General features: G+C 72.4%; 96 protein-coding genes and 3 pseudogenes (2 of these 99 cut by a window edge). 54 read left to right on the top strand and 45 right to left on the bottom strand.

The genetic code is table 11. The features are described from left to right. Window positions 1–213, bottom strand: the 5' portion of a protein-coding gene (locus tag ACF09C_RS27815; protein WP_392095335.1) for a CoA transferase subunit B. 465 nt of this gene lie to the left of the window's left edge; 213 of the gene's 678 nt are visible here — the first part of the coding sequence; its start codon is at window positions 211–213; its stop codon lies off the left edge, out of view. Further along, window positions 210–962 carry a CoA transferase subunit A gene (locus ACF09C_RS27810; RefSeq protein WP_392095334.1) on the bottom strand — a complete coding sequence of 251 codons (753 nt, stop codon included), beginning with the start codon at window positions 960–962 and terminating at the stop codon, window positions 210–212. Before ACF09C_RS27810 ends, ACF09C_RS27815 begins: the two co-directional genes overlap by 4 nt. A 137-nt stretch (window positions 963–1099) precedes the next feature. Between ACF09C_RS27810 and ACF09C_RS27805 the strand changes: the two genes are divergently transcribed. Both ACF09C_RS27805 and ACF09C_RS27800 read left to right on the top strand, forming a co-directional pair. Continuing rightward, window positions 1100–1558, top strand: a complete 459-nt coding sequence (locus tag ACF09C_RS27805; protein ID WP_392095332.1) for a MarR family winged helix-turn-helix transcriptional regulator — start codon at window positions 1100–1102, stop codon at window positions 1556–1558. A 75-nt stretch (window positions 1559–1633) separates the two neighbouring features. Continuing rightward, on the top strand, window positions 1634–1975 hold the full coding sequence (locus ACF09C_RS27800) for a hypothetical protein (protein ID WP_392095330.1): 342 nt from the start codon (window positions 1634–1636) through the stop codon (window positions 1973–1975). Between the two features lie 23 nt (window positions 1976–1998). Here the strand turns inward: ACF09C_RS27800 and ACF09C_RS27795 are convergent, their stop codons facing one another. Continuing rightward, window positions 1999–3693: an IclR family transcriptional regulator C-terminal domain-containing protein gene (locus ACF09C_RS27795; protein ID WP_392095565.1), complete on the bottom strand. Its 1695-nt coding sequence runs from the start codon at window positions 3691–3693 to the stop codon at window positions 1999–2001. Window positions 3694–3827: 134 nt separating this feature from the next. Here ACF09C_RS27795 and ACF09C_RS27790 point away from each other — a divergent pair, with 134 nt between their 5' ends. After that, window positions 3828–5018 (top strand): 4-hydroxybenzoate 3-monooxygenase, encoded by a 1191-nt coding sequence (locus ACF09C_RS27790; protein WP_392095328.1) that lies wholly within the window; start codon window positions 3828–3830, stop codon window positions 5016–5018. Between the two features lie 15 nt (window positions 5019–5033). On the opposite strand, the gene opcA is transcribed toward ACF09C_RS27790, so the two are convergent. After that, complete coding sequence (gene opcA, locus ACF09C_RS27785) at window positions 5034–5957, bottom strand: glucose-6-phosphate dehydrogenase assembly protein OpcA (RefSeq protein ID WP_392095326.1); 924 nt, start codon at window positions 5955–5957, stop codon at window positions 5034–5036. Between the two features lie 56 nt (window positions 5958–6013). Next, on the bottom strand, window positions 6014–7204 hold the full coding sequence (locus ACF09C_RS27780) for an MFS transporter (RefSeq protein ID WP_392095325.1): 1191 nt from the start codon (window positions 7202–7204) through the stop codon (window positions 6014–6016). A gap of 53 nt (window positions 7205–7257) precedes the next feature. Here ACF09C_RS27780 and ACF09C_RS27775 point away from each other — a divergent pair, with 53 nt between their 5' ends. Next, window positions 7258–8094 (top strand): AraC family transcriptional regulator, encoded by an 837-nt coding sequence (locus tag ACF09C_RS27775; protein ID WP_392095323.1) that lies wholly within the window; start codon window positions 7258–7260, stop codon window positions 8092–8094. Further along, complete coding sequence (locus tag ACF09C_RS27770; RefSeq protein WP_392095322.1) at window positions 8091–9005, top strand: oxidoreductase; 915 nt, start codon at window positions 8091–8093, stop codon at window positions 9003–9005. The genes ACF09C_RS27775 and ACF09C_RS27770 overlap by 4 nt, the downstream gene beginning before the upstream one ends. Before the next feature lie 23 nt (window positions 9006–9028). Here ACF09C_RS27770 and ACF09C_RS27765 read toward each other — a convergent pair whose 3' ends face one another. The 4 genes from ACF09C_RS27765 to ACF09C_RS27750 all read right to left on the bottom strand — a co-directional run bounded on the left by ACF09C_RS27765 (window position 9029) and on the right by ACF09C_RS27750 (window position 13370). Next, on the bottom strand, window positions 9029–10342 hold the full coding sequence (locus ACF09C_RS27765) for a sugar ABC transporter permease (protein WP_392095320.1): 1314 nt from the start codon (window positions 10340–10342) through the stop codon (window positions 9029–9031). Beyond that, window positions 10339–11121: an ATP-binding cassette domain-containing protein gene (locus ACF09C_RS27760; protein WP_392095318.1), complete on the bottom strand. Its 783-nt coding sequence runs from the start codon at window positions 11119–11121 to the stop codon at window positions 10339–10341. Before ACF09C_RS27760 ends, ACF09C_RS27765 begins: the two co-directional genes overlap by 4 nt. Before the next feature lie 87 nt (window positions 11122–11208). Further along, complete coding sequence (locus tag ACF09C_RS27755) at window positions 11209–12291, bottom strand: sugar ABC transporter substrate-binding protein (RefSeq protein ID WP_392095316.1); 1083 nt, start codon at window positions 12289–12291, stop codon at window positions 11209–11211. A gap of 197 nt (window positions 12292–12488) precedes the next feature. Next, window positions 12489–13370, bottom strand: a complete 882-nt coding sequence (locus tag ACF09C_RS27750) for an EamA family transporter (protein WP_392095315.1) — start codon at window positions 13368–13370, stop codon at window positions 12489–12491. A gap of 79 nt (window positions 13371–13449) precedes the next feature. Here ACF09C_RS27750 and ACF09C_RS27745 point away from each other — a divergent pair, with 79 nt between their 5' ends. From ACF09C_RS27745 to ACF09C_RS27735, 3 genes are all read left to right on the top strand, one after another. Next, window positions 13450–14424, top strand: coding sequence for a LysR family transcriptional regulator (locus ACF09C_RS27745; RefSeq protein ID WP_392095313.1), 975 nt, complete (start codon window positions 13450–13452; stop codon window positions 14422–14424). Between the two features lie 81 nt (window positions 14425–14505). Then, window positions 14506–14862, top strand: a complete 357-nt coding sequence (locus ACF09C_RS27740; RefSeq protein ID WP_392095311.1) for a VOC family protein — start codon at window positions 14506–14508, stop codon at window positions 14860–14862. A 152-nt stretch (window positions 14863–15014) separates the two neighbouring features. Continuing rightward, window positions 15015–17411 (top strand): ATP-binding cassette domain-containing protein, encoded by a 2397-nt coding sequence (locus ACF09C_RS27735; protein ID WP_392095563.1) that lies wholly within the window; start codon window positions 15015–15017, stop codon window positions 17409–17411. 93 nt (window positions 17412–17504) lie between these two features. On the opposite strand, the gene ACF09C_RS27730 is transcribed toward ACF09C_RS27735, so the two are convergent. Genes ACF09C_RS27730 through ACF09C_RS27720 form a run of 3 tightly spaced genes read right to left on the bottom strand, consistent with a single transcriptional unit; the run spans window position 17505 to window position 21414 of the window. Beyond that, window positions 17505–19571, bottom strand: coding sequence for an iron ABC transporter permease (locus tag ACF09C_RS27730; RefSeq protein ID WP_392095309.1), 2067 nt, complete (start codon window positions 19569–19571; stop codon window positions 17505–17507). 5 nt (window positions 19572–19576) lie between these two features. Continuing rightward, entirely contained in the window at window positions 19577–20557 is a 981-nt protein-coding gene (locus ACF09C_RS27725; RefSeq protein ID WP_392095308.1) for an iron-siderophore ABC transporter substrate-binding protein, read from the bottom strand. Next, window positions 20554–21414 (bottom strand): ABC transporter ATP-binding protein, encoded by an 861-nt coding sequence (locus tag ACF09C_RS27720; RefSeq protein ID WP_392095306.1) that lies wholly within the window; start codon window positions 21412–21414, stop codon window positions 20554–20556. The genes ACF09C_RS27725 and ACF09C_RS27720 overlap by 4 nt, the downstream gene beginning before the upstream one ends. A 217-nt stretch (window positions 21415–21631) precedes the next feature. Here ACF09C_RS27720 and ACF09C_RS27715 point away from each other — a divergent pair, with 217 nt between their 5' ends. The 5 genes from ACF09C_RS27715 to ACF09C_RS27695 all read left to right on the top strand — a co-directional run bounded on the left by ACF09C_RS27715 (window position 21632) and on the right by ACF09C_RS27695 (window position 27558). Then, on the top strand, window positions 21632–21919 hold the full coding sequence (locus tag ACF09C_RS27715; protein ID WP_392095304.1) for a hypothetical protein: 288 nt from the start codon (window positions 21632–21634) through the stop codon (window positions 21917–21919). Continuing rightward, window positions 21913–22509 carry an RNA polymerase sigma factor gene (locus tag ACF09C_RS27710; protein WP_392095302.1) on the top strand — a complete coding sequence of 199 codons (597 nt, stop codon included), beginning with the start codon at window positions 21913–21915 and terminating at the stop codon, window positions 22507–22509. The genes ACF09C_RS27715 and ACF09C_RS27710 overlap by 7 nt, the downstream gene beginning before the upstream one ends. Beyond that, window positions 22506–24158, top strand: a complete 1653-nt coding sequence (locus ACF09C_RS27705; protein WP_392095300.1) for an IclR family transcriptional regulator C-terminal domain-containing protein — start codon at window positions 22506–22508, stop codon at window positions 24156–24158. Before ACF09C_RS27710 ends, ACF09C_RS27705 begins: the two co-directional genes overlap by 4 nt. Window positions 24159–24211: 53 nt before the next feature. Continuing rightward, complete coding sequence (locus ACF09C_RS27700) at window positions 24212–25456, top strand: MFS transporter (RefSeq protein WP_392095298.1); 1245 nt, start codon at window positions 24212–24214, stop codon at window positions 25454–25456. Window positions 25457–25539: 83 nt separating this feature from the next. After that, a complete protein-coding gene (locus ACF09C_RS27695) occupies window positions 25540–27558 on the top strand; it encodes an ATP-binding protein (protein ID WP_392095297.1) in 2019 nt (672 codons plus the stop codon). Window positions 27559–27694: 136 nt separating this feature from the next. Here the strand turns inward: ACF09C_RS27695 and ACF09C_RS27690 are convergent, their stop codons facing one another. Next, a complete protein-coding gene (locus ACF09C_RS27690) occupies window positions 27695–29944 on the bottom strand; it encodes an MMPL family transporter (RefSeq protein ID WP_392095295.1) in 2250 nt (749 codons plus the stop codon). A gap of 416 nt (window positions 29945–30360) precedes the next feature. Here ACF09C_RS27690 and ACF09C_RS27685 point away from each other — a divergent pair, with 416 nt between their 5' ends. From ACF09C_RS27685 to ACF09C_RS27650, 8 genes are all read left to right on the top strand, one after another. After that, window positions 30361–30891 (top strand): toxin-antitoxin system HicB family antitoxin, encoded by a 531-nt coding sequence (locus ACF09C_RS27685; protein WP_392095294.1) that lies wholly within the window; start codon window positions 30361–30363, stop codon window positions 30889–30891. A 120-nt stretch (window positions 30892–31011) separates the two neighbouring features. Beyond that, the gene (locus ACF09C_RS27680) at window positions 31012–31902 is read left to right on the top strand and encodes a DUF4097 domain-containing protein (RefSeq protein ID WP_392095292.1); all 891 of its coding nucleotides are present in this window, start codon (window positions 31012–31014) and stop codon (window positions 31900–31902) included. A 543-nt stretch (window positions 31903–32445) separates the two neighbouring features. Continuing rightward, the gene (locus ACF09C_RS27675) at window positions 32446–33474 is read left to right on the top strand and encodes an ATP-binding cassette domain-containing protein (RefSeq protein ID WP_392095290.1); all 1029 of its coding nucleotides are present in this window, start codon (window positions 32446–32448) and stop codon (window positions 33472–33474) included. Then, window positions 33474–34265, top strand: a complete 792-nt coding sequence (locus ACF09C_RS27670) for an ABC transporter permease (RefSeq protein WP_392095288.1) — start codon at window positions 33474–33476, stop codon at window positions 34263–34265. Before ACF09C_RS27675 ends, ACF09C_RS27670 begins: the two co-directional genes overlap by 1 nt. A gap of 70 nt (window positions 34266–34335) precedes the next feature. Beyond that, complete coding sequence (locus ACF09C_RS27665; protein WP_392095286.1) at window positions 34336–35577, top strand: cytochrome P450; 1242 nt, start codon at window positions 34336–34338, stop codon at window positions 35575–35577. A 4-nt stretch (window positions 35578–35581) separates the two neighbouring features. Beyond that, on the top strand, window positions 35582–35815 hold the full coding sequence (locus ACF09C_RS27660) for a ferredoxin (RefSeq protein ID WP_392095285.1): 234 nt from the start codon (window positions 35582–35584) through the stop codon (window positions 35813–35815). Window positions 35816–36014: 199 nt separating this feature from the next. After that, window positions 36015–37178, top strand: a complete 1164-nt coding sequence (locus ACF09C_RS27655) for an MFS transporter (protein WP_392095561.1) — start codon at window positions 36015–36017, stop codon at window positions 37176–37178. Window positions 37179–37362: 184 nt separating this feature from the next. Further along, the gene (locus ACF09C_RS27650) at window positions 37363–40833 is read left to right on the top strand and encodes a hypothetical protein (protein WP_392095284.1); all 3471 of its coding nucleotides are present in this window, start codon (window positions 37363–37365) and stop codon (window positions 40831–40833) included. A 15-nt stretch (window positions 40834–40848) separates the two neighbouring features. Here ACF09C_RS27650 and ACF09C_RS27645 read toward each other — a convergent pair whose 3' ends face one another. Beyond that, a complete protein-coding gene (locus ACF09C_RS27645; protein ID WP_392095282.1) occupies window positions 40849–41838 on the bottom strand; it encodes a GlxA family transcriptional regulator in 990 nt (329 codons plus the stop codon). Window positions 41839–41909: 71 nt separating this feature from the next. Between ACF09C_RS27645 and ACF09C_RS27640 the strand changes: the two genes are divergently transcribed. The 4 genes from ACF09C_RS27640 to xdhC all read left to right on the top strand — a co-directional run bounded on the left by ACF09C_RS27640 (window position 41910) and on the right by xdhC (window position 48235). After that, complete coding sequence (locus tag ACF09C_RS27640; protein WP_392095280.1) at window positions 41910–43193, top strand: MFS transporter; 1284 nt, start codon at window positions 41910–41912, stop codon at window positions 43191–43193. Window positions 43194–43555: 362 nt separating this feature from the next. After that, window positions 43556–45055 carry a xanthine dehydrogenase small subunit gene (locus ACF09C_RS27635; RefSeq protein WP_392095278.1) on the top strand — a complete coding sequence of 500 codons (1500 nt, stop codon included), beginning with the start codon at window positions 43556–43558 and terminating at the stop codon, window positions 45053–45055. Further along, window positions 45052–47418: a xanthine dehydrogenase molybdopterin binding subunit gene (gene xdhB, locus ACF09C_RS27630; RefSeq protein ID WP_392095276.1), complete on the top strand. Its 2367-nt coding sequence runs from the start codon at window positions 45052–45054 to the stop codon at window positions 47416–47418. Before ACF09C_RS27635 ends, xdhB begins: the two co-directional genes overlap by 4 nt. Before the next feature lies 1 nt (window position 47419). After that, complete coding sequence (gene xdhC, locus ACF09C_RS27625; protein ID WP_392095274.1) at window positions 47420–48235, top strand: xanthine dehydrogenase accessory protein XdhC; 816 nt, start codon at window positions 47420–47422, stop codon at window positions 48233–48235. Between the two features lie 16 nt (window positions 48236–48251). On the opposite strand, the gene ACF09C_RS27620 is transcribed toward xdhC, so the two are convergent. After that, window positions 48252–49316, bottom strand: coding sequence for a LacI family DNA-binding transcriptional regulator (locus tag ACF09C_RS27620; RefSeq protein ID WP_392095273.1), 1065 nt, complete (start codon window positions 49314–49316; stop codon window positions 48252–48254). 210 nt (window positions 49317–49526) lie between these two features. Between ACF09C_RS27620 and ACF09C_RS27615 the strand changes: the two genes are divergently transcribed. The 3 genes from ACF09C_RS27615 (at window position 49527) to ACF09C_RS27605 (ending at window position 53603) form a co-directional block, all read left to right on the top strand. After that, window positions 49527–51956, top strand: coding sequence for a polysaccharide lyase 8 family protein (locus tag ACF09C_RS27615; protein WP_392095271.1), 2430 nt, complete (start codon window positions 49527–49529; stop codon window positions 51954–51956). A gap of 81 nt (window positions 51957–52037) precedes the next feature. Beyond that, window positions 52038–52757 (top strand): heparin lyase I family protein, encoded by a 720-nt coding sequence (locus ACF09C_RS27610; RefSeq protein ID WP_392095269.1) that lies wholly within the window; start codon window positions 52038–52040, stop codon window positions 52755–52757. 57 nt (window positions 52758–52814) lie between these two features. Continuing rightward, window positions 52815–53603: a crotonase/enoyl-CoA hydratase family protein gene (locus ACF09C_RS27605; protein ID WP_392095267.1), complete on the top strand. Its 789-nt coding sequence runs from the start codon at window positions 52815–52817 to the stop codon at window positions 53601–53603. A 68-nt stretch (window positions 53604–53671) separates the two neighbouring features. Here the strand turns inward: ACF09C_RS27605 and ACF09C_RS27600 are convergent, their stop codons facing one another. Next, window positions 53672–54205, bottom strand: a complete 534-nt coding sequence (locus tag ACF09C_RS27600) for a DoxX family membrane protein (RefSeq protein ID WP_392095266.1) — start codon at window positions 54203–54205, stop codon at window positions 53672–53674. A 93-nt stretch (window positions 54206–54298) separates the two neighbouring features. On the opposite strand from ACF09C_RS27600, the gene ACF09C_RS27595 reads away from it, so the two are divergent. Further along, window positions 54299–54862, top strand: a complete 564-nt coding sequence (locus tag ACF09C_RS27595; protein ID WP_392095264.1) for a TetR/AcrR family transcriptional regulator — start codon at window positions 54299–54301, stop codon at window positions 54860–54862. Window positions 54863–55001: 139 nt separating this feature from the next. Here the strand turns inward: ACF09C_RS27595 and ACF09C_RS27590 are convergent, their stop codons facing one another. Then, on the bottom strand, window positions 55002–55409 hold the full coding sequence (locus ACF09C_RS27590) for a transglycosylase SLT domain-containing protein (RefSeq protein ID WP_392095263.1): 408 nt from the start codon (window positions 55407–55409) through the stop codon (window positions 55002–55004). A gap of 523 nt (window positions 55410–55932) precedes the next feature. Here ACF09C_RS27590 and ACF09C_RS27585 point away from each other — a divergent pair. Beyond that, window positions 55933–56370: an SRPBCC family protein gene (locus ACF09C_RS27585; protein ID WP_392095261.1), complete on the top strand. Its 438-nt coding sequence runs from the start codon at window positions 55933–55935 to the stop codon at window positions 56368–56370. 61 nt (window positions 56371–56431) lie between these two features. Further along, complete coding sequence (locus tag ACF09C_RS27580; protein ID WP_392095260.1) at window positions 56432–57418, top strand: MerR family transcriptional regulator; 987 nt, start codon at window positions 56432–56434, stop codon at window positions 57416–57418. Here the strand turns inward: ACF09C_RS27580 and ACF09C_RS27575 are convergent. From ACF09C_RS27575 to ACF09C_RS27555, 5 genes are all read right to left on the bottom strand, one after another. Beyond that, window positions 57385–58233: a DUF1295 domain-containing protein gene (locus ACF09C_RS27575; protein ID WP_392095259.1), complete on the bottom strand. Its 849-nt coding sequence runs from the start codon at window positions 58231–58233 to the stop codon at window positions 57385–57387. The two genes, ACF09C_RS27580 and ACF09C_RS27575, sit on opposite strands and share 34 nt — an antisense overlap. Beyond that, window positions 58230–59546 carry a class I SAM-dependent methyltransferase gene (locus ACF09C_RS27570; RefSeq protein ID WP_392095258.1) on the bottom strand — a complete coding sequence of 439 codons (1317 nt, stop codon included), beginning with the start codon at window positions 59544–59546 and terminating at the stop codon, window positions 58230–58232. Before ACF09C_RS27570 ends, ACF09C_RS27575 begins: the two co-directional genes overlap by 4 nt. Continuing rightward, the gene (locus tag ACF09C_RS27565; RefSeq protein WP_392095257.1) at window positions 59543–60310 is read right to left on the bottom strand and encodes a DUF1365 domain-containing protein; all 768 of its coding nucleotides are present in this window, start codon (window positions 60308–60310) and stop codon (window positions 59543–59545) included. The genes ACF09C_RS27570 and ACF09C_RS27565 overlap by 4 nt, the downstream gene beginning before the upstream one ends. Then, entirely contained in the window at window positions 60310–61569 is a 1260-nt protein-coding gene (locus tag ACF09C_RS27560) for an NAD(P)/FAD-dependent oxidoreductase (RefSeq protein WP_392095255.1), read from the bottom strand. Before ACF09C_RS27560 ends, ACF09C_RS27565 begins: the two co-directional genes overlap by 1 nt. Before the next feature lie 97 nt (window positions 61570–61666). After that, on the bottom strand, window positions 61667–62287 hold the full coding sequence (locus tag ACF09C_RS27555) for a sigma-70 family RNA polymerase sigma factor (RefSeq protein ID WP_392095253.1): 621 nt from the start codon (window positions 62285–62287) through the stop codon (window positions 61667–61669). A gap of 285 nt (window positions 62288–62572) precedes the next feature. On the opposite strand from ACF09C_RS27555, the gene ACF09C_RS27550 reads away from it, so the two are divergent. Further along, complete coding sequence (locus tag ACF09C_RS27550) at window positions 62573–63808, top strand: DUF418 domain-containing protein (RefSeq protein WP_392095251.1); 1236 nt, start codon at window positions 62573–62575, stop codon at window positions 63806–63808. 60 nt (window positions 63809–63868) lie between these two features. Here the strand turns inward: ACF09C_RS27550 and sbnA are convergent, their stop codons facing one another. The 5 genes from sbnA to ACF09C_RS27525 all read right to left on the bottom strand — a co-directional run bounded on the left by sbnA (window position 63869) and on the right by ACF09C_RS27525 (window position 72161). Continuing rightward, on the bottom strand, window positions 63869–64822 hold the full coding sequence (sbnA, locus tag ACF09C_RS27545; protein ID WP_392095249.1) for a 2,3-diaminopropionate biosynthesis protein SbnA: 954 nt from the start codon (window positions 64820–64822) through the stop codon (window positions 63869–63871). Window positions 64823–64895: 73 nt separating this feature from the next. Further along, window positions 64896–65966 carry a 2,3-diaminopropionate biosynthesis protein SbnB gene (gene sbnB / locus ACF09C_RS27540; RefSeq protein ID WP_392095248.1) on the bottom strand — a complete coding sequence of 357 codons (1071 nt, stop codon included), beginning with the start codon at window positions 65964–65966 and terminating at the stop codon, window positions 64896–64898. After that, complete coding sequence (locus tag ACF09C_RS27535; protein ID WP_392095246.1) at window positions 65963–66964, bottom strand: TauD/TfdA family dioxygenase; 1002 nt, start codon at window positions 66962–66964, stop codon at window positions 65963–65965. Before ACF09C_RS27535 ends, sbnB begins: the two co-directional genes overlap by 4 nt. Beyond that, window positions 66961–69555, bottom strand: coding sequence for an amino acid adenylation domain-containing protein (locus tag ACF09C_RS27530; RefSeq protein WP_392095245.1), 2595 nt, complete (start codon window positions 69553–69555; stop codon window positions 66961–66963). The genes ACF09C_RS27535 and ACF09C_RS27530 overlap by 4 nt, the downstream gene beginning before the upstream one ends. After that, a complete protein-coding gene (locus ACF09C_RS27525) occupies window positions 69552–72161 on the bottom strand; it encodes a Pls/PosA family non-ribosomal peptide synthetase (protein WP_392095244.1) in 2610 nt (869 codons plus the stop codon). Before ACF09C_RS27525 ends, ACF09C_RS27530 begins: the two co-directional genes overlap by 4 nt. A gap of 252 nt (window positions 72162–72413) precedes the next feature. On the opposite strand from ACF09C_RS27525, the gene ACF09C_RS27520 reads away from it, so the two are divergent. The 3 genes from ACF09C_RS27520 (at window position 72414) to ACF09C_RS27510 (ending at window position 75529) form a co-directional block, all read left to right on the top strand. Next, on the top strand, window positions 72414–73925 hold the full coding sequence (locus ACF09C_RS27520) for a glutamate synthase subunit beta (protein WP_392095242.1): 1512 nt from the start codon (window positions 72414–72416) through the stop codon (window positions 73923–73925). A gap of 267 nt (window positions 73926–74192) precedes the next feature. Then, on the top strand, window positions 74193–74759 hold the full coding sequence (gene sigK / locus ACF09C_RS27515; protein ID WP_392095241.1) for an ECF RNA polymerase sigma factor SigK: 567 nt from the start codon (window positions 74193–74195) through the stop codon (window positions 74757–74759). Further along, window positions 74756–75529, top strand: coding sequence for an anti-sigma factor domain-containing protein (locus ACF09C_RS27510; protein WP_392095239.1), 774 nt, complete (start codon window positions 74756–74758; stop codon window positions 75527–75529). The genes sigK and ACF09C_RS27510 overlap by 4 nt, the downstream gene beginning before the upstream one ends. 23 nt (window positions 75530–75552) lie before the next feature. Here the strand turns inward: ACF09C_RS27510 and ACF09C_RS27505 are convergent, their stop codons facing one another. Then, the gene (locus ACF09C_RS27505) at window positions 75553–75738 is read right to left on the bottom strand and encodes a CsbD family protein (protein ID WP_362415290.1); all 186 of its coding nucleotides are present in this window, start codon (window positions 75736–75738) and stop codon (window positions 75553–75555) included. Window positions 75739–75914: 176 nt separating this feature from the next. On the opposite strand from ACF09C_RS27505, the gene ACF09C_RS27500 reads away from it, so the two are divergent. Then, complete coding sequence (locus ACF09C_RS27500) at window positions 75915–76928, top strand: TerC family protein (RefSeq protein ID WP_392095237.1); 1014 nt, start codon at window positions 75915–75917, stop codon at window positions 76926–76928. A 134-nt stretch (window positions 76929–77062) separates the two neighbouring features. Further along, entirely contained in the window at window positions 77063–77278 is a 216-nt protein-coding gene (locus ACF09C_RS27495; protein WP_392095235.1) for a hypothetical protein, read from the top strand. Window positions 77279–77293: 15 nt separating this feature from the next. Here the strand turns inward: ACF09C_RS27495 and ACF09C_RS27490 are convergent, their stop codons facing one another. The 3 genes from ACF09C_RS27490 to ACF09C_RS27480 all read right to left on the bottom strand — a co-directional run bounded on the left by ACF09C_RS27490 (window position 77294) and on the right by ACF09C_RS27480 (window position 79926). Beyond that, the gene (locus tag ACF09C_RS27490) at window positions 77294–78745 is read right to left on the bottom strand and encodes a SulP family inorganic anion transporter (RefSeq protein ID WP_392095234.1); all 1452 of its coding nucleotides are present in this window, start codon (window positions 78743–78745) and stop codon (window positions 77294–77296) included. Window positions 78746–78814: 69 nt separating this feature from the next. Continuing rightward, complete coding sequence (locus tag ACF09C_RS27485) at window positions 78815–79201, bottom strand: hypothetical protein (protein ID WP_392095232.1); 387 nt, start codon at window positions 79199–79201, stop codon at window positions 78815–78817. A 242-nt stretch (window positions 79202–79443) separates the two neighbouring features. Then, entirely contained in the window at window positions 79444–79926 is a 483-nt protein-coding gene (locus tag ACF09C_RS27480; RefSeq protein WP_392095230.1) for a DedA family protein, read from the bottom strand. 328 nt (window positions 79927–80254) lie between these two features. Here ACF09C_RS27480 and ACF09C_RS27475 point away from each other — a divergent pair, with 328 nt between their 5' ends. Next, complete coding sequence (locus tag ACF09C_RS27475; protein WP_392095228.1) at window positions 80255–81085, top strand: glycoside hydrolase domain-containing protein; 831 nt, start codon at window positions 80255–80257, stop codon at window positions 81083–81085. 39 nt (window positions 81086–81124) lie between these two features. Here the strand turns inward: ACF09C_RS27475 and ACF09C_RS27470 are convergent, their stop codons facing one another. Further along, window positions 81125–81940 carry an ABC transporter permease gene (locus tag ACF09C_RS27470; protein WP_392095226.1) on the bottom strand — a complete coding sequence of 272 codons (816 nt, stop codon included), beginning with the start codon at window positions 81938–81940 and terminating at the stop codon, window positions 81125–81127. Continuing rightward, window positions 81937–82923 (bottom strand): ATP-binding cassette domain-containing protein, encoded by a 987-nt coding sequence (locus ACF09C_RS27465; protein WP_392095224.1) that lies wholly within the window; start codon window positions 82921–82923, stop codon window positions 81937–81939. Before ACF09C_RS27465 ends, ACF09C_RS27470 begins: the two co-directional genes overlap by 4 nt. Before the next feature lie 158 nt (window positions 82924–83081). Here ACF09C_RS27465 and ACF09C_RS27460 point away from each other — a divergent pair, with 158 nt between their 5' ends. Both ACF09C_RS27460 and ACF09C_RS27455 read left to right on the top strand, forming a co-directional pair. After that, window positions 83082–84281 carry an ROK family protein gene (locus tag ACF09C_RS27460; protein WP_392095222.1) on the top strand — a complete coding sequence of 400 codons (1200 nt, stop codon included), beginning with the start codon at window positions 83082–83084 and terminating at the stop codon, window positions 84279–84281. 175 nt (window positions 84282–84456) lie between these two features. Further along, on the top strand, window positions 84457–86097 hold the full coding sequence (locus tag ACF09C_RS27455; protein WP_392095220.1) for a glycoside hydrolase family 13 protein: 1641 nt from the start codon (window positions 84457–84459) through the stop codon (window positions 86095–86097). An 84-nt stretch (window positions 86098–86181) separates the two neighbouring features. On the opposite strand, the gene ACF09C_RS27450 is transcribed toward ACF09C_RS27455, so the two are convergent. Continuing rightward, window positions 86182–86886: a M24 family metallopeptidase gene (locus ACF09C_RS27450; protein WP_392095218.1), complete on the bottom strand. Its 705-nt coding sequence runs from the start codon at window positions 86884–86886 to the stop codon at window positions 86182–86184. A gap of 214 nt (window positions 86887–87100) precedes the next feature. Then, window positions 87101–88627 (bottom strand): PucR family transcriptional regulator, encoded by a 1527-nt coding sequence (locus tag ACF09C_RS27445; protein WP_392095216.1) that lies wholly within the window; start codon window positions 88625–88627, stop codon window positions 87101–87103. A 336-nt stretch (window positions 88628–88963) separates the two neighbouring features. Here ACF09C_RS27445 and ACF09C_RS27440 point away from each other — a divergent pair, with 336 nt between their 5' ends. The 4 genes from ACF09C_RS27440 (at window position 88964) to ACF09C_RS27425 (ending at window position 93003) form a co-directional block, all read left to right on the top strand. Beyond that, a complete protein-coding gene (locus tag ACF09C_RS27440) occupies window positions 88964–89356 on the top strand; it encodes a molybdopterin-binding protein (RefSeq protein ID WP_392095214.1) in 393 nt (130 codons plus the stop codon). Window positions 89357–89455: 99 nt separating this feature from the next. Further along, on the top strand, window positions 89456–90271 hold the full coding sequence (modA, locus tag ACF09C_RS27435) for a molybdate ABC transporter substrate-binding protein (protein ID WP_392095212.1): 816 nt from the start codon (window positions 89456–89458) through the stop codon (window positions 90269–90271). A gap of 92 nt (window positions 90272–90363) precedes the next feature. Next, window positions 90364–92298, top strand: a complete 1935-nt coding sequence (locus ACF09C_RS27430; protein WP_392095210.1) for an ABC transporter permease — start codon at window positions 90364–90366, stop codon at window positions 92296–92298. A gap of 36 nt (window positions 92299–92334) precedes the next feature. Next, window positions 92335–93003 (top strand): pyridoxal 5'-phosphate synthase, encoded by a 669-nt coding sequence (locus ACF09C_RS27425; protein WP_392095208.1) that lies wholly within the window; start codon window positions 92335–92337, stop codon window positions 93001–93003. A 103-nt stretch (window positions 93004–93106) separates the two neighbouring features. Here the strand turns inward: ACF09C_RS27425 and ACF09C_RS27420 are convergent, their stop codons facing one another. Then, window positions 93107–93526: a molybdopterin-binding protein gene (locus ACF09C_RS27420; RefSeq protein ID WP_392095206.1), complete on the bottom strand. Its 420-nt coding sequence runs from the start codon at window positions 93524–93526 to the stop codon at window positions 93107–93109. A 747-nt stretch (window positions 93527–94273) separates the two neighbouring features. On the opposite strand from ACF09C_RS27420, the gene ACF09C_RS27415 reads away from it, so the two are divergent. After that, entirely contained in the window at window positions 94274–95047 is a 774-nt protein-coding gene (locus ACF09C_RS27415; RefSeq protein WP_392095204.1) for a class I SAM-dependent methyltransferase, read from the top strand. A gap of 211 nt (window positions 95048–95258) precedes the next feature. On the opposite strand, the gene ACF09C_RS27410 is transcribed toward ACF09C_RS27415, so the two are convergent. From ACF09C_RS27410 to ACF09C_RS27390, 5 genes are all read right to left on the bottom strand, one after another. Further along, window positions 95259–96125, bottom strand: a complete 867-nt coding sequence (locus ACF09C_RS27410) for a carbohydrate ABC transporter permease (protein ID WP_392095203.1) — start codon at window positions 96123–96125, stop codon at window positions 95259–95261. Further along, a complete protein-coding gene (locus tag ACF09C_RS27405) occupies window positions 96122–97450 on the bottom strand; it encodes an ABC transporter permease subunit (protein ID WP_392095201.1) in 1329 nt (442 codons plus the stop codon). Before ACF09C_RS27405 ends, ACF09C_RS27410 begins: the two co-directional genes overlap by 4 nt. Before the next feature lie 11 nt (window positions 97451–97461). Continuing rightward, window positions 97462–98799 (bottom strand): ABC transporter substrate-binding protein, encoded by a 1338-nt coding sequence (locus ACF09C_RS27400; RefSeq protein ID WP_392095199.1) that lies wholly within the window; start codon window positions 98797–98799, stop codon window positions 97462–97464. Between the two features lie 45 nt (window positions 98800–98844). Beyond that, window positions 98845–100515, bottom strand: a complete 1671-nt coding sequence (locus tag ACF09C_RS27395) for a glycoside hydrolase family 13 protein (RefSeq protein WP_392095197.1) — start codon at window positions 100513–100515, stop codon at window positions 98845–98847. Window positions 100516–100721: 206 nt separating this feature from the next. After that, window positions 100722–101993 carry an ABC transporter substrate-binding protein gene (locus ACF09C_RS27390; protein WP_392095195.1) on the bottom strand — a complete coding sequence of 424 codons (1272 nt, stop codon included), beginning with the start codon at window positions 101991–101993 and terminating at the stop codon, window positions 100722–100724. Window positions 101994–102155: 162 nt separating this feature from the next. Between ACF09C_RS27390 and ACF09C_RS27385 the strand changes: the two genes are divergently transcribed. From ACF09C_RS27385 to ACF09C_RS27370, 4 genes are all read left to right on the top strand, one after another. After that, entirely contained in the window at window positions 102156–102662 is a 507-nt protein-coding gene (locus ACF09C_RS27385; RefSeq protein WP_392095193.1) for a PadR family transcriptional regulator, read from the top strand. Then, window positions 102659–103426 (top strand): ABC transporter ATP-binding protein, encoded by a 768-nt coding sequence (locus tag ACF09C_RS27380; protein ID WP_392095191.1) that lies wholly within the window; start codon window positions 102659–102661, stop codon window positions 103424–103426. The genes ACF09C_RS27385 and ACF09C_RS27380 overlap by 4 nt, the downstream gene beginning before the upstream one ends. Window positions 103427–103437: 11 nt before the next feature. Further along, a complete protein-coding gene (locus ACF09C_RS27375) occupies window positions 103438–105780 on the top strand; it encodes an FtsX-like permease family protein (RefSeq protein WP_392095189.1) in 2343 nt (780 codons plus the stop codon). 918 nt (window positions 105781–106698) lie between these two features. Next, window positions 106699–108468 carry an ATP-binding cassette domain-containing protein gene (locus ACF09C_RS27370; protein ID WP_392095560.1) on the top strand — a complete coding sequence of 590 codons (1770 nt, stop codon included), beginning with the start codon at window positions 106699–106701 and terminating at the stop codon, window positions 108466–108468. A gap of 172 nt (window positions 108469–108640) precedes the next feature. On the opposite strand, the gene ACF09C_RS27365 is transcribed toward ACF09C_RS27370, so the two are convergent. Further along, window positions 108641–108850: a DUF6011 domain-containing protein gene (locus ACF09C_RS27365; RefSeq protein ID WP_392095187.1), complete on the bottom strand. Its 210-nt coding sequence runs from the start codon at window positions 108848–108850 to the stop codon at window positions 108641–108643. A gap of 560 nt (window positions 108851–109410) precedes the next feature. Here ACF09C_RS27365 and ACF09C_RS27360 point away from each other — a divergent pair. Genes ACF09C_RS27360 through ACF09C_RS27350 form a run of 3 tightly spaced genes read left to right on the top strand, consistent with a single transcriptional unit; the run spans window position 109411 to window position 111095 of the window. Further along, the gene (locus ACF09C_RS27360; protein ID WP_392095185.1) at window positions 109411–109974 is read left to right on the top strand and encodes a hypothetical protein; all 564 of its coding nucleotides are present in this window, start codon (window positions 109411–109413) and stop codon (window positions 109972–109974) included. 55 nt (window positions 109975–110029) lie between these two features. Next, window positions 110030–110476, top strand: coding sequence for a hypothetical protein (locus ACF09C_RS27355; RefSeq protein WP_392095184.1), 447 nt, complete (start codon window positions 110030–110032; stop codon window positions 110474–110476). After that, on the top strand, window positions 110439–111095 hold the full coding sequence (locus ACF09C_RS27350; RefSeq protein ID WP_392095182.1) for a class I SAM-dependent methyltransferase: 657 nt from the start codon (window positions 110439–110441) through the stop codon (window positions 111093–111095). Before ACF09C_RS27355 ends, ACF09C_RS27350 begins: the two co-directional genes overlap by 38 nt. Window positions 111096–111367: 272 nt before the next feature. Here the strand turns inward: ACF09C_RS27350 and ACF09C_RS27345 are convergent, their stop codons facing one another. After that, window positions 111368–111826 carry a methyltransferase domain-containing protein gene (locus ACF09C_RS27345; protein ID WP_392095180.1) on the bottom strand — a complete coding sequence of 153 codons (459 nt, stop codon included), beginning with the start codon at window positions 111824–111826 and terminating at the stop codon, window positions 111368–111370. Window positions 111827–111893: 67 nt separating this feature from the next. Beyond that, window positions 111894–112130, bottom strand: a pseudogene (locus tag ACF09C_RS27340) (class I SAM-dependent methyltransferase); the annotation flags it as partial. Between the two features lie 40 nt (window positions 112131–112170). Here ACF09C_RS27340 and ACF09C_RS27335 point away from each other — a divergent pair. After that, a pseudogene (locus ACF09C_RS27335) lies at window positions 112171–112293 on the top strand (MerR family transcriptional regulator); the annotation flags it as partial. Window positions 112294–112347: 54 nt separating this feature from the next. On the opposite strand, the pseudogene ACF09C_RS27330 reads toward ACF09C_RS27335, so the two are convergent. Next, window positions 112348–112515, bottom strand: a pseudogene (locus ACF09C_RS27330) (IS5/IS1182 family transposase); the annotation flags it as partial. Window positions 112516–112899: 384 nt separating this feature from the next. On the opposite strand from ACF09C_RS27330, the gene ACF09C_RS27325 reads away from it, so the two are divergent. After that, window positions 112900–113375 carry the start of a lamin tail domain-containing protein gene (locus tag ACF09C_RS27325; protein ID WP_392095178.1) on the top strand. 1249 nt of this gene lie beyond the right edge of the window, so only the first 476 of its 1725 coding nucleotides appear in the window; the start codon lies at window positions 112900–112902; its stop codon lies off the right edge, out of view.

Here is a 113375-nt window from a genome sequence, read left to right as displayed (position 1 = left end):
GATCAGGTCGGGGTCGACCTCGTCCTCGGTGGGGTACGGGCCGGTGCCGAGGATGCCGTTCTCGGATTCGAGGACCACCTCGACCCCTTCGGGGAGATGGTTGGGGATCAGGGTGGGAAGTCCGATGCCCAGATTCACGTACTGGCCGTCCGTCAGCTCGCGCGCGGCGCGGGCGGCCATCTGTTCGCGGGTCCAGCCCGTCACCGGCTTCATCGCGTGGTCCTCTTCTCTATCCCCTTGTGCGCGGCCTGTTCGGGCGTGAGGGCCACGACCCGCTGGACGAAGACGCCGGGCAGGTGCACGGCGTCGGGGTCGAGTGCGCCGGGTTCGACCAGCTCCTCGACCTCGGCGATCGTGACCTTCCCGGCCATCGCGGCGAGGGGGTTGAAGTTCCGTGCCGCCTTGTTGAAGACCAGGTTCCCGTGGCGGTCGCCGCGCGCGGCGCGGACCAGGGCGAAGTCGGTGCGGATGCCGTGCTCCAGGACGTGGTCGCGGCCGTCGAACGCGCGCACCTCCTTGGGCGGCGAGGCGAGGGCTACGCCGCCGTGGCCGTCGTAGCGCCAGGGCAGTCCGCCGTCGGCGACCTGGGTGCCGACCCCGGCGGGCGTGTAGAAGGCCGGGATGCCGCAGCCGCCGGCGCGCAGCCGCTCGGCGAGCGTGCCCTGCGGGATCAGTTCGACCTCCAGCTCGCCGGCCAGGTACTGCCGGGCGAACTCCTTGTTGGCGCCGATGTACGAGCCGGTGACGCGCGCGATCCGCCCGGCGGCGAGCAGGACGGCGAGGCCGGAGTCCAGGGCGCCGCAGTTGTTCGACACGACCCGCAGGCCGCCGACGCCACGCCGGTGGACCGCGTCGATCAGGACGTTCGGCACACCGCTGAGACCGAAGCCGCCCACGGCGAGCGACACCCCCTCCGCGACGTCGGCCACCGCCTCGGCGGCGCTCGGGACCACCTTGTCCATCGCGAGCCTCCCATTTAGTCAGTGCACTGAGTATCTGTTCGTGCCCCGCCGAGCGTCAAGGGCCGCCCGTGGCATGCCATGGGTGCGCGTATCGTTCCGTACACCGACGAATCCGTACCGACCACGGGAGGCCGACGATGACCGCGGTGGATCTGACCACCCATCCCGGGCACCTGGCCCGGCGGCTCCAGCAGGCACACCACCTGCTGTGGACGACCATGGTCTCGGAGGAGATCACCTCCCCGCAGTTCGGCGTCCTCAACGCGCTGACCGCCGAACCCGGCCTCGACCAGCGGACCGTGGGCGAGCGGGTGGGTCTGGACCGCTCGACGATCGCCGAGGTCGTCGCCCGGCTCGGCCGCCGCGGTCTGATCGACAAGGTGCGTGATCCCGAGGACGGACGGCGGTTCCTGCTACGGCTCACGGAGGAGGGCCGCCGGACACACCGTCGGCTGACCGTACGGACGGCGCGGATGAATCAGGTCTTCCTCGCCCCGCTCTCGGCCGAGGAGCAGGCCCAGTTCATGAGCCTGCTGCTGCGGGTGTCGGACGCGGCGGAGCGGCTGCGGGATCCGGCGGAGCCGGCCGCGCTCTGAGCGGGGCGGCCGTGCGCCGGTCGATCGCGAGCTGCCCTCCACACCGGCCGGAGCAGGCTCTGGGAGACTTCCGGCATGGCACACGATGACGCGACAGCGGTGACGATGGCCTCTCTCTTCGATCCGGAGCCGGAGAGGTGGGGCCTGCGGGGCGACCCCCACGTCTGGCGGGCCCTACGCGACCGGCTGTCCGGTACGTGCGTGCCGGCTTCGCCCGAGGAGGCGGCCGAACTCCTGCGGGTGACGTTCGGCGAGCTCGTGGGGGTCGACCTCGCCGGTGACCCCGCGTCCTCCGTGTACCGGGAGTCGTTCGCCCACGGCGGTATGTCCAGCGGCATGGTCTCGCTCGACACATGGCGGGAGAGCCTGATGCCTCTGCTCGCGTCGCGCGTGAGGGCGCTGATGGCGTCCTCCTGACCGCAGCCGGTCCCGGCGGGCGCTCAAACCTCCGGTACGTGGGCGAAGCGGCCCGCCGTGCGCAGGTCGTCCTCGATGCGGGTGACCGCCGCGCGCAGCTCGGGCAGGACCTCGGCGACGCACTCCTCGACGGTACGGCGACTGCTGTGCATGGCCACGTTCACGGCGGCCACGACGGCCCCCGTGCGGTCGCGCAGGGGCACCGCGATCGAGCGGAGCCCCTGCTCCAGCTCCTCGTCGACGAGCGCGTACCCCTGCTCCCGCACCCGCTCCAGGACGGCGACGAGTTCCGGGCCCGAGGTGACGGTGTGCGGAGTGAGAGCGCGCGGCTCCATGCCCGCGAGCTGGGCGGCACGGGTCCCGGGCGGCAGGTCCGCGAGCATGACGCGGCCGAGCGAGGTGGCGTGCGCGGGGAAGCGGGTGCCGACGGTGATGTGGACGCTCATGATCCGGCGGGTGGCGACCCGGGCGGTGTAGCGGACGTCGTGTCCTGCGAGGACGGCGAGGGACGCGGAGTCGTGGACCCGCCGGGAGAGTTCGGCCAGGTGGGGCGCGGCGATCTGCGGGAGCGGCAGCCGGGAGAGGTACGGGAAACCGAGCGCCAGGACCCTGGGGGTGAGCCGGAAGAGCCGTCCCTCGACGGCGACGTATCCGAGGTGCTCCAGGGTGATCAGCGCCCGGCGCGCGGTGGCCCGCGCAAGACCGGTGGCCTCGGCGACCGCGCTCAGGGACAGCGCGGGCCGCCCCTCCCCGAAGGCGGTGAGCACGGTGAGACCGCGGGCGAGCGACTCGACGAAGCCCCGCCCGAGCTCCTGCTTCGAGGCATGGGTCCAGTCGGCGAGACCGACAGCGGGGCGGGGGGACGGCGGTGCGGGGGTCTCGCGGGCCAGCACCTCCTCCCACGCGGCCGTCGCGGCGCGCAGGCGCGGCAGGAGCGCCTCGCGGAGGGACTCGGTGGTGTGCCGACTGGTGTGGCTGACCACGCTCGCCACACAGGCGACGCCGCCGTCGGCGGCCCGCACGGGAACGGCGAGGGCGACGAGGCCGGGTTCGATGAGCTGGTCGTCCAGGGCCCAGCCGCACTCGGCGGCCCGTGCCACGCGCGCGGCGAACGCCTCCTCGGCCGCCCGCTCGTCGGCGGGCGCCATGACGCCAGGCACGACGCCCGGCCCGGCGGGGAAACCGGTGTCGCGCGGGTCGGCGGCCCGGCGCGCCCGCCAACGCCGCCAGTCCGGTGCGGCCCAGTCGGCGGCGAACAGCGCCCCCGGGGCGGTCCGTTCGGCGGGCAGCGGATCGCCGATCCGGAAACTCAGGGACATCGCGCGCCGCCGGGTCGCCTGGTGGACGAAGCGGATGCCGTCGCCGTCGGCGACCGCGAGCGAGACGGACTCGTCCAGCTCGTCGGCAAGCGCGTCCACCCGGGCTCCGAGCAGCCCGGGAATCCCGAGCGCCCCCAGATAGGCGTTGCCCAGTTCCATCAGGCGGGGGGCGAGAAAGACGTCCCGGCCGTCGAGGCGTACGTACCCCATGCGGGCGAGCGTGCCGGTGATGCGGTCGACGGTGGAGCGGGCCAGGCCGGTGGTGCGCTCCAGCTCGCTCAGGCTGAGCACCCCGTCGGCGTCGGTGAGCCGGCGCAGCAGCATGAGCCCGCGCATCAGCGGCGCGACGGCCTCGGGCGGTGGCGGCACGCAATCTGTCGGCGCGAGATCTGTCGGCATGGGATCTGTCGGCACGGGCTCTCCCTGAGGGATCTCGCCGGCGGATCCGGCCGTTGACAGCCGGGAGCGGCGGGCGCACACTCACCCCACTCTGAGGTGAAGTTTTCTTCACTATACGAACATGGAGGAGCCTGATGCACACCACCGTCGGCATCGTCGGCGGCGGCCCCGCCGGGCTGCTGCTCGCCCGCCTGCTGCACCGCGCCGGTGTCGACAGCGTGGTCCTGGAGGCCCGCGACCGCGCCTACGTCGAGCGGCGGCAGCGCGCCGGGATCCTGGAGCAGGCCACGGTCGACGCGCTCCGCGCGGCCGGCGCCGGGGCCCGCCTGGACGCCGAGGGGATCCCCCACGACGGCATCGAGCTGCGCTTCGACGGCCGGGCGCACCGGGTCGACTTCCCTTCGCTCACCGACGGCCGCCGGGTCTGGGTCTACGCCCAGACGGAGGTGGTGAAGGACCTGATCGCCCTTCAGCTCGCGGACGGGGGGCCGCTGTTGTTCGGTGCGCAGGTGCGCGCGGTGGAGGGCGTCGACACCGACCGACCGGTGATCCGGTATCTGCACGAGGGCCGCGAGCAGACCCTGACCTGCGACTACGTGGTCGGCTGCGACGGCTTCCACGGCGTCGCCCGCGCGGCGGTCCCGGCGGGCGAGCGGACGACGTACGAGCGGACGTACCCGTACTCCTGGCTCGGCATTCTGGCCGAAGCGCCGGCCGTGTACGAGGAGTTGATCTACGCCCACTCCGACCGGGGGTTCGCGCTGGCCAGCATGCGCTCCCCCGCGGTGAGCCGGCTCTACCTCCAGGTGGAGAACGGCGCCGACCCGGCCGACTGGCCGGACGAGCGGATCTGGGACGAGCTCGACGCGCGCCTCGCCCTGGGGGACACGCCCGAGTGGCGCCTGAAGCGCGGCCCGATCACGCAGAAGTCGGTTCTGCCGATGCGGAGTTCGGTGACCGAGCCGATGCGGTACGGCCGGCTCTTCCTCGCCGGGGACGCGGCGCACATCGTGCCGCCGACCGGCGCCAAGGGGCTCAACCTGGCCGCCGCCGATGTGATCGTCCTGGCACGTGCCTTCGCGCGGTGGGCGGCGACCGGCTCGACCGGGCTGCTCGACGCCTACTCCGCCACGTGCCTGCGCCGGGTCTGGCGCGCCGAGCACTTCTCGTACGCCATGACGACGACGCTGCACAACGACCCCGCACAGTCCGGCTTCGACACCCGGCTCCAGCTCTCCCAACTGGAGCGGATCGCCGAGTCCCCGCACGCGTCGGCCGAACTGGCCCAGAACTACGTGGGGTTGCCGCTCGACTCCCCCGCCTGAACAGGATTGCCGCGGCTACGCCACGGCCGTCGGCACCGTCCGCAGCGCCGAGGCGTACACCTCGTCGGGGTCGAGCCTGCGCAGCTCCTCGGCGATCAACTCGGCCGTCGTACGGACCTTCAGGGCGAGGACGCGGCTGGGCTGACCCGGGATGGAGAGCCGGGCGACCGGACCCTCGGGCCGGTCGATGCGGATCTCGCCGTCCGGTGTGCCGAGGCGCACGGCGGTGACCACCGGGCCGTCCGTGGTGACCCGCTCGACCGGGACCCGCAGCCGGTCCTCGAACCAGCGGGCGAGCAACTCGGCGCTCGGGTTGTCCGCCTCGCTCTCCACCGCGGCCGAGACGACCGTCGCGCGGGCCTGGTCGAGGGCTGCGGCGAGCATCGAACGCCACGGCGTCAGCCGGGTCCAGGCGAGGTCGGTGTCGCCGGGGGCGTAGGAGGCGGCGCGGACGTCGAGCGCGGCGAGCGGGTCCTCGACGGCGTACGCGTCGGTGATCCGGCGCTGGGCGAGCGAGCCGAGCGGGTCCGTGGAGGGCACCTCGGGCGCGTCGACCGGCCACCAGACGACGACGGGGGCGTCCGGGAGCAGCAGCGGGAGGACCACGGAGTCGGCGCGGGCGCCGAGTTCACCGTGCATCCGGAGCAGGACGGTCTCCCCCGAGCCCGCGTCGCTGCCGACGCGGACCTCCGCGTCGAGACGCGCCTCGTGGCGCCGCCGGGGCGAACGGTCGTGCCGCTTGATGACCACGAGTGTGCGGGACGGATGCTCGCGGGAGGCTTCGTTGGCCGCCTTCAGCGCGTCGTAGGCGTTCTCCTCGTCGGTCACGATGACGAGGGTGAGCACCATGCCGACGGCGGGGGTGCCGACGGCCCGGCGGCCTTCGACGATCGCCTTGTTGATCTTGCTGGATGTGGTGTCCGTGAGATCGATCTTCATGGCCCGCGCCCGTTCCCTCCGTCGCGCCGTGATCACCCTGGCCTGTCCCCACGAGCCTACGCGGGCGGCGGCGTTCCCGCCCCCGCCCCCGGCGCCGCGGGCTCCCGCAGCGTGCGCAGCAGCAGCCAGCCGAGGGCGGGCAGGGCGATCAGCGGGGCGAGGGCGGTCCGCAGGGAGGTCGCGTCGGCGAGGGCCCCGACGAACGGGGTCGCGATGCCGCCGACGCCGACGGCGAGGCCCAGGGTCACCCCGCTCGCCGTGCCGACGCGCCCGGGCAGGTAGTCCTGCCCGAGGGTGACGTGCAGGGAGAAGGGCACGTACAGGCCGGCCGAGGTGAGTGCGACGAAGACGTACAGGAGCGGTCCCGGCACGAGCACCACGCCGGTCACGGCGAGGACGCTCAGGGCGTAGGACCACCGCACGACGGTGGTCCGGGGATGGCGGGCGGCCAGCTTCCCGCCGGCCACGGTGCCGAAGGCCCCGCCGAGGTAGAGCGTGAACAGGGCGGCCGTACCGGCGAGTTCACCGCCGCCCGTGCGCTGGCGCGCGTACAGGGTGAGGAAGGCGCTGAGGCCGACGAAGACGACCGAGCGGCAGACGACCGCCCCGGACAGCCGCGCGAACGAGGCCCAGTCGTCCGGCGGTACGGTCGTCCCGGCGCCGTCGGCGGCCGTGTCGGCGACCGGCGCGCGCATCGCCCGCAGGGCCGCCGCGCACAGCGCCGCGCCGGCCAGGGCGGGCACGACGAGCAGGGGGGTGGCGGCCAGGCCGCCGGTGGCGAGGACGGCGGCGACCAGGACGGGGGCGGTGGCGAAGCCCAGGTTGCCGCCGAGGGAGAACCAGCCCATGGCGGTGTGGCTGCCGCGGCTCGCCCGGCGGGCGGCCCGTGCCGCCTCGGGATGGTAGGCGGCGACGCCGATGCCGGAGACCGCGACCACGGCCAGGGTGAGCGGGTACGAGCCGACGACGCCGCTGAGGGCGATCCCGGCGCCGGCGAGGACGGTGCTCACGGGCAGCAGCCAGGGCAGGGCCCGCCGATCGGTGAGGGCCCCGAACAGCGGCTGCACGAACGAGGAGAGCAGCGAGGCGGCGAGCACGACGGCCGAGGCGGCGGCGTAGCCGTAGGCGCGCTCGGCGACGAAGTACGGCACGAGGGCCGCGACGGCTCCCTGGTAGACGTCCACGCAGGCGTGTCCGCAGGTCAGCAGGGTGAGGGGGCGGTGAGGTCGCGATGTCGTCGTCAGCACCCCTCGATCCTGACGAGGCGGCGACTGTCCTGCTTTCGATAATCTGCCGAGTCATGTCGAATCCCCGCCGATCCGGGCCACCGGCCTCCGACCGGTCCGTCCGCCACACCCCGCAGGCCCCGACGCGGGCCCAGCCGCTGTCGCCGGGCGAGCGGGTCGACGCGCACCGGCACGACGACCACCAGATCGTCTACGCGGACTCCGGCGTGCTGGCCGTCACCACCGACGCCGGTACCTGGTTCGCGCCCGGCACCCGGGCCATCTGGGTCCCGGCAGGCACCGTCCACGCGCACCGCGCGCACGGACGCCTCGATCTGCACCTGATCGGGCTGCCCGCCGACGACAACCCGCTCGGCCTGGACGCGCCCACGGTGCTCGCCGTCAGCCCCCTGCTGCGCGAGCTGATCCTCGCGTACACCCGTTCACCCGAGGACGAAGGCCCCGAGCGCGGCCGGCTCCTCGCGGTCCTGCGGGACCAGTTGCGGTCCTCGCCCCAGCAGCCGTTACGACTGCCGGCGCCGACCGATCCCCGGCTCGTGGCCGTCTGCGCGGTGCTGCGCGCAGACCCGGCGGACCCCCGGACCCTGGCCGAGCTCGGCAGGGCGACCGGGGCGGGCGAACGGACCCTCAGCCGGCTGTTCCGCTCCGAACTCGGCATGACGTTCCCTCAGTGGCGCACCCAGGCACGGCTCTACCGCGCGCTGCTGCTCCTGGCGGACGGCGTCCCGGTCACCACCGTGGCCCACCGCTGCGGCTGGTCGTCGGCCAGCGCCTTCATCGAGGTCTTCCGCCGCGCCTTCGGCCACACCCCCGGCGCCCACCGCCAGGCGAAGCTCACACCGCAGGCACTGGCGCCCGGACCGCCGGTCGGGCCATCATCCCCCGCATGAGCACCGAAACGATCATCACCGCCGCCGCCTCGGGCACCTGGACCCTCGGAGACCTCACCGTCAACCGGATCGGCTTCGGCGCGATGCGCCTGCCGCAGACCGGCGAGGCCCTCGTCCCGAACGCCGTGAGCCGCGACCGGGACCAGGCCGTCGCGGTGCTGCGCCGGGCGGTCGAGCTCGGCGTGAACCACATCGACACCGCCGCCTTCTACTTCTCTCCCCTGCGCTCCGCCAACGAGCTGATCAACCGCGCCCTCGCCCCGTACGCGGACGGGCTGGTCATCAGCACCAAGGTCGGCCCGGCCCGAAACCCGTCCGGGCAGTGGGTGGAACACGCCAGGACCCCGGAGGAGCTGCGCGGGCAGGTCGAGGAGAACCTCCGCCAGCTCGGCCGTGACCACCTCGACCTGGTGAACCTGCGCGTCCTCGGCACGGACTCGGTCGCCGAGCGCTTCGGGGCGCTGGCCGAGCTCCGCGAGGCAGGGCTCATCCGCCACCTGGGCCTCTCCAACGTCCATCCGCACCAGGTGGCGGAGGCCCGGGCCATAGCGCCCGTGGTCTGTGTCCAGAACCGGTACGGCATCGGGATCCGGCCGGACCACGACGCCTTCGTCCGCGAGTGCGGCGAGCAGGGCATCGCCTACGTCCCCTTCTACGCCATCGCCGCCACGGGCGGCCAGGGCGGCGCTGACGGGCAGGCCGACGAGGAGGTGCTCGCCGTGGCCCGTGCGCACGGGGCGAGTCCGGCCCAGGTGCGGATCGCGTGGACGCTGCACCGGGGTCCGCATGTGCTCGCCATCCCCGGCACCGGCGACCCGGACCATCTGGCAGCCAATGTCGCGGCGGGAGCGCTGCGGCTCACCGGGGACGAACTCGCCTCTCTGGACGCCCTGCACGCGCGCGGCGCGTAGCCGCACCCGAGGGCGCTTCGGGCTCAGGCGCGCCCCGCGGCCTTCTGGCTGCGGCGGGACAGGGAGTCGACGACCACGGCGGCCAGCAGGACCGCGCCGGTGATCATGAACTGGACGGCGTTGCTGACGCCCATGATGTTCATGCCGGACTGGATCGAACCGATCACCAGCGCGCCGAGCAGGGCGGACCAGACCGAGCCGCGTCCGCCGAAGAGGCTGGTGCCGCCGATGACGGCGGCGGCGATCACGTTCATCAGGAGGTTGCCGCCGCCGGAGGTCTGGCTCGCGGACTGGATCTGACCGGCCAGGAAGAGGCCGCCGACCGCCGCCATGGTGCCGGCGATGGAGAAGACGGTCATCCGGATGAACGGCACGCTGATGCCCGCCCTGCGGGCACCCTCGATGTTGCCGCCGACGGCGAAGATCTGCCGCCCGTACGAGGTGCGGCGCAGCACGAAGTCGACGACGACCAGGAGGATCAGGAAGACCAGGAGCGCGAGCGGGAGACCCTGGTACTGGTTGAGGATGTACGCGGCGACGAAGGCGATCGCGGCGATGACGACCGTACGGATCACGATCTCGGCGATCGGCCGGAACGGCACCCTGGCGCGCTGGCGCCGCCGGGCGTCGAGGAGCTGGGCGGCCAGGAAGAGACCGACGCCGACGGCCGCCGTGACGTAGGCGGCGGCCGGGCTGTGGAAGATCGTCGAGTACAGCTCCGAGACGATGGACTCGCTCGGGATGTTGACGGTGCCGCTGGTGCCGAGCACCTGCAGCATGAGGCCGTTCCAGGCGAGGTTGCCCGCCAGGGTGACGACGAACGCGGGCACGCCGACCTTGGCGAAGAAGAAGCCCTGGATGAGTCCGACGGCGGCTCCGCCGGCGATGGCGACGAGCAGGGCCAGCCATTCGTTCATGCCGTTCAGCACGTTGAGCACGGCGAAGATCGCGGCGCACAGACCGCTGACGGAGCCGACGGAGAGGTCGATCTCGCCGAGCAGCAGGACGAAGACGATGCCGATCGCGATCATCCCCGTGCCGACGATCTGCTGGCTGAGGTCGGAGAGGTTCTGCGCGGAGAGGAAGGCGCTGTCCAGCGTGCCGAAGACCGTCCAGATGATGATCACGGCGACGACGACGGGCAGCGAGCCCAGCTCGCCGCTGCGCAGCTTCCGCCCGAACTCCCCGACGTAGCCCTTGAAGCCCTCCTCCCGGACGATCAGCCGGGTGTCGACGGCGGGTACGGCGTCATGGGCCGGCTCCTGGCCGACGCCGTCGCCGAAACCTTCGCCGGGGCCTGGGGCGGAGGGGTCGTGGCGGCCTCGGTCGCGCCTCATCGCTCCTCCTCTTCCCGCTTGCGGGCCTGGCGGCGGGTGACCGCGCTGTCGCTGGCCCCGGTGATGGCGGAGATGATCTCCTCGGTGGTGGTGGAGCGCTTGTCGAAGAAGCCGTTGTTCCGGCCGAGGCGCAGCACCGCGATGCGGTCGGCGACCGCCATCACGTCCACCATGTTGTGGCTGATCAGGATGGTGCCGAGGCGCTGCTCGCGGAGCCGTTCGACGAGGTCGAGGACCTCGGCCGTCTGCTCCACGCCGAGCGCGGCGGTCGGCTCGTCCAGGATGACGACCTTGGGGTCGCCGATCAGGGAACGGGCGATCGCCACGGTCTGGCGCTGGCCGCCGGAGAGGGAGGCGACGGGGATGCGGACGCTGGGGATGCGGATGGAGAGGGTGTCGAGCAGCTCGCGCGAGCGCCGCTCCATGCCGACCTCGTCGAGCACGCCCCAGCGCTTCAGTTCACGGCCGAGGAAGAGGTTGCCGACGACGTCCAGGTTGTCGCAGAGCGCCAGGTCCTGGTAGACGGTGGCGATGCCGAGGTTCTGGGCGTCGTGCGGCCGGTGGATGGTGACCGGGCGGCCTTCCCAGGTGATGACGCCCTCGTCCGGCGGGTTGACCCCGGCGATCGATTTGACGGCGGTCGACTTGCCGGCGCCGTTGTCGCCGACGAGCGCGACGACCTCCCCGGGGTGGACGTCCAGGTCGAAGTCGGAGAGCGCCTGGACGGCGCCGAACCGTTTCGAGATCCCCCGCAGACTGAGCACAGGTGTTTCGGGCACCGCGAACCGCCTCCTACCCGGCCCCCGTCGCGTTGCCGGCGCGGCGGCCGCTGCCGCCGCTCCGGCTCCTCCTGCCGCTCCTCCTACTTACTCGAGACCGGCCTGCTGGCAGGCGGCTTCGTAGGCGGGTGTGCAGATCTCGTCGACCGTGTACAGACCGTCCTTGACGACCGTGTCGCCGATGTTGTCCTTGTCGACCACGATCGGGGTGAGCAGGTTGGCCGGGACCTTCTGGCCGCTGCCGCTGGTGACCGTGAGGGGCACCAGGTCCTTCGGGAGCTCCTTGCCCTCGGCGAGATCGACCGCCATGGTCGCGGCGATGTCGGCCTCCGGCTTGTACGGCTTCTCGATCGTGATGGTCTGGGTGCCGAGCAGGATCCGCTGGATGGCGTCGAGTTGGGCGTCCTGACCGGTCAACGGCACGTTCATGCCCGCGGCCTTGAGGGCGGTGGCGATACCGGCGGCGAGACCGTCGTTGGCCGAGTACACGCCGACGATGTTGTCCTTGCCCAGTGCGCTGATGGCACCCGACATCTGCTGGTTGGCGTTGTTCGGGTCCCAGTTGGGGGTGTCGTACTCCTTGCCGATCTTCACCTTGCCGTCGAGCACGGAGTGCGCACCGGCCTTGAACTCGGCCGCGTTCGGGTCGGTGGGCGAGCCGTTGTGCATCACGATCTGGCCGCTCTCGGCCTTGTCGCCGAGCGCGTCGAGCAGTGCCTGTCCCTGCAACTCGCCGACCTTGCGGTTGTCGTACGAGACGTACGCGTCGACGGGGCCCTGGGCGAGGCGGTCGTACGCGACGACCTTCACGCCCGCGTCATGGGCCTTCTGCACGGAGGACTGGATGGACTTGGAGTCCACCGCGTCCAGGATCAGCACCTGATTGCCCTTGGTGAGCGCGGTGTTGACCTGCTGCTGCTGGGTGGTGGCGCTCTCCGCCGCGTTGTAGTAGTCGATCTGCGCGTCGGGCGCCAGCTCCTTGATCTTCTGCTCGATGTACGGCCGGTCGAACTTCTCGTAGCGCGTGGTCTTGCTCTCGGGGAGCAGCAGGCCGATCTTCACCTGCTCCTGCGCCGCGCCCGGCTGGGCCGCGCCGCTCATCGAGACCGCGCCCAGGGACAGGGCCGCGGCTCCGGCCAGGGCGATCGCGCCACGCAATGTGCGGGTCATGGGGGGCTCCTTCCGTACGCCCCCTTCCCCTCTCCGCGTGAGCGCGGGAGACGAGGGGGTGCACATGTGGCCTTAATACGACATTAGCCGCAACTCGATGTCCGGCAAGCGGGTGAATCGGCCCGGCCGGGATCCGGTCCTGACCACTCGGTGGGAGACCTGACGTTTACGCAGTTCAAGCGTGGCGTGTACGCGGTTCAAGCGGCGGCTCTCCGGGCGGCGGGCGTGGGCAGTTGCGCCGCGACGATCGCAGTGAGGCAGAGCCCGAACCCGAGGAGCTGCACCGGGCCCAGGGTCTGGCCGAGCAGGGCGGCGCCGAGCACGGCGGCGACCAGCGGCGAGAGCAGGACGAGCACCGCGACGGAGGTGACCGGGAGCGCGCCGAGCCCGCGGAACCACAGGACGAAGGCGATCAGGCCGCCGACCAGACCGAGCCACAGGTAGCCGAGGACGGCGAGTCCGTCGACGGCCGGCGGCGCGCCCTCGACGAGAAGGGTCAGCGGCAGCAGGAACAGTCCGCCCGCCGTGAGTTGCCACCCGGCGAAGGCGGTGGGCCCCACCCCGACGGGCCGACCCCAACGCTTGGTGAGCGTCAACCCGAGCGCCAAGGTGACCGCGCTGCCGAGGCCGGCGAGGACCCCGACGAGGTCGAACGCCGCACCCGGCCTGATCACGACCAGACCGACGCCGAGCACGCCGACCAGACCCCAGACCAGGCGCGGGGCCGAGAACCGCTCACGGAGGACCGCCACGGCCAGGACGGCGACGACGAGCGGCTGGGCCGCCGCCAGGGTGGCCGCCACGCCTCCGGGGAGCCGCTCGGCGGCGACCGTGAGCAGCGGAAAGAGCAGCCCGATGTTGAGGACGCCGAGCACGGCGGCCTTGCCCCACCACGCGCCGCGCGGCAGGCTCCGGCCGATCGTGAGCGCGACCAGACCGGCGGGCAAGGCTCGCAGGAGCCCCGCGAAGAGGGGGTGCGCGGGCGGGAGGAGTTCGGTGGTGACGACGTAGAAGGTGCCCCACGAGACGGGCGCGAGCGCCGTGAGGAGGGTGCGGGACAGAACGGTCGGACGGGTCATGCCCGCAGTCTCGGGCGATGGCGATCCATGAGTCCAACACATGTTTGTCACTTCATCCATCGTGATCCACGATGGATGGATGGACCTCCAGCAGATGCGGTACGTCGTCGCCGTCGCCGAGACCAGCAGCTTCACCCGGGCCGCCGAACGGTGCCTGGTGGTCCAGTCCGCGCTCAGCCACCAGATCGCCAAGCTCGAACGGGAGCTGGGCGCCCGGCTCTTCGACCGGACGAGCCGCCGAGTGCGGCTCACCCCGGCCGGGGCGGCGTTCCTGCCGGCCGCCCGGCAGAGCCTGGAGGCCGCCGAGCGGGCGGCGGCCGAGGTCGCCGCGGCCGTCGGCGAGGTGCGGGGACGGCTGGCCGTGGGCCTCATCCCCACCGTCGCGGCGGTCGACGTCCCCGCGGCTCTGCGCACGTTCCGGGGTCGGTACCCGCGGGTGCGGATCGGTCTGCGGGTGGGCGCGAGCGAGGAGCTGGCCGAGCAGGTCAGGGACGGCGCCCTGGACGTGGCGTTCCTCGGGCTGCCCACGTCGGCGGACCCGCCGCGCGGGGTCCGCGCCCACGCCTTCGCCGAGGACCGGCTGGTCGCCGTCGTCGCCCCGGACCACCCCCTCGCGGGCGAGCCGGCGGTCGATCTGCGCCGGCTCGCCTCGGAGGTCTTCGTGGACCTGCCGGCCGGGACGGCCGGGCGCGTCCAGTCCGACCTGGCGTTCGCGGCCGCCGGCCTCACCCGTGACGTCGCCTTCGAGGTGACGACGGCGGATCTCTTCATGGCCCGCCTGGTCGGCCAGGGCCTGGCCGTCGCCCTGCTCCCCTCCCGGTACGTGCACCAGCTCACCGGTGTCGCCACGATCGAGGTCACGGACGCGCCGACCCGCGTCGAGTACGCCGTGTGGAACGCGGCGGGGCGCACCCCCGCGGCGACGGCGTTCCTCACCGCCCTGGGCCTCGGTGCGCACGCCGCCGCCCCGGAGGCGGCCGAACCACCCGCCGCCGCACCGCCCTCCGCCGAACCGGTCAGGAATCGAGAAGCGCCCTCCTCGGGCCGCACGTAGCGTGGCTGGCGTGCGCGTCGGTGGGCGACGTCCGCACGACACCGACCCGGTCCCCCGGGACCCCCGATCACAGGAGCGATCATGACCGGCACCCCCACCCAGGGCATCAAGACCGTGCTGCACCCGGTGACCGACCTCGCGAAGGCGACCGAGGTGTACGCCGCGCTGCTCGGCGTCCGCCCGCAGACCGAGAGCGAGTACTACGTCGGCTTCGACGTCGAGGGCCAGCACATCGGGCTCGTGCCGGGCGGCGGCCCGCAGGGCATGACCTCGCCGGTGGCGTACTGGCACGTGCCGGACATCGAGGCGAAGCTGGCCGAGGTCACGGCGGCCGGCGGGACCGTGCGGGACGCGGCCAAGGACGTGGGCGGCGGCCGTCTCGTGGCCACGTTCACGGACGCCGACGGCAATGTGCTGGGGCTCGTCCAGGACCGGTGAGCGCGCGCGACGCGCCGGTGGACCGTTGCCGTCGGCCGTCCCGGAGACGTAGAACCGGGAAGTGACGTAGAACGGGAAGCAGAACCGGAGACAGAGAAGGAAAGACGGCGGCCCGCGGCCCCGCGGCCGCGGCCCACGGACGGAGAGACACGATCAGCATGGCCACGAGGAAGGGCGCGCAGCCGCCCGCGCCGCACGGTGCCGACAGCCACGACGTGATCCGCGTGCACGGAGCGCGCGAGAACAACCTCAAGGACGTCAGCATCGAGATCCCGAAGCGCCGGCTGACGGTGTTCACCGGAGTCTCCGGTTCGGGCAAGAGTTCGCTGGTGTTCAACACGATCGCGGCGGAGTCGCAGCGGCTGATCAACGAGACGTACAGCACCTTCGTCCAGGGCTTCATGCCGACCCTCGCCCGACCCGAGGTCGACGTCCTGGAGGGGCTGACGACGGTGATCACCGTCGACCAGCAGCGGATGGGCGCCGACCCGCGCTCCACGGTCGGCACCGCCACCGACGCCAACGCGATGCTGCGGATCCTCTTCAGCCGGCTCGGGAAGCCGCACATCGGTCCGCCCAGCGCCTACTCCTTCAACACGGCCTCGGTCCGGGCGAGCGGCGGGATCACCGTCGAGCGCGGGGCCGCGAAGACCAAGACGGTGAAGGCCACCTTCCAGCGCACCGGCGGCATGTGCACGCGCTGCGAGGGCCGCGGCTCGGTCACCGACATCGACCTCACACAGCTCTACGACGACTCCAAGTCGCTGTCCGAGGGCGCGTTCACCATCCCCGGCTGGAAGTCGGACAGCCAGTGGACCGTGCAGCTGTACGCACAGTCGGGCTTCGTCGACCCGGACAAGCCGATCCGCAGGTACACCAAGAAGGAGCTGCAGGCCTTCCTCTACGGAGAGCCGACGAAGATCAAGGTCAACGGCATCAACCTCACCTACGAGGGGCTGATCCCCAAGATCCAGAAGTCGTTCCTGTCCAAGGACAAGGAGTCGATGCAGCCGCACATCCGGGCGTTCGTGGAGCGCGCGGTCACCTTCACCACCTGTCCCGAGTGCGACGGCACCCGGCTCAGCGAAGGGGCCCGGTCCTCGAAGATCAAGCGGATCAGCATCGCCGACGCCTGCGCGATGGAGATCCGGGACCTGGCCGAGTGGGTGCGCGGACTCAAGGAGCCGTCGGTGGCGCCGCTGCTCGAAGCGCTCCAGCGGACGCTGGACTCCTTCGTGGAGATCGGGCTCGGCTACCTCTCCCTGGACCGGCCGGCGGGCACGCTGTCGGGCGGCGAGGCGCAGCGCGTCAAGATGATCCGGCACCTCGGCTCCTCGCTCACCGACGTCACGTACGTCTTCGACGAGCCGACGATCGGTCTGCACCCGCACGACATCCAGCGGATGAACGACCTGCTGCTCCGGCTGCGGGACAAGGGCAACACGGTGCTCGTCGTGGAGCACAAGCCGGAGGCCATCGCGATCGCCGACCACGTCGTCGACCTCGGCCCCGGCGCCGGCACGGGCGGTGGCACCGTCTGCTTCGAGGGGACCGTCGAGGGGCTGCGGGCCGGGGACACGATCACCGGGCGGCACCTGGACGACCGGGCCTCCCTCAAGGAGTCGGTGCGCACGGCCACCGGCGCGCTGGAGATCCGCGGTGCCACGGCGAACAACCTGCGGAACGTGAACGTCGACATCCCGCTGGGGGCGCTGGTGGTCATCACCGGCGTCGCGGGTTCCGGGAAGAGCTCCCTGGTCCACGGGTCGATCCCGGCGGACGAGACCGTGGTGTCGGTGGACCAGACCCCGATCCGCGGCTCGCGCCGCAGCAATCCTGCCACGTACACGGGTCTGCTCGACCCGATCCGCAAGGCCTTCGCCAAGGAGAACGGCGTCAAGCCCGCGCTGTTCAGCGCCAACTCCGAGGGCGCCTGCCCCACCTGCAACGGCGCCGGGGTCATCTACACGGACCTGGCGATGATGGCGGGCGTGGCCACGCCCTGCGAGGACTGCGAGGGCAAGCGGTTCCAGGCGGAGGTGCTCGAATACCGGCTCGGTGGGCGGGACATCAGCGAGGTGCTCGCGATGTCGGTGGAGGAGGCCGAGGAGTTCTTCGGCGACGGAGAGGCGAAGACTCCGGCCGCGCACAAGATCCTCGAACGGCTGTCGGACGTCGGGCTCGGCTACCTCACCCTCGGCCAGCCGCTCACCACCCTGTCCGGCGGTGAGCGGCAGCGGCTGAAGCTGGCCACCCACATGGCCGACAAGGGCGGTGTCTACGTGCTCGACGAGCCGACCACCGGGCTCCACCTCGCGGACGTGGAGCAGTTGCTCGGGCTGCTCGACCGGCTGGTCGACTCGGGCAAGTCGGTGATCGTCATCGAGCACCACCAGGCCGTGATGGCGCACGCCGACTGGATCATCGACCTCGGTCCCGGCGCCGGCCACGACGGCGGCAAGGTCGTCTTCGAGGGCACGCCCGCCAAGCTGGTCGCCGACCGCTCCACGCTCACCGGCGAGCACCTGGCGGCGTACGTCGGCGGCTGAGCGGCCCGTTCGGCCCCTGTTCTGCCGCGTGTCGCGCGTGAGCCCCGCCCCGGGATTCCCGGGGCGGGGCTCACGCGCGCGTGGCCGGCGTTGCTATCGACGGCTGCGGACCAGCAGGTAGAGGAAGTACGGCGTGCCGATGACGGCCGTCATCATGCCCGCGCCGAGCTGGCCCGGCGCGATCACCGTGCGGCCCAACAGGTCGGCCGTGCAGACGAGTACGGCGCCTAGGAGGACCGCGACCGGGACCACGCGCGCGTGCTGCCGGCCGACGAGGGCGCGGGCCGCGTGCGGGGCGACCAGGCCCACGAAGCCGATGGTGCCCGCGGCGGCCACGGCGGTGGCGCTGAGCAGGACGCTGAGCACGAGGAAGCCGAGGCGGCCCCGGCCGAGGCTGAGCCCGAGGAGCCGGGGGGTGTCCTCGTCGAGGGAGACGAGGTCGAGCTCCGTCCGCCGTGCGAACGCGGCCACCACGCCGACGGCGAGCACGAGCGCGAGCGGCACGACGTCCGGCATGGTCCGCCCGTACGTCGAACCGGACAGCCAGGTGAGGGCCTTGGTCGCGTTGAACGGGTCGGTGAGGACGATGAGCAGGCTGATCAGCGCGGCCGAGCCGGTGGCGACGCCGAAGCCGACGAGGACGAGCCGGTTCTGCTGGAACCCGCCCCGCGCCGCGAGCCCGAAGACGATGACGGAGCTGACGGCGGCGCCCGCGAACGCGGCGCCGGCGACGCTCCAGGACGTGGCCAGCGGCACGGACGTGACGAGGAGGACCGCGCCGAGCGCGGCGCCGCCGGAGACGCCGAGCGTCGCGGGTTCGGCGAGCGGGTTGCGGGTCACGGCCTGGACGAGCGTTCCGGCCAGGGCGAGGGCCGCGCCCGCGAGGAGCGCCGCGAGCACCCGGGGCACGCGCGTGTCGAGGACGAAGGAGACGGTCCGGCCCGCGTTGCCCTGCGCCCAGTTGACGACGTCGCCGAGGAGCAGCTTGCTGTCGCCGAGCAGGACGGCGGCGATCGTCACCCCCACCAGGGCCGCGACCAGGACGGTCGTGGTCGTCAGGAAGACGGCGCGGCTGCGGATGCGCAGCCGGTCGACCGCGGCGGCCCCCGCGGTGTCGCGGACCCGCGTCGCCATGACGATCAGGAAGACGGCGCCGACGAGGCTGGTGACCACGCCCGTCGGCACGGCGACGGCCGTGTCGGCCGGGATGACGGCGCGCAGCAGCACGTCCGAGCCGAGGACGAGGGCGGCACCGGCGAGTCCGGCGAGGGGCAGCGCGGCCCGGGCGCGGGCGAAGGCGCGGAACCGGCGGACGAGGGGGCGCACGAGCGCGGGGGCGCACAGGCCGACGAAGCCGATCGGTCCGGCGAGCGTGACCGCCGCCGCCGAGAGCAGCGCGGCGAGCACGACGGCGGTGATGCGGGTGGCGCGGACGGGGACGCCGAGACCGCGGGCCGCGTCGTCGCCGAGGGCGAGGGCGTCGACCTTGCGGGAGACGAGCAGCAGTCCGACGAGTCCGATGAGGCCGATGGGCGCCATCTGCACGACGCCGTCGAAGCCGTTCTGGGAGATGCTGCCCTGGTTCCAGGTGAACAGCCCTTCCGTCTCCTGCGGGAAGAGCAGCATCAGGCCTTCGGTGAAGGCGGTGAGGCCGAGGGTGAGGGCGCTGCCAGCGAGCACGAGCCGTACGGTGCCGGCGCCGAGGCCCGAGAGCCCGAGGACGACGGCCGCCGCCACGAGGCCGCCGACGAAGGCGACACCGGAGGAGGCGAGCAGCGGCAGCGAGAGCCCGCTCACGGAGACGAGCCCGAGGGCCAGGTACGAGCCCGCGTTCACGCTGAGCGTGTCGGGCGAGGCGAGGACGTTGCGGCTGACGGCCTGGAGGGCGGCGCCCGCCATGCCGAGGACGGCGCCGACGAGCAGTCCGGCGGCCATCCTGGGCAGGCGGGAGGCGATGACGACGGACGCGTCGGCCGGATCGGCCTGGCCCGTGAACGCCTTCCACACCTCGGAGGCGCCGACGGCGGCGGTTCCCTGGGTGATGTCGACGAGGGCGAGGCCCCCGACGAGGAGGAGCAGGAGGGCCGTCACCGCGGCCGCGCCCGACCGGGACGCGACAGCCGACGGAAGGGTGGCGGAGGAAGGTGCGGTGACGGCCATCGGGGTTACTTCGTCAGCGCCTTGACGACGGAGTCGACGTACTGGTTCATCGACTCGGGACCGCCGAACATCCAGATGCCGTCGGGCAGCCGGTGCACGTCGCCCTTCTTGACGAACGGCAGCGAGGTCCACACCTTGTCCTTGGCGAGGGCGCCCTCGAAGGGGTTGCTGCTCGGGTCGCCGTCGTTGCTGATGTGCGCGAAGTGGACGCCCTCACCCAGCGTGGTGAGGCCCTCGACGTCGGTGGTGCCGAGGCCGTAGGCCGGGTCGCCCTTGACCGTCCAGGCGTTCTTCAGGCCGAGCTTCTCGTTGACGGCGCCGATCAGCGAACCGCTGGTGAACGGACGGATCTGGACCTGGTTGGAGACCAGGTAGCCGTCGGCGAAGGCGTACTTGGCGCCGCCGAGACCGGCGTCGGCGAGGGCCTTCTTGCCCTCGGCGAGCTTCGCCTCGAAGCCCTTCTTGAGCTTGTCGGCCTGGGCGGTGGTGCCGGTGGCCTTGGCGATGGCGTCGAGGTTCTTCGTCATCCGGCCGATCGGGTCGGCGGCGTCGGCGGCCGTGAGGTTCAGGACCGGGGCGATGCCGCGCAGCTGCTTCACGGCGGCGGCCGGCAGGTCGCTGGTGGCGACGATCAGGTCGGGCTTGAGCGCGGCGACGGTCTCCACGCTCGGCTCGCCACGCGTGCCGATGTCCTTGGGGTCGTTCTTCAGCGGGACGGCGGAGTCCCAGGTCTTGTAGCCCTTGACGTCGGCGACGCCCACAGGGTCGACGCCGAGGGAGATCAGGGTCTCGACGACGTTCCACTCGGTGCCGACGACCTTCTTGGCGGGTCCGTCGAGCTCCACCTTGGCGCCGGTGTCGTCGGTGAGCGTGATCGGCTCGGCGGACTTCTTGGCGTCGTCCTTGGCGGGCTCGGTGGTGCCGCAGGCGGTCAGGGTGAGCGCCGCGGCGGTGGCGACCGCGGCGGTGAGGAGGAGGCGTCTCATGAGGTGGGGCTGAGCCTTTCGCTTCGCGTGTGGTGGCGGCCGATCGCGCGGGTGCGCAGGCGGCCTGTGGAAGGGTCGGTGTCGACGTCGATGCGGATGCCGTACGTGTCCGTCAGGCGCTCGGCGGTCAGGACGTCTTCGGGGAGGCCCTCGGCGATGATCAGTCCCGCCTGGAGCAGCACGACCCGGTCGGCGACGGCTGCCGCCTGGTCCAGGTCGTGCAGGACGACACCGACGGCGATGCCGTGGTCGTCGGCCAGGTCGCGGATCAGGTCGAGGAGTTCGATCTGGTAGCGCAGGTCGAGGTAGGTGGTGGGTTCGTCGAGGAGGAGCACACCGGTCTCCTGGGCGAGGCAGCACGCGAGCCAGACGCGCTGGAGCTGTCCTCCGGAGAGGTGCTCGGCGCCGCGGCCGGCGAACTCCTCGACGCCGGTCATGCGCAGCGCGCGGTCCACGGCGTCCTTGCCGCCCGGGTCCGCCTTGCCCCAGCGGCCCCGGTAGGGGTAGCGGCCGAACTCGACGACGTCCCGGACGGTCAGCCCGCTGGGCGTGGGGCGACCCTGCGTCAGCAGGGCGACGTACCGCGAGAACTCGCGGGGCGTCAGGGCCAGGCCGTCCGTGTCCTCGTCAAGGGTCAGGGCCGCGCTCCGGGGGCGCTGAAGGCGGGCGACCGTCCGCAGGAGCGTGGACTTGCCACTGCCGTTCGGGCCGACCAGGACGGTCACGTCGCCGGGCCGCAGTGTCACGGACGCGCCGTGCACGACATCGACACCGTCATAGGCGACGGTGACGTCCGTGGCCGACAGCGCATGACCGCGTACGGGCGTGGCCTGCGGGCTTTCTTCACCAACTCTCACGCCGCACAGGTTAGCCTAACCTAATTCCGGCGTGGACCAGGGGGCGCGGCCTCGGACCAAGGACCAGAGCCAGATCGGTCAATTCCGTTCAACCCACCCAACCCTCCGACCACTTTCGATCCATTGCGGTCCTGGAGGGAGAACCGGCCGTCGTCGGCCGTCTGTGAGGCAAGGGCGCTTCCCGCGTCCGCTTCGGAACAGATGGAGAACGACTCAGATGACGCCGCCCTTCGAGTGGACCGGGCTCGCCCCGGCTTTGACGAGCGTGGTGATCCCCGGACTCGCCGCCGCCGTACACCTGGCCGTGCAGCTGTACCTGGACCGGCGGCGGTCCCGAGGAGGCACCGAGCGGCCCGCCGCCGACCAGCGGGACGCACCGGGCTCCTCGCCGCGAGACCCCGGGCCCGCCGGGGCGGCCGCGCACGTCACCGTCGAGGTCGTCCTGGCCCCGGCTCCGGACCCGGCCGGCCGGCCGTCCTCGGCGAAGGAGCGCGCCCCGTGGTAGACGGCGAGACGAGGCAGGCACCGCGCGCGACGGACGGCGGGGTCGGACAGCGGCTGTACGACCACTACACCGTGTTCATGGGCCGGGAGCCGCTCTTCCTGCGCAGGCGGAGCGACGAGAAGCTCTCCCTCCAGGCCTGCCAGGACGTGGCGCAGGAGGCGTTCCTGCGGGTGGCGCGCAAGGCCGCGAAAGGCGAACTCGACGAGAAGGTGAACGTCCCGGCCTATCTCCGGGCCGCCGCCTGGAACCTGGCCAGGGACCGGCTCCGCAGTGAGGGAAGACTGGAGCTCGCGGGCGACGGACTGACCGTCTCGCTGCCCGAACAGCGCCAGGCGGTGGGCGAGTTCGATCCCCTGCGGGATCTCGTCCTGCCCGCCATCGACGCGATGCCGCAGAGCCGGCGGCGCCAGGTCGTACGGCTCCAGAGCCAAGGCCTCAGCGATGTACAGATCGCGGCCTCGCTCGGCATGCGGACCGACCGACTCCACCGGGAGCGGCACAAGGCGGTGGCCGAACTGCGGGACGCGCTGGGCGCGTTCATCCGCGACCAGCACCGAAGGACGACACGATGCTTGAAGAAGGACAGGTGACGGTTGTGAGCCGCTTCAACGAGGTCAGCGGCGGCCGCCCGGCGCCGGACGTCCCGGCCGGGCTCGTGGAACTGATGAGCCGGCTCGCCGGCCCCCCGGACTTCTGGGACCGGCCCGACGGCGACCTCGGCCCGCTCGCCGAGTTCTACGGGACGGGCCGCCAGGAGCGCGGGCGGGCCAACTCGCTCTACCGTCTCGGGTCGAAGGCCCTCGGCCGGGACGAACTGACGAGCGCCGCGCAGTGGCTGGGCGAGGCCGCGGCCGTCGGCCACCCGGGGGCGCTGTTCCGGCTCGCCGTGGTCGCGCTGCGGGCCGGTGGCCCGTGGACCGACGACGCGGGCTATCTGGTCGCCGAGGCGGCGCGGCACGGACACGGGGACGCGGCCCGACTGCTCGCCGCGCTCGGGAACCGGCGCGCGGCGCCGGGCGCGGCGACGCCCCTGGACGAGGACACCGAGTTCTTCGAGGAGGTTCGCGCCGGGCTCGGAGTGCCCGCGCACATGCTCTCCGCGCGACTCCACCCCGAGCCCGATGCTCCACCGGCCGAGACGGCCGGCGGGGAAGCGGCCGGACAACCACAGCTCTTCCTCGTACCGGCACCGCAGGTGCCCAGCGCCTACCGGCACCCGCCCGTGGACGCGGTCGGGGAGGAGAGCGGGCGGCCACGACTGACCGCCCTGGCGGGCGGGCAGGAGTCCGGGCCTGCGCTCGTGCTGCCCGAACTCCCCGCCGAGAACTCCCCCCTGTCCCCTTCGCTCCAGGCGGCCGGGGCGGGCCGACGCGGCGACGAGCCGTGGTGGTCGGCGAACGCCCTGCGACCCGCAGTCCTGCACGACATGGCCAGGCGGCACCACTCCCCCGCCGTGATCCCCGCCCGCTGGCAGGCCACCCAACGGGCCAGGGACCTGGTCCACGTCATCGTCGCGGCGGGAGGCACGGACACCCGTACCCTCGCGCAGCGCGCGGGCATGTCCCTCAACGCGACCGCGCTGCTCCTGGAGTGGCTCCGCGGCCAGGGTCTGGTCGTCACCGTGGCCGGCGTCCACCACCCCGGACCGGTCATGGAGCTGGTCACCGAGCCCGACCCCGACCGCCTGCTGCTCAGGCGGACACTGGCCGGTCTGCGCGACGAACTCGACGCCGCCGTCTATCTCAGCAGCTACACGGACGGCGAGATCCGCATTCACGAGGCGGCGCACAGCGCCACCGCCCCGCCGGTGGACGAGTGGGCTCCGTTCACCGACACCGGCCACGCCAGCGCCGTCGGCAAGAGTCTGCTGGCCCAGCTCGACTTCGACTCCCGCATGGACCACCTCAGCCGTTACCCCTCCATCCAGCTCACCGACCGCACGATCACCAACCCGCGCGCCCTGATCGAGACACTCGACGGACACGGCCCGCACGCGGCCCAGTTCGACCTGCTCGAATACTCCCGGACGGAGGTCTGCGTCGCGTACTCGCTCGGGCTGCCGGGCCGGGCCACCAGCGTCGCCCTCTCCCTGCCCGCCCACCAGCACCCCCGCCTCCTGACCGCCGCCCACTCCCTGAGCCACCGCGCCACGGGGCTCCTTCTCGCCCAGCTCCTCAACGAGGACACCCCACCGTCGGCGGACACCACAACACCGGAGCCACGCCGTGCCCTGCCCTGACGCCCGGCGGCTCCGCCGGGTCTCGCCTGGTCTCGCCGATAGACTCTCCGCCCATGACGACCGCCCCGCCCTACCAGCAGACCGGGCGGAGGCGGTCTCTGGGGCCAGGGTTCCGGCGGTTGTGGGCGGCGTACGCCGTCAGTACGTACGGGACCTGGCTCGGGTTCGGCGCCTTTCCCCTGATCGCGGTCCTCGCACTGGACTCCGGGCCGGCCCAGGTGGCGGCGCTGGCAGCCGTCGGGCGGGCCGTGGGTGCCCTGCTGGCATTGCCGCTCGGCCCCTGGGTGGAGTTCCGCCGCAAGCGGCCCGTCATGGTGGCGATGGACCTCACCCGGTTCGCGGCCCTGGTGAGCGTGCCCGCCGCGTTCGCGCTCGGGTGGCTCGGCTTCGTCCAGCTCCTCGTCGTCTCCGTCGTGGTCGCCGCGGCCGACATCGCCTTCAGGGCAGCCTCCGGCGCGTATCTGAAGGCGCTGGTGCCGCCGGAGGACCTGCTCGTCGCCAACGGGCGGTTCGAGTCCACGATGTGGAGCGCCAGCATGGTCGGGCCCCCGCTCGGAGGGGCCGCGATCGGCGTGTTCGGCCCGGTGACGACGGTCCTTGCCGACGCGCTCAGCTATCTGCTCTCCGCCCTCGGCATCCACTCCATCGGCGGGACGGAGCCGAAGCCCCCGCGGCCGGCCGGGCCCCGCCTGCGGGCGCGCGACCTCTTCGAGGGCTGGCGGCACATCCTCCGTCACCCCACACTCCGCCCGCTCTTCCTCAACACGATCGTGGTCAACGGCCTGATCATGGCGCCCGAGCCGCTGCTCGCCCTGCTCCTGCTGCGCGAGCTCGGCTTCTCCCCCTGGCAGTACGGCCTCGTCTTCGCGGCACCCTGCGTCGGCGGTCTCCTCGGCGCCCGCCTCGCGCCCCGGCTCGTGGCGCGGTACGGGCAGGGCGCGGTGCTCCGCACCGCCGGGACGCTGCGCGCGATCTGGCCCCTGGGGCTGGCGTTCGTCCAGCCGGGCGTCCCCGGGATCGTGCTCGTGATCACCCTCCAGTTCGGCCTGGTGACCTGCTGCGCCCTGTTCAACCCGGTCCTGGCCACCTACCGGCTTCAGCACGCCGATCCCGCCCGGCTGGCCCGGACGCTGGCGGCGTGGTCGGTCAGCACCGGCGCCACGATCGCCGCCCTGACAGCCGGGTGGGGTCTCCTGGCCGCCGTCACCGGCCCCCGCGTCGCGATCGCGGCGGCAGGCGTCGTACTCCTGGCCACGCCCCTGCTGCTCCCGCGGCGGGAGCCCGCGAAGACGCCCTGAGCCGGGGGCCGTGGCGCACCCGTGTCACCCGTAGGTGTCCGAAGGCGGTGTGACGGGGTGGTGCCCGGGGTCACAATGCGAGCGTGCAGAGTTGGATGCAGCCCGGTACCGGCCCCTTCCTCGGGCGTGGCGACGAAGTCGTCGAACTCCTTGCCGTACTGGCGGATCACCGGCTGGTGACCCTGGTCGGGGTCGGCGGCGTCGGCAAGACCCGGCTGGCGGGGCGGGTGGCGGAGGAAGCGTCGGCCCGCATGTTCGAGACCGTGTACTGGGCTCCGTTGTGGCCGTTGAGCGACCTGGCGCTGTTCTCCGCCGTGGTCGCCGACGCGTGCGGGCTCGCCGACCATTCGGCACGCGATCCGCTGGACGCGCTGTGCGCGTGGATCGGCGCGCGCCGCGTGCTGCTGGTCCTCGACTCGTGCGAGCACCTGGTCGCCGACTGCGCCGCGCTGGTGGCGGAGCTGCTCGCGCGTTGCCCGGGTGTGGCCGTACTCGCCACGAGCCGTCAGCGTCTCGGCCGGCCCGAGGAGCGGGTCCATCAGGTGGAGCCGCTCGATCCGGACACGGACGGGCTGGCTCTGTTCACCGCCGGGGCGACCGCCGTCGGGGTGCGGTGGGACGGTCCGCGGGACGTCGTCGTGGCGGTCGAGATCTGCCGGCGCCTGGACGGCATCCCGCTCGCCCTCTGCCTGGCCGCCGCCCAGCTCCCCCGGCAGCCGGTACGGGTCATGGCCCGGGCGCTGGGCGAGCGCCTGGCTCTCACGGCCCCGGAGGACGCGGGCGTACGACCGGAACGGCACCGGACCCTGCGGACGGCCATCGGGTGGAGCCACGAACTGTGCGAGCCGGTGGAGCGGTTGCTGTGGGCGCGGCTCTCGGTGTTCCGTGCCGAACCGGCCCTGGCCGCCGTCGAGCAGGTGTGCGCCGGCGGGCCGTTGACCGCGCGGACGCTGCCCGACGCGCTCGCCGGTCTTGAGCGAAAGAGTCTGGTGTCCGTGGTCGGGGGTCGGGTGCGGATGCTCGACACCGTCCGCGAGTACGGGGAGATGTGGCTGACGCAGCTCGGCGAGAGCGACTCCGTGGCCGATCGGCACGCGCGGTACTTCGGCGAGCTGGTGACCCGGGCGGAGGAGGGCTGGTGGGGGCCGGGGCAGGCGACGGGGTACGCAACGGTGGCGGCGTCGCACGCCGACCTGTGCGCGGCGATGGAGCGACTGCTGCTCGTGGACCCGGAGGGCGCGCTCCGCGCGGCGGGCGCTGTCGGGTTCTTCTGGGCCTGCTGCGGCCGGCTGCACGAGGCGGGGCACTTTCTGGGCGAGTTCCTCCAGCTGGTCGACGCGCCGCACGCGGTCAGGGCGAAGGCCCTGTGGGCCCTGGGTGTGGTGCGGTGCCTGCAGGGGGACTACGAGGGGGCGGCGCGGCTCGGCCGGGCGACACGGGCCGCCGCGCTCGCCGCGGACTCGGGCGCGCTGGTGGCGGACGCCGGCTATCTCCAGGGGCTTGTGATGCTGCTGCGTGGCCGCCCGCTCGCCGCCCTGCACATCGCGGACCGGGAGCTGGCGGCGGCCGCCGGTCCCGGTGGTGAGGCGGCCCGCGCCCGGTGCCGCCTTGTGCGGGTGTCCGGGCTGACGGGGTCGGGACACCTGGACCAGGCGCGTGCCGAGGCGGAGGACCTGAGGGACCGGGCGGTGGCGATCGGCGAGCACTGGACGCGTTCGTACACGGAGTACCAGCTCGCGCTGATCGCCCTGTACGAGGACCGGCCCGATGACGCCGCCGGGCACGCGCGGGCGATGATCCGGGAGAAGCGGACGATCGGGGACGCATTCGGGATCGCCCTCGGCCTGGACATCATGGCCGCGGCCCTGGCGGCGCGCGGCGACGGCGAGATCTCCGCGCAGGCCTTCGGCGCGGGCCAGTCGCTGTGGGAGACCGTGGGACACCCCCAGCGCGGCACGCCCGAACTCGCCTCGCTGCGGGCCCGGTCCCAGGCGTCGGCCCGGCAGGCGGCGGGCGACTGGGCGTACGACAAGGCGTACACCTGGGGCAGGCTCACGGACCCGGGGGCGACCGTGGAGACGGTGCTGGAGCTGGGCCGCTGACTCCGTGCCGATGCACCGATGCCCGGGAGAGTCGGCGCCCGGGCGAGGAGACCGGCGCGGGTGGGATCAGCCGTACGCGTCAGGCCCGGCGGCATGGAGCCGCCGGGCCTGACGTGGTGGGTGGGGCACCCCGTCGCTAGTCGACGAGTTCACGCTCCCGGCGCGGAGTCGCCACCCGCCCGGACGGGGCCGTGCGGGAGAGCTTCTCGCCCTCGACGTCAAGGTTCGGCAGGAGCCGGTCGAGCCAGCGCGGCAGCCACCAGGCGCTCTTGCCGAGCAGGGCGAAGAGGGCGGGCACGATCGTCATGCGGACGATGAGGGCGTCGAAGAGCACCGCGGCCGCGAGACCGAAGCCGATCATCTTGATGAAGTCGTTGTCCTCCACGATGAAGCCGGAGAAGACGCTGATCATGATCGCGGCCGCCGCGGCGACCACCCGGCCGCCGTACCGGAAGCCGGTGACGACCGCCTCGGAGGGCCGTGCCCCGTGGACGTACGCCTCCCGCATGCGGGTCACGAGGAACACCTCGTAGTCCATGGCCAGGCCGAAGACCACACCGATCATGAAGATCGGCATCGTGCTCATGATCGGGCTCGGCTGGTCGACGCCGAAGACATCGGCGAGCCAGCCCCACTGGAAGACCGCCACCACGGCGCCGAGCGCCGCCGTCACGGAGAGGAGGAAGCCGAGGGCGGCCTTGAGCGGGACGAGGATCGAGCGGAAGACGACCATCAGGAGCAGGAACGCCAGGCCGACGACCAGGGCGAGATAGGGCAGCAGCGCGTCGTTCAGGGTCTGCGAGAAGTCGATGAACATCGCGGTCTGGCCGGTGACCAGCACCTCCGCGCCGGTGTCGGCACGGAAGCCGTCGGAGAGGCCGCGGAGCGAGCGGACGAGGTCCTCGGTCGCTGCGTCGGTGGGGCCGGTGGTGGGGACGACGTTGAGGATCGCGGTGTCGCCCGCCTCGTTGGGCGTGGCCGGCGTGACGGCGGCGACGCCGTCCTGCTCGGCCAGGCGCTCGCCGACGGTCTTGGCGGCGGCGGCCGCGTCCTCGCCCTCCACCGTGATCATCAGCGGCCCGTTGAACCCGGCGCCGAAGGACTCCGAGAGCATGTCGTAGGCCTTGCGCTGGGTGGTGTCGGGGGCCATGGTCCCCTCGCCGGGCAGTCCGAGCTCCAGGCTGGCGGCGGGTACGGCGACCGCGCCGAGGCCGACGACGGCGACCAGCAGCACGGCGACGGGGTGGCGCAGCACGTAACTGGCCCAGCGGGAACCGAGGTTCGGCTTGCGGCGGGCGTCCTTCTCGGCCCGCGCGGCGGCCTTGCGCTGCCGGCGGGGGCTGAGCGGCTTGCCGGAGAACCGCGCCCGGTCGCGGCGGGCAAGCACCTTGACGGGGGCGAAGGCGAGCAGGGCCGGTACGAGGGTGAGGGCGACGAGGACGGCGATGGCGACGGTGCCGGCGGCGGCGAGGCCCATCTTGGTGAGCATCGGGATGTTCACGACGGCCAGGCCCGCGAGGGCCACGATGACGGTGAGTCCGGCGAAGACGACCGCGGAGCCCGCGGTGCCGACCGCCCGCCCGGCGGCATCGGCGCGGTCGCGCCCCTCGGTGAGCTCGGCGCGGTAGCGGGAGACGATGAACAGGGCGTAGTCGATGCCGACGGCGAGGCCGAGCATCATCGCCAGGGTCGACGTGGTGCTGGAGAGTCCTAGGGTGGAGCCGAGCGCGGTGATGCCCGAGATGCCGACGCCGACGCCGATGAGGGCGGTGAGCAGCGGCATTCCGGCGGCGATCACCGAACCGAAGGTGAGGACGAGGACGACCGCGGAGACCAGGATGCCGATCTTCTCGCCGGTGCCGCTCATCGCGGCCTCGATCTTCACCGCGTCGCCGCCCGCCTCCGCGGACAGACCGCCGGCGCGCGCCGTGGCCAGGGCGTCGTCGAGCGCGTCGTGCGCCTTGTCGCCGACCTCGGCGGCGGAGACCTTGTAGGTGGCGATGGCGTACGCGGTGGTGCCGTCCTTGCTCACCGCCTGCGTCGCAAAGGGGTCGCTCACCGAGACGACCTGCGGGGACGCCTTCACCTGCCTGACCAGCGCGGCGACCTGGTCCTTGTGCGCGGGGTCCGAGATCTTCCCGCCCTCCGGGGCGCGCACCACGATGCGCGCGCCGGCGCCGTCGGCGCTCACGGCCGGGAACTTCTCCTCCAGGAGGTCGAAGGCCTTCTGCGACTCCGTTCCCGGCATGGAGAAGGTGTCGGCGGGTGGCGGCGGCGCGGAGGAGGCGGCCACGCCCGCACCGCAGAAGATCACCACCCACAGCAGGAGCATCAGCCAGCGGCGCCGGAAGGCGAGACGGCCGAGTTTGTAGAGGAAGGTAGCCACGGCTGGGACTCCTGTCGGTGGTCCGGAGAGTACGGAACGGAAAGCGGCACGAACGCGGTACGAGTCCGGTCCGAGAGCGGTACGAGTGCGGTACGAGTGCGGCAGGACCGCGGTACGAGAGCGGTACGCGAGCAGCACGAGGGCCGTACGCGAGCGCTGCGGAGCGGGCCCAGCGGGATGCGGTGACACACGAGGGCCACAGAGGGATGGCGCCAGACGGACACTCCGGTGGCGCCACGCTTGCCGCTGGAGTGGTGCCACCATGACATCACCGCGCCGCCACCGCAAGCCACCCTCCGGCCCCGCCGCACCCGAACCGCACCGGAGAAGCGTAGAAACAGCAGGTCAGCCGGGTGAGCGCCATAGAGAAACCCGCATGGCTCGCCATAGCGCCACGAGTGTGCCATCATGGCGTCATGGACCTCACCCCCTACGTCGACAACCTCCGGCACGAACTCGCCATCGCGGCGGACGCCGGCGGCGAAGAAGCCCGGGCCCTGGCCGAGCGGCTGACCGCACCCCTGGAGTCCGCCACGCGGCTGACCCTGCTCAACGCGCTGTCCGCGGCCATGGGTGAGGTCACCCGCGAGCTGGCACCCGGCTCCGTCGACGTACGGCTGCGCGGACTCGACCCCGAGTTCGTCGTGACGCCGCCGCCCGCACCCGAGCCGTTCCAGGAGAGTCAGGCACCGGTCACGGCCCCCGCCGCGTCCGCGCCCCTCCAGGTGGGCCCGGAGGCCGACGACGGCGCCATGGCCCGGATCAACTTCCGTCTCCCGGCCCACCTCAAGGCGCGCGCCGAGAGCGCGGCGGCGGCGGAGGGCCTGTCGGTGAACGCCTGGCTGGTGCGGGCCGTGTCCACGGCCCTCGACGGCCGGGAGCACCCGAACCCGCCGGGCCGCGGCAAGGACTCGGGCGGCCGGGGCTTCACCGGCTGGGTCCGGTAGGACGCCGGGGTCCTACCGGCCCCCGGCCGACTTCACCGGCGGGTCACCGGCCCGCCGACGTCACTCGTCACCCGCCCTACCGGCGGGATCACCCACCCGAACCAAGAGGACGGAACAGTCATGCCTACGTACGAGACCCCCGAGCCGATCTCCGTCGTCCTCGAACTGGACGCCGGCACCGCCCGGATCACCGCGGGCAAGCGCACGGACACGGTCGTCGAGGTGCTGCCACGCGACGGCTCGGAGGACAACGACGTGCGCGCCGTGCAGCAGACCCAAGTCACCTTCTCGGGCGGCCGGCTGACGGTGAAGACGCCCAAGAAGCGCTCCCCGTGGGGGAAGCCCGGCGCCGTCGAGGTGAGCATCGAGCTGCCTGCCGGTTCGGACGTCCGGGGCTCCACGGGCATGGGCGGCTTCCACTGCGAGGGCCGCCTCGGCGAGACGGTCCTCAAGACGGGCCTCGGCGACCTCCAGCTCGACGAGGTGGCGGCCGCCAACCTGAGGACCGACACCGGCCACATCCGGCTGGCCCGCTCCACCGGGAACGTCGAGGTCGTCGGCGCCGGCCGGATCGAGATCGACACGGTCGCCGGCGCGGCGAGCGTCAAGAACGCCAACGGCTCCACGTCCATCGGCGAGGTCACCGGCGACCTCAAGACGAGCGCGGCCAACGGTGACATCTCCGTGCGCGTCGTGCACGGCAACGCCGCCGCCAAGTCCGCCAACGGCCGGATCGAGATCGGCGTCGCCCACGCGGGCGTCGAGGCCTCCTGCGCCAACGGCGGCATCCGGGTCGGCGACGTCACGCGCGGCCGGATCGACCTGCGCACCACCGTCGGCGATCTGGAGGTGGGCATCCACGAGGGCACCGCCGCCTGGCTCGACCTGACCCCGAAGTACGGGACGGTGCGCAACGCTCTCGGCTCCGCGACCGGCCCCGCCGCCTCCGACGAGACCGTCGAGGTGCACGCCAGGACCGGAGCCGGCGACATCGTCATCACCCGCGCCTGACCCACGTACGCCCGCCCGCACCTCCCCCGGGACGGCCCCTGACACTCCCTCAGCCGGTTCTCCCCGGACGCCCGTCCGACCACCCCGGGCCGCTACTCCGAGCCCCTTCCTAGCCGCTTCCGAGCCGCTTCCGAGGCACGCGCGGGCCCTCTCGATTCCCTCCTGAGCCGGTCGAGAGGCCCTCGCAAACCCTCCCGAGCGCCACCTGAGCCCTCGCGAGCCCCGCCTGACTCCCCCGAGTCTCCACCGACTCCCCGCGCGCCCCGCGCGCCTCGTGAGCCCCGTCGAGTCACCACGAACCCCCGGGCCCAGTCGAGTCACTACGAACCTCCGGGCCCGGTCGAGTCACCACGGACTCCCTAGCCCTCTTCTAGTCACCAGCGACTCCCCCTGAGCCCCGTCGATCGCCTTCCGACTCCCCCTCGGCTCCCTCTCCACCTCCCTTCTGCCTCCCCCCTGCTCCCTCCTCACCCTCCTCACCTCCCCATTTGCCCACCTTTCCACCTCCTCGCCCTCGAAAGGCGCCCCCCGAAAGGAAGCGGTATGACGACCACCCGGACATCCGCGCCCCTCGCCACGCACACGGCGGAGGCGGCGATCACCGTCGCCGGGCTGCGCAAGTCTTACGGCGACAAGGTCGTGCTCGACGGCATCGACCTGAACATCGCCGAAGGCACCGTGTTCGCCCTGCTCGGGCCGAACGGCGCCGGCAAGACCACCACGGTGGAGATCCTCTCCACGCTCATCGACGCGGACGCGGGCGAGGCCTGGGTCGCGGGCCGCCATCTGACCCGGGCCGCCGACGCGGTGCGCTCCGCGATCGGGGTCACCGGCCAGTTCTCGGCCGTGGACAACCTGCTGACCGCGGAGGAGAACCTGCTCCTCATGGCGGACCTGCACCATCTCGACCGCCGCGAGGGCAAGTTCAGGGCCAAGGACCTCCTGCGCCGATTCGACCTCTCCGACGTGGCGGGCAAGACCACCGTCACCTTCTCCGGAGGGATGCGGCGCAAGCTGGACCTGGCGATGACCCTGGTCGGCGACCCGCGGATCATCTTCCTCGACGAGCCCACCACCGGCCTCGACCCACGCAGCCGACGCACCATGTGGGAGATCATCCGCGGTCTCGTCGCCGACGAGGGCGTGACGATCTTCCTGACCACCCAGTACCTCGAAGAGGCTGACCAACTCGCCGACCGCATAGCGGTGTTGGACCACGGCAGGTTGATCGCCGAGGGTACGCCCGACGAACTGAAGCAGCTCATCCCCGGCGGCCACATCAAGGTGCGGTTCGCCGACGCCCAGAGCCTCGACACCGCCGCCCGGATCTTCTCCGTCGCGACCCGCGACGACGAGTCCCTGACGCTCCAGATCCCCAGCGACGGCTCCATCCCGAACCTGCGCGCCGTCCTGGACACCATGGAGGCCACCGCCGTCGAAGCCCAGTCGCTCACCGTCCACACCCCGGACCTCGACGACGTTTTCCTGACCCTCACCGGCCGGCCCCGCCCGGCCGACACCGGCGCCGCCGCCACCGGAGCCACCACCGCATCGACCGAGGAGACCGTCTGATGGCCACCATGTCCTACGCCGCCAGGGACGCCAGGACGATGCTGCGGCGGAACCTCAAGAAGGCGATGCGCTACCCGTCGCTGACCCTCATGGTCGCCTTCATGCCGATCATGATGCTGCTGCTCTTCAACTACGCCTTCGGCAGCGCCCTCGGCGCCGGCATCAGCGCCCTGCCCACCGGCAGCGGGGAGTACATCGACTACCTGGCGCCCGGCATCATCCTGATGGCCGCCACGTCCGGCGCCCTGACCACGGCGATCAGCGTGTGCGTCGACAAGACCGAGGGCATCGTCAACCGCTTCCGTACGATGCCGATCTCGCACGCCTCCTTCCTGACCGGCCATGTCGTGGGCAGCGTGATCCAGACGATGGCCGGCATCGTGCTCGTCATCGGCGTCGCACTTCTGCTGGGCTTCCGCCCCGACGCGACCTTCGTCGAGTGGATCGCCGCCGCCGGTCTGCTGACCCTGCTCACGCTCGCCCTCACCTGGCTCTCCGCCGGCATCGGCCTGGTCGCCAAGACCGTGGAGAGCGCGAGCAACATCCCGATGCCGCTGACGTTCCTGCCCTTCATCGGCAGCGCCATCGTGCCGACCGACTCGATGCCCACCGGCCTGCGCTGGTTCGCCGAGTACCAGCCCTTCACCCCGATCATCGAGACCCTGCGCGGACTGTGGCTCGGTACCGAGATCGGCTCCAGCGCGGTCATCGGCCTCGCCTGGACGCTGGGCCTTTCCCTGGTCGGCTACCTGTGGGCGCGCCGCGCCTTCAGGACCGGCGGCAAGCGCTGACCACGCGTTCCCTCAGCCCACTTCACGTACGACCACCGTCCCAGCACGTCCGACGATCGCAGGAGGACCCATGTCGAACGACCCGACCCCGAACGACCCGACTCCGAACGACCCGACCGCTGACGAACTGCCCACCCTGCCCACCGACCGACGCTCCGGCTGTCCCTTCGACCCGCCGGCCGAACTCACCGCCCTGAGCGACCGGCCGATCCGCCGCATGCGGTACGCGGACGGACACATCGGCTGGCTCGTCACCGGTCACACCGCGGCCCGCGCGATCCTGGCCGACCCGCGCTTCAGCTCGCGGTACGAGCTCATGCACATGCCGATACCGATGGAGGGCGCGCCGGAACAGCTGCCCCCGGCGCAGGTCGGCGACATCGTCGGCCTCGACGCCCCGGAGCACACCCGCTACCGGCGGCTCCTGACCGGGAAGTTCACCGTCCGCAGGATGCGCCAACTCACCGGGCGCGTGGAGCAGTTCACCGCCGAGCGACTCGACGCCATGGAACAGGCAGGCCCCGGGGTCGATCTGGTCGAGGCGTTCGCGCACCCCGTGCCCGCGCTCATGATCTGCGAGCTGCTCGGCGTGCCGTACGCCGACCGGGAACGTTTCCAGGGCCATGTGGCGACGATCTTCGACCAGACGGCGGGTCCCGAGGCCATGGGCGAGGCGTACATGGCGCTGCTCCAGTACCTCAACGAACTGGTCGTCGCCAAGCGCGCCGAACCCACCGACGACCTGCTGAGCGATCTCACCACGTCCGACCTCACCGACGAGGAACTGGCCGGAATCGGCGGGCTGCTGCTCGCCGCCGGGCTCGACACCACCGCGAACATGCTGGGCCTCGGCACCTTCGCCCTGCTCAGCAACCCGGACCAGCTCGCGGCGCTGCGCGAGGACCCGGGCCTCGCCGAGCAGGCCGTGGAGGAGCTGCTGCGCTACCTCAGCGTGGCCGACCCGCTGCCGCGCTCCGCCCTGGAGGACGTCGAGGTGGCGGGCGAGCTCATCAGGGCGGGCGAGACGGTGACCATCTCCGTCCAGGGCACCAACCGCGACCCGCACAGGTTCCCCGAGCCCGACCGGCTCGACATCCACCGCAAGGCCACCGGCCACCTGTCCTTCGGCCATGGCGCCCACCAGTGCCTGGGTCAGCAGCTGGCCCGTGTCGAGATGACGGTGGCGTTCCCGGCGCTCCTCGCCCGTTTCCCCACCCTGCGCCTCGCCGTGCCGCCGGAGGAGGTGCCCCTGCGCGACCGCTCCAACATCTACGGTGTCGTCAGCCTGCCCGTCACCTGGGACAAGGAGTAGCCCCATGAGCGACCCCCGAGAGGCGCTGCGCCTCAGCGTCGACCGCGACCGGTGCGCCGGCGCCGGAATGTGCGCCCTGACCGCGCCCGACGTCTTCGACCAGGACGACGAGGAAGGCCTGGTGGTCCTTCTCCACCCGGAGCCGGCCCCCGCGCAACAGGCCGCCGCCCGGATGGCCGTCGGCCTCTGCCCCGCCGAAGCCATCACCCTCACCCCCCGGGCCGCCGGGGACGCGTAGCCACCGCGCCCCTCCCCCGGACCGAGAGCCCGCACCATTGACCGGTGCGGGCTCACGTGTCCCGGCCCCTCCCTCGGGGCATCAAGCAGTGCGTGGCCGTGTGCGAGGACTACGCCGAGCGCGTCTTCGCCGCGCTCCACACCACCGACGAGGACACCGCATGACCCAGCAACCCGTGGCGGCCGCTCCCCGCAGGGCCATGTGGCCGCTGTACGCGGCAGGTTTCACCACGGCGTTCGGCGCGCACGGCATCGCCGCGAACCTCGGCGGCTTCTCCGAGGACGCCGTCACCTCCCTCCTCGTCCTGGGCGGCCTGCTCGCCCTCTACGACGGCGCCGAGGTGCTCCTCAAGCCCGTCTTCGGCTCACTCGCCGACCGGATCGGCGGCAAGCCCGTGCTCCTCGGCGGGCTGATCGCCTTCGCCGCGGCCTCGGCGCTGTACGCGATCGCCGACAGCCCCGGCTGGCTGTGGGCGGCCCGCCTCGGACAGGGCGCCGCGGCCTCGGCGTTCTCCCCGTCCGCCTCGGCCATGGTCGCCCGCCTCAACCCGGCCGCCAAGCGCGGGCGCGCCTTCGGCTCCTACGGTTTCTACAAGTCCATCGGCTACACCCTCGGCCCGCTCCTCGGCGGCGTCCTGGTCTGGGCCGGCGGCCTGCGCCTGCTGTTCACGGTGATGGCCGTGTGCGCGGCCGGTGTGGCCCTGTGGGCGGCGCTCGCCGTGCCCGTCGTGCCGCCGTTGCCGCGCAAGCGCCAGACCGTGGCCGACCTCGCGCGGCGGCTGACGGACCGTTCCTTCCTGGCGCCCACCGCCTGCCTCGCCGCCGCCACCGCCGCGCTCTCCGTCGGCGTCGGCTTCCTGCCGGTCTCGGGCGCCGCGGCCGGACTCGGCACCGTCGCGACCGGAGCCGCGGTCTCCGTGCTGGCCGCGACCGCCGCCGTCGTGCAGCCCAAGGCCGGCCGCGCGCTCGACAGCGGTCGTCTGAGCACCCGTACCGGTCTGCTCACCGGACTCCTCGTCACGGCGGCGGGACTCGCGGCCGCGATGCTGCCCGGCCTCGCCGGCGTCCTGATCGCCTCCGCTCTCATCGGCACCGGCACCGGTCTGATCACCCCGCTCGGCTTCGCGGCCCTGGCCGCCGCGACCCCGGAGGAACGTATGGGCCAGACCATGGGATCGGCCGAACTGGGCCGCGAACTGGGCGACGCGGGCGGACCGCTGCTCGTCGCGGCGGTCGCCACCGTCGCCGGTCTCACCTACGGGTACGCCGCCCTCGCCGCCCTCCTGGCGGCGGGCGCGCTCCTCGCCCTCGTGGGCCGCGGCGGCCGGACCGCGCCCGCGCCATCCCCGAGCCGACCCGCCTGAGCCTGACCCCGCCACAGCCCGCCGGGGTGCCCTGCGGGCCGGTGCTCTCGTCCGGTGTTCTTGTCCGGCGTTCTCGTCCGCTGTTCTCGTCCGGTGTTCTCGTCGGTTCCCAAAGCCGCCGAGAACACCGGATGTTCGGATATTCGGTGGGGCAGCGTCCGTGCCGTCAGGCACAATGCCCGCGATGATCTCCACCGCCGACGAGCTGCTCGTCGTACTCGATCCCCTGCCGCACGCCGCTCGGCTCCGGTACACCGCCGTCACCGCCCGTCGACTCGCCGACCGAGGCGCGCTCCAGCCGCTGCTCGCCGCACTGGACGGGCTCGGACCGTACGAGCGGCGGCTCGCCGCCCTCGCCGCGCTGGCCGCCGGGGAGTTCGGGCACCTCGCGGCCCGGTTGGGCGACCCCGACCCGGTGGTCCGCCGGTACGCGCTGCGCGGCGCGCGGCGGACACCCGTCCCGGACGCCGCCGTCCCGGACGCGGCCGTCGAGGCCGCGTACGACGACGCGCCCGCCGTGGTCCGCGCCGACCTCGCCCGGCTGCTGCGCGACGGCCGGCGGCCGGAGCTCGCCGAGCGGCTGGTACCCCGGGTCCGTACCGAGTTCGGCGAACGGGACGCGGCCCGCCTGCTGCCGGGCTGCTCGCCCGAGTTCACCGCGCGACTGCTGCCCGAACTGGCCGGGGCGCTCGCGTTCGAGGACTGGAGCATCCTGGCCGTCCGTCATCCCGTCGCCGTCCTCGACCACGCGGAGCGGGAACTCGGCGACCTCCCCCAGCGCTCGCGCGACCGCTGGTGGCGGCAGCACTCCACCGGAATCGCCGCCGCGCTGCCCGCCGCGCCGGGCCGTGTACTGGACCTGCTGGAACGTTTCGGCCCCGACAACCTGCCCGGTCCGGTCCAGGACCGGTTGGGCGACCTCGTCGCGGCGGACGCCGAGCGCGTGACGCGCTGGCTCGCCGACCCGAGCCGGGCCGCCGCGCGGTGGGAGCGGACACCCGGCGCTTCGGTCATGCGGCAGTTGGCGGCGGCGGATCCGCACTCCCTGCCCCGCCTCGGAGCACGGTGGTTCCACCGTGGAGCCTTCGGCGTCCTGTTGCGGTCGGTGCCACCGGCCCGCCGGGCCGCTTTCGTGGACGCCGTGGTCGCCGTGGGTGATCCCCGCCTGAACGTCCGCGCGCACGCGGGGGTGCTCGCCCAGCTGCCGACAGCCGAGCGGCATCGCAGGGCCCGTGGAGCGATCGACGCGCTCCGCGCCGAACGGGGTTCGAGCTGGGATCTCTGGGCCCTGCTCGCTCTCCTGCCGCCCGCCGAAGCCCGCCCCGAACTTCTGGCGGCTCTCCGCACCGGTGACGCCGAGGACCGCGGGACGCTCTGGTACCACCTGGCCGGCAACGTGGGCAACGCCCGTGATCCCGAACAGGTCGCGGAGTTCCTCGCGCTGGCCGCCGGCCGGCTGACGAACGAGCGCGACCTCGTTCGCTGGGAGGCCCTGACCGCCTTCGCCGAGCTGCCGCCGTCTCTCGTCGTGCCGTCCCTGGCGGCGGGCGGGTCCGCCGGGGGCTCCACCGGGGCGGAGTCCCTGGAGCGGCTGTGCCTGGACGCCCTGCGGGCCCGGGACTGCTCCTCCGGCACCCGGGACACGATCCGGACGCTGGCCGTCTCCCTGCTCGGCGCCCATGACGGCGGTGACACCTCCGCACGGACCACCGTACGGACCGCCGTACGGACCGCCGTACGGACCGCCGTACGCCTCCTCGAGGCGCTGACCGCGCACACCGGCGCGGTCGCCTTCGGCCCTCCGGCCGGCCTGCCGCGCGGCGGCGCGACGAGCGCCGTGCTCGACGCACTCGGCCCCTGGCTCGACCGGGCCGCCGCCCGGGGGGATGCCGTCCCCCTGCTCGCGCTGGTCAGGTTCTGGGGCCACCGCGCGAGCCGGATCCCCGAGCTCCGGGACCGTCTCGACCATGCCCTGCGCAGCTGCCCCGACGGGGTGTTCGGCGAGGTCGCCGCGGCCTGGCTGGCCGATCCCGCGACGCGCGGCGACCGCGCCGCCGAGCTGGTGGCGCGGGAGCCCTCCGCGGTCCATCTGCCGCCGGTGCTCACCGTCCTCGCCGCGGAACGCACCGACCTGCTGGACCGAGCGCTGACCGAGAGCCCGCTCCCGGGCGGCCGGTTCCCGGTGGCCGGGTCTCCCCGGCCGCTGCCGCCCTTCCGTTACGCCGACAGATGGCTGCCCCGGCAGCAGCGGGCCGCGGTCCTGCTGGCCTCGTCATGCGTCGACGATCCCGGCCGGGGTCTCGACGAACGGGGGGCGCTGCTCCGTGCGGTGGCTCCGGTCCCCGAGCACGGACGGGCCCTGCTCCAGCGGTACGCGACCGCGGCCGAACCCGCCGAGCCCGCGCTGACGGCCGCGGCCCTGGACGCGGCCGCCCACACCGACGACCCGGCCTCCGCCCTGCGCGCCCTGCTCGACCACTCCGGCGACGACCGGGCGGCTGCCGCCTGGTCCGCGGCAGGCCGCGCCGCCGCCCACGCCCGGCCCAGCCAGGTCGCGGCCCTGGTCCACGACGTCCTGACCCGGGAGAGCGGGGTGAAGGTCACCGTACGGAAGGCGGCCGCCCGGCTCGCCGCACGGCACCTGCCCGCGGGCGTCGCCACCGCGCTCCTGTCCACCGTGGGCCGCGCCCCGGGCATCCACCCGGACGTGCAGGCCACTGTCGTCGGTCTGGCCACGACACTGCTGCCGGCCGAGGAGATGTGGGCTCTGCTGGAGTCGGCGGCGGTCTACGGTCCGAGTGCCGCCCGTCGCTCGCTCCTGGACGTGAACCCGGGGGATCTGGCCCCGGCCCACCGTGCGCGGTACGGGGAGCTGGTCGCCCGGCTGCCGTTCGTCGCCGAGGAGGATGCCGCGGACCGGGCCCTGTTCGTCCTCCGCGACTGGGTGCCGTACTCCCCCGCGGCCGGTGCGGCCCTCGCGGACGTCTACACCGACCCCGGCACCGGCTTGAGCGTCTGGCGGGTGAGCTACGGGCTGACGGAGCTGGCCCAGTCCGAACTGCCGCACCCGGTCGGCGGCGTGCGGCCCGGCAGCCTCCTGGCCGGTGTCGTGGACCGGCTCCTGGCCCTGATCACGGCCGGCGAACCGGAGGGCGGCCGAGGGCATGCGGGGGACCTTCCGGCGCGCCGGCGGCTGCACTCCCTCATCGGCTCGTCGCTCCGCGACCACGGGATGTGCGCGGCCCTGGCCCGGCGGCTGGCCGTCGAGCCCGCGGTGATCGCCACCCGCACGTCCCTCCTCGTGCGGGCCATCGACCTGAAGGCTTCCGAGCCCGAACTCCTGCTCTCAATCAGAGAGTTGACCGACGCGATCGAGGGGCGTCCCGTCCTCGCGACGCGGATGGCGGAGGAGGTGGAGGAAGTCCATCAGTACGGTGAGCCGCTCACCGACCCGACGGCCGCGCTGGCCGCGGTCCGCTCGCTGGGCGCCGAGGGCGGCCTCGTGGCGGGTCTGATCGCCGTCGGCCTCGCGACCGCCGTCGGCGCACGGCAGAAATGGCCCGACGTCTGCCGCGCCGCCGTCGTCGAACTGCGCCGCCACCCGGAGTCGGAGGTCAGGGAGACGGCGTACGCCACCTCCATGGGCGGCGTCTGATCCCGTGAACAGCCCCTAGCTCGTGGTGTCCGCGCGGAAGGCGCGGCGATAGGCGGCGGGCGTGGTCCGCAGCGCCTCGTGGAAGCGTCGGCGCAGATTGACGGCCGAGGAGAGGCCGACCCGGTGCGCGATGGTCTCCACCGGCAGGTCGGTCTCCTCAAGGAGGGCGCGCGTGGCGGCGATCCGCCGGTCGAGGAGCCAGCGTCCCGGGCTGATGCCCAGTTGACCGGTGAAGCGCCGGGTGAGGGTGCGCGTCGAGACCTGAGCGCGGTCCGCCATCTCGGCGACGCTGACCGGCTGGTCCAGTCGCCCGGACAGCCACTCCAGGAGCGGGGCCAGCGAGTCGGCGACCGGTCCTGTAGTGGGCAGTTCGGCGTACTGCAGCTGGCAGCCCTCGCGGTGCGGCGGCATCACCATCTGGCGGGCGATCCGCATCGCGTAGGCGGCGCCCCGGTCGGAGCTCACGAGGTGCAGGCAGAGGTCGGCGCCGGCCGCCGCGCCGGCGCTGGTGGCGACGTCGCCGTGGTCCACGTAGAGCACCGCGGGGTCGACCGTCACCTGCGGGAACCTGCCGGCCAGTTCGGCGGCTCGCGCCCAGTGGGTGGCGGCCCTTCGGCCGTCGAGGAGACCGGCGGCGGCGAGCACGAAGGCGCCCGCGCAGATGCCGACGACCCGCGCGCCGCGGCGGTGCGCCGCCCGGACCGCCGCGACCACGGCCGGCGACACCTCCGTGCCCGCGGGCTCCGCCCAGCCGGGGACGAGCACGGTGTCCGCGCGCTCCAGCGCGTCGAGGCCCGCCGTGACGAGCAGGTCGTAGCCGGCCTGCGTGGGCACCGGACCGGGGTGTTCGGTGCACACCTCGAAGGCGTAGTGCGAGGGGATCGCCGGGCCGTGGTCGCCGAACACCTCGGTGGCGCAGGCCAGCGGGAACGTGGCCTGCGGGGGCGCCAGGAGGGCCACCACCCGGTGCGGAGCCGGGGAGTTCGGCAGCGGACGAGGCGTCATGGCGCGAAAGTACCCCATCATGTCGTTCAGGACACTGGGGACGGGCGATTGGTCTAAACCATCATCGGATCGTGACCAGCCCGCAGACGCCCCGACAGACCCCGACCGCCCAGGCCCGTGAGGCCGCGCCGACCACCGGGCCGCCCGCGCGCCGCCCGTTGTGGGACCGCCGTTTCGCGCTCTTCTTCACCGCCCGCACGATCTCGCTCCTGGGCGACGCGATGATGCCGGTGGCCTCCGCCCTGGCCGTCGGCGCGCTGTACGGGATCTCCGGGGTCGGCTACGTCCTCGGCACCTGGACCGGGACGTTCGTCGTCCTGGTGCTGTTCGGCGGCGTGTTCGCCGACCGGTTCGGGGCGCGCCGGATGATGGTCGGCGCGGACCTCGCCCGGGTGCTCACCCAGGGTGTGCTGGCCGCCGCCTTCTTCGCCGGGACCCCGCCGTTCTGGCTCCTGCTGGCCATGGCGGCCCTGGCCGGCGCGGCCGTCGCGATGTTCCTGCCGGGGGCGAACGGGATGGTCCCGCTGGTCGCCGCCGAGCCGCAACGGGCCAACGCCACGCTCAAGGTGGCCGACGCGCTGGCCCACCTGCTCGGCCCGGCCCTCGCGGGGCTCCTGATCGCCCTGGCCGGGGCGGGAACGGTGTACGCGATCGACGCGGGCACCTTCCTGCTCAGCGCGCTGTGCCTGGCGATGCTGCGGTTCGCCCGGATCGCCGACGCCGACTCCCGCGGCCGCACGCGCGGTTCACTGCGCCGGGACCTCCGCCAGGGCTGGCGGGAGTTCCGCGCGCGCACCTGGCTCTGGGCCGTCATCCTCGTCTGGATGGTCTTCGGAGTGCTGCTCTTCGGCCCGCTGGTCCCGCTCGGTTCGGCGCTGGTCGGTGAGCGTCTCGGGCCGAACGCGTACGGTCTGGCGGTCTCCTTCCTCGGCGCCGGTACGGTGCTCGGCGGGCTGCTCGCCCTGCGCCTCCGCCCGGCCCGGCCGCTGGCCGCGGGCGCCCTGGCGATGGCGCTGTACTCCGTACTCCCCCTCTGTCTGGCGCTCGGCGCCGGTCTGCCGGTGCTCCTGGCCGGCCATGTCGTCGGCGGCGGCGCCCTGGCGTTCTGGTCGGTGATGTGGGCCACCAGCGTGCAGACGCACACGCCGCCCGCGGTCCTCAACCGGGTCTCCGCCTACGAGCTCGCCGGCTCGGTCTCCGGTATCGCGCTCGGCCAGATCCTGGCGGGGCCGGCCCTCGCCCTGACCTCCCCGGCGCGGCTCCTCCTGGTCTCCGCGGGCGTCTGCCTGGCCGGCTGTGTGGTCCTGCTCGCCGTGCCGGCCATCCGTACCCTGCGCCGAGCCACCGCTCCTTGACCTCCGTGGCATCAGCAACTACCTTGCGGTCACACATCGGTCCATCGGCCCGAACGACCGAGAGGAGGCGACCGACGGATGAACACCCGCTCCGATCTGACGCGCCTCGCCCACATCACGGCCTGGGCTCCGGGTCGTATCGCGCACGGCTGCTGACACGCCGGCCCCCGAAGCCGTTGCGACGCGCCCTTCGACGGCGCGTTCCCGGCTTCCCCGCACCACCCCCGCCTCCCCGCACGCCGCTGTCGCGTGCAGCTTCGCGCGCCCGTCCCTGACACGTGGCGCCGCCGAACACAGAAAGCTGCCTGAAATTGGCGAATACTGTTGAATCGACCGCTCACGCGCCGAATCGAAGGTCTGTCATGGAATCGGCCTCCGACGGGCCGCGGATCACCGTCAACGGGAGCGACACGCCGGTCGCCCCGTCCGCGCCCCACACCACCGTGCTCGACTTCCTGCGCGAGCGCGGCCTCACCGGCACGAAGGAGGGCTGCGCCGAGGGTGAGTGCGGGGCCTGCTCGGTCCTGGTGGCACGTCCCGGGGTGAACAGGCCCACCGACTGGGTGGCCGTCAACGCCTGCCTGGTCCCGGCCGCGGCGCTCGACGGCCAGGAGATCGTCACCTCCGAGGGTCTCGCCACCCCCGGCGCGCCCGGCACACCGCCCACCCTGCACCCGGTGCAGGAGGAGATGGCGGTCCGCGGCGGCTCCCAATGCGGTTACTGCACACCGGGGTTCATCTGCAGCATGGCCGCCGAGTACTACCGCCCCGACCGCTGCGCGCACGCGGGGCCCGAGTCCGACGCGGGCTCCCCGCCGGCCGGCGGCACCGACCACCAGCACGGCCCGAACGGCTTCGATCTGCACGCGCTGAGCGGCAACCTGTGCCGCTGCACCGGCTACCGCCCGATTCGCGATGCCGCGTTCGCCGTCGGTGAGCCCACCGACGAGGACCCGCTCGCACGGCGGCGCGACCAGTCGCCGCCCGCGCCGACCGCCACCGCGTACACCCGGGACGGCAGCACCTTCCTGCGGAAGGAGACCCTCGCCGAGACGCTGGGGTTCCTTCGCGAGCGGCCCGACGCGGTGGTGGTCGCGGGCTCCACGGACTGGGGCGTGGAGGTGAACATCCGCTCCCGGCGCGCCGATTGCGTGGTCGCGATCGACCGGTTGCCCGAACTGCGGGAGCTGCGTGTCGCGTCCGACCACATCGAGATCGGGGCCGCGCTGACGCTCAGCGAGATCGAGCGCCGCCTCGACGGCCAGGTGCCACTGCTCGCGGAGCTGTTCCCGCAGTTCGCGTCCCGGCTCATTCGCAACGGCGCGACCCTGGGCGGAAACCTCGGTACCGGCTCCCCCATCGGGGACAGCCCGCCCGTGCTGCTCGCGCTGGAGGCGACGGTGGTGCTCGCGGACGCCGACGGTGAGCGCGAGGTCCCGCTCGCGGAGTACTTCACCGGCTACCGGCAGAGTGCGCGCCGCCCGGGCGAACTGATCCGCGCGGTGCGCGTCCCTGTGCCGCTGTCGCCCGTGGTGGCCTTCCACAAGATCGCCAAGCGGCGCTTCGACGACATCTCCAGTGTCGCGGTCGCCTTCGCGCTCGCCGTCGAGGACGGGGTCGTCCGCAAGGCCCGGATCGGTCTGGGCGGTGTGGCCGCCACCCCGATCCGCGCCCTCGCCGCCGAGGAGGCCCTGGAGGGCCGGGCGTGGACGGCGGAGACCGTCGAGGCCGCGGCCCGGGAGCTGCGGGCCGCGGGGACGCCGATGAACGACCATCGCGCCAGCGCCGGTTACCGCTCCGCGATGCTCGGCCAGAGCCTGCTGAAACTGTACGCGCGCAACACCGAGGCGGTGTCGTCATGAGCCAGCTGTCCGCTCGCCCCGAGAAGCCGGTCGTCGGGGTCTCGATGCCGCACGAGAGTGCCGCCCTGCACGTCACCGGCGCCGCGCTCTACACCGACGACCTGGTCCACCGGACCAAGGACGTGCTGCACGCGCACCCGGTCCAGGTGATGAAGGCCCACGGCAGGATCACCGCGCTGCGCACGGCCCCCGCGCTCGACGTGCCCGGCGTGGTCCGCGTGCTGACCGGCGCCGATGTGCCGGGGGTCAACGACGCCGGGATGAAGCACGACGAACCGCTCTTCCCCGACGAGGTCATGTTCCACGGCCACGCGGTCGCCTGGGTGCTGGCCGAGACCCTGGAGGCGGCCCGGCTGGGCGCGGCGGCCGTCGAGGTGGAGCTCGGCGAGAAGCCGTCCGTGATCACGCTGGAGGAGGCCATCGCCGCCGGGAGCTTCCACGGTGCCCGGCCCACCATGGTGACCGGTGACGTCGAGGCGGGCTTCGCCGAGTCCGCGCACGTCTTCACCGGCGCGTTCCAGTTCTCCGACCAGGAGCACTTCTATCTGGAGACGCACGCCGCGCTGGCCCACATCGACGAGGCCGAGCAGGTGTTCGTCCAGAGCAGCACCCAGCACCCCTCGGAGACGCAGGAGATCGTCGCGCACGTCCTCGGTCTGCACAGCCACGAGGTCACCGTGCAGTGTCTGCGGATGGGCGGCGGCTTCGGCGGCAAGGAGATGCAGCCGCACGGCTTCGCGGCCGTCGCCGCGCTCGGCGCCAAGCTGACCGGCCGGCCGGTGCGGGTGCGGCTCAACCGGACGCAGGACCTCACGATGTCGGGCAAGCGGCACGGCTTCCGCGCCGAGTGGAAGATCGGATTCGACGCGGAGGGCCGCATCCAGGCCCTGGAGGCCACCCTGACCGCGGACGGCGGCTGGAGCCTCGACCTGTCGGAGCCGGTGGTGGCCCGGGCGCTCTGCCACATCGACAACACGTACTGGATCCCCAACGCCCGTGTCACCGGCCGTATCGCCAAGACCAACAAGGTCTCCAACACGGCCTTCCGCGGCTTCGGCGGACCGCAGGGCATGCTGGTGATCGAGGACATCATGGGCCGCTGCGCGCCGCTGCTCGGCCTGGACCCGGCGGAGCTGCGCAGGCGCAACTTCTACCGGCCGGGGCTCGGCCAGTCGACGCCGTACGGACAGCCGGTGACCCAGGCGGAGCGGATCTCCACCGTCTGGCACCAGGTCGAGGAGAACGGCGGCGTCGCCGACCGCAGGCGCGAGATCGCCGCGTTCAACGCGGCGCACCCGCACACCAAGCGGGCGCTGGCGATCACCGGCATCAAGTTCGGCATCTCCTTCAACCTCACCGCCTTCAACCAGGGCGGCGCGCTGGTGCTGATCTACAAGGACGGCTCGGTCCTGATCAACCACGGCGGCACCGAGATGGGCCAGGGCCTGCACACGAAGATGCTGCAGGTCGCGGCGACCACACTGGGGATCCCGCTGCACAAGGTGCGGCTGGCCCCGACGCGGACCGACAAGGTGCCCAACACCTCCGCCACCGCCGCCAGCGCGGGCACCGACCTCAACGGCGCGGCGGTGAAGAACGCCTGCGAGCAGCTGCGCGAGCGGCTGCTGGGGGTGGCCGCCACCCAGCTGGGCGCGAACGCCTCGGACGTCCGCATCGTCGAAGGCGTCGCACGCGTCCTGGGTGGCGAGAGCGAGCTGGGCTGGGACGAGTTGGTGCGCACCGCGTACCTTCAGCGGGTCCAGCTGTCGGCGGCCGGTTTCTACCGGACCGAGGGGCTGCACTGGGACGCGAAGGCCTTCAAGGGCTCGCCGTTCAAGTACTTCTCGTACGGCGCGGCGGCGGCCGAGGTGGAGGTGGACGGTTTCACGGGCGCGTACCGCATCCGGCGCGTCGACATCGTGCACGACGTCGGCGACAGCCTGTCCCCGATGATCGACATCGGTCAGGTGGAGGGCGGCTTCGTGCAGGGCGCGGGGTGGCTGACGCTGGAGGACCTGCGCTGGGACGCCGGTGACGGGCCGCACCGCGGCCGGCTGCTGACCCAGGCGGCGAGCACGTACAAGCTGCCGAGCTTCTCGGAGATGCCCGAGGAGTTCCATGTGACCCTGCTGCGGAACGCCACCGAGGAGGGCGCGGTCTACGGCTCCAAGGCGGTGGGCGAGCCCCCGCTGATGCTGGCGTTCTCGGTCCGCGAGGCGCTGCGGCAGGCCGCCGCCGCGTTCGGGCCGGCCGGGGTCGCCGTGGAGCTGGCCTCGCCCGCGACTCCCGAGGCGGTGTACTGGGCGATCGAGGCGGCTCGCGCGGGTGCCGTCTCCCGGGCCGAAGTGCTGAGCGGTGCCTGACATGACGTGGGTCGCCGCGGTCGCGCGGCTGCGAGCGCGCCGGGAGTCCGGCGTGCTGGTGACCGTCGCGACCGTGCGCGGCCACGCCCCGCGGGACGCCGGGGCGAAGCTCGTCGTGGGGCGGACCGAGACGTGGGGTTCGATCGGCGGCGGCAACGTCGAGGCCGTGGCGATCGACCGGGCCCGGCAGATGATCTCGCTCCCCGCGCCCGAACCGGAGCCGGAGCTGATCGACTTCGCGCTGAACGACAAGGTCACCAACCGGCACGGCGTGCAGTGCTGCGGCGGTACGGTCTCGGTGCTGCTCGAACCGCTGCCGGTCGTACGGGCGGTGGCGATCTTCGGTGTGGGCCATGTCGGTCTCGAACTGGCGCGCATCCTCGCGCGGATGGACCTCGACCTCCATCTGGTCGACAGTCGCGCCGACATCCTGACCAAGGAGCGGCTGGACGTCCTGTCGGACGCGGTGGCGCAGGTGCACGTCCACCACACGCCCCTGCTGCCCGAGGAGGTCCTCGAGGACCTGCCGGCCGGCACCCACGTCCTGATCATGACCCATGACCACGCCGAGGACGCCGCCCTGTGCGACGCTGCACTGCGGACGCCTCAGCTCGGGTCCATCGGCCTGATCGGCTCGGCGGCCAAGTGGACCCGGTTCCGCAAACGGCTCTCCACCGAGGGCGGTCACGACGACGCCACGATCGACCGGATCAAGACCCCGATCGGACTGCCGGACATCACCGGCAAGGAACCCGCGACGATCGCGGTGAGCGTCGCCGCCGACCTGCTCCGCACGTTCGAGAAGGAGAGGTTCTGACCACGGGACCGGCGCCCTAGCGGCCGCTGGACGAGCGTGCCCGCAGCTGGGGAAGGACGAAGAGCCGGTGCCGTGGGGCGTCCGGGTGGTCGAGTCGGCGGACCAGCAACTCCACGGCGGAGGCGCCGACTTCGTACTTGGCGGGGGCGACCGCGCTGAGCGGGATGTCGGCGAGCCCGGCCACCTCGTCGTCGTACGCCACGACGGCGACGTCGCCGGGGACCTGGAGCCCCCGTGCGCGCAACCGCCGCAGCAGGGCGAGGGCTTCGTTGTCGGGATGGGCGACGACGGCGTCGACGCGGCCCTCCGCCACGGCGTCGAGCAGTTCCTCGACCGGGCCGTCGTACTCCCGGCTCCCGGCTCCCGCGTCGGGGATGTCCAGGACGGTCGCCGTACCGGGGTCCGTGAGGCCGGCCGCCCGCACGCCGGCCTCGAAGCCCTCGACGATCCCGGGCGCGGTCGGGCTCGCCCCGCGGACGAGCAGCGCGAGGCGACGGCGGCCGGCGTCCACGAGGTGCCGTACGGCGAGGCGTGCCCCGTGGACGTGGTCGGACACGACGTGGTCGATCCCGGCCGCCTCGTCCGCCTCGGGGCGGCGCTCAACGATGACGACGGGGACGGGCAGTTGCTCGTACCAGCCGCGCGGCCCCGAGGGGACGACGAGCAGCCCGTCGACCCCGTCGCCGATCATCCGCTCGACCTGGGCGCGCTCCTCGTCGGCGTCGTACCCCGAGATGTCGAGGACCAGGCGGACGTTCCGGGCGGCGGCGGCCTCCCGCGCGCCCTTGATGACCTCGGGGTAGTAGTAGTCGGCGGCCGGTACGACAAGGCCGACGACCCGCTCCCGGCCACGCGTCCGCGCGGGGGGAACGGCCTCGACGGGAGCCGTCTCCGCCCATGTCTCGGGGAGCATGGCCCCGCCGTGCACCCGGGCGACCAGGCCGCGGTCGGCGAGGACCTCGACGTCCCGCCGGACCGTGACCGGAGAGACGCCCAGTTCGGCCGCGAAGTCGCTGACGCGCAGCGAGCCCTCTTCGCGCAGCCTGCGCAGGATCGCCTGGTGCCTGTGTTCCGCGTGCACTGCTCCGCTCCCCTCCTCGGTCACCCCGGTTCTGGCGCAGTGTAGCGAGCCTTCGATCGATCCTGAACGTTTACGTCCGTACGGACAACTGGCGACTGTTCCTGTCCAAACCGTTGCTGTCTTGGTTTTCTGCGTGCTAGAAACCCCACGCTCCCGAGCCAGCGACAGCGCCGAGGCAACGACGCGCTCCTCCCGTAAAGGTCGTCTCCCATGTCATCTCCCTGGCGTCGCCGCACCTTCCTCCACGCCGCAGGTGGGGGCGCGCTCGCCCTCGGGCTCGCGGGAGCACTCGCGCACCCGTCCGCCGCCTCGGAACTCCAGGCGTCCGCGGCGGAGTCCGACGCGGAGTTCGACGCGCTGCGCGCCAAGTGGCGCGACCTCATCCTGGGCACGGGGTTCAGCCCCACCGCGGAGCCGTACCGGACCATCCTCGCCGCCCTCGGCACGACCGCGGCCGGCCTCGCCTCGACCATGGTCCCGGCGAGCGGTTCGCTCTGGCCGGGCCGTTCCTGGACCGATCCGGAGCCGGATCTCGACGCGGAGTCCTACGCCTTCTCGGCGACGATGAACGAGGGCTTCAGCCGGCTGCGCACCATGGCCGAGGCGTACTCCCAGCCGGGCACCGGAGTGACCGGGGACGCCGGGCTCCGGGACGCGATCCTCACCGGCCTCGACCATCTCCGCGCCGAGGTCTACAACGAGAACACCACGCGCTACGGCAACTGGTACAACTGGCAGATCGGCGCCCCGCAGGCGCTGATGGACACCTGTGTGCTGATGTACGACCACCTGTCGGCGGAGCAGATCGCCGGCTACTGCCGGGCCGTGGACGCGTTCGTACCCGACTCGGTCTTCGCCTCGTACACCGGGACCAGCACGGGTGCCAATCGGGTCGACCTCTGTCGCGGGGTGATCCTGCGCGGGATCGTCGGCAGGGACGCGGGCAGGATCGCGCTGGCGTCGCAGGCGCTGGCCCCGGTGTTCCCGTACGTCACCTCGGGCGACGGTTTCTACGACGACGGGTCGTTCGTCCAGCACCGCAACGTCCCCTACATCGGCGGCTACGGCGCGGTGCTGCACGACGGCGTGGGCCGGCTGCTCGCGCTGCTACGCGGCTCCAGCTGGGAGGTGACCGGAGCCGGCACCCAGCTCTTCCTCGACACGGTGGAGAAGGCCGTCGCCCCCTTCATCTACAACGGCCTGATGATGGACAACGTCAGCAGCCGGGGCATCAGCCGCATCGGCACCAACGAGCACCAGCGCGCGCACGGCCTGATGGCGACCATCCTGCTGCTCGGGCAGGGAGCGAGCCCCGAGGAGAACGCCCGCTGGCGTGCGATGGTCAAGGGCTGGCTGCAGCGCGACTACTACTATCCCGCGCTCAAGAACCCCGGCCTCTCCCTGATCAGGGCGTCGCTTCTGCAGGGACTGCAGGACGACACTTCCGTCAAGGCCGCCCCCGAGCCGGTCGAGCACCGGCTGTTCCCCAACATGGCGCGGGCCACCCACCGCCGTCGCGACTGGGCGGCCTCCGTCTCCATGGCCTCGAACCGCATCGCCCACTACGAGTTCGGCAACGGCGAGCACGCCCGCGGCTACCACACCGGCGCCGGGTGGCTCTCCTGGTGGGGCACCGACTTCGGCCTGGAGCAGTACTCGGACGCCTACTGGCCCACCGTCGACCCGTACCGGCTGCCCGGCATCACCGCGTCCAGCAAGCCACTGGCCGACGGCGAGGGCGGCAACTGGGGACAGCCCATGCCGGACGCCGCCTGGGTCGGCGGCAGCACGGACGGCGAGTTCGCCGCCGTCGGCCAGCACCTGAAGGGCATCTCCAGCACCATGGAGGCGCGCAAGTCCTGGTTCTTCCTCGACGACTCCGTCGTCTGCCTCGGCGCCGGCATCAGCGCGGCGGACGGCCACGCCGTCGAGACGACCGTCGACAACCGCGCGCTCGGCGCGACCGGCACCCCCGTCCTCACGGTCGACGGCAAGGCCCAGCCGGTGGCGCAGGGGTGGACGGCCACCTTCGAGGACGCCGAGTGGGCCCACATCGCGGGGCACGCCGGCTACGTCTTCCCGGGCGGCGCACGGCTCAGCGCCGTACGCGAGGAGCGCACCGGCTCCTGGCGGGACATCAACACCGGCGGCTCCGCCGACCCGATCACCCGTCGCTACCTCACCCTCGTCAGCGACCACGGCGTCGACCCGACGGACGGCGACTACGCCTACGTCCTGCTGCCGGGAGCGAGCACCAGGACCACGGCCCAGCGCGCCTGCGACCGTGGTGGGCTGAGGATCCTCGCCAACTCGGCGGACCAGCAGGGCGTACGCGTCCCGAAGCTGGGGCTGACCGCCGTGAACTTCTGGACCGCGGGCACGGTCGGCGGGCTCCAGGCCGACGCCCCCGCCTCCGTCCTCGTACGGGAGCACCGGGGCGGCACGGCGACCGTCGTCGTCTCGGACCCCGCGCGAGCGGCCACGTCCTTGAACGTGGTCTGGAACCGCCGGGTCGGCAAGGTGCTCTCGAAGCCCGCCACGGTCACGGCCGCCACCACCGGCTCATCGCTGCGGCTCACCTTCGGCGACCTCACGGGCCGGTTCGGCGCGCCCCAGAGGATCACCGTCCGGCTCGGCTGACGCCGACCGGACCCCAGGGCGTCCGTCCCGCCCAGGGCGGGCGCCCCGCACGGAATCGCACTCCCCCCACCGGAGGAATCCATGCAACGCAGCATCGTCCGCACGCTTTTCCCGGCCGCGCTCCCCACGGCGCACGCCACCGCGCTCACGTTCGTCCTCGCCACGCCCGCACACGCCGCGGTCGAATGGGACGGAGACGCGGACAACGGAGGAACGGCCGTCTTCGCCTCGGTCCTCTGCGACTCCCCCTCGTACGTGTACCAGCCGGACTGGAACGACGGTCGTGGCAAGATCTTCGGCTTCACCAAGGCGGCGGGCTCCGAGCGGTGCGAGGGGCACGGCATCGCCGGCCGCACCCTCACGTCCGGCCGGACGTACTGGTTCGGCTGGGAGTCCATGACCAAGACGGGCAACGCCCAGACGGTGTTCCAGTGGAAGTCCTGGGGCACCAACGACGAGAACGACCAGAACTATCCGGTGCTCATGAAGGTCGAGGACAGCCGGCTGAAGATCTGGTACGTCGCCCCGGGCGAGCAGTGGATCTCGGCCGGCAGTGTCGCCTGGACGCCCGGGACCTGGAACAAGATCGAGCTCGGTATCGACGCCCAGTCCTCCACGAGTGGTTCCTTCGCCCTGTACGTCAACGGGCAACTGGTCGCGGACCGTCAGAACGCGGTGACCTGGGACCTCAAGGGCAATGTCCCGCGCTGGGGCTCGTACGGCTCCACCATCTTCGACGTCGAGTCGGTCCACTGGGTCGACGGCCTGAAGATGGGCACGACGCGTACCGACGTCGACTGAGGAGCGATCGGCGGCGGTGTCCTGGCCCCGGCCGCGGGGTCCCGCGAGAATGCGGCCATGACCGATGACTCAGCACGCCCCGCCGTCCGCGTCGAGCGGGACGGGCCCGTGACGACCGTGGTGCTGTCGCGGCCCGCCGCCCGCAACGCCGTGGACGGACCGACGGCGCGGCAACTGGCGGACGCCTTCCGCGCGTTCGACGCGGATCCCGATGCCTCCGTCGCCGTGCTCTGGGGCGAGGGAGGGACCTTCTGCGCGGGTGCCGATCTCAAGGCGATCGGCACCGAGCGCGGCAACCGGGTGGCGCCGGACGGCGACGGGCCGATGGGCCCGACCCGCCTGCGCCTGTCCAAGCCGGTCGTCGCGGCCGTCGCCGGCCACGCCGTGGCGGGCGGTCTTGAGCTGGCCCTCTGGTGCGACCTGCGGGTGGCCGAGGAGGACGCGGTCTTCGGGGTGTTCTGCCGCCGATGGGGCGTGCCGCTGATCGACGGCGGTACGGTCCGGCTCCCCCGGCTGATCGGCGAGAGCCGGGCCATGGACCTCGTTCTCACCGGCCGCGCCGTTCCGGCGGCCGAGGCGTACGCGATGGGCCTCGCCAACCGCCTCGCCCCGCCGGGCGGCGCCCGGGCCGCGGCGGAGGAGCTCGCCCGGGAGATCGCGGCCTTCCCCCAGCTGTGCCTGCGCCACGACCGGCTCTCCGTCAGGGAACAGCACGGACTGCCCGAGCCCGAGGCCATGGCGGCGGAGCTGCGCCACGGCATGGTGCCGCTGTCGGCCGGCGAGACCGCCACGGGAGCCGCGGCCTTCGCGACGGGCCGGGGAAGGCACGGCTCCTTCGACGACTGACCCGGAGACCGGGCCCTGTTCGCCGCAGCAGGCCGGGAACAGGACTCGGTCGTGTCACGCGGGGGACATCACCGGACCGGACTGTTGTCCCGGCCGCGCACCGGCGCCGCCGCGGTCCGACTCCGCAGGCGGGGCAGCGGCTGGGCGCCGCGCGTGGCCCACAGGGCCATGGCGATGTAGAGGACCTGCTCAGGGACGCGCTGCCACAGCGGCGAGGCGGGCTCGCCCGCGAACGGGATCTCGGCGACGGCGGCGTTGATGTTCGCCGGCAGCATGAGGACGAACAGCACCGCCAGGCCGTAGCCGGCGGCGCGGCGGAACCGGCCGGTGATCAGCCCGACCGCGCCGAGGAGTTCGAGCACACCCGTGAGGTGGACGGCCGCCGAGGGGAACGGGACCGCCGACGGAACCATGGCGACGAGGTCCCCGTGGTTCGGCATGAAGGTGGCGCCCGCCGGGACGAAGTGCGCACTGGCCGTCATGAACAGCATGACCGCCATCGCGTGGGCCGCAGCGGCGGGCCAGGTCGCGAGGCGCCGCACACCGAGCGCGCCGAGACCGCGCAGCAGGGCGAACGAGGCCAGGAGAACGATGAGTGTCATGTCCGCGCTCCATATCTAGTCACTGTCAAGTTCTAAGGCGAACGTAACCCCGGTGCGATATCTTGTCAATGACAAGTTGAAAGGATCGCCCCTGTGCCGAAGAGCGGATACCACCATGGAGACCTGCGCCGGACGATCGTCGCCGCCGCCGTCGCGGCGATCGACGAGTCCGGCCTCGACGGGTGGAGCCTGCGCGAGCTGGCCCGGCGCGCGGGTGTCTCGCACGCGGCACCGGCCCACCACTTCGGCGACAAGACCGGCGTCCTGACCGCGATCGCCACCGAAGGCTTCACCCTGCTCGCCGACGCGCTCGAAGCCGCCGAGCCGGACTTCCTCACCGTGGGCCTGTCCTACGTGGACTTCGCCGTCCACCATCCGGTCCACTTCGCGGTGATGTTCCAACCCGGCCTCTACCACGCGGACGACGAGGCCCTCCACCGGGCGGAGACCCGCGCGGGGGACGTTCTCCGCAAGGGGGCGGGCGCGGCGGCCGCCGCGTCGAAGGACACCCCCGAGCACACGACGCTCGCCGCCTGGTCGATCGCGCACGGCTTCGCGAACCTGTGGATCAGCGGGGCGCTGCCGTCTGCGCCCGGCGCCGACGCCGTCGAAGCCGCCCGCCCGGTGCTGCGCACGCTCCTGAACCGTCACGCCTGACCGTCCGCGCCTCACGGGGAGCCGCCGACCCCGACCCGATCCCGGAGACGCGGCAAGGCCCCGCTCCTCCGTGTGGAGGTGCGGGGCCCTGCGGGTGGCGCTGCGGCGTGCGGGCCGGCTGGGAGTCGGTGGGGTGACTTTAGTACCAGCCGTTGGCCTGCCAGAAGGCCCAGGCGGCGTTGGGGGAGCCGTAGCGCTCGTTCATGTAGTTGAGGCCCCACTTGATCTGGGTGGCGGGGTTGGTCTTCCAGTCGGAGCCGGCCGAGGACATCTTGGAGGCCGGGAGGGCCTGGACCAGGCCGTAGGCGCCGCTGGAGGAGTTGGTGGCGGAGGGGTTCCAGCCGGACTCGTGGGTCACGATCTTGCTGAACGACGCGAACTGCGAAGCCGGCACGATCTGCTTGGCGATCGCCTTGGCGTCACTCGGAGCGGCCGAGGCCGACGCCGTCGTGCCGAGCACCGCACCCGAGGCGCCCAGCAGCACGGCTGCGGAGACGGCGAGGGTCTTCTTGCGGGACGAGACACGAGTGGAGAGCGAGCGGAACACGAAGCGACCTAACGTCGGGGACAAGGGCCGCGCCGGGCGTTTTCGGCAAGACGGAACCAGAGCCCGGGAGAACCCGAGATCAGGTGGGGAGTCCGTCCGGCCGAGGAGCTGCGCTGGAGCGCTGCTGCCTGGCGACGTCCACCAGACAAGCAGGGCTGAACGGGCGACGCAACGACCCCCGGTACGAAGCGGAGTCGGACCCCCGGCGAACGGCACGGGGGCGGGGGTGCGGTCGTTTCCGCAGGTCGGCGCGGCCTATGGGGGCATTTGGGATGGTCTGGCCGGTCTCCTAGGGTGCCTAGTAGGTGACCTAGGTCCTATGAGGCGCCTCACCCCGCAGGGCCCCTTCCGGCCCCTCGAATGTGACCTGGGCCATCCCCTCACACCCGGGTCCTGGTGCACTGCGGCCCCGGTCCGGTCGGGCACGGGCCGGTGCATCCGGGGCGTCGCCGCGCGCGGAAGCTACAGGTGTCCGGGAAGTCGGCCAGGACTTCCCGGTGGCGGGAGGACGGAGAACCGTGCGGTGATCAGGGTGAGGCGCAGTTTCGTGGTGGGCCTGCCGTTGCGCGAGCTCGTGGCGTACCTGGAGGACTTCGCGCGTGCCGAGGAATGGGATCCCGGGACGGTGTCGTGTGTGCGGCTCGACGACGGGCCGGTCGGTGCGGGTGCGCGCTGGCGCAACACCTCGGTGTTCCGGGGCCGTACGACCGCACTCGACTACCGGCTCGACGTACACGAGCCCACGCGGCTCGTGTTCGTCGGGGAGAACCGGACGGTGACCGCCGTCGACGACCTGAGCTTCGCCGAAGAGGGGGACGACACGTTCCTGACGTATCAGGCCTCGCTGACCTTCAAGGGCCTCGCGAAGCTCGCCACGCCGTTCCTGGGGCCGGAGTTCGAGCGCATGGGCGACGAGGTGGCCGCGCGGCTGCCGGACGCCGCCGTGGCGGGACGTCTCTGACAGCACGCGGGAGCGGAGCCGGCCGCGGTTCGCGGCGCCTCCGCATCACAGGGTGGGTGACATGTCCGACACGGTGCACGGGATCACGACAGGGGCGGTCGCCCGGAAGCTGGGGATCTCACCGAGCACGGTGCGGTCCTGGGAGCGGCGCTACGGCATCGGGCCCGCCGAGCGCGCGGACGGCCGGCACCGGCGGTGGAGCACGGCGGACGTGGCGATGCTGGAGGAGATGTGCCGCCTCACGGCCTCGGGTGTCCCGCCCGCCGAGGCCGCGCGTGCGGCGGAGGGCCTGCGGTCGACGACGGGCGCGTCCGCCGGCCGACCGACGCGGTCCGTCGCGTTCGCGGCCCCTCGTGCCGGGCCGGGCAGCGGCCTGCCGCTGGGAGACGTACGGCAGGAGTGCCGCGGCCTTGCCCGGGCCGCGGTGCGGCTCGACGGCCCGGCCATGGACCGGCTGCTCCGCCAGGTCCTCGACGCGTACGGCACCGTGGTCGCGTGGGAGGAGGTGATGGCCCCGGTCCTGCACGCCGTCGGCCGCAAGTGGGACGCCTCGGAGGCCCGTTACGTCGAGGTGGAGCACCTGCTCTCCTGGCACGTCTCCACCGCGCTCCGGCGCGCGGGTGCCAACGGCCGGAGGCCCCTCTCCTCGGCGCCTCCGGTCCTGCTCGCGTGCGTGCCGGCGGAGCAGCACACGCTGCCGCTGGAGGCGCTCGCGGCGGCCCTCTCGGAACGGGGTCTTCCGACGAGGATGTTCGGCGCTGCGGTCCCGGCGGAGGCGTTGACGGCGGCGGTGCGGCGGTCGGGTCCTGCCGCCGTCGCCCTCTGGTCGCAGGCAGGAGCGACGGCGGATCGTGCGCTGGCCCGTCGCGTCGCGGGGACCGCCTTCGGGATACGCGGGGCGCGCACCCCTCCCCTGGTGCTGCTCGCGGGACCGGGCTGGCTCAGCCGGCCGCCCGCTCCCGGCATGGTCCGCCCCGCCGGTCTCCGGGAGGCGGTCGACGCGGTCTGCCGGCTCTACGAGGACCGGGCGCGGCCCGTCGATGGCTGAGGCGCTCCCCGGGGCGGCCGGGGAAAGAAGCCACTCGTGCGCTCCCGGTACGCGGCGTACCCGGGGCGGTCCGCCATGTGCGCCTCCAGGAGCCGCTTGCCGCTGCCCCAGATGAGCAGAGCGCTCATGACGAGCGGGGAGACGAGGGCGAACAGGGCGGTCTGCCAGGTGGCGCAGGCCGTCAGGTACAGGCCCCACCAGACGAGGAAGTCGCCGAAGTAGTTGGGGTGGCGGGTCCAGTTCCACAGCCCCCGGTCCATGATCAGGCCCCGGTGGGCCGGGTCGGCCTTGAAGCGGGCGAGCTGGTGGTCGCCGACCCCTTCGAAGGTGAGGCCCGCCGCCCAGACGGCGAGTCCGAGCCAGCCGAGCGCTCCCAGGGGTTCCGGCAGCAGGACGGCGATCTGGACGGGGAGGGAGACGAGCCAGACGAGGCCGCCCTGAAGGAGGTACACCTTCCCCAGGGCGTAGAGCGCGGGGTTGCCCCGGGCGCGGGACAGCATGCGGGCGTACCGGGGGTCCTCCCCGTGGCCCCGTCCGCGCCGGGCGATGTGGGTCGCGAGGCGGAGTCCCCAGACGACGGTGGCGAGGGCGACGAGGGTCCTGCGCGGGTCGTCGCCGTGGCCGGCCGCGAGGAACCAGGCCACGAGGGCGACGGCCGCGAAGGCGATCCCCCAGGCCACGTCGACCACGCGGTGCAGGCTCCGCACGGTGCCGATCACGAACGTGACGAGCATGACCGTCAGCGCCGCGGCCGCCGAGGCGGCGAGGACAATGCCGAGGGCGTCGGCGTCGGCGTCGACGGAACCCACGCTCATCGGGCCACCTCCAGGTCGGCCGCGGTGAGCCGGAGTTGGCGGACGTCGAGGTAGTGGGAGCGGAAACCGGCCTCCGAGTAGGCGAGGTAGAACTCCCACAGGCGCCGGAAGACGTGGTCGAACCCGAGAGCGGTGACGGCCGGCTCCTGACGGAGGAAGCGCTCGCGCCACGCGCGCAGGGTCTCGGCGTAGTGGTCGCCGTACCCCGTGTCATGGGTGATGCGCAGGCCCGCCGCCGCGCTCTCGCGGGCGATGGCCTCCGGGGAGGGGATCAGCCCGCCGGGGAACACGTACTTGCTGATCCAGGTGTGGGTGCGGGCGGTGGCGAGCATCCGGTCGTGGGGCATGGTGATGGCCTGGAGCGCGACCCGGCCGCCGGGGGCCAGGAGGCCGCGGAGCGCGCCGAAGTAGTCGGACCAGAACTCCGCGCCGACGGCCTCGATCATCTCGACGCTCACGACGGCGTCGTAACGGCCCCGGACGTCGCGGTAGTCGAGGAGTTCGACGGTGACGCGGTCGGCGAGGCCGGCGTCCGCCACGCGCCGCCGCGCGCGTTCGAGCTGTTCCCCGGAGAGGGTGATCGTGCGGACACGGGCTCCCCTGGCGGCCGCACGGATCGCGAGTTCGCCCCAGCCGGTGCCGATCTCCAGGAGTTCCGTGCCCGGGCCCGCCTCGGCAAGGTCGAGGAGCCGGTCGATCTTGCGGTGCTGGGCGGCGGTGAACTCCTCGTCCGTGAGGGGAGAACCGGCCGGGGGCAGCGGCTCGAAGACGGCCGACGAGTAGCTGAGGCCCGGATCGAGGAAGAGCGCGAAGAGCTCGTTGGAGAGGTCGTAGTGGCGGTGGATGTTCTCCCGCGCGCCGTCGAGGGTGTTGCGGTCGGCGGAGGGCCTGCGTCGTACCCAGGCACCGCGCAGTCGGCGCAGCGGTGCGGGGACGAGGTCGTCGACGTGGCGGGCGAGGACCGTGAGCACGCCGACGAGGTCGTCCGCGTCCCACTCCCCGGCCATGTACGACTCCCCGAAGCCGATCAGGCCGTCGGCTCCGATCCGACGGTGGAACGCCTCGGGGTCGTGCAGGGTCAGCGCCGGCAGGTCGTCGTCGGCCGTGCGGGCGTGCGGCATGAGGGGTCCGCCCTCCGCGGTCCGTATGCGCAGGGGCAGCCGGGTGAGGGCGCGCGTGACGAGACGGCGGGCGACGGCGACGCGCGGGGCGGAGGCCCGCGGGAGCCGGGCGACGTCGGGCCAGCGGTCGGCGTCCACCCGGTCGGAGCCCGCCGGGGCGGCGGGGGCGGCCGAGGAGAGCGAGAGAGTCACGGGGTGCCTTCCTGAACGGTGGAGGTGGTACGGGAACGGGGCTGGGGGCGGGGCCTGACGCGCAGCCCCTTGAGGTACAGGCGGATCCCGTGGCGGCGGATGCCGATGGCGACGGCCGCGGTCGACCAGGGGTGGCGCAGCGCGGCCGCGAGCAGCGTGCGCGGCCGTGCGGGCCGGTGGGCGCCGCGCACGGTGGCGGTCAGCGGCCGGGAGCCGTCCGGGTGGCGGAGCTGGACGGTGAGGTCGAGCCGGGGTCCTGGCAGCGGCAGCCGCATGCGGTAGGCGCCCTCGACGTCGAGGAACGGCGAGACGTAGAACTCCTTGGCCACGTCGGCGCGGTCCCGCGCGTCGGGGCGCAGCAGGTAGCAGTGGCGCCCGCCGTAGGTGTTGTGCACCTCGGCCACGACGCAGACGGGACGGCCCGCGCGGTCGTGGCACCAGTACAGGGTCAGCGGGTTGAAGACGTACCCGAGGACGCGCGCGTGGGCGAGCATCAGCACCTGTCCGTCCGCGTCCCGGACGCCCTGGGCGGCCAGGTACGCGTCGAGGCCGGCGCGCAGGCTGGGCGCGTCGCCGTCGAAGTGGTCGCGCGGGTCGAAGCGGGCGAAGGGGCGCAGCGGCCGGGGCAGGACGGGCAGGTCGTCGAGGTCGACCAGCCACAGGTACGTGCGGTGCCGCAGGGCGTACGGGACGGGGGTGACGCGGGTGTGGGCGACCTCGGTCTCGTACAGGGCGGGAACGGGAGGCGGGGCGATGCCGGTCATCACCAGTCCACCCCCAGATGGCGGGCGGCCTCGACGCCCGAGCGGCAGCCGTCCTCGTGGAATCCCCAGCCGTGGTAGGCGCCCGCGAAGGCGGTGACGGGGGTGCTGAGGGTGGGCAGCAGTCGCTGGGCGGCGACGGACTCCGGGGTGTAGACGGGGTGTTCGTACGTCATCCGGGCCAGGACGGTCGACTCGTCGACGCGGTCTCCCGGGTTGAGGGTGACGATGTGGGGGGCGCCGGTGGCGAGCCGTTGCAGGCGGTTCATGTCGTAGCTGACCTGCACGGTCTCGGGGCGGGCGGAGCACGAGGGCAGCCAGTAGTTCCAGGACGCCCGGGCGTGGGGCGAGCGCGGCAGGAGCGTGGTGTCGCGGTGCAGGACGGTCGGGTTGCGGGAGTAGGTGAAGGCGCCCAGGACGCGGCGCTCGCGCTCGGTGGCGTCGGCCAGCAGGCGCAGGGCCTGGTCGGGGTGGACGGCGATGACGACGGCCGCGTGCTCGGTCGACTCTCCGTCGGCGGTGATGACGGTCGCGCGGTCGGCGCCGCGCACGACGGCGAGGACGGGGGTGGTGGTGCGGACGGACGAGACGCCCTTCGCGATCCGTTCGACGTACGCCACCGATCCCCCGGTGACGGTCTTCCACTGCGGGGATCCGGTCACCGAGAGCAGTCCGTGGTGGTCGAGGAAGCGGAAGAGGTACGCGGCGGGGTAGCGCAGGGCGGTGGCGGGGGCGCACGACCACACGGCGGAGACGAGGGGGATCGCGAAGTGCCCGACGAAGTGGTCGGAGAATCGGTGTGCCCGGAGGAACTCGCCGAGTGTGCTGCCGGTGTCGTCGCGGGCGAGCAGGCGGCGCGCCGCGCGGTGGAAGCGGGGGACGTCGGCGAGCGTCAGCAGGTGGCGGCCACGCCGCAGATTGCCGCCCCCGAGAAGTCCGCGGGGGCCGCGGGCCCCGGCGTACTCCAGACCGCACCCGTCGCAGCGGACGGACATGCTCATCTCGGAGTCCTGCGTGGTGACGCCGAGTTCGCGGAAGAGCCGGAGCAGGTTCGGATAGGTGCGCTCGTTGTGGACGATGAAGCCCGTGTCCACCCGGAGTGTGGTCCCGCCGTCGAGGGCGGCCACTTCGTGGGTGTGGGCATGCCCGCCCAGCCGGCCCTCCGCCTCGTACAGCACCACGTCGTGCGCGCGGGACAGCAGGTGCGCGGCGGTCAGACCCGCCACTCCCGCCCCCACCACCGCGACGCTTCGTCCGTTCATCGTCTCCACCCCTCGTGTGCCGGCCGGCGCCCCTCGGGGCGCGGTCGGTGCGCTTTCTCTCTGTGTTCGGAGCCGAAGCCCCGCCGGACGGGCCGGATCAGCCGGCGGTCGTGGCGACGGCGAGGTTGTGGCGCATGCGCTGGAGGCCGCGGCGGGCGTGGCTCTTGACCGTGCCCAGCGGCATCCCGGTGCGGTCGGCGATCTGCACCTGGGTGAGGTCCCCGAAGTAGGCGAGGCTCAGGACGTCGCGCTGGACGCGGGGCAGCCGTGCCAGTTCTTCGGTGACGACGATCCGGTCGAGCACGCCCTCGGGCTCCTCGACGGCGCCGCCCTCGCTCCCCAGGGAGGCGCCGAGGGCCTCCGCGAGCTCCCTTCGGCGGGTCCGGGCGGTCAGCGCGTCGGCGATCTTCCGGCGGGTGATGCCGGTGAGCCACGCGGGCAGTCTGCCGCGCTCGGGATGGAAGTTGGCCCGCCCGCGCCAGGCGGCGACGAACACCTGCTGGGTGACGTCCTCGGCCTCGCGCGGATCGCCGAGCGCCCGAGTGGCCAGGGTGTGCACGAGCCCGCCCCAGCGCTGGTAGGCGGCGGCGAGGCAGCGCTCGTCACCCTGCTCGAATCCGCGGTCGATCCAGTGGTCGGTCTCTTCGACGGGTGCCGTGCGGTGGGTTCCAGGCTCCGTCGTGGCAGCGAGGTCGCCGGTGATCCGGTGTGCGGTCATGACGGTTCCTCCTCCGGGTGGGGGCGCTCGCCTCCCCTGGGGATCCGGACGACCGCCGCGGGAGCGGCGCCCGGCGGGACCTCACCGGATCCCGTGTCCCTTCACGTTCACGCGGCAGAACAATGCGCTGCAACTCGCATCGTTTGCGCGTCGAATCACTGATTCCGCCGCGTACTCCGACGACCGTGGGGAGGAGGCCCGCCGGCTCCTCTACATCGTTCGACGGAGGGGGAGTTCGTCTGCGGTCACGACGAGCACCGCGCCGCGCGCCCGGACGATGGGTCCATGACCGAGACCTCCCGCAGCGCACCCCTCGCGACGCCCGCCTCCGCCTCGGACACCGCCGCCGCACCCGCCGGGGCCGCCGCAGGGGGGCGGCTGGCCTTGCTCGACGTGCTGCGGGGAGCCGCGATCCTCGGCACGCTCATGACCAACGTGTGGATCTTCACCGGACCGGGATCCGAGTGGGGCGTCCTACAGTCCGGCGGCACCGGGCCGGCCGGCTTCGGATCCCTGCCGGGCGCCGCGGAGAGCGTGTTCCGGCTCCTCGCGGACGGCAAGTTCCTCTCGATGCTGACCATCCTCTTCGGCGTCGGCCTGGCCATCCAGTACGACTCCGCCGCCAGGCGCGGACAGCCCTGGCCGGGCAGCTACCGATGGCGGGCCCTGTTCCTGTTCGCCGAGGGCACGCTGCACTTCGTGCTCGTCTTCGCGTGGGACGTCCTGATGGGGTACGCGGTCACCGCCCTGGTCGTGGCCCATCTGCTGACCCGCTCGGAACGGACGCGACGACGTGTCATGTGGTGGGCCGCCGGACTGCACCTGACCCTGATGGGTCTGCTGACCGCGGCACTGGCCGCCGCTCCGGACGACGGGACGGGCGAGGGGACCACGGGTGGTGTCTCGCAGCGGGTCGTCGACCTCTACGCGGAGGGCGGCTACCTGGAGCAGGTCTCCTTCCGCCTGGAGAACATGATCGCGCTGCGGCTCGAACCGGTCCTCTCCTTCGGCCTTCTGGTCTTCCTCTTCCTGCTCGGCGTGCGGCTGCTGCGCGCGGGCGCGTTCGGCTCCGACGACACCGGCCGGCGCATCCGGACCCGGATGCTCGCCTGGGGGCTGGGGCTCGGCATCCCGCTCACCGCGCTGACGGCCGTCGGCGGCGAGGCCTTCTTCCTGATGAGCCGCTACTGCGCCGCGCCGCTGGTCGCGATCGGCTACATCGGCCTGATCGGTGCCCTGATGGACCGCGTGCGCCGCCCCGGGCTCCTCACCGTCGGTCTCACCAACGTCGGCCGCACCGCACTGTCCGGGTACGTCCTCCAGAACGTGCTGTGCGTCGTCGCCTCGTACGGCATCGGACTCGGCCTCGCCACCCGGCTCGGGGACACGGCCCACCCGTGGTGGGTGATGGGGCTGTGGGCGGCGGTGTGCCTCGTCCTGATGGCGGGCTCCACCCTCTGGCTGCGCCGCTTCTCCACCGGTCCGCTGGAGTCCGTGCAGAAGTGGGCCCTGCGCCGCTGAGGGGCCCTCGGTCCGGCGGTCCCGGCGGGTGGTGGTCGGGGCGGGTCCGGGCCGCCGGGGTCAGGCGCGCAGGGCCTCGTCGCCGTAGAGGCCCTGGACCCAGTTCTCGTGGTAGATCGTGTCGAGATAGCGTTCGCCGAGGTCCGGGGAGATCGCCACGCAGGTCAGGTCGGATCCGCGATGGGCGTCGAGCCAGCCCGTCGCACCACTGACGACCGTCCCCGTGGATCCGCCGAAGACGAAGCCACGCGCGGCCATCGCCCGGCACGTGCGGATCGTGTCCGCCTCGGCCACCCGCACCACCTCGTCCACGTACGCCCGGTCGAGCAGGGGTGGACGCATGCTCATGCCGACGCCCGGGATCATCCGGCGACCCGGTGGGTCTCCGAAGATCGCGGACCCCAGGGTGTCCACCGCGACGATCCGCACGGGCCGGTTCCAGGCCCGGAACCAACGCGCGCAGCCCATCAGGGTGCCGGTGGTCCCGACGCCGACGAACAGGACGTCGATCCGCGGGAAGGCACGGGCGATCGCGGGCGCCGTCCTGCGGTAGTGGGCCTTCCAGTTGTCCGGGTTGGAGTACTGGCTGAGCCATACGCAACGGGGTTCGGAGGCGCACAGGTCCCGGACCGCGGCGAGCCGACCGCCCAGCAGGCTGCCGTCGCTCTCCTCCGACACGACCCGCACACGGGCTCCGAGCGCCTCCATCATCAGCCGGGCCGTCAGATTGCAGCGCGAGTCGGTGACGCAGACGAACTGGTACCCCTTGTTCGCGGCGATGAGGCTGAGCGCCACGCCGAGGTTGCCGGAGGAGGACTCCACCAGGATCGACTCCGGGGTGAGGACGCCCCGCCGCTCGGCGGACTCGACCATCTCCGCCGCGGCCTTGAGCTTGATGGAGCCCGCGAAGTTGAAACCCTCGCACTTGAGGTAGAGGGCGAGGCCGAGCGTCGGCATCAGGTCGACGTAGAGATCGTCCTGATTGAAGGCGTGGGGGGCGGTGATGACGGGCACGGTGCTCTCCTCCTCGTGCGCTGCGGCCGTTCGGTTCTCATGGGGCGGTCCTCGGGGGCCGGGCGGTCCCGTCTCAGCCGTACCGGCTCAGCTCGTCGAAGAAGTCCTCGACGATGGACAGTTCGCCGGCGCCCGCCAACCTGTCGTAGACGTACTTGCCGACCGCCAGGTCGAGGACGCCGAGTCCGAACGGCGAGAAGATCACGGTCCGGTCCGTGGGCACGGAGACCCGGCCGGACATCACGTCGGCGAGGGTGCCGTGGACGAAGTCCCGGTTCCCCGTGAGCTGTTCGGTGAGGTGCGGTGACGTCTGGGCCCGCAGGCAGTGGTCCGCGTCGTCGACGATGTTCGTGGCGGACAGCAGGATCCGCGGGTCGAGGTCGCGCAGGGAGATGTGCAGGACCACCGGGTGGTGGTCGAACCACGCGGGTTCGGTGATGTGGGGTGTGCCCGCGACGGTGGCGAAGACCACCAGGTCGCTGGTGCGGATGAGTTGTTCGGGGTCGCTGTGCACGGTGACGCGGCCGTCCCCGTCGGTCTGTTCCAGGTACAGCCGGAAGCCCGCGGCGCTGTCGGCGGAGCGGTCGTGGACCCCGATGTGGTCGAAGGACCAGCCGGTCCCGCGCAGGTAGGTGTGGATGTAGCGGGCGATCAGGCCGGTGCCGACGAATCCGACGCGGGAGGCACGGGGGCGGCCCCTGCTGAGCCGGCTCGCGGCGGACGCGGCGGAGGCCGCCGTCCGCGCGGCGCTGATGACGGAACTCTCCATGCAGGCGAAGGGGTAGCCGGTCACCGGGTCGTTGAGGATGAGGACCGCCGATGCCCGGGGAATCCCCGCCGTGATGTTCGCGGGGAAGCTGGAGATCCACTTGAGCCCGTCGACGTGCGCGTCGCCGGACAGCGAGGCGGGCAGGGCGATGATGCGCGAGGCGGGACGGTCGGGGAAGCGCAGGAAGGTCGAGGCGGGGTTGACCGTCCGGCCCGCCGCGTGCAGCTGATAGGCCGCCTCCACCACGGCCGTCACCGTCGCCTCCCTGCCGTCGAGGACCTGCTTGACCTGGCGTCCCGGGACGACCGCGAAGGGGGGAACCGTGATGTCCTCCGGGGAGCGGGCGGGCCCGGGCAGGGGCTGGGTGACGGTCATGCCGCTGCCCTCCCGGCCGACGCGGCGGGCGAGGCCTGCCGCTGGGGGTCCGCCATCGCCACCACCACCTGCCGGGGGCCCTCGTAGGGCTCCCTGCTGTGCGCGGTGCGGATGTTGTCGACGAGCATCAGGTCGCCGTCCTGCCACGACCTGCGGACGGTGTGGGCCGCGTAGACCCTGTTGATCCGCTCCACCGTGTCGGCGGCGACGCTGTCGCCGTTGCCGTGGAAGGTGTTGAACGGCAGCCCTTCGGGCCCGTACTCGTCGATCAGGAACGCGCGTACCTCCGGGTCCATCGTCCACTGGTTCAGGAACGCGACCTGGTTGAACCAGCAGCGCCGTCCGGAGCCCGGATGGGCCACGACGGCCCTGCGGTGCTGCCGGGTGCGCAGTGACCCGTCCGGCTGCCAGTCGGCGACGATGCCGTTGTCGCGGCAGTAGGCGTCGATGGCGCGGGGGTCGGTGGTGCCGAAGGCCTGGGCGAGGCTGGTGCCGATCTCCTCGTGGTAGGCACGGGTGAGCAACCAGCCCTCCTGCTCGAAGCGTTCCACGATCGCGAAGGGAAGCGCTTCGAGCACCGCGGCGGCGTCGGCGAGCGCGGTCGCTCCGCCCCCGGTGGGCGCCCGCAGGCACGCGAAGAGCAGCAGACCGGGGAACCGCCCCGCGTAGCTCAGCTCGTGGTGCATGCACATGGGCTGTGTGGCGGGCCAGGCGGCCGAGGAGTAGACGCCGTCGGCGTGGAGCGTGCGGGCGGCGAAGCCCTCGGCCTCGCGCACCGGGCGGACGCCCAGTCCCCCGAGCACCGCCTCGACGTCGGAGACCGTGCGCAGACCGAGGCCGGTCACGAGGGCGGCGCCGTGCTCGGCGACGACGGCGAGCACCTCACTCCGGTGTTCGGCCGCCCAGGCCGCCGCTCCCGCGTCACTCGGTGTGGTCTCGATCTCCGGCAGGGCCGGCGGCGCCGGTGCCTCCTGCCGGTGGAAGAGTGCGGTCCTCATGTCGATTCCCTCTCTTGTGTCGAGCCTGCGGGTGTGCCGGGGCCGGGCGCGGCCCTCGACGGGTCGGCCACACCGGTGCGCGTGTCGATCAGCGCGGCGAGGTCCGCCAGTACCGGACGTGCCGTCAGGTCACGCAGCGACACCACCCGGTCGAGGGCAACGGCGAGACGCACGGCGGTCAGGGACGTACCGCCGAGGTCGAAGAAGCCGTCCTCGCGCCCGATCTCGGACGCCGGTACGTCGAGCACCGCGGCCCACGCGTCGACAAGCCGCTCTTCGGTCGCCGTGAGGGGTGCGTCGCCGACGGAGCCGACGCGGCCGTCGCTGCGGCCGTCGCCGCGCCGGTCGCCGCGGCCGTCCGTCTCGGCGAGCGCGCCGAGCGCCTTGCGGTCGACCTTTCCGTTCGGTGTCAGCGGGAGTGCGTCGAGCCGGTGGCACGAGGCCGGCACCATGTAGGCGGGCAGCAACTCCCCGAGCTGGTCGCGCAGATGATCGGAGCCGAGCGCCGGGTCGCCGGTGTGGAAGGCGACCAGTTGCCGCCCGTGTCCTTCCGGCCCCGTGACCACGACCGCGCCGTCGCGTACTCCGGGCACGCGCAGCAGGGCGCTCTCGACGTCGCCGATCTCGACCCGGAACCCCCGGATCTTGACCTGCGCGTCCCTTCGGCCCAGGAACTCGAGCTTCCCGTCGGGCAGCCAGCGGCCGAAGTCCCCTCCCCGGTAGAGGCGTTCCCCGGGGCGGAGCGGGTCGGCCCGGTAGCACTCGGCCGTGCGGTCGGGGTCGTTGACGTAGCCCCGGCCCACGCAGACCCCGGAGAACGCGATCGCGCCGGGGGCACCGAGCGGGACGGGCATCAGCTGCTCGTCGACCACGTAGACGCGCACGTTGCGGATCGGTCGCCCGAGGGAGATCCGGTCGTCCGCGGGCGCGTGCTCCAGGAATTCGTGGTGGGTGTCGTCGGAGGTCTCGGTCAGCCCGTACGCGTTGACGAGCGGGGTCCCCGGCCTGACGCGGAACCACCGCCTCACCAGCTCGGCGCGCAGGGCCTCGCCGGTCACGGAGACGCGTGCCAGGTCGGGCAGCGTCCTCCGCGTACGTTCCAGCGCCGAGATCAGGACGTCGAGGTAGGACGGCACGACCTGGAGCACGTTCACCCGCTCCTCGGCGATCAGGTCGAGGATCCGGTGGGCGTCCAGGACCGCCTCCTGCTCGACCAGCAGCGTCCGTCCGCCCCGCAGGGGCCCGGCGAACAGCTGCCACAGCGAGATGTCGAAGCACTGCGACGCCGTCTGCGCCACGACGGTCTCCGCCCCGATGTCCAGGTCCTCGGCCTTCGCCAGAAGGTGGTTGAGCAGCCCCGCGTGCTCGACCATCGCCCCCTTGGGCTCCCCGGTCGACCCCGAGGTGAAGAAGACGTAGGCGAGAGCGTCGGCCGGGACGGTGACGCCGAGGTCGCGGCCGTCGCTCGGGCGCTCCGCGACGGCGGGGGCGTCGAGCACCCGCGGAGCGGCCGAGGACGCGCGTGCCCGGTCGAGGTGCCCGGTGCTGCCCGGCTCGGTGAGGACGAAGCGGCACGCGGCGCGGCCCAGCATCGCGCCGACGCGTGCGGACGGGTAGTCCGGGTCCACCGGCAGGTACGCTCCGCCCGCCTTGAAGACGGCGAGGACGCAGGCCATCCAGTACAGGTCCCGCGGGAGCACCACTCCGACCGGTTCCTCGCGCCGCAGCCCCTGGTCCAGCAGGGCCCGTGCGAGGCGGTTGGCGCGGAGGTTCAGGTCGCGGTAGGTCCACCGCCGTCCGCGATGCACCGCGACGACGGCGTCCGGGTGCCGGCGTACCCGTTCCTCGAACAGCTCGTGGAACCTCCGGTCCGGCAGCGGCCTTCGGGGTCCTGCCAGTCCTTCGACCTGGAACCGGATCTCGGGGGCGGACAGCAGGCAGTGGCGGTCGTGGCGGGAGTCCGGTTCGGCCAGGAGGGCTCGGAGCGCGGTGAGGTGGTAGCCGGCGATCCGCGCCGCGGCGTCGCCGTCGAGCGCGTCGGTGCGGACGCGGAGTCTGAGCACCTCTCCGTCGGCCTCTTCGCGCACGGTGACGCAGAGGGCCGCGTCTCCGGGCAGGTCGGGACCGTGGCCGTCCGGGTCGAACACGGCCGCGTGGGCGCCGGGTCGGTCGGACGCGGACGCGTCGGGGAGCCGGACCACCCATCCCCCGTCGCCGAGCGGCTCCTCCGCGCGTGCCGCGTCCCGGACGAGCTCGCGCCACGTGCCCGGCACGACGGTCGTCCGGCAGGGCACGCACCGCCCCGGCGCCATCAGCCGGGCCGTGGTCACCGCCGGATCCCCGGAGAGCGCGGCGAGCACCTTGGCGTGCGCCGCCAGGTGGATCGAGGAGCGGCGTACGCCCAGCTCCCCGGCACGCTCCCGCAGGCCGGTCGCCAGGGCGGCCGGGAGGACGACCGCGTGATCGGCCCAGCCCGGAACCGGAGCCGTGGTCCACGGGGGAACCTCGGTCCATCCCGTCGTGGCCGTCCCACCGTCGGGGAGTACGTCGCTCACGTCGCGTTGGTCGCGCAGGTCGCGTGTGACCGTCATCGGATTCCACCTCCGCCGCCGTCACTCTCGTCGGGGAACTCCGCGGGCCGGGCCGGGTTGCCGGTCCACCGGTCGCCGTCGGGGACCGTCTCGCCCTTCATCAGGAAGCAGTCGGTGTCCAGGAACGCGTGGGCGCCGACGTCGACGCCGTAGTGGACGAAGGCGCCGACGCCGAGCGTGCAGCCCGCGCCGAGGCTGCTGGGCTCGGACTTGAACGCGCCGTCCTCCTGCGAGTGGCACTGGACGACGCTCCCCGCGTTGAGCGTGCAGCCGTCGCCGATGGTCACCATGGACCGCTCCGGCAGGCCGCAGCCGTCGTCGAAGACGTTCCTGCCGATCCGGACCCTCAGCATCCGCCAGACGGCGCTCTTGAACGGAGTCCCGTTCAGCGCCTGGAGATACGCCTCGGAGGGAACCTTCCAATACCGCTCGCGCCGCCAGAACCGCACGTCGTAGATCGAGCAGAACAGGGACCCGAGCGGGGCGAACCACGTGACGATCCGCTCGACCAGCACGTAGTAGAGGATCGTGAACGGAAGCAGCACGGCGTTGGCGAGGGCGAGCGCCCACACGCCTGACTGCACGTACAGATCGGCCGCTCCGGTGTAGAGCACGGTCACGAGGAAGAAGTAGAACCACGCGGTGACCAGGTGCCAGGCCATCGTCATGGCGTTGTGCCGGTTTTTCGCCGCGAGCCTGCGACGCCGCTCCTGCCCCGTGTGGATGTCCTCGAACGAGCTGTCACGGAGCACCGAGCGCGGGATCTCGAAGCTGGGGGAGCCCAGCAGACCGACGTTCTCCCGGATCGTTCCGTCCACCGGGACCATGACCTTGGTGGCCAGGAGGCAGTTGTCCCCGGTCCTGCCGCGCGCGGGATAGGCGATCTTGTTCCCCAGGAAGTTGCGGGCTCCGATCCGGGTGTGCGACAGACGGAACGAGCTGCTGGAGTAGTCCGCGTTCATGAGCGAGAGGCCGTCGGCGACCATCGTTCCGCTGCCCACCTGGCTCATCAGGGGGCTTTCGTGCTTCACGACCGTGCCGAAGTTCGACCCGGTCTGCTCCACCTGGGAGAGGTCGTATCCGATCCAGCGCAGGTAGTGCACGATGGCCGTGCTGTCGCCGAAGAGCCGGGTCAGGCTCCTGCGGTTGGTGAGCACCGTCGACAGACGGTGCAGGGTGTGGTGGAAGCCGAACAGCGGGTACACCCGCCCCGGGACCACGATCCGGCCGACCAGGCGGGACACAGTGGCCACGACGAGCAGGGCGAGCGGTATGGCGGCGAAGAACACGAGGGCCGTCAGCGCGAGCAGGTCCGCGTAGAAGGTCCACGTGGTGAGGGCCGAGGGCCCGGTTTCCAGCACCACCGCCAGCTGTGGGGCCTTGGAGAGCAGGACGTCCACGCCGCCGACGGCGAGCGGCGCGACGATCAGTACGGCGAAGAGGAGTTGGCCGACGGTGTGGAGGGCACGCCGTACGCTGCCGCAGCGCGCGGCCTCGACGCCGTGGAAGTCGGCGTCGGAGGGCTGGGCGGGCGACCCGTGCCAGCGTTCTCCGTCGGGAACGGCCTGGCCGGCGTGGAGCGACGAGGCATGGCCGAGCTGCGCGCCGTCACCCATCGACGTACGGATGTCCAGCACCGTCGATTCGCTGACGACGACGCCCCGGCCCAAGGAGACGGGACCGGTCTCGATCACGGCGTCGCGGGCGCGATAGCAGCTGATCAGTGCGTCCTTGCGGACGATCGTGCGGTCACCGATGGACAGCAGGTCGGTGCAGACGGGCACACTGCGGGACAGCACGGTGACGCCCCGGCCCACGCGCGCGCCGAGCGCCCGCAGGTAGAGCGAGTACAGCGGCGATCCCACGGACAGCACCAACGGGTTCGTCCGCACGAGTGTCTTGACCAGCCAGAAGCGGACGTAGCCGAGGCTCCAGACCCGGATCCGCCCCGGCCGCCACCGTCCGATGAGGAGCCACTTCGCCGCGATGGGCAGAGCGCACAGGAGCAGGAGCACGGCCGCGCCGAACGCCACGGACCTCAGGTAGTCGTCGAGCGGGCCGCTGCCCGCCGCTGTCCACTCGTAGCCACGGGTGACGATGACGGCGATGAGGAGGGCGTAGCCGAGGTAGCTCAGCAGCTGCAGCAGCCCGCACAGCACCGGCCGCGACCGACCGAGCGGGGCGGCGGGCACGGCGGGCACGGCTGCGTGCCTCTCCGGCGCGACACCGGGCGACGCGGACACGACGGTGGGCACCTCGCGCGTCTCCGCCGGGTGGCTGGCCGGCCGTACCCCGGCCGATGCCACCAGTGCGGCGCTGAGTCCGCGGATCGTCGGATACTGATAGACGTCCTTCATGGACACCGGCGGCAGTCCGGGCTGCTTCCTCACCCGCGCGCAGAAGTGCGCCATGAGCAGCGAGTCGGCGCCCAGATCGTGGAAGAAGTCGCTGTCCGGTGGTACGGAGTCCAGCCGGGCGACCTCCGAGAGCAGGCGGGTGAGGAGTTTCTCCACGGCGGCCGCGTCCCCGTGGTCGAGGCGCGGCGGGGCCGTCGCGACGGGGGTCGCGGGGGTGGTGGCCGCCATGCCGAGCGGCTTGCCACTCATGAGGTCTCCCTGAGATGGGCGTTGCGCTGTCCGCGTGCCGGGCAGGTGTCCCACACAGGTGATTCGTCGCCGACGGCGGAAGGTATGGAGGAAGGCCGGGACTTCTCGGCATCCGGCCGCGCGTTCCGCTCCGCGGACCGGGGCGGCGAAGTGGGTGGACCCGCCTCGCACGGACGTACGATGAGGGGCACGGACACAGGGCTTCCCGCACGGACACCGGCTTCCCGCACCGCCAGCCATGTCGAGGGCACCATGACCGACCCCTTCGGCTTCCTCCGCACACCCCGGCGACCGGCCCCCTCCAGACCTCCTGACGAGCGCGTCGGAGACTGGGACGAGGTGCACACGGGCCAGCCGCTGTTGCCCGTGGTCTCCGCCCAGGCCGGCCGTTGCATGGACTGCGGTGTGCCCTTCTGCCACGGTGGCTGCCCGCTCGGCAACCTCATACCGGAGTGGAACGTGTACGCGGCCCACGGCGACTGGGCCGCCGCCTCCGAACGGCTCCACGCCACCAACAACTTCCCCGACTTCACCGGTCGACTCTGTCCCGCTCCCTGCGAGGACGCCTGTGTGCTCGCCCTCACCGGCGAACCGGTGACGATCAAGAACGTGGAGCAGGCGATCGCCGACCAGGCGTGGGCGCGCGGCCTCGTGCGCCCGCTGCGGCCGACGCGGGTCTCAGGCCACTCGGTCGCCGTCGTGGGATCGGGGCCCGCGGGCCTTGCGGCGGCGCAGCAACTCACCCGCGCGGGGCACGCGGTCACGGTGTACGAACGCGCCGACCGGGTGGGTGGGCTGCTCCGCTACGGCATCCCCGACTTCAAGATGTCCAAGAACCGGCTGGACGCCAGGATCGCGCAGATGGAGGAGGAGGGCACGTGCTTCCGCCCGGGCGTCGACGTCGGCCGTGATGTGGACTCGGCCCGTATGAGGGCCTCGTACGACGCCGTGATCGTCGCCACGGGAGCGACGGAACCGCGTGACATCGACTGCCCCGGGCGGGCGTTGGGAGGTGTCCACCACGCCATGGAGTACCTCACGGCGGCCAACCGCTCGGCCGGTCCCCTGCCCGTACCCCTGCCCACCGCGCTCTCCGCGCGCGGCAAGGACGTCGTGATCGTCGGCGGGGGCGACACGGGCTCCGACTGCCTCGGCACCGCACTGCGCCAGGACGCGTCGTCCGTCGTCCAGGTGGACATCAACCCGCTGCCGGGCAAGGACCGTACGGTCGACGAACCGTGGCCGCTCGTCCATCCTCGGATCTACCGGATGTCCCACGCCCACGAGGAGGCGTGTGCCCGCGACGGTGCCGACCCCAGGGCCTTCGCCTCCGTCACGGTCCGCTTCGACGGTGACGTGTCGGGACAGGTCGTGGCCGTGGTGCTGCACGAGGTGGAACCCGCGAGCAGACGCCCGCTGCCGGGCACGGCCCGCGTCCTTCCCGCCCAGCTGGTGCTGCTCGCCCTGGGCTTTCGTGGCCCGCGCCGGGATCCGGGCCTCACCGGCCCCCTGGGTCTCACCGCCGACGCCGGGGGAACCTTCGCGCGCACCCCGGACTTCGCCGCGCTCGGGCCGACGGCGGCGGCACCGGGTGCGGAGGAATCCGTCGGCGTCTTCGTCGCCGGCGACGCCGGGCGCGGTCCGTCCCTCGTCGTCTGGGCCATCGCGGAGGGCAGGGCGGCCGCGGCCGCGGCGGACCGGTTTCTGCGCGGCGGGACCGAGCTTCCGGCCCCCGTCAGGGCCACGGACAGTCCCCTCGCGTGACCCCGTCGACAGCCGTTCGCCGATCCGTCATCCGCGCCCCGCACGGCAACGAATCCCTCACACAGGCACTCTCGCCTCCTGGGAGCGGTCATGACCCTCACCGCCCCGAGCCGCACTCACCCGGCTGGCCCGGCCACGCGGCACACCCCCGCCGCAGACGGCAGAGTCGGACGAGTCGGACGGGTCGGGCCACCCCGAGCGGGTCGGCTCGGCCGCAGCACCCCGACGAGCGACCACCAGAGGCACGATGGAGGACGAGGACGCCCCTTGCTGCACGCATCCGGACCGGACGCCGATGTCGACGCCCTCCTGCTCCGCGCCGCGGAAGGTGACCAGGAGGCGTTCGCCGGTGTCTACGACGCGCTGGCCCAGCCGGTGATGGGGCTGGCGTGCCGGGTGCTGCGGAACCCGGCCCAGGCCGAGGAGGTGACCCAGGACGTCATGATCGAGGTGTGGCGGACGGCGGACCGCTTCCGGCCCGACCGCGGAACGGCGAAGGCCTGGGTGCTCACCCTCGCTCATCGGCGGGCCGTGGACCGGGTGCGTACCGTCCGGGCCGGTACGGACCGCGAGCGGCGTGCCGCGCTGTTGTCGGCCGAGCGGGAGTTCGACCAGGTCGCCGAGACCGTCGAAGGCCGCGACGAGCAGCGCCGGGTCCACCGCTGTCTGGAGGCTTTGGCCCGCCTCCAGCGCGTGCCGCTGGTGCTCGCCTACTACCAGGGCATGACCTACCTCGAGGTGGCGCACTCCCTGTCCACCCCCGAGGGCACGGTGAAGTCCCGTATGCGCACCGGCCTCCATCGGCTTCGCGACTGCCTGGAGGCCGGCTCATGACGCCACCCGAGGATCCGCACCTCGATGCCGCCGCGTACGTGCTGCACGCGCTGCCGCCCGCGGAGGAGGCCGCGTTCGCGAACCACCTCGCCGGCTGCGAGGCCTGCCGCCGGGATGTCGCCGAGTTCGAGCGGACCACCGCCGCTCTCGCCTCCGACGAGACCGCCCCGGTGCCCGAGGAGCTGCGCGCCCGTGTCCTGGAGCAGGTCTCCCGCACGGCGCAGGACGGGCGCCCGCGCCCGCACGGCGCCGGGCCCCCGGGGGGCGGCGGCTCCCCCGGCCGGAAGGGACTGCGTCTCGCGCTCGCCGCGAGCGTCGCCGCGGTGGCCGCGCTCGGCGCTGTCGCCGCGTGGCAGCACTCGGAGGCCGAGGACGCGCGCGCCCGCGCCGCCCAGGCCCAGGAGCAGGCCCGCGCGGCGAGCGGCGCTTTCGCGGAGGTCCTCACGGCCCCCGACGCCACCGTGCACACCGGTGAGTTGGCCGACGGGGCGGAGGCCGCGGTCGTCGTCTCCCGCGAACAGGCCCGGTCCGCGTTCACCGCCCGCGGCCTCCCGGCACTGCCGAGCGACAAGGTGTACGAACTCTGGTACGCGGGCGAGGGTGGCGACTACCGTCCCGCGGGCCTCCTGGCCGGCGCAGGCGACCGGGCGGCGCGCGTCCTGGAGGGTCCCTTGGGCGACGCGGTCGCCGTCTGCCTCACCGTCGAACCCGCGGGCGGCTCCACACAGCCGACGACCGAGCCGCTCGGTGTCATCTCCATCGACGCGTGATCACGCGCTCAGCGAGGGCGGGGCTACGAGTGATCGCGCTTGAGGGAGTCCCGGATGCCTTCGGCGCGGTGTCGCACGCTCGTCATCGTCTGACGGATCCTGGCCTTCGCCTGGTCCGTCCTGCCCTCGGCCTCCAGGCGCTCGTGCCCGGTGACCTTTCCGGCGATCTCCTTGATCCTGCCCTTGGCCTTGTCCATGGCGGCGCTCATGCCCGTGCTCCCTCCCGTCCCGGGGGTCCGTACCGTCCACGCTAGTTTCGGAGGCCCGGAGTCGCTCGCCGACGCAAGACCTCCGCGAAAGACAAAATCGCCCAAAAGCTTCGTACGGGCGCAGAATAGGATCGAGGGGTCCGTGCACCGGCGTGGGCCGTCGGGGAGTGACTGGCGTGCTTGAGGTCCCGGTCTGGCTGTGGGTGGCGTTCGCCGCGACGGTGCTGGTGTCGCTGGCGGTGGACCTCTTGGCGCACCGCACCGCTCACGTCATCGGCTTCAAGGAAGCCGCCGCCTGGAGCGCGCTGTGGGTGGGGCTCGCCCTGATCTTCGGCGGAGTCGTCTTCCTCGTCCTCGGGACGACCGCGGGCACGGAGTACACGACCGCGTGGCTCCTGGAGAAGAGCCTGTCGGTCGACAACCTCTTCGTCTTCGCCGTGATCTTCGCCTACTTCAAGGTGCCCCGCGCCTATCAGCACCGCGTGCTGTTCTTCGGGGTCATGGGCGCCCTGGTCTTCCGCGGGATCTTCCTCTCCCTCGGCGTCGCCGTGGTGAGCCGCTTCACCGCCGTGCTCTTCGCCTTCGCCGCCATCCTCTTCTGGAGCACGTACAAACTCCTCAAGGACGAACAGGAGAGCTTCGACCCCGGCAAGAGCTTCGCCGTGCGGATGCTGCGCAAGATCATGCCGGTCCGCGACGACTACGCCGGCATGAAGTTCTTCGTCAAGGAGGCCGGCAGACGTGTGGCCACCCCTCTCCTGGCGGTGGTGGCGGCGATCGAGGCGGCCGACCTGGTCTTCGCCGTCGACAGCGTCCCGGCCGTTCTCGCCGTCAGCGACGACGCCTTCATCGTCTACACCAGCAATGCCTTCGCGATCCTCGGCCTGCGAGCCCTGTACTTCATGCTCGCCGGCCTCCTGGACCGGTTCCACTACCTGAACAAGGGCCTCGCGATCATCCTCGCCTTCATCGGCGTCAAGCTCGTCCTTCAGGCGTCGCACAAGACGATCAGCACGAGCATCCCCGAGATCCCCTCACCGGTCAGCCTCGCGGTCATCGTCGTCGTCCTGGCGGGATCGGTCGTCCTCAGCCTGCTCCGGCCGGCCCCGGCGGCTCCTCCCCCTGCCCCCGCCGAGCAGGACGCGGACGGGCAGGAAGCACAGGAGCCTCCCCGGGAGGAGGAGGCCTGACCTCCTCCCCCGGAGATACGGGGGCAGCTATTGTCCCACTTTGCGAAAACTGAGCCTATTGTTAAAGAATGAGCAAAGTCGAGTTCGAGACAGGTCCCCAGGGAGCGCTTGTCTGCCCGGTCTGCAAGCAACCCGTGACCACGACAGTGAAACGACGGCACAAGACCCTCGGCGTCTTCGTGCCCGTGTGGCGGCCCGGCCCGTGCCACAACCCCGAGTGCCCCGAGTATCTGGAGGACCCCGAGCACCACGGACACGACCAGCACCCGGAACACACCGAGCACCACGGCGAACCGGAGCGCCCCGAGCAGCCCGAGCAGCCCGAGCAGCCCGAGCACCAGGGCACGTGACGCGGCCGAGAGCCGTCAGCGCGGCTTGACCTCGGCGTCGGCATCGGCGTCACCGTGCCGTTCGGCCCACGTCTCCAGTGCCGCCCGGCAGGCGTGGTCGAGGTGATCGACCCCGGAGAGGTCCAGGACCACACGCCGGTCGTCGGGCAGGGCTTCCAGGCTGTCGAGTATCTGGGGCAGCCGCAGGAACGTGATCGTCCCCTGGAGGCGCACGCGGACGGCGCCGCGGCCGTCGTCGCTGTGCTCGATCCGCAGGTGCGAGGCCTCCCAGGCCGCCTTCACGACCGACAGCCCGAGGCCGATCAGGACCCCTTCGAACATGCCGACCGCGACGATCGCCGTCGCCGTGACCACGAGCACCAGGGCCTCGCCCCGGTGCCGGCGCCAGAGCGTCAGGACACCCTTGAACGGGATGAGCTTCCAGCCGGCGTGCACGAGAACGCCGGCCAGCGAGGCCAGCGGGATGAAGGCGAGGACCGCGGGCAGCAGGGCGACGAAGAGCAGCAGCCAGACGCCGTGGAGAACCCGGGACGCCTTCGTCCGGGCCCCGGCCTCGACATTGGCCGAGCTGCGCACGATGACCGCGGTGAGCGGCAGCGCGCCCAGCAGGCCGCACAGCGCGTTGCCCGCGCCCTGGGCGACGAGTTCCTTGTCGTAGTCCGTCCGCGGCCCCGAGTGGAGCCGGTCGACCGCCGCCGCGCTGAACAGCGACTCGGCGGAGGCGATCAGCGCGAACGCGAGGACGGTGCCGATGAGGGCCGGGTCGGCGAGCGCGGAGAGGGCATCGGAGTCCGGCGGGTTCACGGCCGCCGCCACGCCGCCCACTCGCACGGTCTCCACCGGAAGGCCGAACACGGCGGTCGCGAGGGCGGCCAGTACGACCGCGACCAGGGCGCCGGGCACCGCCCGCGCCCGGGCGGGCATCCGCCGCCAGCCGACGAGGACGAGGACGGTACCGACCGCGAGGGCGAGCGACGCGAGGGCCGTACGGCTCCCCAGCGCGTCGACGAGCGCGCCCGGCAGTCCGGCGAGTTTGTCGAGACCGGATCCCGGGGCGGGCGCGCCCACCGCGGCGTAGAACTGCCCGGCGATGATGACCAGGCCGATGCCCGCGAGCATGCCCTCCACGACGGAGAGCGAGATCGCCCGGAACCAGCGGCCCCATCGGAGCAGCCCCATGCCGATCTGCAACACACCGGCCGCCAGGACGAGGACCCCGAGCGCGGCGAGTCCGAAGGTGCGGACCGCTTCGAGGACGAGCACGGTGAGGCCGGCGGCGGGACCGGACACCTGGAGGCTGCTGCCCCGCATGAGGCCGGTGACGATGCCGCCGACGATGCCGGTGATGAGCCCCAGTTCGGCGGGGACGCCCGAGGCGACGGCGACACCGACACAGAGCGGGAGAGCGACGAGGAAGACGACGAGCGAAGCGGCGAAGTCCTGCCGCAGGAAGGGGAAGGACGGCATGAAGGATTCCTCCTGGCGCACCGCGGGGGTGCGTCGGGCTGACAGGTCGGCGCGGGTGGTGCCGACCTGTCAGCAGAGGAAGACCTGGAGCGCGGAGGAGTCGTGGGCGGCCGGCGGTCTCGGCCGGGACTCGGGAGCCGTGGGCCGCGTGGCCGACGGGTCCGTGCGCGGCGCGGCGCGGGCGACGAGAGGCGGAGGGCCGGGAGGGCCGGTGGGCGAGGCGGCGGCCCGCCGCCGGTCGCGGTGGACGGCGGAACCCCTGGGCGCGTCGGCCTCGCTCCCCCCGGAGTGCGCGGATTCGTACGCCGCGACGGCCGCGGGCTGCTGGAGTCGGGGCTGCTGCGGCGCCGGGGCCGCGGGCCCTGCGGCGCCCGGCAGGACGCACGTACCGCAGACGAGGGCGAGGACGAGCAGGAGGGTCGCGCGCAAGGCCACGGACGGGCGGACGGCCGGCATCGTGAACGCTCCTCCCTCCGCTCGCACCCTCACCCGAATTCACCAAAGCAAGCCCAAAGGTGGGTCAACGAAGAGTAATGCGCGCACGTGGGCAGGGCCCCGCAACACCCGTGCCGTACGAAGGTTTTCGAATGGAATCGGCCTGATGTTGACGCGAACGGAAGCCTGGGAAGAGGTCCGCGCCTAGGAGGAGGTCCGCTCCTCGGAGGGGCGCCGGATCCCGGCCGTCCGCCAGGACCGGCTCAGGATTCGTCGGCCACGGTCTCGGCGGCGGCGGACGACGCGGCGTTTCTCCTGCGGTACACGACCACCCCGCACACCGCGAGGAGGGCGGCCACGGCGGACACGCCGAGGGCCGTCCGCTCGGCGAAGAGCCTTCCCACCACTTCGAGCACGCCGATCCCCGCGGTGGCGTAGATCAGCGCCCAGGCCGCTCCGCCGATGAACAGGGCGGGGAGGTAGCGCGTCAACGGCATGCGCATGGTGCCCGCGAGGAAGTTGACGGCGGTCTGGAAGCCGACGGTCAGGAAGGAGACGGCCACCACGGGTGCGCCCCACCGCTGGATCGCCCGCTCGGCGCGCTGGAACCTCGCCGAGGAGATCCGCTCGGCGAACCGGCTGCGCCGGGCACCGGCACCGGCGAGCCATCCGACGGCGAACGTCCCTCCGGCGCGGAGCAGGACGATGACGTACAGGGCTCCGGCAGTGAGCGCGATCTTATCCACGGCGCCTCGTCTCGGGAGCCGGGCCGCGGCCCGCGTCGGCACTCACCCGGATCGGCGTCCCGCCCCGACGGGCGCACACCACGTACAAGCCAGGGTCACCGTCTCTCACCTGCGCCGCGCCCCTGTCCGTGATGGTCACTCGGTCCACATACGCGGCACCGGGACCCGATGCCGCACGCCCGGCTTCGCGCGCCGGACAAGGCCAGCCTAACCAAACATCCATACGACGCATACGGGCAGGCCGGGTCACCCAGGAGGGCCCCGCCCCGCCCCGGATAGAGTGGCCGCGCTCCGGAGATCCGGAGCAAGGGGCCGGATGGGTGGGGAAATGGCGAAGCATCGGTTGTCCAGAAGAGGTCGTCACATCGCCCTGGCGACGACGGGTGTCGTCGTGGTGGCCGGCGCCGGGGTCGCGGCGCAGACCTCGATGGCCGCCCCGGCGTGGCCGGCGCAGAAGACCTACACGGGCCGGGCCTTCGACGCCTGCACCGCGCCTTCGCTCACCGCGATGAAGGCGTGGAAGAAGGACGGCTACTACGGCGGTGTCGCCGTCTACATCGGGGGCAGGAACCGCGGCTGCGCCCAGCCCAACCTCACCAAGTCGTGGGTCAAGTCGGTCGACACCCTCGGCTGGCGGGTCATCCCCCTGTACGTGGGAGCCCAGCCGCCCTGCCAGAAGAGCGGGAACAAGGAGAGGTTCACCGCGGCCACCGCGACCTCGGTCGGCGTGAGCAACGCCAACGACGCGATCGCCAAGGCCTCGGCACTCGGCATGAAGGCCGGCAGCGCGATCTACCTCAACATGGAGTCGTACGACATCGCGGACAAGGCCTGCAACGACGCCACCCTGACGTACGTGCGGGCGTTCACCAAGACCCTCCGTGCCAAGACGTACCGCGCCGGCCTCTACGGCTTCAGCAGCTCCAGCGCCAAGGCGATCGCCACCGCCAAGGACCGTACGGACCTGCCGGGCAACCTCTGGTACGCCCTGTGGAACGGCCAGGAGACCACCACCAAGGACTGGCCCTGGGACCCGAAGCTGTACACCAACCACAGCCGGGGCCACCAGTACAAGGCCAACAGCAAGGAGACCCGCGGCGGTCACACGATCAACGTGGACCGCAACGCCTGGGACGCCCCCGTCGCCATCGTCGGCTGACCGGCGGCCTCACCGCGGCCCCTGTCAGGGGTCGCGGTGTCAGCGGCTGCGGGAGTTGTAGACGCGCATCGCGACCGGCATGAAGACGGCCGTGATGCCCGCGGCCCAGATCAGTGACCACATCACGGACGACGCGACCGGAGTGCCCAGCAGGAGGCCGCGGAACGCGTCGGACAGGTGCGTGACGGGGTTGACCTCGACCCACGCCTGGAGCCATCCCGGCATCGTGTCGACCCGTACGAAGGCACTGCTCGTGAAGGTGATCGGGAAGATGATCGTGAAGGCGAAGACCTGCACCTTCTCGGCGTCACCCGCCAGCATGCCGATCAGCACGGCGGTCCAGGAGACGGCGGCGGCGAAGGTCAGCAGGAGCAGCGTCGCACCGAGGAAGCCCAGGGCGCTGCCGGTGATCGTGAACCCGAGCAGGGTGCCGAGGCCGATCATGAGCAACATCGCCCAGAGCTGCTTCGCGAGGTCGGCGGCGATGCGTCCGTACAGCGGCGCAGCCCGGGCGATCGGGAGGCTGCGCAGCCGGTCGAACACGCCTTTCGTCAGGTCGGCGTTGAGTGACATCGCGGTGTACATGCTCATGAACAGGGTGTTCTGCACGATGATCCCGGCCAGGGCGTACTGCAGGTAGTCCTGCGGAGAGCCGGCCATCTGTCCGCCGAAGACAAAGGTGAAGAGGAAGACGAACATGATCGGCGTGATGCTGTAGTCGACGAGCTCCAGCGGGTTGTGCTTGACCGAGATCAGGCTCCGCCAGGCCATGGTGGCCGTCTGCCGCAGCGCCGCGCCCACGTGGACGCGGTTGCCTCCGCGGGCGGCCGTCTCCGTGAGGTCCATGCCGGTCATGACGGGCTCCCTGTGGACGCGTAGTCGTCGTCGGACGTCGCCGGGTCGTTCGCCTGCGCCTTGTGACCCGTCAGGGCCAGGAACACCTCGTCGAGGGAGGAGCGGCGCAGGGTGAGCTCGCCCACGGCTATGCCCGCGTCGTCGAGACGGCGCACCACACGGGGCATGAGCGCCTCGCTGGTGACGGGGGCGATGACACGGTGGTCCTCGATCGCGGTCTGCGGGCCCGCCTCCTCCGCCACGAGCGCGCGGACCCGTGCCAGATCGGCAGTGGCGACCGGCCGCACGTTCAGCACCTGCCCCCCGACCTGCGTCTTCAGCTCGTCGGGGGTGCCCTGGGCGATCACGCTGCCCTGGTCGACGACGACGATGTTGTCGGAGAGCCGGTCCGCCTCGTCCAGATACTGCGTGGTCAGCAGCGTGGTCATGCCCTCGGACACCAGATCGCGCAGCATCCCCCAGACCTCGCCGCGGCTGTGCGGGTCGAGCCCGGTGGTCGGCTCGTCGAGGAAGAGGATGCGGGGCCGCCCCACGAGGCTCGCCGCGAGGTCGAGGCGCCGTCTCATCCCGCCCGAGTACGTCTTCACGGCGCGCCCCGCGGCGTCCTCCAGGTGGAAACGCCGGAGCAGATCGGCCGACCTCGCCCGCGCTTCGGGGCGCGGCATGCCGAGCAGGCGGCCGATCATCACCAGGTTCTCGGTGCCGGTCATGTTGTCGTCCACCGCGGAGAACTGGCCGGTGAGGCCGATCAGCGACCGGACCTGACGGGCCTGGCCCACCACCTCGTACCCGCCGACCTCGGCACGGCCCCCGTCGGGGAGCAGCAGCGTGGCGAAGATCCGCACGGCCGTGGTCTTGCCGGCACCGTTGGGCCCCAGCAGGCCCAGGACGGTGCCTTGCGGGACCTCGAGATCGATGCCCTTGAGTGCTTCGGTCCCCTTGAACCGCTTGGTGAGGCCTTCCGCCCGTATCGCGTGTGTCATGAGGTCACCCCGCTCGTCGAGGAATCACCTCTTCCACTGTGCCCGACGCCTCTGACAGTCACCGGCGAGGAGGGGGCAGGGGATTTCTTGACACAGGAAAGAAACCTGCTGGAGGATCTGACCGGAAGCGTGCGCGGCAGCGTTGTGCGGAGGTGGCGATGGGACCCGGCGACACGACCCCCGAGAACCGGAACGTCGTGCGCGATCGGAATCGCGCTGCGGTCCTCGGAGCGATCGTCACGAAGGGACCGATCGCCCGCAGCGAACTCGCGGAACTGACGGGCCTGTCGCAGGGCGCGGTCACCAAGGTCGTCGCCCCGATGATCGAAGCGGGCTACGTCGTCGAGCAGGAGGGGAGTTCGACCGGCGCGGGAAGGCCCCGGGTGCCGTTGAGCGTGCGTCCGGATCGCCGCTTCGCGGTCGGGGTGAAGGTCATGGAACGCGAGATCATCGGCGTCGTCGTCGATCTCTCCGGGCGCGTGGTGGCCCAGCAGCGGTCCCGGCTGGAGTCGACGGAGGTGGCCACGGTCGTGGCGGGCACCGGGGATCTGGTGCGCCGACTGCTGGCGGAGGACGACACGTTCGGCTCCCGGACCTTCGACCTCGGAGTCGGCCTGGCGGGCCAGATCGACAACGACCACCGGACGCTGCGCTCTTCGGCGATGCTCAACTGGCAGTCCGTCCCCCTTGGCGCGTTGATGGAGGCGGAAACCGGGCTGCGTACCGTCGTCGAGAACGATGTGAACACGCTCGCCGTCGCCGAGCTGTGGTTCGGGGCGGGCGTGGACATGCCCTGGTTCGCCGTCGTGACGCTGGGCGCCGGCATCGGCAGCGCCCTGGTGCTGGACGGGCGGGTCGTGGCCGGAGCCAGGGGCGCGGCGGGAGAGTTGGGGCACCTCGTGGTCGCTCCCGGCGGCAGGTCGTGCCGCTGCGGCAATCGCGGATGCCTGGAGACGATCGCGTCCGACCCGGCGATCCTCGCGTCGATCGCCGAAGCCGGAGGCCCTGCGGACCTGGACATCGCCGGGGCGGCGGAGCTCGCGCGCCGGGGCGACGCCACCGCGGCCGCCGCGTTCGCCCGGGCCGGGGCTGCCCTCGGGTCCGGCATCGCGGCCCTGGCCAATCTCGTCAACCCCGAGCGGATCATCCTCTCCGGCGAAGGGATCGTCGCCTCCGATCTGCTCCTGAGCGCGGTGCGCGAGACCTTCGCCGCGCAGACACTGCCGACCGGCGGCGCGTACGAGCTCCTGCTTCGTCCGCTGCCCGACGAGACCTGGGCGCGCGGCGCAGCCGCCGTGGCGCTGCAGGGCATCTTCACCGGAGGGTCGAACCTTCCGGGCCCCACCCGAACGGCCTGACCCACAAGGTCCCGAGGCCGGCAACCCCGCGGACCCAGGCAGCCCACCGGACGCACACCTCGCGCCTGAGGCCCAGAGGCCCGCGAGGCCCGCGAGGCCCGCGAGGCCCGCGACCAGGCTCACCTCAGGCGCCCTCCAGCAGCACTCCCCAGCCCACTCGCGAGCAGGAGACCTCATGAGCATCTCGACCGCACCGGACTCCCCCTGGTGGCGCGGAGCCGCCATCTACCAGATCTATCCGCGCAGTTACGCGGACGGCGGCGGCGACGGGATCGGCGACATCGCCGGCATCCGGGCGCGGCTGCCGCACCTGCGGGACCTGGGGGTCGACGCGGTGTGGATCTCGCCCTGGTACGTCTCACCGATGGCCGACGCCGGCTACGACGTGGCCGACTACCGGGACATCGACCCGCTCTTCGGCACCCTCGCCGAGGCCGAAGCACTCATCACCGAGGCCCATGAGCTCGGTCTGCGGATCATCGTCGACCTGGTCCCCAACCACTGCTCCGACGAGCACCCCTGGTTCAAGGCCGCGCTGCTCGCCGGACCCGGTTCCCCCGTGCGTGACCTGTTCCACTTCCGTCCCGGGCGTGGCGAGCAGGGTGAACTGCCGCCGAACGACTGGCAGTCGTGCTTCGGCGGCCCCGCCTGGACCCGTACCACGGGACCTGACGGGACGACGCCGGACGAGTGGTACCTGCACCTCTTCGCCCCGCAGCAGCCGGACTGGAACTGGGACCGCCCGGAGGTGCGGGAGGAGTTCGAGTCGACCCTGCGGTTCTGGCTGGACCGAGGCGTCGACGGCTTCCGGATCGACGTGGCGTCCCTGCTGGTCAAGCAGGACGGGCTGCCCGACAAGGCCACCCTGCCCGAAGGGGCGCCCCCGCCGGACGCGGACCGGCCGGAGGTCCACGATATCTACCGCGCCTGGCGGCGGATCGCCGACTCCTACGCCGACGAACGGGTATTCGTCGGGGAACTCTGGGTCTCCCCGGACTCCCTGCCCCGCTATCTCCGCGCCGACGAACTGCACACCGGCTTCAACTTCCCCTTCATGCAGGCCCCGTGGGATGCTTCCGCGCTCCGGGCCGTGATCGACGAGACGCTGGCCCAGCACGCCCCCGTCGGCGCCCCCGCCACCTGGGTCCTGGGCAATCACGACACCACCCGCGTCGTCACCCGCTACGGCCGCGCCGACACGTCGTACACCGAGCGGCACCAGCCCGTCCCCGTGGACCTCGGGCTCGGCACCCGGCGGGCCCGCGCCGCCGCCCTGCTCAGCTTCGCCCTGCCGGGCAGCGTCTACGTGTACCAGGGCGAGGAACTCGGCCTGTGGGAGGTCGAGGACATCCCCCTCCACCAGCGGCAGGACCCGGCCGTCCTGCAGTCGGGCGGGACCGACCCCGGCCGCGACGGCTGTCGGGTCCCGCTGCCGTGGGAGGGCGACGAGCCCCCGTTCGGCTTCAGTCCGCCCGGCACGGAGACCGAACTCTGGCTGCCCCAGCCGCCGGCCTGGAAGGACCACACCGTCGCGGCCGAGACCGGCGACCCCGACTCGGTGCTGGAGCTCTACCGCGCGGCGCTGCGCGTCCGCCGTGCCGACTCCGCGCTGGGTGACGGCGAGATGACCTGGCTGCCCTCGGACGACGGGGTCCTCGCCTTCTCCCGCGGGGACGGCTTCCTCTGCGTCGCCAACCTGTCCCCCGCCCCGGTCCGGCCCCCCGCCCATGCGGAACTTCTCCTCTCCAGCTCCGCCCTCGACGAAGGGCTGGTGCCGCCGGACACCGCGGCCTGGTTCCGGGCGGGGCCGAAGTAGCCCACCGACGCAGCGGGGCGGGCCCAGGTCATGACGTCCTCGACGTCCCGTCGAGGTGGCCTGCGCCCGCGCGACCGCCGTGCGTCAGACGAGGTCGAGGAGTTGCTTGTGCGTTCCGGCGAAGCCGCCGCACGTGTCGACGAGTCGTATCTCCATGGTCCAATGGGCTCGGAACCCCGCGTGGTCCGTGCGGCGGAGGGGCTTGTTGTTCTCCGGGGCTATGAACTCCTCCCCTCGCGCCGCCGCGCTGGCGTCCTCGGCCGCGGCGCCCGTCGGGCGGCCGACGTGCCACGTGCCCAGATCCCAGCCCGCCTTGAGTGCGAAGGCGCGGACCTCGGCGTGCAGTTGACCGCCTGTGATGTTCTCGTCCCCCCGGAACGTCCCTCGGCCGTCCCTGAACACCCCGTACAGATCCTCGACGAGCCGGCGCTGTCCGGGGTCCTCGCCGAAGGCCACCGTACGGGCGAAGCCGGTCTCGTGACCGACCATCAGCGGGCTGAGATCCACCACCACGAGGTCGTCGACCCCGATCGCTCGATCCGGGATCCGCCGCCCGGTCGGGAGCACCGTGTGAGGACCGGACCGCACGAGCCGCCCCGGGCCCGACAGCATCGGCCCCGCGACCTCCCGGGCGATGCCGCGGATCGCGCTCTCGGCCTCGCTCTCGGAGCGGCCCGGGGTGATCGCGCCCTCCTCCATCGCCCGGTCGAACACGGCCCGCGCCATGCGTTCGGCCTCCAGCAGTCGGAGCACCCGCAGCCGCTCGTCCATCCGGTCGCCTACCGTCATCGCGCCCTTCCTCATCCGGGGTCTCCCACCGCGACGGCCGCCCGGTGACGAGCGGGGCAGACGGTGGTGATACCTGCCTCCTCACATGGCCGGGCCGAACGTAGCACCGGGGAAACGGCCCGATTGAGTGGTCGATCCCCAGAGGATTCAGGCGAGTCGACCCCTGTGACCTTGGTCGAATCACCAGGTGGACCTTCCCCGACGGCAGAGGCTGTCAGCTGCACATCAGTGCCGCGCGCACGTCGAGTCTGTGGTCGAGTCGGGACAGGTCCCGGCCGGTGAGGCCCTCGATGCGCTCGATGCGATAGTGGACCGTGTTCACGTGGAGGTGCAGCGCGTCGGCCGTCCTGGCCCACGAGCAGTTGTGGTCCAGGAAGACCTTCAGGGTCTCCAGGAGCATGGCGCGGGAACCCTGGTCGGCCTGCAGCAACGGGCCGAGCACCGTGTCCACGTACACCCCTCGTACATGGGAGGGGATGCCGGCCAGGAGCGTCTCCAGGTCGGCGAGGTCGGCGAGCCCCGCCACCCGCGCCGTCGCCGGTGCCGTCGCACGGGCCCCGGCCAGTGCGTAGCGGGCCTGGGCGAGGGCGCCGGCGAGTTCGGCCGGGTTGCCGGCGGGGTCGCTGACACCTGCGTGCAGGGCGGCGGCGGGCAGGCAGGCGTGGACCAGCGGCCACACCTCGGCCAGCCGCGCCCGTACGTCGAGGTCGAGGCCCGGCTCATGCGCCAGCACCGCGACGGCCTCGCCCTCCGGACGCGCCGAGAGGGCGAACGCGGCCACCTTCTGATGACCGAGCGCCTCCGCGAGTGCCGCGGCGGCTCCGGGGGCTTCCGTGCTCGCCAGGGCTGCGACCACCACGGTGTAGGTGGCCGCGACCGGGAGGCCGCACGCGCGCAGCGCGTCCTCCAGGCCGTGCACCTCGCCGTGTCCGGCGTTCACCCGCTTCACGAGTTCCTCGTGGGCCTGCTTCCGCGCCGCCCTCTGCTGTTCCTGTCGTCGGCGGTGCCGGCCGAGCAACTCGGCGATCTCGGCCAGAATCCTGGGCGGCACCTGACCGTCCTCCGGCACGTAGAGGTGCCAGGAGTCGAAGACCGTGTCGTCGGCGTCGATGCGCACGGTCGCGCCCTGCCGGCCGCGCAGCGCCTCCGCCGCTCGCGGGGCCGGGAGTTCGGGCGCGGTGGCGGTACGGGCGACCGTCCTGCCGCTGCCCGTGAGGAGATGGCACTCGGGAACGCCGAGGAAGGCGAAGGCACGGTCGAGCAACTCAGCCGCCGGCGCCCCGCGTTCCAGCGCCCGGTCCAGATCCACGCGTACGTTCTCCGGCAGCGCGAAGTGGTCCGTGGGACGGCGGCTGAGCTCACCCCACTGCCGGAGGTAGACGGCCTCGGTGATCGCCCGGAAGGTCGTGTGCGCCGGGACGGCGAGCAGCGCGATCCGGTGCCTGCGGCAGGCGGTCACCAACTCGTCCGGCACCTCGCCGTGCGTCTCCTCTCCCGCGAGCAGGGCCACCGCGCGCGCCTCGCGCAGCGCCGAGACGAACCGGTCCGCCTTCACCGCCCCGTCCTCGCGCCCCCACCACACGAGCCCGCTGAGCACGATCTCGCCCGGCTGCAGGAACCGGGCAGGATCCTCCAGGTCCGTCGCCGTGACGCCGCCGATCTCCTGACCAAGCAGCACCTCTTCTCCCCAGACGAGGGAGAGGTCGAGGCGGTCGAGACGGAGAAGGTGATCGACTTGCATGGGGGCTCCTTGCGTACCTGCGGACCGGACCCGCCTCTCACAATCACAAGGCGAACCCGAGTTTCAGCATCGTAGATGCGAAGGCAATACGGCGAAATATCTCCTAGATCTTCATCCAGAAGATGAGGACCGGGACTGGAGGATCCCCGCGCGTCACAGGCGAACGACGCGGTCAGCGACATCTGGATCGATCGGCCTGCCGCGCACCCGGCGCGTCCGGCAGGTGAGACGGCCGACCCTCGGCTACGTACCTTTCTCCAATGCCACTCGCATCCGCGATGGAGGGTCGCACGGCTTTGTTGCAGATGAGAGCCGAACCGCCCTACGGTGTCGCACATGCAGTCCTACACCATCGGGCAGGCCGCACGGCTTCTGGGCGTGAGCCCCGACACCGCGCGGCGCTGGGCGGACGCGGGCAGGGTCGCGACCCATCGCGACGAGAGCGGACGGCGCGTCATCGACGGCAAGTCCCTCGCCGCGTTCTCCACGGAGATCGCGCAGGGCGGCGGCGAGGACGACGCGTCCTACACCTCGGCCCGAAACGCCTTCCCCGGCATCGTCACCGGCATCAGACTCGGCGACATCGCCGCCCAGGTCACCATCCAGGCCGGCCCCCACCGACTGGTCTCCCTCCTCACCCGCGAGGCCGTCGAAGAACTCGGCCTCGAAGTCGGCATGCAGGCCACCGCCCGCGTGAAGTCGACCAGCGTGCACATCGACCGCACCTGAACCACCCCTCACGCAGCGCCCGCAGACTCCGGCCGCCACCACGGCCCGCCCCTCCCCTGCCGCCGCATCTTTCGCTCGTTCCCAAGGAGTTGGACCCTCATGACCCTCAACGTCGCTCTCACCAGACGCCGTGTCGCCGCAGCCGCCCTCACCGCCGCCCTGCTCGTCCCGCTCACCGCCTGCGGCAACGAGGCCCCCGAGAAGGACACCGCCGGCCCCACCGCCTCCGGTGCGGCGAGCGCCGCGCCCAAGGCGAACCTGACCGTGCTCGCCGCCGCCTCCCTGACCAACGTCTTCAAGACCGCCGGCGCCGCCTACGAGAAGGCCAACCCCGGCACCAAGGTCACCTTCTCCTTCGCCGGCTCCCAGGAACTCGTCGCCCAGGTCTCCCAGGGCTCGCCCGCCGACGTCCTGGTCACCGCCGACACCAAGAGCATGGACAAGGTCAAGAACGACACCGGCACCCCGGCGATCATCGCCAAGAACCGGCTCGTCATCGCCACCGGCGAAGGCAACCAGCACAAGGTCGACGACCTCAAGGACCTCGCCGACACCAAGCTCAAGGTCGTCCTCGCCGCCCCCGAAGTCCCGGCCGGCAAGTACAGCAAGCAGATCCTCGACGCCCAGAAGATCACGGTGAAGCCGGTCTCCCAGGAGCCCAACGTCCGCGCCGTGCTCAGCAAGGTCGAACTCGGCGAGGCCGACGCCGGCCTCGTCTACAAGACCGACGCCGAAACCGCCAAGGACAAGGTCGACGCCGTCGCCATCCCCGACGCGCAGAACGCCATCGCCCAGTACCCCGCCGCCACCCTCAAGGACTCCAAGAACGCCGAGGCGGCCGCCGCCTTCGTCGCCTGGCTCTCCTCCCCCGAAGGCCAGAAGATCCTCCAGGACGCCGGCTTCGAGAAGCCGTAACGTACCCAGATCACACAGATCGTGAGGGGCTGCCCGTACCGGGGGGACGGGCAGCCCCTCACCCCTTGTCCTCACTCTCTGCGGGGTCACCGATGAAACGAGCAGGCGCGCGTACTCCCGGCGCACGTCCCCCTCTCACGCTTGCGCTGCCCGCGTTGCTGGCCGTGGCCTTCCTGACGCTGCCGCTGCTCGGGATCCTCGTACGGACCGAGTGGGGCGAACTCGCCGACCACCTGTCCTCGCCGGGAACCGTCGAGGCGCTCAAGCTGTCGCTCGTCGTCTCCTTCTGGGCGCTGGGGCTTTCGCTGCTGCTCGGAGTGCCGCTCGCCTGGCTGCTGGCCCGGGTCCCCTTCCCCGGCAAGGCGTTCGTCCGTTCCCTCGTCCTGCTGCCGATGGTGCTGCCGCCCACGGTCGGCGGTGTCGCCCTGCTCCTCGCCTTCGGCCGACGGGGGCTGCTCGGGCCGTGGCTGGAGAACACCTTCGACATCACGCTGCCGTTCCACACCTCCGGCGCCGTTCTCGCCGCCACCTTCGTCGCGATGCCCTTCCTCGTCATCAGCCTCGAAGGCGCGCTCGGCGGGCTGCGGCCCAGCTACGAGGAGACGGCCGCCTCCCTCGGCGCCTCGCCGGTACGCGTCTTCTTCACGGTGACCCTGCCCATGGTGGCTCCCGGGGTCATCGCGGGCGCGGCCCTCACCTGGGCCCGCGCACTCGGCGAGTTCGGCGCCACCATCACCTTCGCCGGCAATCTCCCCGGCACCACCCAGACCCTGCCCCTCCAGGTCTACCTGCTCCTCCAGGACGAACCGGAGGCCGCCACCTCGGTCTCCCTGCTCCTCCTCGCCATCGCCATGGGCGTCCTCATCGCCCTGCGCGGACGGTGGACCGGGACCCCGATCGACCGGCCTCGCCGTACCGCTCCCGACGTCGGCACGGACCCGATCGCGGCCGAGGCGACGGTCGACGCCCCCCCGGCCGTGCCCTCCGGGGAACGCTGGTCCCTGCACGCCGAGGTCACCGGCTTCACCCAGCTCACCCTGGACGCCGAGCCAGGCACCACGATCGCCGTCGTCGGCCCCAACGGCGCCGGCAAGACGACGCTGCTCCGCGCCCTGCTCGGCCTCACCCCCCGCGCCCACGCCGACCTGACCCTCGGCGACACCGACGTCACCACGCTCCCGCCGCACCGCAGGCGCGTCGCCTGGGTGCCGCAGGACGGCGCCCTGTTCCCGCACATGACGGCCCTCGCCAACACCGCCTACGGGCTGCGCGCGCAGGGCGTCTCCCGCGCCGAGGCCCGCCGTGAGGCACAGAGCTGGCTCGACCGCCTGGGGGTCGGTCACCTGGCCCACCGCAGACCGACCCAGCTGTCCGGCGGACAGGCCCAGCGCGTCGCCCTGGCCCGTGCCCTGGCGGCCCGGCCCCGGCTGCTGGTGCTCGACGAGCCGCTCGCGGCGCTCGACCAGACCACGCGCGCCCATGTGCGTCACACCCTGCGCTCGCACCTGGCGGGCTTCGCCGGTGTCTGTCTGATCGTCACCCACGACCCCGTCGAGGCCGTGTCCCTCGCCGACCGCGTCCTGGTCCTCGACGAGGGCCGCGCCCTCCAGGACGCCGCGCCCGCAGACGTGACCCGGCACCCCCGATCCCCCTGGGTGGCAAGGATGCTCGGACGCAACGCCTGGCCGGGCACGGCCACGCCGGAGGGCCTCGCGCTCGACGGCGGCGGCCTCCTGGTCGCCACCGACCCGCCGTCGGCCGGTACTCCGGCGCTGGCGATCGTGGCGCCCGAGGCGGTCTCCGTCCACCGCGAGAAGCCCACGGGCAGCCCCCGTAACGTCTGGCCCGGCACCGTACGCGAGATCACTGCCAGCGGCAGTCGGCTGCGGGTCCTGATCACCTCCGAGCAGGCGCCCGACCTCGTCGCCGAGATCACCCCGCAAGCAGCCGCCGAACTCGGCCTCGCCGACGGTGTGTCCGTATGGACCAGCGTCAAGGCCACCGAGCCCACGGTCGTGCCCCTCTGACCCCGGCAGCACCCGTCCGGAGATTGCGAGAACGACATGGCGGAGAGCGGCACCACCAGCGTGCGTGACTGGCTGCGGGGCATCGAGGTGTTCGCCCGGCCGATGCCCGAGTTCGCCACGCACCGTGCGCCGGCCGAGCCCTCGGAGCTGTTCCTCGCGTGGCTGACGGACGCCGTCGAGGCCGGGGTGCCCGACCCGCACGCGATGACGCTGTCCACCGTCGACGAGGCGGGCGATCCCGACGCGCGGGTGCTGATCCTGAAGGACGTCGGTCCCGAGGGGTTCCGCTTCGCGGGCCACGCCGCCAGTCCCAAGGGCGTCCAGCTCAGCGGGACGCCCCGCGCCGCGCTCACCTTCTACTGGGCGGAGTTCGGGCGGCAGGTCCGTGTACGGGGCGCGGTCCGGCCCGCGCCCGCCGACCGTTCGGCCGCCGACTTCCTCGCCCGCTCGGCCACCGCGAGGGCCGAGACGCTGCTCGGCCGGCAGAGCCGCTACCTCGTCGACCCGGACGTGGGCGAGCGGGCGCTGCGGGACAGCCTCGCCCGGATCGAGGCGGAACCGGGGCTCGTCGAGCCCGCCTGGACCCTCTACACCGTCCAGCCGGACGTCGTCGAGTTCTGGCAGGCCGCGGCGACCCGCGTCCACGTCCGGCTGCGGTACGAGAAGGAAGGCTCCGGCTGGCAGCGTCGACAGCTCTGGTCCTGACGCACGGTTCACGCTCCCGGGAGCAGCAGGGGTGCGGGGCCGGACGCGCCGGAGGGCCGCGCTCCCGTGGCGGAGCGCGGCCCTCCCGGGTGCCAGGGGGTGATCAGGCGGAGGCGAGGGAGATCTCGGTCGACTTGATCAGGGCCACGACGGAGGAGCCGGCGTTCAGACCGAGGTCCTCGACGGCGTCCTTGGTGATGGCCGCGGTCAGTTCACCACCGTCGACGGTGACCTTCACGGAGCCCATCGCCCCGCCCGTCGACACCTCGGTGACGGAGCCGGCGAGCTGGTTGCGGATGGAGATGCCGTCGACGGGGCCGGTCGCGAGGGCGACCTCGGTCGACTTCACCAGCGCCTTGACCGCGGAACCCTCGGCCAGGCCCAGGTCCTTGACGGCGTCGGCGGTGATGGCGGCGGTGATGTTCTGGCCGCCGGCCAGGCGCACCTTCACGGACGCCATGGCCTCACCGGTGGTGACGGCGGTGACGGTGCCGGAAAGCTGGTTACGAATGGACAGGGTCATGGAGAACACGCCTCACAAAGCCGGGGAGGAACGGTCGTCACTTCTGTGACCTGCGTCCTCAACGACGCTACCGGAAAGGGAAATACCTTCCGCGAACCGCGTCGCATCCACCAGCCGAATGGACGTCATTCCCTCGCGCATTCCACAGGGGTCTCCCCATTCCTGATCCCGGATTCATTCCCCAGCTGCGAGCGGGGCGTCGACTCTCCGGCAGCTCCCGCACCAGACGCCCACCGCACAAGCGAAATCTCATGGCATTCCCGCCTCGCAGATGTGCCCCTAGGGCGCGCTTCCTCCTCTTGGATGATCGACTGTACGTACACCCCCGAGCGAAGCCGATCTCTGTGGCTGAATCCAATCGCTCTGACGGGGTCGGGCCTGGTTGACTCGCTCGTACCGGTCCAGCGCGGAGGAGTGGCTCTCGCCGCGCCGGGGCAACCGGCCAGGAGGGCCCTGCGCGTCGTTCCGCGATGTCGGCGCGCAGGGGCTCGCCGAAGGCGGCGAGACCACGCGCCCCCTGGAGCACTCCCGTGGACCACTCCCCTGGCGACACATCCAAAGAGCCGAACCACATCTGCGCACTGAACTAGGCGATCGACCAAGCATTCGTGAGCTGATTGCGCTCTGAGAGCAGCATATGCAGGATGGAGTGCGCGGCTGTCGTCGCGGAAGCCGCCGATCAGGTCGCCGACGCGCCGGCCTTGCTTCCGCTCCCGCTGTTCCTGCTCACAAGGCGAGGTAAGGCAGATGACGACACGTTCGCACGACGGTAGCGCCGGCGACGTCGACTACGGCGCGATCGGGTCCGGGTCCACCTACCGCCGGCCCGACGGACGCATCGCCCGACAGATCGCCCAGGCGCTGGGAGCGGCGCGCACCGTCCTCAACGTCGGGGCGGGGGCGGGTTCGTACGAGAACGTCGGCGGCATCGTGACGGCTGTCGAGCCGTCCGCCTCGATGCGCGCGCAACGGCCGACCGGGCTTCCCCGCGCCGTCGACGCCATCGCCGAGGACCTGCCGTTCGCCGACGGCGAGTTCGACTCGGCGATGACGATGTTCAGCGTCCACCAGTGGAGCGACGTGACCGCCGGACTGCGCGAGATGCGGCGCGTGGCCGTCGGTCCCGTGGTGGTGCTGAGCTGCGACCCCGCACTCGTACGGAACTTCTGGCTGTACGCGTACGCGCCCGAGGTCCTCGACACCGAGGCGCGCCGCTACCCTCCCCTCGACGAGATCACCGCCGCCCTCGGCGGGACGGTCACCGTCGAGGCCGTGCCGATTCCGCTCGACTGCACGGACGGCTTCAACGAGGCGTATTACGGGCGCCCCGAGATGCTCCTCGACCCCGCCGCCCGCCAGGCGTGCTCCGCCTGGAGCTTCGTCGACGACGACGCCCGCGAACACTTCGACCGGACCCTGCGCCGTGACCTGGCCTCCGGGTCCTGGGACGAGCGATTCGGCCACCTGCGCACCCAGCCGACGTACGAGGGCTCGCTCGTCATCGTCCGCGCGACGCCCTGACCGTGCCGAGCGCCGCGGGTGCGAGGGCGGCCCCCTGGAACCGTCCGTCGCGCGCGTGGCTGCCGTCCTGCGCGCCGAGGCGCTCGCCACCACCTCCACGGAGCGCCCACCCCGGTGACGGCGAGCCGCCCGCCCGACGCGGTCGCCCGCCCGGCGTCGCCGTCGTCGGCTCGTCGTCCCGGCCCGTACGCCGTGCTCGTCCCCCTCGCCGCTACTTCACCGAGCCCGCCATCACCCCCTGGACGAAGTGCTTCTGGAAGGCGAAGAACACCACGAGGGGGACGACGAGCGACAGGAACGCACCCGGCGCGAGGACGCCGATGTTGCTGCCGAACTGCCTCATCTGGGACTGGAGGGCCACGGTCAGCGGCTGCGACTCGCTGTCGGCGAAGAGCAGGGCCACGAGCATGTCGTTCCACACCCAGAGGAACTGGAAGATCGCCAGGCTCGCGATGGCGGGCCGGCCGAGCGGCAGGATGAGCCGCAGGAAGATCCGCCACTCGCTGCCGCCGTCCAGACGCGCCGCCTCCAGCATCTCCTTCGGGATCTCGGCGAAGTAGTTCCGCAGCAGGAAGACGGCGAACGGCAGGCCGTAGGCGACGTGGAAGAGGATCACGCCCGCGACCGTGCCGAACAGGCCGACCGCGCCGAAGAGTTTGGCCACGGGCAGCAGACCGATCTGCACCGGCACCACGAGCAGGCCCACGACCACGAGGAAGACGGCGTCCCGGCCGGGGAAGCTCAGCCAGGCGAACGCGTATCCCGCGAGGGCCGCGATGCCGACGACGAGCACCGTCGTCGGCACGGATATCAGGACGGTGTTCCAGAAGGCCGTGACGAGACCGGAGTCCGCGAAGAGCGCCTGGTAGTTGTCGATCGACAACTGGGCCGGGTCGAACAGCGAGGTCCACCAGCCGTTCGAGGCGTTGTCCTGCTCCGAGCGCAGCGAGGAGAGGAAGAGCCCGGCGAGCGGGGTGATCCAGACGAGGGCGACGAGGACCAGGAGCGCCTGGACCGCGGAGTTGCCGAGCCATCTGGTCGGTCCGGTACGGGCGTTCGCGCCCGTGTGGCTGCTCATGATCCGCCCTTCCGGAAGCGCCGGATGTTGAAGATCATCGCCGGTACGACGAGAAGGAGCAGCAGCACGCTCAGCGCGCTGCCGAGACCCTGGTCGTTGCCGCCGCCGAAGGAGACCAGCCACATGCGGGTGGCGAGCACGTTGGCCTCTTCCTGCACGGGGCCCGGGGCGATGATGTAGACGAGGTCGAAGACCTTCATGACGTTGATGACGAGGGTCACGAAGACGACGGTGAGGACGGGTGCGAGCAGCGGGACGGTGATCTTGCGGAAGATCTGCCCCTCGGTCGCGCCGTCCACCCGGGCCGCCTCCAGGGCGTCGCGCGGGATGGCCGCGAGCCCCGCCCCGATCAGGACCATGGAGAAGCCGGTCCAGACCCAGAGGTAGGCGCCGATGATGGCCGGGGTGACCAGCGCCGGGCCGAGCCAGTCGACGCCGGCGTACCCGGCGGCGAAATTGGACGCCGGAACCCGCAGCGTATAGGCGCCGTCGCCGAGGTCGGCGAAGCGGAAGGAGCCGTCCGCACCGGTCTCCGCGGACGCGACGACCGAGCCCGCGCGCACCACCTCGACCGTCACGCCGGGAAGGCCGTTCTCCTTCGGGTCGATCCGGCCCTGCCGGCCGCCCGCTCCCGGTGTGAAGTCCAGGTAGACCGCGCCCGAGAGACTCCCGGCCGACGGTTCCGGCAGCCGGGCGGGCATCGCCCCCTTGGGCATGGCCTCGGGCGCGACGCCGACGAAGGGCAGGGCGATGTCGTCGCCGGGCCGGACCTCGACGGTCGTGTACCCCTCGTCGGGGGTGCCGGTCAGCCCCTTCCCTGCACGCGCGCGTGCCGTCGGGTACGGGGACGGTTCGTCGATCGCGTCGTGGACGCCGACGATCGCCGCGTTGAGCACGCCACGGTCGGGGTTCTGCTCGTAGGCGAGCCGGAAGATGATGCCCGCGGCGAGGAAGGACACCGCCATGGGGAGGAACAGGACCAGCTTGAACGCGGTGGCCCAGCGCACCTTCTCGGTGAGGACGGCGAGGACGAGCCCGAGCCCGGTGAGCAGGACGGGCGCGACCACGACCCAGATCGCGCTGTTGCGGACCGCCTTGAGGGTGGCCGGGTCCTGGAACATCTCCAGGTAGTTGTCCCCGCCGACGAAACGGTCGCCGCTCGCGTCGAAGAGGCTGCGACCGATGGAGAACACGACGGGGTAGACGACCAGGGCCCCCAGGAGCAGCAGGGCCGGCAGGACGAAGAGCGCGCCGAGGAGGCGCCTTCTGCGCAGGGCACGGCGCCGCGGGTTGTCCGCGGCGCGTGCCTTCGGAGTACGGGCCATGGCGGGTGGCCTCAGTTCCCGTACGCCTTGGCCGCCTCGGCCTCCAGAGCCGCCGCGGTCGCCTTCGGGTTCGACGGGTCCCGCAGGAAGTCCTGGAGCAGCTTCCACTCTCCGGCGCCCTTGGTGCCGCCGAAGGCCGCGGGGGCCTGGTCGGACATGTCGAAGCGCACCGAGTCGCCGGCGGCGACGAGCGAGGCCGCGGTGGCGCGCGTGGTGTCGTCGGAGTACGCCTCGGGCTTGACGTTCTTGTTCGGGGAGAGGAAGCCGCCCGCCCCGGCCCACACCTCGGCCGCCTCCGGGGTGGCGAGGAACTCCAGGAGCTTCATGCCGGCGTCGGCGTTCTTGGCGTCCTTCAGGACCACCGCCGCGTCACCGCCGCTGACGACGGGCGCGGTGCCCGCACCGACCGCGGGGAACGGGAAGAACTTGGCGTCCACGCCGGGCTTCTTGCCGAACTCGTCCTTCGCGACGCCGCCGACGAAGTCGCCCTCGTAGACCATGCCTGCCTCGGGCTGCGGTCCGAAGACCTTCTCCACCGAGCCGGGGAAGTCGGTCTGCAGGGCGCCCTGGGCGCCGCCGGCCACGAGCTGCTTGTCCTTGAAGACCTCGGCGAGCGTCGTGAGGGCCGTGACGACGCTCTCGTCCGTCCACTTGATCTTGTGTTGGGCGAGCTGGTCGTACTTCTCCGGTCCGGCCTGGGAGAGGTAGACGTTCTCGAACCAGTCGGTGAGCGTCCAGCCGTCCTCGCCCGCGACCGCGAAGGCGGGACGGCCCGAGTCGGCGAGCGTCCGTCCGGCCGTGAGGAGTTCCTGCCAGCTCTTCGGCTCGTTCACGCCGGCCTGGGTCAGCGCCTCGGGGGCGTACCAGATGGTCGACTTGTGGGCGGCCTTGAAGTAGAGCCCGTAGTACTTCCCGTCGACCGTGCCGTAGTTCTTCCAGACGGGGGCCAGGCCCGCGGTGGCGGTCTCGGTGGTCTTCGGGGACAGCGGTGTGAGCCAGCCCTCCTTGGCGAACTGCTGGAGCACGCCGACCTGCGGGACGAGCACGACGTCCGGGGCGTTGCCGCCCTCGATCTTGCTCCCCACGAAGGTGGAGACGTTGTCTCCCGAGGGGACGAAGACGGTCTTGGCGCCGGTCTTGGCGGTGAACGCGTCGAGCACCTTCTTGAAGTTCTTCTGCTCGCTGCCGGTCCAGACCCCGGCGACGGTGACCGTCTTGCCGGCGAGTTCGCCGCCCCCTCCGGCGGCGGGTCCGGTGTCGCCGCCGCAGGCGGTGACGGTGAGCGCGAGGGCGAGCGCCGTGGTGACGGTGGCGGTGGTACGGAGGGCTGTGGTGGCGGGTCGTCTCATGATGACGGTCCATCCTTCCTTGGGGAGCGGGCGGGGCGGGCAGGGTCAGGGGGTGTCGACGGACCACCAGGCGGCGGTCGCTCCGGGAAGCTCGCCCGGTGGGCAGGGTCCGCTCGCGAGAAGCGGCGCGCCGGGCACCGGGGCGGGGACGGTCTCGGAGCCGAAGTTCACGGCGCAGACCAGACCGTCACCGCGCGCCATGGCGAGCACCTGCGGCGGCGCCTCCAGCCAGCGCAGCTCTCCTTCCCCCAACTGCGGTAGTTCACGCCGGAGTTGGAGCCCCTCGCGGTAGAGGTGCCAGAAGGAGCGGGTGTCGGCGAGGGCGCGGTCGGTGGCGTACTCGGCGAACCACTCCGGCTGCGGCAGCCAGGGGCGGGCGCCGGTCGCCCCTTCGCTGAAGCCGAACGGGGAGGCCTGGCCGGACCAGGGCAGCGGGACGCGGCAGCCGTCCCTGATCCGGGCGCGGCTTCCGGTGCGGTGGAAGATGGGGTCGGTCAGGACGTCGTCGGGCAGGTCGAGCACCTCGGGCAGTCCGAGCTCCTCGCCCTGGTAGACGTAGGCGGCGCCGGGCAGCGCCAGCATGAGGAGGGCCGCCGCCCGGGCCCGCGCGGAGCCCACGTTCTCGCAGCCGGGGCCGCCGGCGTAGCGGGTGACGGTGCGGACCTGGTCGTGGTTGTTGAGGACCCAGGTGACCGTGGAGCCCGTGCCCGCGATGTCGCGCAGGGCCTCGTCGATGACGGCCCGGAAGGCGTTGGCGTCCCAGGGGGCGCTGAGCAGGTCGAAGAAGAACGCCTGGTGCAGCTCGTCCGGCCGTACGTACAGGGCGTGTTCGCGCGCGCTCGGTACGGACACCTCGCCCACGAGAAGACGTTCGATGCCGTCGCGCGCGGTGTACTCCTCGCAGATCGCGCGCCAGCGGCGCCACACGTCGTGGACCTCCGGCTGGTTCCAGGCCAGCGGGTTGACCGAGTCACGGGTGCGCTCGTCCGCCGTCGGGTCGTCGGAGTCCGGGAGTTCGGGGTGCTTGAAGAGCCCGGCGGCCACGTCGATACGGAACCCGTCCACACCGCGGTCGAGCCAGAAGCGCAGCACCTGCTCGAAGTGGTCGCCGACCCGGCGGTCGCGCCAGTTGAGGTCCGGCTGTTCGGGGGTGAAGAGGTGGAGGTACCACTCCCCCGGCGTGCCGTCGGGTTCCCTGACGCGGCTCCAGGCGGGACCGCCGAACATGGCGTGCCAGTTGTTCGGCGGCAGGTCCCCGTTCGGCCCGCGGCCGGGGGCGAAGTGGAACCGCGACCGTGCTCGGCTCCCCGGTCCGTCGGCCAGCGCCTCGCGGAACCAACGGTGCTCGGTGGAGCAGTGGTTGGGGACGATGTCGATCAGCAGCTTGAGTCCGAGCCGGTGGGCCTGGGTGACCAGGTGCTCGAACTCGGCGAGGTCGCCGTAGACGGGGTCGACGCCCTGGTAGTCCGCGACGTCGTAGCCGTGATCGTGCTGGGGCGAGGGGTAGAACGGGCTCAGCCAGATGCCGTCGACGCCCAGCTTCCGCAGGTACGGGAGCCCGGCGCGGACTCCGGCGAGGTCTCCGACACCGTCCCCCGTGCTGTCGAGGAAGCTGCGGACGTAGACCTGGTAGATCACCGCGTCCCGCCACCAGGGGGCGGTGGCGGAGCGGGGGTGGGGAGGGCGGCCGGCATCGGCCGCAAGCGTGCTGAGCATCTCGCGTCGACCTGTCTGCAGTGAAGGAGAGCACCCGAACGGGGGCGCCTCTGCTATGCATTCATGTTAAGTAGCTGTGACGGCAGGATGTCAACGACGCTGCAGTACTTGCTTGTGAGGATGCCCGATTGGGTAGAACTGTCCGAGCAAAGGAGAGGGCCGCTACCCAACGTGCAAGTAGCGGCCCGGGGAGGAGCGCATCAATCTCACGAGCCACCCGAGATGGCGCCCAGCTCACGGGTCAGTCGCCGCACGGCTTCCTCGGGAGTCTCGCGGAGCGCCAGCACGTCCTGGCCGACCGCCTGGACGACCAGGCTGACCTGGTCGTACCGCGCGCTCTTGGGGCGGGGCACGGCGGCGAGGACGCTCTGTCGGAGGATCGGGAGGTAGGGATGGGAGGCGACGAGGTCCGGATCGTCGTAGAGCGAGGCCCGCACGGGCGGCAGCGCGCCCCGGGTGAGGACCTGGCGCTGCACCCGCTCGCTCGTCAGGTACGCGATGAAGTCCGCGGCCGTGGCGGCGCTCTTCGAGCGGGCGGACACCGCGAGGTTCGATCCGCCGAGCACGCTCGTGCCCGGCCCGTCGAGGCCGGGCAGCGGCACGGCGCCGAAGCGTCCCGCGACCTTCGATCCGGGCCCGTTGGCGTCCGAGTAGACGTACGGCCAGTTCCGCAGGAAGAGCAGGCGGCCCTCCTCGAAGGCGGCCCGGGACTCCTCCTCCTTGTAGCTCAGGGCCTCCGCCGGGATCCAGCCCTCCCGCAGGCCGCCGGCCAGGAACGCGAGACCCGCCCGCGCCGCGTCCGAGTCGACCGCGACCCGCGTGCCGTCGTCGCGCAGGACGGTGCCGCCCGCGGACTGGATCGCCTCGGTCACGTTCACGGTCAGCCCCTCGTAGGGCAGGAACTGGCCCGCGTACCCCTCCAGGCCGTGGCGCGGAGCGAGCGTGCGCGCCTGCCTGGCGAGCTCCGCCCAGGTCGTCGGCGGCTTCTCGCCGGCCGCGTCCAGCACGTCCTTGCGGTAGTACAGCAGCCCGGCGTTGGTCACGTACGGGACGGCGTACAGCCGCCCGTCGAAGGTGGCCGTGTCGACCACGGGGCGCAGAAAGGCGTCCAGCTCGAACCGGTCGCGGTCCAGCGGGGTGATCAGCCCGGCCGCGGCGAACTCCGAGGTCCAGGCCACGTCGAGGTTGAGCACGTCGAACCGGCTGCTGCCGGAGCGGAGTTCGCTGAGCATCTGGGCCCTGGTCTCGTCCGCCGAGTCCGGCAGTTCGACGAGGGTGACCCGCTCGCCCGGATGCTCACGGTTCCAGTCGTCGACCAGGGGCCCGAGGTAGCGGGTGAGGTCCCCCGCCGTGACGAAGGTCAGCGGCCCCCTGCCACCGGCCGTCGGCTCACCGGCACCCTGCGCGACGCCCGTGTATCCGGCGAGAACGACCGCCGCCGCGAGCATCCCCCTCCGTACGGCCCGCATCCACCCCATGGGCTCCTCCTGCACGTGGTCCCGGACGCGACGTGGACCATCGTGGCATATGTCGCGCCCGGGGAATCGGGGATACTGGGCCCCCACATCACCACGCCGCCGCCTGGTCCACCGGTCTCAGGTCCGGCATCGGGTTCCGGAACGACAGAGAAGGGGGAGCGTGTGCGGCAGCAGCTGCTGGCACTCCTCACCCGGGGCCCAGCCCACGGTTACGAGCTCAAGCAGGGCCTTGAACAACTCCTCGGCTCCGCATACCCTCAGCCGAACGTCGGCCAGGTCTACGTGACGCTCGGGCGGCTGGAGAAGAGCGGTCTGATCAAGGGTGAGGATGTCGAACAGTCCGGTCGCCCCAACAAGCGGACGTACGAATTGACGGATGCGGGGCGGGAAGCCGTGGCCGCCTGGTTCGAGGAGACCGCCGACGAACCGAGAGTGCGCGACGAGTTCTTCATGAAGCTCGCGCTGGCCCCGCTCTCCGGATTCGCCGACCCGATCACCTTGATCAACAAGCAGCGGCGCCAGCACCTGAACATGATGCGCACCCTCTCCAGGCTCGCCGCCACCGAGGACCGCGACAACAAGATCGCCCAACTCCTGATCGAGGGAGCCATGCTGCACCTGCAGGCCGACCTCGACTGGCTGGAGCGTTGTCAGGAGGAGCTGGAATGAGCGGAGGTCCCGTCGCGGCGCCCCCACAGGACACGATCGTGCACGCCGAGGGTCTGACCAAGACCCACCACGGCGACAGCGCCCCTGTCCAGGCGGTACGAGGCGTGGACCTGACCGTGCGGCCGGGTGAGTTCGTCGCGATCACCGGACCGTCCGGGGCCGGGAAGTCCACCCTGCTGCACCTCGTGGGCGGTCTCGAACGGCCGGACAGCGGGCGCCTGTGGCTGGACGGGAAGCAGGTCGACGGCTACTCGGAGGCCCGCTGGGCGATGCTGCGGCGCCGCCACATCGGCATCGTCTTCCAGTTCTTCAACCTGGTCTCCAACCTGACCGTCGCCGACAACATCGAACTGCCGGCTCTCCTCGCCGGGGTGTCGCCCCGCGCGGCACGGAGGAGCCGGGCCGAGCTCCTGGAGGAGCTGGGGCTCGAAGGCCGCGAGCGGTCGATGCCGGGCGAGCTCTCCGGCGGTGAACAGCAGCGGGTCGCGCTGGCCCGCGCCCTGGTCAACAACCCCGCGTTGCTGCTCGCCGACGAGCCCGCGGGGAGCCTCGACAGCAAGGGGACCCGCGATGTAGCCCGGCTGCTCTCCCGCTGCCACGGGCGCGGCCAGAGCATCCTCATGGTCACCCACGACGCCCGGATGGCCAGCGCCGCCGACCGGGTCATCAGCTTCTTCGACGGACAGGTCGCCGACGACGCGGCCCTCGGCGACGGCGGCACGGCACGGCCGGGAGTCTCCGGCGTGCTCGAACTGAGAGACTGAGGCGGGGCGTCGTGCGGGCCATTCTGCGGTGGGCTCACTCCGACCTGCGCGCCCATCGGGGCGAGGCCCTGTTCGTGGTGCTCGCCAGCGCAGGCGTGATCGTCTCGCTGCTGCTGTCCGGGGCGCTCCTCAGCTACGCCGTGAACCCCTGGCAGCGGGTGTTCAACGAGTCCGAGGGCGCCCACATCTGGCTGCACACCCGGGGTGACCTCGACGCGTCCTCGGCCGCCTCGGTCGCCTCACTCGCCTCGCTGGACGAGGTCGCCGCGGTGTCGGGACCGTTCCGTACGGCCGAGACAACCGTCGAGGTGGCCGGCGCGCGGGCCCGGGTCGTCCTGCGGGGCGCCGGACCGCAGCCGCCCGCGGTGGCCCGCCCGCTCGTCACCGAGGGAAGTTGGCTGGAGCCGTCGTCGCCCGACGGCCGCCCGGGCGGGATCGTCCTGGAGAGCGCGCTCGCGCGGGCCCTGTGGGCCGATCCCGGCGAGACCGTCACCGTCACGGGCGCGGACGGCGCGCCGCTCGACCTGCGGGTCGCGGGCATCGCGGAGAGCGCCGAACCCCTCTACCGGGCCGGCCAGGGAACCGGGGTCGCCTGGGTCCTGCCCGGAGCGCTCGACCGCGTGGCCGCGACCGGTACGGGTCAGAGCGTCGGGCTGCGGCTCAAGGACCCGGACGACACCGACTACGTGGTCCAGCGGGCCGTCACCCTGCTGGGCGCCCACCGGGTCGACCGGGTGACCAACTGGCAGGAGGCCAAGGCCGATGTGGGCGGCGACGACCGGCTGCTCGGCCAGATGTTCGCCGCGTTCGGGCTCGCCGCGCTCTTCGCGGCCGCGGTCGCCATCTCGGGCGCGGTCAGGGCCCGCGTGCGGGGCCAGCTCAAGGACATCGCGGTCCTGAAGGCCATCGGCTTCACCCCCGGTCAGGTGACGCGGGGGTTCCTCGTCCAGCACCTGGGCTTCGCCGTGCTCGGAGCGGGTCTCGGCACGGTCGCGATCCTGACCGTCGGCCGGTGGATCCCGGGCAGGATCGGCGAGGCGGTGGTCCTCTGGCCCGAACTGCCAGGGCACCGGGCGATCGTGGCGGGACTGCCCGTCGCCGCCGTCCTGCTCATCGGCACGGCCACCGGGCTCGCCGCCTGGCGGGCCGGTCGGGTACCGCCCGTCCCCGCCGCCAGGTCGGCGCTCCTCACCGCCGCCCCGCTCACCCGGCTCGGCCGCCGGGCCATCGCCCTGCGCCTGTCCCCCGCCCTGGTACTCGGCTGGCGCTCGGCGTTCTCCGGCCGCGGACGCAGCCTGGTGCCGATATCCCGGCTCGCCCTGCCCGTCGCCCTGATGACCGTGGCCCTCGTCGCCTGGTCGACCCTCGACCAGTTCGGCAGCGACCCCGCCCGGATGGGCCGCGCCGCCGCCCTGACCGTACGGGCCGACGAACCCGGCCCGGCCGACGACCCGGCGCTCGCCCGCGCGCTGACCTCGGTCCCGGGGGTAGAGGACAGTTTCCCCGGCGCGGAGTTCGTCGCGCTGGTCCCCGGGCAGACCGGGACGATCACCTTGCGCGGCCTGGGCAGCCAGGCGCGGCCGTACCCGCACAGCGTCGTCGAGGGCCGGGCGCCGACCGGCCCGGACGAGGCGGTCGCGGGGCAGGGTCTCCTCGACCTGCTCGGCGTACGCGTCGGGGAGTGGGTGCGGATGACGGTCGAGGGCCGCCCGCAGATCCTGCACGTCGTGGGCCGCAGCGTCGAACCCGAGCAGGGCGGCCGGGTGATCTCCACCTCGCTCGACAGCCTCCGCAACGGCGACGCGTCGATGACGGCGCGCTTCCACGCGCTCGTCCTGCGGCCGGGGGCCGATCCCAAGCAGGTGGCGGCCGCCGTCGCCGGGGCGGTCGACGGCGGCCTGGAGATCCGGGAGACCCCGACGCCCGCGGACCGCCTCGACACCCCGCGGGGCGTCATCGCGGCGCTCATCGCCGTTCTCGGTTTCATCGCCCTCGTCGAACTGCTCACGCTGATCAGCTCCGGTGTCCGCGCCCGGGTGCGCGACCTCCTGGCGATGAAGGCCATCGGTCTGACCCCTCGCCAGATCGGCGCGGTCATCGTGACCGCCGCGGCCCTCACCACCCTGGTCGCCGCCCTCGTCGGCACTGCGGCGGGAGCGGCGCTCGGACGGTGGCTCGTCGACGAGGAGGGCCGCTCCAGCGGCATCGGTGCGGGCATCGCCCACGTCCCGTCCCCCCTGGCCCTGCTGACCCTGGTCGCCGCGGCGACCGCCGTAGGCGCCCTCGCCGCGCTGACCCCCGCCGTGAAGACCGCACGCCGCCGCCTCATCGACTCGGCGAGCGAGACGCTCTAGGGAGTGCCCGGCGGACAGCCGCTGGGCGGTGTCCCGCCTGGGCCGCGTGGACGGTGAGGGTGTCGGCGCCCCAGCGGACCGTTCTCCCGCACACCGGGCCGCCTTCGGCGCGCTACGGCGCGAGCCTGCGGATACGGCCCCTAGGGCGGCGAGCGTCATCAACCGCCCGGGCGCGCCGAGCAGTCGGCGGATGTCGTGGCAGCAGACGGGCCCGGGGCGCGCGCAGAAGATCTCCAGAAGCAGGGCCTGCGTACGGAACGACGGAGCCGCCTCCTCCGCGCCGTCCCCGCCCCCCGGGCGCGTGGATCCGATCCGCCGCAGCCAGCGCACGTCCGCGCCGAGGCGCGCGCCGAGGACTCCCGGCCGGGCGTCGCGGTCCAGGACATTGACCGCCCCCGCGGTGAGGAGCGCGGCCGAACTCCCCTCCTGCGCTGTCGACACGACGACGTGGGTGACGAGGGCCAGGGACCGGTCGGTACCCGCTGGTTCTAGACGCCGACCGCGCACGAAGTACCGCACACCTCGCACGCATGGGCTCACGGAGTAGTCCGGGCCGCGAGTCGGGGCCGTCTCCACTGCGACGCGCTCACCCTCACCTCACAGGCTCCCCTGTCGGCGTTTCGGCCAACCTCCCCGCACAGCACCCCTGTTACGCGAGACGGATCGGTGCATTCGCCACGCTCCGACACGCGCCGAATCCCGGGGATCCGACAGAGTCCGAAAGACACCAGTTCGATATCCAGGCGGGTTCGTTGAGCTTCCCGACCAAGCCCAGCGAACGTCCAGGAGGACCCGCCGTTGACCTCGCCTCCCGTGAACGAACAACAGAAGACGACGCCGCCCCCTCCCCCTCCGGCGGAGATCACCTATAGCGGGCAGTACGCCATCAACCCGCTCGCCGAAGCCTCCTTCCGGGAGATGTGCGCGCAGATCCCCGCCGTCCTGGGCCGGATCGCGCGCCTGTCGTGGCGGATCGACCGGCGGGCCGTGCAGCTGCTTCTCTGCTGCCAGCTGGTCACCGGCGTCTCCGCCGCCGTGCTCCTGACCGCAACCGCCCGCGCCATGGAACCCGTTCTCGGAGCCGGGTCCGCCGGGGACCGGCTGCGTGGCGCGCTACCGGCGCTGCTGGTGGTGACGATCGCCGCCGCCCTGGCTCGGACCGCGGCGGCGGTGGCCGCGTACGCGGAGCGGCGGATCACACCGCGACTGACGACGGAGACGGACTCGGCGTTGGTCGAGGCGGTGTGCCGGGTGGAGGCGGTGGCGTACGCGGAGGACGGGTTCGCGGACCGGCGCGAGGCAGCGGAGATGGGGGTGATGCGGACGCACGTGATGGTGACCGACGCCCAGCGGTTCGTCTCCGCGGTGATCCGGATGGTCACCGCCGGCGGTGTGCTGTCGGTGCTGAATCCGCTGCTCCTGCCGCTGCTGCTGCTCGCCGTCCTCCCGGCCGGTGTCGGAGCCGTGCTCAACGCACGGGTCGACTACGAGATCCACTACGCCAATGTCGCCGATCGCAACGTGCGGGGCATGATGCGCTGGTGGGCGACCGATTCCAAGTACAGCGACGAGGTCCGCGCGAACTCCGTGGTCGAATACCTCGTCCACTGGTACCGGGCGCTGTCCGAGCGGTGTGACCGGCGCACGCTGACCGGCGCGCCGCGGACCCTGCGGATCGCTCTGCTGTCCGCGCTGGCCGGCGGTGTCTTCCTGATGGCGACGTGGGGCGCTCTGACATGGCTGGCCGTGTCCGGCCGGATCGACCTCGCGGTCGCCGCGACGGCCGTGATCGCCGTGCAGACCACGCTCGCCGCCCTGTCCCAGGTCGTCATCGGCGCCGCCGCGGTCTTCCACACCAGCCTGTACCTCGGCGACATGCAGGCCTTCCTCGACGACGCCGCCGCCCGCGCCCCGCAGCGCGGCCCCCACCGGCTGGCCGCACCGGTCGACGAGATCCGCCTGCGGGATGTCGTCTACCAGTACCCCGGCAAGGACAAACCCGCCGTCGACGGCGTCTCGCTGGCCCTGCGCCGTGGCCAGATCCTCGCGATCGTCGGGGCGAACGGATCCGGGAAGTCCACCCTCACCCGTCTGCTGACCGGGGTCTACCTGGCGGACAAGGGCACCGTCTCGTGGAACGGCAGCGACCTTTCGGAGGTGGACCCCGCCACGGTCTGGGCGTCCGTGGGACTCGTGCCGCAGCTCTTCGCGCAGTGGCCGCTGCGCCTCCGCGAGAACGTGACCCTCGGCCAACCGCACAGCTTCGACGACGACGCGGTGTGGGAGGCCGTCGACGCGGTCGGTCTGCGCGATGCCGTGGAAGACCTCCCGGCAGGTCTCGACACCCTCCTCGCCCGGGACATCTTCGGCGGGACGGAACTCTCCGGCGGGCAGTGGCAGCGCATCGCGTGCTCCAGAGCCCTGTACCGCCGGCCCGACCTGCTGATCCTCGACGAACCCACCTCCCAGATGGACCCGCGGGGCGAGCACCAGATCTTCGAGCAGATCAAGGCCATCTCCGCCGACCGCATCACGATCGTGGTCACCCATCGCCTGGAGAACACGCGGATCGCCGATCACATCATCGTGATGGAACACGGCCGGATCACCGAGCAAGGCCGGTACGACGACCTCGCCCACGGGGGCGGAACCTTCGCCGAGCTCCTGGAACTGTCCCAGGACCGCTGACCGCTCCCGCCGCCGTCCACCCGTCCCGCCCCTGCCGCACAGCGGGGGCGGGACACTCAGGGAACTGCCGTCCCTCCGGTGACCGCGTCGTCCGTCCTCGAACCGCGGGCGACGACCGACGAGATCGTCTGGTCGTCTTTCGTCGGCCAACCACCGATCACCCGCCGCCCCGCTACAGGCCCGGGATCGGGTCCTGGTCGACGTCGTGCCGCCGGTGTCCGATGCGACGCTCGGGATCGCACTCCGGGCCCAGGAGCCGCTGGCGCGAGACGGGATCGCGCAGAACGGCCCCGCACCGGCGACACCAGCGGCGGGGCAGGTACGGGACGGCCGTGTCCGGCAGCGGCTCTTGGTGCGCGGGCTGTACGGGCTGTGTGGCCATGGCCGCCTCATCCGCCAATCGATCGTGCCGGGGCGGTGATCGGCCTCATGGACGCCACGCCACCGTCATCGTCATCGTGATCATCATCGTAGATCCCGTCGTCGGGCGGGACGGGCCGTGCGCATCGACCGGGCACCAGAGGACCTCGAGCAGGTCGCAGCCGTCCGGGCCGGGCGGCCAGCCGACCGAGCTGTCCCACGCGACCGGCCTCCCCGGCCACGGATGCAGGCGCGCCGTCACACCACGAAACGCCCCCCGCTTCGGGAAGAGCCCCTCAACGTGCACAGGGCGGCGGCGTCGTTCTGGTCATGGCGGAAACCCAAACCCACCGCGTCGGCGCGCTTGGCGGAGCTGTTGTCGGAGCTGTTGTCGGATCAGCCGATGCGCAGGCGCGCGGTCTGCGCTGTGCCGACGTCGGTCGTGCGGCGCAGGTACCGTGCACTGCTCGCGGCGTTGCGCCAATGTAGGTGAGAAGCAGGGACGGGGAGCAATGGCTCCAGGACATGGCGGCGAGACACCGCCACACTGGGAGTGGCGCGGACCAGAGAGGCGGTATCCGGATGAGCACCACGGTGGCGCCCCTGGTGATCGCTTTTCTGGGGATCGTCGGAACTCTCGCATCAGCACTGATGACTCAGCGGCTCGCCACGAAGGCCAAGGCCCTGGAACTGGATCAATCCGCACGGCAGCGCGCCGAGGAGCGACAGCACGAAACCGAACGCGCGTTGGCTGAGGCTGTTCGGGCCTGCTACGTCAGACTGAACACGGCGTCACTCGACTATCAGTCCGAGCTCAACCACTTCTGGCATGCCCTTCGGGCCGGCCGTGTCACGGACGACGTGAGAACTCGTCTGGACGATGCACGGCGCGAGCACAGGGCGCGCTACTCCGAGGCGCAGATGCGGATTCCGGACGACGTGCTCACCGTCGTCGACGGCGTGCACCGCAGGCTCAACCACGTCTACGGGGTCCTCAAGCGTCTGGACAGTGGGGCTCCGTCGCGCTGGGAAGACGACGAGTCGCTCGACGAAGCACACCAGCAGGTCATGGGGCTCTGGAAGCAGCTCACGGAGATGCGCCGCACCATGCGCCGGAGCATCGGCGCAACTCAGGGCGGTCCCTGACCGGCCTCGGCAACGTAGGGGAACCTTCAAGACCGGCTCCTGATCTTGCTCCCTGATGGGGCACTGCCGACGTCCGTCCCTTCACAGGCTTGCAGGACGTGTCGCCGGACTCAAGCACGCCGCCATCCGCGGCATCCTGGTCCCCTTCGAGAAAGCCCCGACCGAACGGCGGACCGCTACGGCCGGTTGGTTCCGCACCTCACCCGGCGCCACCCCGCTCGCCCTGGACGACGAAGGCCGGATCCGCTCGGACACCTGGGAACTCACGGAAGACGTCCAAGCGGCCGCCGCGGAACTCCGGGAGGCCGCCGCGACCGACGCCATCGCCGACCTCGCCGACCTCGACTGGTTCCACGCCGACGCCCAACGCCTGAGTCGGTTGCCGAGGCGAAGGCAGCTCGGCTCGGGGAAGGCAGCATCGAACTGGGGGTGTGCACGCCGCCGTGAGTTGATGAACTGGGGCGATGAAGATCCTTTCGCCTCGTGTCCTACGAGCTCTTGAACGGTTCAACGCCGCCTATCCGTGGGATCACAACGCTCACTACCACCGTTGGATCCTGCGTCAGCTGCCGAGGCGCTTCGAGTGCGCCCTGGACGTGGGTTCCGGCAGCGGTGATCTCGCAAGGCTTCTGGCTGGACGAGCAGACGCCGTGAAGGCAGTGGATTCCGATCCGACGATCACCGCTCTGGCTCAGAGGCTGACTCCTGCTGCGCTCCCCGTGACCTTCAGCGTCGCGGACGCAGCAGCCGAGTTCCCCGCCGGCTCATACGACGTCATCACCTGCGTCGCCGCGATCCACCACATGCCGTTCGCCGAGGCACTCACCCGATTCCGCCGCCACGTGGCCCCGGGAGGGACCTTGGTGATCGTCGGCCTGTCCCGCGCGCAGACCCCTGTGGACCACCTGCTCGGAATTGTCTCCGTTCCGGCCAACGCCGCCATGGGCTGGCTGAAGAACAAGGGGCGTCCCTCGCCACGGCCCGCCTCCATGACGGCTCCCACTCGCTCGGCGAGCATGACCTTCGACGACATCGCCCGTGAAGCCAAGGGCATCCTGCCTGGAGTGAGGTTGCGACGACGTCTGTTCTGGCGCTATACGCTTGTATGGAATCGGTCCTGAGTAGTCTGAGGGCGGCCAAGGAGCGATTCTTCGAGGTGGGCAGCGGCTCGCACGGGGTACGAGTCGACGTCGCGAGCGGTACTACAACGTACTGCGAAGGGACGGGGCGCCGGTCTTACGCCCGCTCAGGCTCGTGCGCCTCGATGAGAGTCCTGGAGGAGTGGGTGACGAAGGGGCCCCTTGGCCTCGATCGTCTCGTGCCGCTCACGCAGGCGTTCGCGGTACCGCCCGACGCGCGGCTCCGGCCCACGACTGGTCAGGTGAACGCTGCCTCACCGTGGTGCGGTCGCCGCTGCCACGAACATCGGCAGTGCCAGGAAGAGGCGGTCGGCCTCGGCCCGCGCACGCTGCTCGGCGATCCAGTTGTCCGTCTGCTCGCGCGTAATGGCGCCGGTGGAGCAGGCTGCTTCGGCCAGTCCGGTGAGCAGGAGCAACATCGCCGACCCGGTGAACACCCCTGTGTGCACCTCGACCGTCACATCGCTGAAGCGGCTGTTCAGTAGCAGGTTCCGGTATCGGCCAGCGGCACGCGGGGCGGCGGTCAGGTCGGCGCGGGAGTGCACGATGGTGCGGGTGAGGGCCGGATCGTCGGAGTCGATGACGAAGGTGTCCCAGTCCTGGCCGACCAGCAGGATCCGCCCTCCAGGTGCAAGAACCCTGTGGGCCTCCGCCAACGCCCGCTCTGGCTCGTCCAGTTCGTGGAAGACCTTGTCGGCTCGGTAACCGTCCACCGAGGCGTCCGGCAGGCAGCGGCAGCTCGTACGCTCCCGCCATCCGGAAGTCCGCCTCGGGCCACCGACCACGGGCGACGGCGATCATCCGCTCGTTCGGGTCCACACCGACGGCCCTCACGCCCCGTTCGGCCAGTTCCGCCACGGCCCGTCCGGCGCCACAGCCCACGTCCACCACGGACGTTCCGGGTTCGGCGCCGAGCAAGTCGTAGGAGAGAACCCTCAGCAGCTCGGCGCCCGGCAGTCGGTCGGCGGCGTCGAGCCGTGCTACGAGGTCGTTCGCCGGCTGGGGCGTCTGTTCCATGTCCCTGGTCATGAGCGCCAGACTGGGACTTAATGTCGGCATGAAGTCAAGCGCGCAAAGGGCTCATGGTGGCGGCGAGCGTGAGTCGATGGGCATCGGGGCCCTCGCCAAGCGCTTCGGTCTGGCCACGCACGTCCTGCGTCACTGGGAGTCGATGGGGCTCTGATCGGCACGGATGCTGCCGTCCACGTCCCCGACTGAGCACATGCGCAGGCAAGTTGATCGGCAGCCTGCCGCCGCGCGAGCCGCGTCTCTTCCGGTTGAGTGCCTGGTCGGCCTTGTCCGGGATGGTGCAGCGGATACCACGTGGCCGCAGGTAGCAACGGTTGCCGCGGGAGGCGGACGCCTTGTCGGCGCGGTGGCGCGATTCCGGCACAGGAAGCCGGAAAGCGTCCGCCGCTACCTCGAGCCGTCCCTGGAAGCGATCACGGAGCTGGCGAGCCTGCTCGCGGCTGGCGACGCGCGTCGCTGCACCCTGTCGCCGCGGGTGGGATGCGGGTCAAGCCGTGGCCAGGTGCGCGGAACAGGGAGCTGTGGGCCGCGGGGGGGGCGCGGTTCAACAGACAGGGCCTGTACGAGGTATGGCGCACCGTCCGGCGGTCGGTGCACACTGCGCAACGCGCGTAGAAGTGACATGCGGAGGAAACCTTCCGGTCCCCCTCGTGCAACCCGGCCAGCGTAGAACTGCCCTGCCGCCACGGCGTGTCCTCCCACACCCCCGCCGCGGTGCTCCGCGAACCGTCCGCAACCGCTCGCGAAAGGCACCCTCATGTCGCCTCGTCACATACCTGTCAGACGCCCCCGCCGCGCCGCCGTGCTCGGCGCCGCCTTCCTGGCGGCCGCCCTGACGGCGGCAACGCTCACCACCGCCCCCGCGGCGGACGCCGCCGCCACGGTTCCGTCGCAGGGGTCGCCGACCCAGCTCGACGTCGGCAACTGGAACGTCGAGTGGTTCGGCGCGCCGGACTTCGGCCCGACCGACGAGGCCCTTCAGCAGCAGAACGTCCGCGACGTCATGGCGGGTGCCGACATGGACGTGTGGGGCCTCTCCGAGGTCGTCAGCACCTCGGCGTTCGACACGCTCGTGGCCGGCATGCCCGGGTACACCGGGGTCGTGGCCAACGACCCGATCGTGACGAACGGTGCGCAGTACTACTCGGACTTCGGCAACACCGAGCAGAAGGTCGGCCTCGTCTGGCGCTCCAGCATGGCCACCCTGGTGAGTGCGAAGGTCATCCTGACCGG

The sequence above is a fragment of the Streptomyces sp. NPDC014870 genome (genome assembly GCF_043081505.1).
Classification (GTDB): Bacteria; Actinomycetota; Actinomycetes; order Streptomycetales; family Streptomycetaceae; genus Streptomyces.
Note: the sequence above shows the minus strand (reverse complement) of the source record. Positions and strands in the feature narration are given on the sequence as shown.

Excerpts from the sequence above, each read along its gene's own strand:
- modA (WP_392095212.1), top strand. The coding sequence starts at position 89,456 with ATGACCCTCAACGTCGCTCTCACCAGACGCCGTGTCGCCGCAGCCGCC.
- ACF09C_RS27615 (WP_392095271.1), top strand. The coding sequence starts at position 49,527 with ATGTCATCTCCCTGGCGTCGCCGCACCTTCCTCCACGCCGCAGGTGGG.
- ACF09C_RS27550 (WP_392095251.1), top strand. The coding sequence starts at position 62,573 with ATGACCGAGACCTCCCGCAGCGCACCCCTCGCGACGCCCGCCTCCGCC.
- ACF09C_RS27490 (WP_392095234.1), bottom strand. The coding sequence starts at position 78,745 with ATGCCGTCCTTCCCCTTCCTGCGGCAGGACTTCGCCGCTTCGCTCGTC.
- ACF09C_RS27650 (WP_392095284.1), top strand. The coding sequence starts at position 37,363 with ATGATCTCCACCGCCGACGAGCTGCTCGTCGTACTCGATCCCCTGCCG.
- ACF09C_RS27425 (WP_392095208.1), top strand. The coding sequence starts at position 92,335 with ATGGCGGAGAGCGGCACCACCAGCGTGCGTGACTGGCTGCGGGGCATC.
- ACF09C_RS27740 (WP_392095311.1), top strand. The coding sequence starts at position 14,506 with ATGACCGGCACCCCCACCCAGGGCATCAAGACCGTGCTGCACCCGGTG.
- ACF09C_RS27580 (WP_392095260.1), top strand. The coding sequence starts at position 56,432 with ATGTCCGACACGGTGCACGGGATCACGACAGGGGCGGTCGCCCGGAAG.
- ACF09C_RS27685 (WP_392095294.1), top strand. The coding sequence starts at position 30,361 with ATGGACCTCACCCCCTACGTCGACAACCTCCGGCACGAACTCGCCATC.
- ACF09C_RS27555 (WP_392095253.1), bottom strand. The coding sequence starts at position 62,287 with ATGACCGCACACCGGATCACCGGCGACCTCGCTGCCACGACGGAGCCT.
- ACF09C_RS27665 (WP_392095286.1), top strand. The coding sequence starts at position 34,336 with ATGTCGAACGACCCGACCCCGAACGACCCGACTCCGAACGACCCGACC.
- ACF09C_RS27770 (WP_392095322.1), top strand. The coding sequence starts at position 8,091 with ATGAGCACCGAAACGATCATCACCGCCGCCGCCTCGGGCACCTGGACC.
- ACF09C_RS27655 (WP_392095561.1), top strand. The coding sequence starts at position 36,015 with ATGTGGCCGCTGTACGCGGCAGGTTTCACCACGGCGTTCGGCGCGCAC.
- ACF09C_RS27795 (WP_392095565.1), bottom strand. The coding sequence starts at position 3,693 with ATGCCGACAGATCTCGCGCCGACAGATTGCGTGCCGCCACCGCCCGAG.
- ACF09C_RS27430 (WP_392095210.1), top strand. The coding sequence starts at position 90,364 with ATGAAACGAGCAGGCGCGCGTACTCCCGGCGCACGTCCCCCTCTCACG.
- ACF09C_RS27390 (WP_392095195.1), bottom strand. The coding sequence starts at position 101,993 with ATGGGGTGGATGCGGGCCGTACGGAGGGGGATGCTCGCGGCGGCGGTC.
- ACF09C_RS27725 (WP_392095308.1), bottom strand. The coding sequence starts at position 20,557 with ATGAGACGCCTCCTCCTCACCGCCGCGGTCGCCACCGCCGCGGCGCTC.
- ACF09C_RS27635 (WP_392095278.1), top strand. The coding sequence starts at position 43,556 with ATGGAATCGGCCTCCGACGGGCCGCGGATCACCGTCAACGGGAGCGAC.
- ACF09C_RS27755 (WP_392095316.1), bottom strand. The coding sequence starts at position 12,291 with ATGACCCGCACATTGCGTGGCGCGATCGCCCTGGCCGGAGCCGCGGCC.
- ACF09C_RS27745 (WP_392095313.1), top strand. The coding sequence starts at position 13,450 with ATGGACCTCCAGCAGATGCGGTACGTCGTCGCCGTCGCCGAGACCAGC.
- ACF09C_RS27360 (WP_392095185.1), top strand. The coding sequence starts at position 109,411 with ATGAGCACCACGGTGGCGCCCCTGGTGATCGCTTTTCTGGGGATCGTC.
- ACF09C_RS27450 (WP_392095218.1), bottom strand. The coding sequence starts at position 86,886 with ATGACGGTAGGCGACCGGATGGACGAGCGGCTGCGGGTGCTCCGACTG.
- ACF09C_RS27470 (WP_392095226.1), bottom strand. The coding sequence starts at position 81,940 with ATGACCGGCATGGACCTCACGGAGACGGCCGCCCGCGGAGGCAACCGC.
- ACF09C_RS27575 (WP_392095259.1), bottom strand. The coding sequence starts at position 58,233 with ATGAGCGTGGGTTCCGTCGACGCCGACGCCGACGCCCTCGGCATTGTC.
- xdhB (WP_392095276.1), top strand. The coding sequence starts at position 45,052 with ATGAGCCAGCTGTCCGCTCGCCCCGAGAAGCCGGTCGTCGGGGTCTCG.
- ACF09C_RS27730 (WP_392095309.1), bottom strand. The coding sequence starts at position 19,571 with ATGGCCGTCACCGCACCTTCCTCCGCCACCCTTCCGTCGGCTGTCGCG.
- ACF09C_RS27510 (WP_392095239.1), top strand. The coding sequence starts at position 74,756 with ATGACGCCACCCGAGGATCCGCACCTCGATGCCGCCGCGTACGTGCTG.
- ACF09C_RS27680 (WP_392095292.1), top strand. The coding sequence starts at position 31,012 with ATGCCTACGTACGAGACCCCCGAGCCGATCTCCGTCGTCCTCGAACTG.
- ACF09C_RS27395 (WP_392095197.1), bottom strand. The coding sequence starts at position 100,515 with ATGCTCAGCACGCTTGCGGCCGATGCCGGCCGCCCTCCCCACCCCCGC.
- ACF09C_RS27350 (WP_392095182.1), top strand. The coding sequence starts at position 110,439 with ATGAAGATCCTTTCGCCTCGTGTCCTACGAGCTCTTGAACGGTTCAAC.
- ACF09C_RS27715 (WP_392095304.1), top strand. The coding sequence starts at position 21,632 with ATGACGCCGCCCTTCGAGTGGACCGGGCTCGCCCCGGCTTTGACGAGC.
- ACF09C_RS27365 (WP_392095187.1), bottom strand. The coding sequence starts at position 108,850 with ATGGCCACACAGCCCGTACAGCCCGCGCACCAAGAGCCGCTGCCGGAC.
- ACF09C_RS27465 (WP_392095224.1), bottom strand. The coding sequence starts at position 82,923 with ATGACACACGCGATACGGGCGGAAGGCCTCACCAAGCGGTTCAAGGGG.
- ACF09C_RS27800 (WP_392095330.1), top strand. The coding sequence starts at position 1,634 with ATGGCACACGATGACGCGACAGCGGTGACGATGGCCTCTCTCTTCGAT.
- ACF09C_RS27525 (WP_392095244.1), bottom strand. The coding sequence starts at position 72,161 with ATGAGTGGCAAGCCGCTCGGCATGGCGGCCACCACCCCCGCGACCCCC.
- ACF09C_RS27645 (WP_392095282.1), bottom strand. The coding sequence starts at position 41,838 with ATGACGCCTCGTCCGCTGCCGAACTCCCCGGCTCCGCACCGGGTGGTG.
- ACF09C_RS27420 (WP_392095206.1), bottom strand. The coding sequence starts at position 93,526 with ATGACCCTGTCCATTCGTAACCAGCTTTCCGGCACCGTCACCGCCGTC.
- ACF09C_RS27370 (WP_392095560.1), top strand. The coding sequence starts at position 106,699 with ATGTGCGCGCAGATCCCCGCCGTCCTGGGCCGGATCGCGCGCCTGTCG.
- ACF09C_RS27380 (WP_392095191.1), top strand. The coding sequence starts at position 102,659 with ATGAGCGGAGGTCCCGTCGCGGCGCCCCCACAGGACACGATCGTGCAC.
- ACF09C_RS27560 (WP_392095255.1), bottom strand. The coding sequence starts at position 61,569 with ATGAACGGACGAAGCGTCGCGGTGGTGGGGGCGGGAGTGGCGGGTCTG.
- ACF09C_RS27410 (WP_392095203.1), bottom strand. The coding sequence starts at position 96,125 with ATGAGCAGCCACACGGGCGCGAACGCCCGTACCGGACCGACCAGATGG.
- ACF09C_RS27660 (WP_392095285.1), top strand. The coding sequence starts at position 35,582 with ATGAGCGACCCCCGAGAGGCGCTGCGCCTCAGCGTCGACCGCGACCGG.
- ACF09C_RS27440 (WP_392095214.1), top strand. The coding sequence starts at position 88,964 with ATGCAGTCCTACACCATCGGGCAGGCCGCACGGCTTCTGGGCGTGAGC.
- ACF09C_RS27405 (WP_392095201.1), bottom strand. The coding sequence starts at position 97,450 with ATGGCCCGTACTCCGAAGGCACGCGCCGCGGACAACCCGCGGCGCCGT.
- ACF09C_RS27675 (WP_392095290.1), top strand. The coding sequence starts at position 32,446 with ATGACGACCACCCGGACATCCGCGCCCCTCGCCACGCACACGGCGGAG.
- ACF09C_RS27415 (WP_392095204.1), top strand. The coding sequence starts at position 94,274 with ATGACGACACGTTCGCACGACGGTAGCGCCGGCGACGTCGACTACGGC.
- ACF09C_RS27610 (WP_392095269.1), top strand. The coding sequence starts at position 52,038 with ATGCAACGCAGCATCGTCCGCACGCTTTTCCCGGCCGCGCTCCCCACG.
- ACF09C_RS27535 (WP_392095246.1), bottom strand. The coding sequence starts at position 66,964 with ATGAGGACCGCACTCTTCCACCGGCAGGAGGCACCGGCGCCGCCGGCC.
- ACF09C_RS27670 (WP_392095288.1), top strand. The coding sequence starts at position 33,474 with ATGGCCACCATGTCCTACGCCGCCAGGGACGCCAGGACGATGCTGCGG.
- ACF09C_RS27750 (WP_392095315.1), bottom strand. The coding sequence starts at position 13,370 with ATGACCCGTCCGACCGTTCTGTCCCGCACCCTCCTCACGGCGCTCGCG.
- ACF09C_RS27775 (WP_392095323.1), top strand. The coding sequence starts at position 7,258 with ATGTCGAATCCCCGCCGATCCGGGCCACCGGCCTCCGACCGGTCCGTC.
- ACF09C_RS27400 (WP_392095199.1), bottom strand. The coding sequence starts at position 98,799 with ATGAGACGACCCGCCACCACAGCCCTCCGTACCACCGCCACCGTCACC.
- ACF09C_RS27700 (WP_392095298.1), top strand. The coding sequence starts at position 24,212 with ATGACGACCGCCCCGCCCTACCAGCAGACCGGGCGGAGGCGGTCTCTG.
- ACF09C_RS27605 (WP_392095267.1), top strand. The coding sequence starts at position 52,815 with ATGACCGATGACTCAGCACGCCCCGCCGTCCGCGTCGAGCGGGACGGG.
- ACF09C_RS27600 (WP_392095266.1), bottom strand. The coding sequence starts at position 54,205 with ATGACACTCATCGTTCTCCTGGCCTCGTTCGCCCTGCTGCGCGGTCTC.
- sbnB (WP_392095248.1), bottom strand. The coding sequence starts at position 65,966 with ATGACCGTCACCCAGCCCCTGCCCGGGCCCGCCCGCTCCCCGGAGGAC.
- ACF09C_RS27475 (WP_392095228.1), top strand. The coding sequence starts at position 80,255 with ATGGCGAAGCATCGGTTGTCCAGAAGAGGTCGTCACATCGCCCTGGCG.
- xdhC (WP_392095274.1), top strand. The coding sequence starts at position 47,420 with ATGACGTGGGTCGCCGCGGTCGCGCGGCTGCGAGCGCGCCGGGAGTCC.
- ACF09C_RS27445 (WP_392095216.1), bottom strand. The coding sequence starts at position 88,627 with ATGCAAGTCGATCACCTTCTCCGTCTCGACCGCCTCGACCTCTCCCTC.
- ACF09C_RS27565 (WP_392095257.1), bottom strand. The coding sequence starts at position 60,310 with ATGACCGGCATCGCCCCGCCTCCCGTTCCCGCCCTGTACGAGACCGAG.
- ACF09C_RS27505 (WP_362415290.1), bottom strand. The coding sequence starts at position 75,738 with ATGAGCGCCGCCATGGACAAGGCCAAGGGCAGGATCAAGGAGATCGCC.
- ACF09C_RS27810 (WP_392095334.1), bottom strand. The coding sequence starts at position 962 with ATGGACAAGGTGGTCCCGAGCGCCGCCGAGGCGGTGGCCGACGTCGCG.
- ACF09C_RS27790 (WP_392095328.1), top strand. The coding sequence starts at position 3,828 with ATGCACACCACCGTCGGCATCGTCGGCGGCGGCCCCGCCGGGCTGCTG.
- ACF09C_RS27455 (WP_392095220.1), top strand. The coding sequence starts at position 84,457 with ATGAGCATCTCGACCGCACCGGACTCCCCCTGGTGGCGCGGAGCCGCC.
- ACF09C_RS27460 (WP_392095222.1), top strand. The coding sequence starts at position 83,082 with ATGGGACCCGGCGACACGACCCCCGAGAACCGGAACGTCGTGCGCGAT.
- ACF09C_RS27355 (WP_392095184.1), top strand. The coding sequence starts at position 110,030 with ATGGGGCACTGCCGACGTCCGTCCCTTCACAGGCTTGCAGGACGTGTC.
- ACF09C_RS27765 (WP_392095320.1), bottom strand. The coding sequence starts at position 10,342 with ATGAGGCGCGACCGAGGCCGCCACGACCCCTCCGCCCCAGGCCCCGGC.
- ACF09C_RS27485 (WP_392095232.1), bottom strand. The coding sequence starts at position 79,201 with ATGCCGGCCGTCCGCCCGTCCGTGGCCTTGCGCGCGACCCTCCTGCTC.
- ACF09C_RS27530 (WP_392095245.1), bottom strand. The coding sequence starts at position 69,555 with ATGACGGTCACACGCGACCTGCGCGACCAACGCGACGTGAGCGACGTA.
- opcA (WP_392095326.1), bottom strand. The coding sequence starts at position 5,957 with ATGAAGATCGATCTCACGGACACCACATCCAGCAAGATCAACAAGGCG.
- ACF09C_RS27520 (WP_392095242.1), top strand. The coding sequence starts at position 72,414 with ATGACCGACCCCTTCGGCTTCCTCCGCACACCCCGGCGACCGGCCCCC.
- ACF09C_RS27805 (WP_392095332.1), top strand. The coding sequence starts at position 1,100 with ATGACCGCGGTGGATCTGACCACCCATCCCGGGCACCTGGCCCGGCGG.